The organism is Actinoallomurus iriomotensis (assembly GCF_030269445.1).
Taxonomy (GTDB): domain Bacteria; phylum Actinomycetota; class Actinomycetes; order Streptosporangiales; family Streptosporangiaceae; genus Actinoallomurus; species Actinoallomurus iriomotensis.
Genome location: NZ_BSTJ01000017.1, coordinates 57,049 through 168,891, shown reverse-complemented (window position 1 = coordinate 168,891; position 111,843 = coordinate 57,049). Strand labels below are relative to the sequence as shown.

Below are 111,843 nucleotides of genomic sequence, written 5' to 3'. Positions count from 1 at the left end.
CCCCGGAGCAGGCGGCGGTGTTGAACCGCACGTTCGGCTGCGCACGCCTGGTATGGAACAAGGTCCTGGCATGGCGGAAGGCCCGCTATCGCGCCGAGGGGCTCAAAACCTCCTACGCCGAGACCGATCGCTATCTGACCGAGTTGAAACGCGACCCGGACCTGGCGTTCTTGTCCGAGGTGTCCTGCGTGCCGCTCCAACAGACGCTGCGGCATCAGCACAGGGCGTTCGTCAACTTCTTCGCCGGGCGTGCCCGGTATCCGAGGTACAAGGCCCGCCAGCGCAAGCAGTCGGCGACCTTCACCCGCTCGGCGTTCCGCTGGCGGGAAGGCCGCCTGTATCTGGCCAAGATGATGGACACACCGCTGGAGCTGGTGTGGTCCTGGCCGGACGTCGATCCCGCCTCGATCGAGCCGACCTCGGTGACGGTTTCGCGGGAGCCGTGCGGACGCTGGCATGTCTCCCTCGCCGTCGAAGTCGCAGACCCTGAACAGGCGTCGGCGACCGACGCGGTGGTCGGTGTGGACCTGGGTGTCAAGGACTTCGCGGTTACCTCTGACGGAGACAAGATCGCCAACGCCCGCAGACTCGCCAGGCGAGAACGTAACCTGGCCCGCTACCAGCGGCGCATGGCCCGTAAACAACCCGGGTCGAACAACCGGGCCAGGGCGAGAGCGAAGGTGGCCCGCGCACACCGTAAGGTCACCGCGTCCCGCGCGGACTTCCTGCACAAGACCAGCACCCGCCTGGTCCGCGACCACGACGTCATCGTGATCGAAGACCTGAACGTCAAGAACATGGTACGTAACCGGCGGCTCGCCAAAGCGATCTCCGACTGCGGCTGGGGCGAATTCCGCCGTCAACTGGAGTTCAAGACTGCCAAGTATGGTCGTCGCCTGATCGTGATCGACCGCTGGTACCCCAGCTCCAAGATCTGCTCGGCGTGCGGCCATCTGCTCGCCGAGCTGAGTCTTTCCACCCGGGCGTGGCGGTGCCCATCGTGTCGCACCCTGCATGACAGGGACATCAACGCGGCCAAGAACATCCTGGCGGCAGGTCTTGCCGTGTCGGCCTGTGGAGGTGACGTCAGACACCCGGGGCCTCCTCGGGCGCAGTCGCCCCTGAAGCAGGAACCCCAGCCCGCGAGGGTTGGAATTCCCGTCCTTAGGGCGGGAGTAGTCAATGGTAGAGGGAGCCGGTGTTGACGACGGGCTGGGCGTCACGGTCGCCGCAGAGCACGACGAGCAGGTTGCTGACCATGGCAGCCCGCCGCTCCTCGTCCAGGTCGACCACGTCACTGTCGGCGAGCCGGGTGAGAGCGGACTCGACCATGCCGACGGCGCCGTCGACGATCCGCTGCCGGGCGGAGACGACCGCGCCCGCCTGCTGGCGGCGCAGCATCGCCTGCGCGATCTCCGGGGCGTACGACAGGCGCGTGATGCGGGACTCGATGACCCGGACGCCCGCCGACGCGACGCGCTCGGTGATCTCCTCCGACAGCTTGCCGGTGATCTCGTCGGCGTTCTCCCGCAGGGAGAGCAGCTCGTCGCCGTGAGCGTCGTACGGGTAGCTGCCCGCGATGTGCCGTACGGCGGTCTCGGTCTGGATGGCGACGAACTGCACGAAGTCGTCCACCTCGAAGACCGCCTTCGCCGTGTCCTCCACCTGCCACACGACGACCGCGGCCATCTCGATCGGGTTGCCGTCCGCGTCGTTGACCTTGGCGACGTCGGTCTCGTGGTTGCGGATCCGGGTGGAGATCCGCCGCCGGGTGGTCAGCGGGTTCACCCACCGCAGCCCGTCGGTGCGGACCGTGCCGGCGTACCGGCCGAGCAGCTGCACCACGCGCGCCTGCCCCGGCGCCACGGCGGTCAGACCCGGAAGGACCAGCGCGGCGATGACGACGATCGCGATCCCGACCCCGGCGGCCACGCCCGAACCCCCGTTCGCGCCCGTGCCGATCAGTACGAACCCGACGACCAGGGCGACGATGACCCCGCCCAGCACCGGCCACCCGGACAGCCCGCGAACGTCACGCTCGGCGACCTGCGCCCTCGGCATCTCCACACTCATGACCCTCATCCTCCCTGAAGCCTCAGGCAGGAATCTAGCATAGTGATATCACTTTTCGCCCACGCCTGGGCGCTCGGCGCCGCGTCGCTGATCAGCGCCCTGGCCGTGCTGAGGCCGTCCGCCTGCTCGCCGAACACGCCGCGCAGGACGTGCCCGGGTCATCGCCCGGTCAGCCGCCCAGCAGCCAGGAAGGAGCCGCCGAGTCGATCGGCAGGGCGTAGCCGTAGTTCATCGACGCCACGACCTCTTGCACCGACGTCTGCTGCAGGCGGCCGAAGGGCTGGTCCGTCCCGTCGTCGGGCGGCATCCGTTCGGGATGCACCCAGTGGCTGAGGACCTCCTGCCGTCCCTGCGCGTCGCGCGTGCCGAGGCTGGTCATGGCATGGCTGTTATTGATCATGACCACATGCCCGGCGGGGATGTCCGGCCCGCTGATTCCCATGGCCGGGTCGACCTCGAAGTGGGTGCGTTCGCCCCGGAGAAGGTGATCGTCCATCACCTTCCAGAAGGCGCACTCGGCCGGCCACGAGTCGCCTCTCTCGCGCCAGGCGGCCGACGCCGCGTCGGCCGCCTCCTCGTGCATTCGCCGCAGCGTCGCCTCGTCGACGGCACCGGCGCGATGCGCGATGTACATGACGGCGTCGGTGCAGGCCATCGTGCCGGACAGTCCGGGTTCGGGCCCGGTGCCACGCATCCAGCGGCCGAAGTCGTTGTCACGTCCCCACAGCGTCTTCTCGCTCAGCCGCCAGCCCGCCTCTTCATCCAGCTTGGTGCCGCCCTGCCACCGGAGAGAGCCGACCATCCGCTGCCCGGTGTCCACGATCCGCCGGGCCCGCGCCTCCATCGCGGGGCTCTTGGCGAGAACGTTCTCGACCTTGGCGGCGGCCGGACGAGGCGCCTCACGCGCATACCACTTCACGGCGTCGAACAGTCCGAGCCGCTCCGCCTCCTGGATGGCGGCCCTGCCCACAACGCTCACGAGTCCCACCTGTCATCGCCCGAACGACGGCGGCGGCGCCGTGAATATCGAATACCACGAAGGGACCTCTGCCGTCAGGGACGAGGCGGTGGCATGGCGGCCGGGTGCTCGGCGAGGCGTTCCAGGGCGATCCGTACGGCGGTCTCCAGCTGCGGGTCCCGGCCCGCCGCCCAGTCGTCCGGGCCCATCACCACCTCGACGTCCGGCGCGACGCCCCGGTTCTCCACGTCCCAGCCGTGGCCGTCGAACCAGGTGGCGTGGCGCGGCACCGTGATCCCCGTGCCGTCCATCAGCCCGTGGGCGCCGTCGATGCCGATCACGCCGCCCCACGTACGCGTGCCGACCACCGTGCCCAGCCCGAGGGCGCGGACCGCCGCGGTGAGGACGTCGCCGTCGGAGCAGGTGTGCTCGTCGGCGAGGACGACGACCGGGCCGCGCGGCGCGTCGCGGGGGTAGCTCACCGGGCTGCGGTGACGGCCCACGTCCCAGCCCACGACGCGCCGGGCGAGCTTCTCCACGACGAGTTCGGAGACCATCCCGCCCCGGTTGCCGCGGACGTCGACGACGAGCCCCTCCTGGGCGATCTCGCTTCGCAGGTCACGGTGGAACTGCGCCCAGCCCATGCCGTCCATGTCCGGGATGTGGAGGTAACCGAGCCGGGCGCCGCCCAGCTCGCGGACGCGTGCCCGCTGCTCGGCGACCCAGGCCTGGTAGCGCAGCCGCCGGTCGGTGAACAGCGGCCGTACGACGATCCGCCGTACCGGTCCCCCGGCTCCGGGCGCGATGGTCAGCTCGGTGAGCGTGTCGTACGAGCCGGTGAGCAGCGGCCCCGGCCCGGTCAGGCCGTCCACCGGCCGGCCGTTCACCGCCACGACGGCGTCGCCGGGCCGCACCTGGGTGCCCGGCGCCGCGAGCGGGGAACGGGCGTCCGGGTCGGAGGTCTCGGCCGGCAGTATCCGGGTCACACGCCACAGCCGGTCGTCGTCGCGCTCCAGGTCGGCCCCGAGCAGTCCCAGCCACTGACCGGTCGCGCGCCGGCGGCCGTACACGTAGGCGTGGGAGGAGCCGAGCTCGCCGAGGAGGTCCCTCAGCAGGTCGGCGAAGTCGTCCGGGGTCGCGATCCGGTCCAGGAGCGGCCGGTAGCGCGCCAGCGCCCCGTCCCAGTCGACCCCGTTCATGTCCTGCGACCAGTAGTAGTCGCGCATGACCTGACCCGCCTCGTCGTACGCGTGGCGCCACTCCACGGCCGGATCGGCGGTGACGCGCAGCCGGGACAGGTCGACCTTGGCGTCGGCGCCCTCCCCGTCGTCGGACCCGTCGGTCGCCAGCACCCGCAGGTCACCCTCGGCGATGATCACCATGCGCTTGCCGTCGCCGCTGACGCTCAGCCGGTCGGCGCCGGTCGTGATCTCCTCGCAGGTCCGTTTGGCCAGGTCGTAGCGTTCGAGCATGTTCTTGGGCCGGCTGTCGTCGTCCTGGCCGCCGCCGCCCTCGCCGAGCATCCCGGTGAGCGGCCGGCGCAGCCACACCAGGCCGCCCTTGACCGCCCTCAGGTCGGAGTAGCGCGCGTCGGACACCGGAACGGGCACGACCCGTGCCGCGATGCCGTCGAGCGACACCGTGGCCGAGGTGTCCTCCTCCTTGTCGTCGTCGCTGCCGGCGGCCGGTGGCCGGCCCTCCGGCGTCGGCTCGAACGGCGACGGCGCCGCCGCGTCCAGGGGCACCAGATAGGGCCGGCAGCCGAACGGGAAGGACAGGTCGAAGAAGTGCGGGTCGAAGACCGGGTCGAACCCGCGCCAGGAGAGGAACACCAGGTGCGCCCCGTCGGTGGTGAACACCGGCTCGCTGTCGGCGAACCGGCCGTCCGTCACATCGGCGATCGTGCCGTCCGCGACCCGGGCCAGCCGGATCCGCGACAGCCGTTCGGCGCCCGCGTGCGTCCAGGCGAGCCAGGCGGAGTCGGGCGAGAACGTCAGGTCCTCGGCCGAGCCGTGCTCGTTCGAGGCGAGCTCGCGCACCTCGCCGGAGGCGACGTCGACCAGCAGCAGCCGCCCGTCGTGCGCGGCCACCGCCAGCGTGCCTCCGTCCGGCGCCGCCGCGAGCTCCTCGACCCGGCCGAGCCGCCCGGCCGCCAGCCGCCTCCGCGCGGCCGGCTGTTCCTCACCGGCCGCCGCGGCGATCTCCAGGGCGTCCCCGTCGCTCGAGTCGATGACACACACGACCTCGCCGGTCTCGCCCAGCACCCGCGGCAGCCGGGCCCGTACGCCGGGGGCCGCGGCCAGGGCACGCGCCGGCCCGTCGCGATGGGTGATCCAGTGCACGCCGCCGTGTACCTCCACGGCGCTGGCCCGCCCGGTGTGGTCGCAGGACAGGTCCCGAACGCGCGGCGAGACCGCGTGCGGACGCCGCGCCGTACGCGGCCCGGCGAGGCGCACGTCCAGGCGGACCGGTTCGGCGTCGAGGCCGTCCACCAGCCACAGGTCCCCGGCGGCCTGGTAGACCACCCGATCGCCGTCGCCGGCGGCGTGACGAGCGTAGAAGTCCGTGGCCGCGGAGTGCCGCCGCAGATCCGTGCCATCGGGCGCGACGGAGTACAGGCGCCCGGTCCCCTCGTGGTCGGACAGGAACGCCGGCCGGCCGGCGAACCACACCGGGCAGTCGAGATTGCCGTCGAGGTCGGCCAGAACGCGCCGGAACCCGTCGTCCGCCCGTACCCACAGCCTCCCGGTCGCACCGCCCCGGTAGCGCTTCCACGCGGCCGGCTCCTGCCCGGCGACCGTGACCAGGGCCACGGCCCCATCGGGTGCGACGTCGGCGGCGCCCACCGGCCCCCAGCCCATCGGCTCGGCGGGCTCGCCGTCCACCGGCACCGCGTACGCGTGGGTCTGGTGATAGAACGGCTGCCGCCACGAGGTCACCGCGAGGATCCGCCCGTCGGGGGTCCAGCCGCACACCTCCGTTCCGGGGGCGCCCCAGTAGGTGAGCCGGCGGCTCTCGCCCCCTTCGGCCGGGGCCACGTGGACCTCCGGATCGCCGTCCCGCCTGCTGGTCCAGGCCACCCACCGCCCGTCGGGCGAGAACCTCGGGTGGTCGACCGGAACCTCGTCGGCGGACAGGCGCCAGGCGCGCCCGCCGGACAGCGGGGCGATCCAGACGTCGTCTTCGGCCACGAAGGTCAGCAGATCGCCCCGGACATGTGGATAACGCAAATATCCAGACGCAGTCACGGGCGTCGATGCTAAGGGGTCGCCGCGCGGTGCCGTACCAGAGTCGTGGCGGGCGGACCGGGCACTCCGCATGAGGGGCAAGATGGAATACGTGCGCCTCATCGACCGCCTGCCCGCCGCCCCCGAGCCCGACGCCGTCTTCGACGCCTTCAACGAATGGGTCGGCGAGCGTGGCATCACGCTGTACCCGGCGCAGGAGGAGGCGCTCATCGAGGTCGTCTCCGGCTCGAACGTCATCCTCAACACCCCGACCGGCTCCGGCAAGAGCCTGGTCGCGGCGGGCGCGCACTTCGCCGCGCTGGCCCGCGACCAGGTCACCTTCTACACCGCGCCGATCAAGGCGCTGGTCTCGGAGAAGTTCTTCGACCTGATCGCCATGTTCGGCAGCGAGAACGTCGGCATGATGACCGGCGACGCGAGCGTCAACGCCGACGCGCCGATCATCTGCTGCACCGCCGAGGTGCTGGCGAGCATCGCGCTGCGCGACGGCGCCGACGCCGACATCGGCCAGGTCGTGATGGATGAGTTCCACTTCTACGCCGAGCCGGACCGCGGCTGGGCGTGGCAGATCCCGCTGCTCGAACTCCCCCAGGCCCAGTTCCTGCTGATGTCGGCGACGCTGGGCGACGTCTCGCGGTTCGAGGAGGACCTGACCCGGCGCACCGGACGGCCCACCGCCGTCGTCACCTCGGTGACCCGGCCGGTGCCGCTGAAGTACGAGTACCGGGTCACGCCGCTGCACGAGACCATCGAGGAGCTCCTGGAGGACCAGAAGGCCCCCGTCTACATCGTCCACTTCACCCAGGCCGCGGCGGCCGAGCGCGCCCAGGCGCTGACCAGCATCAACGTCGCGACCCGCGCGGAGAAGGACGAGATCGCGGCGCTGATCGGGGGTTTTCGCTTCACGACGAAGTTCGGCCAGACGCTGTCGCGGCTCGTACGGCACGGCATCGGCATCCACCACGCCGGGATGCTGCCGAAGTACCGCCGCCTCGTCGAACGCCTCGCCCAGGCCGGACTGCTCAAGGTCATATGTGGCACCGACACCCTCGGTGTGGGCGTCAACGTCCCGATCCGCACGGTGCTGTTCACCGCGCTCAGCAAGTACGACGGCAGCCGGGTGCGCCGCCTGCGGGCACGGGAGTTCCACCAGATCGCCGGGCGGGCCGGCCGGGCCGGCTTCGACGTGGTCGGGTTCGTCGTCGTGCAGGCGCCCGAGCACGTCGTGGAGAACGAGAAGGCCCTCGCCAAGGCGGGCGACGACCCCAAGAAGCGGCGCAAGGTCGTACGGAAGAAGGCGCCCGAGGGGTTCGTGAGCTGGGACGAGGACGTGTTCAACAAGCTCGTCGCCGCCGAGCCGGAGCCGCTGCAGTCGCGGTTCCAGGTCAGCCACGCGATGCTGCTGAGCGTCATCGGCCGGCCCGGCAACGCGTTCCAGGCGATGAAGAAGCTGCTCACCGACAACCACGAGGACCGCGCCCGCCAGCGCAAGCACATCTCCCAGGCGATCGCGATCTACCGGAGCCTGCTGGCCGGCGGTGTCGTGGAACAGCTGGAGGAGCCCGACGCCGAGGGCCGGTACGCCCGCCTGACCGTCGACCTGCAGGAGGACTTCGCGCTCAACCAGCCGCTGTCGACGTTCGCCCTGGCCGCGTTCGAGCTGCTCGACCCGGCCTCGCCGTCGTACGCGCTGGACGTGCTGTCGGTGATCGAGTCGATCCTGGAGAACCCGCGCCAGATCCTCGCCGCCCAGGAGAACAAGGCCAAGGCCGAGGCGGTCGCGCAGATGAAGGCCGACGGCGTGGAGTACGAGGAGCGGATGGAGCTCCTCCAGGACGTCACGTACCCCAAGCCGCTGGAGGACACGCTCTACGGCGCGTACGACGTCTACCGCAGCGGGCATCCCTGGGTCGCCGACCATCCGCTCCAGCCGAAGTCGGTCGTCCGCGACATGTACGAGCAGGCGATGACGTTCACCGAGTACGTCGCGAACTACCAGCTCGCCCGCGCCGAGGGCATCGTGCTGCGCTACCTCGCGAGCGCCTACAAGGCGCTCCAGCAGACCGTGCCCGACTCGGTGAAGACCGAGGATCTGCACGACCTCATCGAGTGGCTCGGCGAGCTGGTCCGCCAGGTCGACTCCAGCCTCCTCGACGAGTGGGAGCAGCTCCAGAACCCCTCGGCGGAGCCCCAGATCCAGCTCGAGGAGACCCCGAAGGCCGTCACCGCCAACGAGCGCGCGTTCCGCGTCCTGGTCCGCAACGCGATGTTCCGCCGGGTCGAACTCGCCGCGCTGGAGCGCTACGAGGACCTGGGCGAGCTGGACGCGGCGGACGGCTGGGACGCCGACCGCTGGGCGGACGCCCTGGACGCGTACTTCGAGGAGCACGACGAGATCCAGACCGGCCCCGACGCCCGCGGCCCGAAGCTGCTGCAGATCGAACAGGAGCCCGAGCTGTGGCGGGTACGCCAGGTCTTCGACGACCCGGCGGGCCACCACGACTGGGGCATCAGCGCCGAGGTCGACCTGCGCGCCTCGGACGACGAGGGCCGCGCCGTCATCCACGTGGCCTCGGTCGACCGCCTCTGACGCCCCGGAAGTTATCCACAACCGCTCCGCACGCCTTTCTGCGGCGGTGCGCGGCGTTGGACAATGTGAATGGGATGGACCCCCCTGGGCGGGCGGGGGATCGGTCGCCGGGCGGGGGATCGGTCGCCGGGCAGGGGATCGGTCGCTGGGAGTAGGTCCATCGCCTCATGCGCGTTCTGAGTCTGCTGGCTAAGGTCGGCGCTCATGCAGACGACGGGGATCGTTCGCCGTCAGGTGGCGGAGCGTAGGCGCGACACTCTGGAACGGCTTGTCACCGAGCGGGATGTATGGGTGTCGACAGCACATCCTGATCATGGCCCGCACCAGGTGCCGTTGTGGTTCTCGTGGGACGGGCGAGCGGTGTGGATGTGCACCAGTGCCGCTTCCGCGACTGCGCGGAACGTCCGCGAGGAGCCGCGCGTGCGCCTGGCGCTGCCGGACACCTTCGACGTGGTGCTTCTCCAGGGCGAGGCGGAGTGCTTCCTGGACCAGGATGTGCCCGGAGACGCGGCGGAGGCCTTCGCCGCCAAGTTCGGGTGGGACCCGCGTGCGGAGGAAGATTCCTTCCTGTACGTGCGCGTGGTGCCGAAGAGTGTGCGCGCCTGGCGCGGCGAGCCGGAACTACGCGGCAGAGTCATCATGCGCGACGGGACGTGGCTGGAATAGCGGCCGTCCCTTGGACTCGACGTCGGGGGCGTGCACCACAACGAAGTAGCGGTGAGAGCCGTGCCCGGCCGGTGGGGCGGCGCCGATGAAGCATGCCACGCGGGCGTCGTTGGGTCGTTGGAAGGCGCCCTCGGGAGCTCGGCGACGGCGGCGGGGACGCCGAATGTCGTGGATCTCACGGATGTCCCGCGACCCGTAAGTCCGTATTCTCGGGAAACAATCTTGTTTCGGCTCCCCTGAGGAACGGGTATGCACGGGCTTCGCTTCGCGGTTCTGGGCCCGGTCCGCGCATGGCGGCACGACACCGAACTCGACCTCGGCACGCCCCAGCAGCGAGCCGTACTGGCCGTCCTGCTGCTGCGACGTGGCCGTACGGCGACCGCCGAGGAGCTGGTCGACGCGCTGTGGGGCGAGGAGCCGCCGGTACGCGCGATGACCGCCCTGCGCACGTACGCCTCACGGCTGCGCGCCGTGCTGGAGCCCGAGCGCGCGGCGCGGCAGAAGGCGACGCTGATGGTCTCGGAGGCCGGCGGGTACGCCCTGCGGCTGCCGCGGGCCGCGCTCGACCTCAGCGTGTTCGAGGACGGGCTGGCCACCGCCGAGGAGGCGCGGCGGGCGGGCGACCTCGACCAGGCCGCGGACGCCCTGCACTCGGCGCTGGAGGTCTGGGACGGCGAGCCGCTGTGCGGCATCCACGGCGACTGGGCCGAGGCGCAGCGCGTGCACCTGGAGGAGCAGCGGCTCACCGCGCTGGAGACCCGGTACGCCATCGACCTGGAGCGGGGCCGCGCGGCGGAGTCGGTGGCCGACCTGACCGAGCTGACCATCGCGCACCCGCTGCGCGAGCGCCTGCGCGGGCTGCTCATGCTCGCGCTGTACCGGTGCGGGCGGCAGGCCGAGGCGCTCGCCGTGTACGCCGACACGCGCCGGGTGCTCGTCGATGAGCTGGGCATCGACCCCGGCCCCGAGCTGACCGAGCTGCACGCCAAGGTGCTGGCCGGCGACGCCTCCCTGGCCGAGAAGCAACCCGTACGTCCCGTGGAGCCCGCGCGTCCGCTGCCGGTGCCCGCGCAGCTCCCGGCGGACGTCGCCGACTTCACCGGACGCGCGGCCATCGTCGGCGAGCTGACCGGCGTGCTCGCCGAGGCGGACCGTACCGCGATGCCGGTCGTGACGGTGGCCGGCATCGGCGGCATCGGCAAGACGGCCCTCGCCGTCCACGTGGGTCACGCGGTCCGGCCGCAGTACCCCGACGGCCAGCTGTTCGCCGAGCTGCGCGGCGCGGGTCCCGACCCGGCCGGGCCCGAGGCGGTGCTCGGCGCGTTCCTGCGCGCGCTCGGCACCCCCGACAAGGACGTGCCGGCCGGGCTGGAGGAGCGGTCGGCGCTGCTGCGCAGCCGCCTGGCCGACCGGCGGATGCTCGTGCTGCTGGACGACGCGCGCGACGCCGACCAGGTGCGCCCGCTGCTGCCCGGCTCGCCCGGCTGCGCGGTGATCGTGACCAGCCGGTCCCGGCTCGCCGGCGTGCCCGCCGCCCGTACCGTCGACCTGGACGGCCTGGTCACCGACGAGGCGATCACGCTGTTCGGCCGCATCGCCGGCGAGCAGCGGGTCGAGGACGAACGGGAGATCGCGGCCGAGGTCGCGGCGGCCTGCGGACACCTGCCCCTCGCCGTACGGATCGTGGGCGCGCGGCTGGCGTCGCGGCGGAGCTGGTCGATGGCGACGATCGCCGAGCGCCTCACGGACGAGAGGCGGCGGCTCGACGAGATGCGGGTCGGCAACCACACCGTCTCGGCGACGTTCGAGCTCGGGTACGGCCAGCTCTACGACGAGCAGGCGCGGGCGTTCCGGCTGCTGGCCCTGCCGGACGTGCACGACGTGCCCCTGCACGCGGCGGCGGCCGTCCTCGGCCTGCCGGTGACGGCCACGGAGGACCTGCTGGAGTCGCTGGTCGACGCGAGCCTGCTGGAGACCCCCGCGCCGGGCCGCTACCGCTACCACGACCTGCTCCGGCTCTTCGCCCGCCGCCAGGCCGAGAAGTACGACTCCGAGGTCGCGCGGGCCGACGCGCCGCACCGGATGCTCGACTTCTACTTCGCCTCCGCCCGCAACGCCTACCTGACCGCCGAGTCCGGCGACGGCGAGCGGCTGAGCACGCCGGAGACCCGCGGCACCGAGTTCGCCACCGCCGGGGAGGCACTGGCCTGGCTCGGCGGCGAGACCGCGAACCTGTGCGCCGTGATCGCCGAGGCCACCCGCGGCGGCGCCCCCGACCTGGCCATCGCCGCCGACCTGCTGCTCAGCCTCGAACCGCTCATCATGTCCGGCACCCACCTGTGGGAGTTCGAGCAGACGGCACGGCTCGTGGTCACCGCCGCGCTGGAGAAGAACGACGCCCGCAGCCGTGGCCGGGCCGGCTACATGCTCGGCCTCATCCTCCACGCGGCGTTCCGGCTGGACGAATCCGAGGCGAGCCTCCGGAGCACGGTCGAGCTGGCCGAGGCCTCCGGCGACGGCCACATATGGGCCGAGGCGCTCAACGGCGTCGGCGTCGTCACCTTCGAACATCGCCGGTACGAGGACGCGTTCGCGTTCTTCCAGCGCGCGGCCGACGCCTTCGCCGAGCTGGGCTCCACCGAATGCGAGGCGGACTGCCTCAGCAACGTGGCACGCGCCGCCGCCGAGCTGCACCGCGACAAGGAGGCACTCGACACGGCGGAGCGGAGCCTGGAGCTGTTCCGCGCGCTGGGCAGCGCGGTGGGTGCGGCCAAGGCGATGCAGTTCCTGGGGGCCATCCTCGACGGGATGGGACGGCCGGAGGAGGCGATCCCGCACTACCTCGACTGCCTGGCCGTCTTCCGTTCCACCGGGCTGCGCCTGCGCGAGCACCACACGCTGTACCGGCTGGCCGAGAGCCACCTGCGGGCCGGCCGCCCCGTCGAGGCGGTCGCCCACGCCGAGGAGGCCCTGGCCATCGCCCGGGAGATCGGCCAGCGGTTCGGCGAGGGACGCGCGCTCGAAGTCCTCGGCCGCGCGCTCACCGCCGACGGCCGCCCGGACGACGGGCGTACCTGCTGGGAGCAGGCGCTCGCCGTCTTCCAGGCCCTCGACGCCCCGGCCGCCGACGACGTTCGCGCCCTGCTCGACCGCGCGCCCGCGCCACGTTGATCAGATGTTGATCCGGCGTCACTAGGCTCCCGCCATCAATCTCGAAGAAAGGCCCGGAACAATGGCCGACCAGCCCAACACCACCGACGAGACCACCCCGACGACCGACGACGACAAGGACGGCCTCGTCCAGCCGGACAGCATGAACCCGCACATCGTCCCCGAGAAGACGTCCGACGAGGACGGCGAGTAGCCGATGACACCCGGAACGGGCGTGGTCTTCCGGAGCGGCCGCGCCCGTTCCTCAGCCGGGTGACATCTGTGCAAAATGGACCACATGTTCGAGCAGACGTGCGCGGAGCTGACGCGCGCCGCCATCGACCGGGACGACGAGCGGGCCTTCGGGAGACTCCTCCGCCAGGTGCATCAGGCGGCCACCGTGATCCCCGTGGCGGAGCTCACCGCGGGGGTCCGGCTGCTGGCCCAGGGCGTCGCCGAGGCGCCCCTGGACTACGCCGCCTCGCTCGCCGTGATGAGCGGCATGATCGTGGAGAACGGGGCCGACGCGGACGCGCCGGGCACCGCGGTGATGGGCCGCCTGCTCGAGGTGACGACCGGCGCGTTGACCTTCGCCGACGCCTGGGCGAAGGCCGCGGGCGGCGAACCGCCGGACCCGGCCGAGCACCAACCGTCCCGCGAGGTCTGGGACGTCGTACGGCCCGGGCTCGGCGACGGCGCCGGACCGGCGATGGAGGCGTGGTGGTCGCTGCCGAGGTTCGCGCTGGCGGCGTCCACGGTGCTGTCGGTGTCCCCGATGGTGCGGGCCTCCGTGCCCGACCGGGAGACGCTGGCGGCCGCGGTGGACCGGGCCGAGGATCACTGCGGTCAGCTCACCTACGTCCGCGACCTGCTGCGGGTCCTGGACGGTGAGCGCCTGCTCGTGCTCGACCGGGCCAGCGGACGCGGCTGGACGGTCGTCATCGGCGGGATCGGCGACAACTTCCAGCTGCACACCCTGCTCGCCGGCGAGCTCATCCGACCGGACCGGCTGCCCGGCCAGGCCCCCGACCCGCGCTGGGTGGGCTCATCCCTCGACCAGGACGTGCCGCCCGGCACGCCGGCGGTGACCGGCCAGTGGAACCTCGTCGACGTCGACGGCGAGTGGATCTGGAACGAAGGCGTCCCGGCCGACATCCCCGAGGTCGGCGGCACCCGTGTCGTGGTCCTCGACCCGCCGCCGTACGAGCGGTCGTGGAACCCGGGGCGTCGCTTCCCGCAGATGCCGGCCTCGCTCTTCGTCGAGGCGGCGCACGACCCGGCGAGCCTCCAGGGCTGGTGGCAGCGGGTCAGGCCGGCGACGACGCGCCCGACCGGCTGAGCGCCGCCGCTCGTGCTCAGTGGCCGTCCTCCAGGGCGTCCAGGAACTGCTTGGCCCACAGGTCGACGTCGTGCTCGATCACCCGTTTGCGCATCGACCGCATCCGGCGAGCGCGTTCCGCCGGGCTCGCGTGCATGGCCTCCCACATGCGGTTCTTCGTGCCGCCGATGTCGTACGGGTTGACCAGGAAGGCGCGGTGCAGCTCCCGGGCCGCGCCGGCGAACTCGCTGAGCAGCAGGGCGCCCTTGAGGTCGGACCGGCAGGCGACGTACTCCTTGGCCACGAGGTTCATGCCGTCCCGCAGCGGCGTCACCACCATCACGTCCGCCGCCAGGTAGAGCGCGACCAGCTCCTTGCGGGTGTAGGACGTGTGCATGTAGTTGATGATCGGTGCGCCCAGTTCGGAGTACAGGCCGTTGGCGCGGCCGACCTGCTGCTCGATATCGTCGCGCAGGATGCGGTACTCCCGGACGCGCTCCCGGCTCGGCGTCGCGACCTGCACGAACACCGCGTCACCGCTCTTGAGCCGCTCGTCCTCGAACAGCTCGGTGAACGCCTGCAGCCGCTGCTGGATGCCCTTGGTGTAGTCGAGGCGGTCGACGCCCAGCAGCAACGACGCCGGGTTGCCGAGGTCCTCGCGGATCTGGACCGCGCGTTCCTGCACGTCCGGGTCGGCGGCCAGGGTGATGAGCTCGTTCGCGTCCACCGAGATGGGAAAGTGGTCGGCGCGTACGACGCGGTCCGCGATCGCCACCTCGTGGCCCTGCGTCTTCAGGTCGAGGAAGCGGCGGCACAGCCGGACGAAGTTGGAGGCCGCGTCGCGGCTCTGGAAGCCGACGAGGTCGGCGCCCAGGAGGCCGTACAGGATGTCGCGCCGCCAGGGCAGTTGCTGGAACAGCTCCATCGGCGGGAACGGGATGTGCAGGAAGAAGCCGATGCGCAGGTCGGGGCGGAGCTCGCGCAGCATCTGAGGGACGAGCTGGAGCTGGTAGTCCTGCACCCAGACGATCGCGCCCTCGGCCGCGACCTCGGCGGCGGCGCGGGCGAACCTCCGGTTGACCCGCTCGTAGAACTCCCACAGGCTCCGCCGGTAGACCGGCTGCGCGATCACGTCGTGATACAGCGGCCAGAGCGTCGCGTTGGAAAAGCCCTCGTAGTAGTACTCGACGTCCCGCGCCGACAGGCGTACGGGGATCAGGGACAGCCCTTCGGCCTCGAACGGCTCGAGGTCCTCATCCGGGGCGCCATGCCAGCCGACCCAGGCTCCCTCGCGACGCTGCATGACCGGAACGATGGCGGTGACCAGCCCACCGGGGCTGCGCCGCCACGAAGCCGTGCCGTCACCGTCAGTGACCCGATCGACCGGTAGACGGTTGGCGACAACGACGAACTCACTCTTCTTGGACACATCCACGCCCCATACTTCCCCCAAATATCGGGTCTTGACCCTGATGGGCGATTTATGTGGCGATGGTCATGCTGACGCCCTCCTGTGGCCATCGAGACGTCACTCGACGGCTACAGGAACCCAGGCGCGGTCCCGGCTCAGGACCCGTCGATCAGCTGGGCCAACCTCCTCGGCTCGAAGGTGATCTGGTCGAAGGTCGCCGAACAGCCGTCCCCGACGGGCGACTGGGCGAAGAAGCCGTACGACGGGGCGCCGGAGGCGTACAGGGCGAAGTGGCGGATCAGCCGCCAGTACCGCCCGTCGAGCGAGGCGTGGAAGGCGTACGCGGAGTCGACGCGGGCGACGCGGAGCCAGACGTGGTCGCCGGTCACGACGAAACCGCTGGCGCGGTCGGAGGCTCCGCGGGTGACGACGGAGACGGTCTCGGGCTCGTTCTGCGCGGACATCTCCAGGCCCAGCTTGGCCCACGCGCGGTCGTTGAGCCACACGAGCAGCCCGCCGGCGTCGTGCGACCGGTAGTGCCCCACCGACACGCGGGCGCTGAGCAGGAAGTCACCCTGCGCGTGCGCGAGCAGTTTCGGAGCGTCGAGCACCTCGCCGGTGCGCTGCGGGCTGACGAACAGGTCCGTGCCCGGCCTGGCGCCGATCACGAAGCCGTCGTCCTGCGGAAGATAGGAGCCCGCGGCTCTCCCGTCCCACCGCAGAGACACGGGAATGCGCGGAATTCCGACCTGCTCCGCTGTGTGCGTCACACCCGTCTCCTTCGCGTACGGGAACAGCGTTCGGGAACGCTCCAAAAATACGGCGCGAACAGGCGGTCCGTACATAGTGAACTTTGTCGCGGGTCATAAGGGTCACGTCCCGGACGGGGCATGCCGGGGCGGCGGCTAGCCTTCGCTGGTACGGGCGGGACCTGCGGTCCCTCGAAGGGAGTCGTCGAAGTGGATCCTCGTGTTCGCCGGGTGCGGGAGGCCGACGTCGAGGCCGTGGTGGCGTTGGTGCACGCCCTGGCCGAGTACGAACGGCTGTCCGACGAGTGCACGATGACCCCGGCCCAGCTGCACTCCGCCCTGTTCGCCCCGGAACCGGCACTGTTCGGGCACGTGGCGGAGGCGGACGGGGAGATCGTCGGCTTCACGCTGTGGTTCCTGAACTTCTCGACCTTCGACGGGGCGCACGGCATCTACCTGGAGGACCTGTTCGTCCGCCCGAACCATCGGGGTACGGGCCTGGGCCGCGCACTGCTGACGGCACTGGCCGAGGAGTGCGTCCGGAAGGGCTACTCCCGGCTGGAGTGGTCGGTGCTGGACTGGAACGAGCCGTCGATCGGCTTCTACGAGTCGCTGGGCGCCGCACCGAAGGACGGCTGGACGGTGTACCGCCTGACCGGCGACGCCCTGACGGCCGCCGGAAAGGACACCCTCACCCGGCCATGACCGTCGCCGGCGGGCATGTGGTGGGCGTCACATCGCGGAGGTGTCACGTCGGCGCCGAGCCGTTTGTCCCATGGGCGTCACCGGCACCACGGTGACCCACGGCTCGGGAGGGTAAAGCAATGGAGAACGACCACCGCGTCGTCGTCCTAGGCGCCGGCTACACGGGCATGATGACCGCGATCCGCCTGGCCCGCCGGACTCGGCGCGCCGATGCACGAATCACCCTGGTCAACCCCTCGGAACGGTTCACCGAGCGGCTGCGGATGCACCAGCTCGCCGCCGGGCGGCACCTGGCCGACCACCGCATTCCCGACCTGCTCGCCGGCACCGGCGTCTCCTTCGTACGGGGCACGGCCACCGCCATCGACCCCGACGGCCGCACGGTGGTGGTCGACGACGGCGCGACGACGCTGGACTACGACACCCTGGTGTACGCCCTGGGCAGCTCGGCCGACACCAGCCGGGTGCCCGGCGCCGACGCCCACGCCTTCACGCTCGACAGCCCGCGGACCGCCGTCTCCTTCGCCACCCGGCTCGGCGAGCTCGCGGCGACCGGCGGCAGTGTCACGGTCTGCGGCAGCGGCCTGACCGGCGTCGAGGCGGCGACGGAGATCGCCGAAGCCCATCCCGGCCTGAACGTCACGCTGGTCGGCCTCGATGAGCCGGGCGCGATGATGAGCGCCAAGGCACGTGCCCACCTGCACCGGGCGCTCGACCGCCTCGGCGTCACCGTCAAAGTGGGCGCGCGGGTCACGAAGGTGCTGCCCGACGCCGTCGAGCTGGAGACCGGCGAGGTCCTCCCCTCGGACGCGTGCCTGTGGACGGCCGGCGTCACCGCGTCCTCGCTCGCCGCCGACGCCGGGATCGCCGTGGACGAGCGCGGCCTGATCCTGGTCGACGCGACGCTGCGTTCGGTGTCCCACCCCGGCGTGCACGCCGTCGGTGACGCCGCCGCGGTCCGGTTGCCCTGGGGACGGATCCACGGCACCTGCCAGAGCGGCCTGCCCACCGCCCAGTACACCGCCGACACGATCGCCCGGCTGCTGCGCGGCAGGCCGGTCCGGCCGTTCCGGTTCGGCTACGTCCACCAGCCCGTCAGCCTCGGCCGGCGTGACGCCGTCATCCAGTTCACCCACGCGGACGACACCCCGCGCCGTGCCTACCTCAAAGGCCGCGTCGCCGTCCGGTACAAGGAGACCGTCAGCGCCAGCCCGGTCAAGGTGTACCGGCTCAGCAGGCGCATGAACGTCAGTGTCACATTCTTCAAGGGCGGCCGCGCCACCCGCGACCGGGCCCGACGCACGCTGTTCGGGACGCCGGGCTCATCGTCCGGCTTGGAAGTATGAGCCGATGACCGACGCGACGCCCGATTCGGATCCGTACATCGAGCATCGGCGGCTGCTGTTCGCCACCGCCTACCGCATGCTGGGCAGCGTCACCGACGCCGAAGACGTCCTCCAGGACGCGTGGCTGGCCTGGAACTCGACGGACCGCGCCACGATCCGCAACCCCAGGGCCTATCTGGTGCGAGCGGTCACCAACCTGTCGCTGAACCGGCTCACCTCCACCCGGGTGACCCGCGAGACCTACGTCGGCCCGTGGCTGCCCGAGCCGCTGCTCACCTCGCCCGATGCCGCCGCGGACGCCGAAAAGGCCGACACCATCTCCACCGCGATGCTGGTCGTGCTGGAGACCCTCAGCCCCGTCGAACGCGCGGTCTTCCTGCTCCGCGAGGTCTTCGGCTACTCCCACGGCGAGATCGCCGACACACTCGACCGCCCCGAACCGACCATCCGCCAGATCGCCCGCCGCGCCCGCGAGCACGTCCGGGACCGCCGCCCCCGCTTCGACACCGACCGTGCCGAGCGGGAGAAGGTCACCGCGCGGTTCATCGCGGCCTGCGCGGGCGGCGACCTGAACGCGGTCATGGAACTGCTCGCGCCCGACGTGACCGCCTGGACCGACGGCGGAGGCAAGGTCACCGCCGCCATCCGGCCCCTGCACGGGGCGAGCCAGGTCTCTCGCTGGATCCTCGGTGTCCTGGCCAAGCCCGAATCGGCCGGTATCGTCCCGGAGCCCACTGTCATCAACGGCGAGTTGGGCTTGTTGTGCACCATCGAGGGCGTCCCCGTCGCCGCTCTCACCTTCGACATCGCCGACGGCCGGCTGCACAACCTTTGGTTCCAGGTCAACCCGGACAAACTCCATGGCCTACGCGCCGGGCACGGCATGGCCTGAAGGACACACGCCGACCCGCCAGACGGAGCCGCTGGCCAGACGGAGCCGCCGGTCAGACGGGGTCGCCCGGAAGGCCGGCGAGGGACAGGCGCGGGCCGAGCCACAGGTGGAAGGAGCCGGCCGCGTTGAGCCAGGCCGTCGTCGTGGCGGCGAACTGCTCGCTCGTCACGCCGCCGCCGATGTGCGTCGTCGCCTCGCTCACGATGATGACCGTGCCGTCGTCGTCGGTGGCGGTGTAGACCTTCAGGCCGACGGTGTCGCGGTTCCACTCGTCGAGGACGGCCCGGAGGGCGGGTTTGTCGTCCACGGTGAAGAAGCGGTCGTAGATGGTGCGGGCGGCGTAGACCTCGCCGTCTCCGTCGAAGGTGAAGAAGAGGCTGTAGCACTGCCATCGCGTCGCGAGACGCCCGCGCGTGTCACGTATGCTGGCGACCTGAAGTCGCTCAAGAATCCGCTCAATACGATCGAGATCGGGCCTAATGACACCCGACTGGGGCATTTCAGACGCCGGACTCGGAGGCTCGTCTCCCACTGTTCTCGCTCCCCTTCTGCTGACGGCAATGAGATTGTGCCGTACGTAAAGCAGTGTCGTGCCCGCACCGCGCTATCTGTGGAAAAGCCCCGGGCTATGCCGGGAAAGCTCCGGACGATCCATCGTCACTCGGGGCGAAATATGCCGTTGTAGCGTCGAACGGGACATAAGTCGCGATATGCGTTTATCGGGGGCACAACGAGTGGCGATCGCGGTCGATGAGGGGATTGCGAATCCCGCGGTCGAGCGGGCTTCGGAAGCGACGGTACGCCCCGGTGGCGCCTGGAGCTCCGATCGGTCGGATCGGCCCTGCCCCAGCACGGGGCGTACCCCTAATTAGCTGTCATGCGCTACGGCGTGGCAGGTCAGGCGTCCGCGGCGGTCAGCTCGATGCGCGCCACCTCGACGCAGTTGCCACCGTTACCACTGCGGCTGCTCTTCTGCCACGTGACCTTGGTCTCGACGCAGTTGCCGCCGTTGCCGCTGTGGCTGCTCTTGCGCCACGAGGACGCAGGCCGTGGGTTCGTCATGTCGCGAACACCCTTCTTATCGTGAGAGTTCCTTCACCTTCTCGCGAATCAACGCCGCAGAGTCACCGGTGTTGACCGCGGCCGAGCGGAGATGGTCGAAAATGAGGCGCCCTTGCTCTGTGTCGGCGGGCTTCTCCAGATAGACACACCCCACCAGGTGTTCGATGTATAGCAGGTCCGGATAGCCGTCGAAGGTCAATAGAACAAAAGGTCCATCAATCGCGGCATGAATTCCGGCCCGGTATGGGAGCACTTGGAGCGACACATTCCCGAGTTCACCGAGGTAGAGCAGGTGCTCCAACTGCTTGACCATCACCGAGGGGTGTTCGACGACACGGTTGAGAACGGCCTCGTCGATCACCGCCCAAACGTGCAGTGGGTTCTTGGACTCGGTCACGCGCTTCTGCCGCGCCATGCGCACCTCGACGCCGGCGTCGACCTCATCGGTCGGGCGCGACTGGGCGCCGAGCAGGATCGCGCGGGCGTACTCGGGGCACTGGAGGATGCCGGGGATCACCTGAGCCTCGTAGCCACAGGAGGTGCGGGCCTCGGCCTCGAACGCCAGGAAGTCGATGAAGCCCTTCTTGACCTTGTCGCTGTACTCGCGCCACCAGTCGCGCTGGCGGGCGCTGCGGGCGAGCAGCACGAGCTGCTCGCGCTTGTCGCCATCGACGCCGTACGTCTCGCACAGCTCCATGACCTCGCCGGAGGTGATCCGCATCTTCGCGGTCTCCATGCGGCTGATTTTCGATTGCTCCCAGCTCATGTTCGCCGCCACCTGCTCGCCGGTCATTCCAGCCTGTTCTCGCAGGTGACGAAGCTCTCGCGCGAGCTGCCGCCCGCGGACCGTGGGGGTGTACGGCATTGCTTCCTCACATAATGCGCTGAATCACTTGCACTGGATCATCATTCTGGGCCAGAGTGTAATCGCACGACTACAGAACGCTTCAATATCCAAGTTATCCACCAAGGGCTGGGCGGGCCGGCGTGACCGCCCGGTGATCGACGTCAGTCGAGCACGCCGAGGCGCACCGGCGCAGCCCGCAGACCGCGGCAAGGAGGACGTTCCTCCTGGCCGCTCCGCGGAGCCGCGACTCTGGGCTCCGCTTGGGGAGAGCCGAGTCCAGGGTCGCGGTTCCTGACCAGACCGAGAAAGGGTCGCCATGGAGGAGTATCCGGACGATCGCGTACTCATATGGCGCCGATCCTTTCCCGGCTTGGCCGAGCACGTACGCCAAGCGCGCGAATTCGCCGGTTTTCTCCTGGCCGACCTGCCGCGCGTGGACGACGTCGTCCTGGTGGTGAGCGAGTTCGCCGCCAACGCGCTACGACATACCGCCTCGGCCCGGCCGGGAGGCCACTACACCCTGGAGGTCCGCCGCTGGCACGACGGCGCGTCGGTGTCACTGACGGATGAGGGCAGCCGCAAGGTGCCCCGCGTCCCCGACCTGGGCGACCTGGCCGAGTGCGGCCGCGGCCTGCAGACCGTCGAGGCCATAGCGTCCGAGTGGCACTGGACCGGCGACTGCCGCGGACGCACCTTCACCGCCACCTTCCTGACCCGAGCCCACGCCGTACTGGTGTCGTCGATCAGCCCGTGCGAGGTCTTCGGCGACGACCTGCACCCGGCGGCCGTCCTCACCTCCGACTCCGCCCTGTAGACCCCGGGGCCGCATCCCTTTCCCGCGCCCCTCGCTGCGGGTGTTCTAGAGCAGCAACTCGGCGAGTTCGTCGAGCAGAGCCGTCACCCGCCCGGCCCGTACGTGATCCTCGACGACGCGTGCGATGACCTCATCCGCCGACCGCCCCGCCCGCGCGAGCACCGCCCGCCGCGCCGACTCGCTCAGCCAGACCCGAGTACGCCGCCGGTCCGCCGCGTCCGGTGGCGTCTCGATCAGCCCACGCTCCTTCAGCCGCGCCACCGACTCGGAGACGTGACTCTGCGCGAACCCGGTCCGTACCTTGATCTCGCTCACCGCACTGCCCGGATGCTTCAACACGTCTTCGATCACCGCGACCTCGGCAGGCGTCAGCGCCGCGTCACCCGCGGAGGTCGTGACCTCCCGGGACAGGTCGATCAGCCGCTTGCCCAACCGGTGCATCCGCACGCCGTCCATGCCGTCGAGGGTATATCGGCGCAGATACATCGGTGCCGATGTACCCTGGCATGGTCGAGAGGAGCGGGACCATGGATGCCTCACCGCTGAACGGTGTCGGCGGCACGTCGCTGGGGGTGGCACGCGCACGGGCGTGGGAGAGCCGCCGCCCGGACCGGCTGTTCGACGACCCGTACGCCGCGGAGTTCGTCGCCGCCGGCGGTTCCGGTGGCCGGGCGCCTCTCTCTCCGGCACGGGCCCGGCTGGCCTTCCACGTCATCATCCGCACCCGCTTCTACGACGACTTCCTGCTCGCCGCCTGCGACAGCGGCTGCCGCCAGGTCGTGCTGCTGGCCGCCGGCCTGGACACGCGCGCGTACCGCCTGCCGTGGCCGCCCGCAGTCACGCTGTACGAGCTGGACCTGCCGGAGGTGCTCGCCTTCAAGGACCGGGTGCTGGCCGGTGCGGGGGCCGAGCCCCGCTGCGCACGCACCGCCGTACCGGTCGACCTGCGCGAGGACTGGCCCCGACGGCTGACCGACGCCGGCTTCGGCGCGTCGGCGCCCACGGCGTGGCTGGTCGAGGGCCTGCTGGTCTACCTCAGCCCGGAGGACGCCGACCGGGTGCTGAGCCGCGTCGGCGCGCTGTCGGCCCCCGGCAGCCGGATTTCCCTAGAGCGCAACAACGCCGCCTCGGTCATCGCCGAAGAGGACCGCGGCGGTATCGAGGAGTACGCCGAGCTGTGGCAGGGCGGCGTCGGCGACACCGCCGGCCGGCTTGCCGGCGACGGCTGGCAGACCGAGGTGCATGAGCTGGCCGATGTGGCCGCCTCGTACGGCCGGCCCGCCCCGAGCTCCTCCCTGAGCGGGTTCCTCACCGCCACCCGCTGACCTTCACGGCAGCGCGTCGACCAGAGCGGACGTCACGTCCTTGGTGGTCGCCCTGCCGCCGAGGTCGCGAGTACGCAGGGCCGGGTCGGCGGTGACCGTCTCGATCGCGGTCAGGACGTCGGCCGCCGCCTTCTCCCGCCCAAGGTGGTCGAGCATCAACGCGCCGCACCACACCTGCGCGATCGGGTTGGCCACCCCACGCCCCGCGATGTCCGGGGCCGAGCCGTGCACCGGCTCGAACATCGAGGGGTTCCGCCCGGTGGGATCCAGGTTGGCCGACGGAGCCACGCCCAGCGATCCGGACACGGCCGCGGCGATGTTGCCGAGGATGTCACCGAACAGGTTCGAGCCCACGACGACGTCGAGGTCCTCCGGATGGGTGATGAACCGCGCGGTGAGGGCGTCAACGTGCATCCGCTGCCACTTCACGTCCGGGTACGAGGCCGCCACCTCGGCGGTGACCTCGTCCCAGAACGGCATCGTGTGCATGATCCCGTTCGACTTGGTGGCCGAGACCAGCGCTCCACCGCGCTGGCGCGCCAGGTCGAAGGCGTACCGCAGCAGCCGCTCACACCCGCGCCGCGTGAAGATCGACTCTTGTACGGCCACGTCGCCGGCCGGGGTCGCGAACCGCCCGCCGACGTCGGAGTACTCCCCCTCGGTGTTCTCCCGCACGATCGCCACGTCGAACGCCTCGCACCCGCGCAGCCGGCTGGCCAGACCGGGCAGCAGCCGCACCGGCCGGATGTTCACGTACTGGTCGAACGCCCGCCGAATCGGGATGAGTAGCCCCCACAGCGAGATGTGGTCAGGCACGCTGGGCGAACCGACCGCGCCGAGGAAGATCGCGTCCGTCTCACGGAGCCGGTCGATGCCGTCCGGCGGCATCATCGCGCCGTGCTCGGTGTACCAGGAGCAGCTCCATGGCAGCTCACACCAGCTCAGCGCGAAGTCGTGCCGCGCGGCGACCGCGTCGAGCACCCGCTGCGCCGCGGGCAGCACCTCCTTGCCAATGCCGTCACCCGGAATCGCCGCGACGAGGTGCCCGTCGACGCCGCTCACGCGACCACCGCCGGCGCGGTCACCCAGCGCATGAGCCGCGGCTTGCCCGCGCCACACACGATGTTCACTGTCGGTGCGAGCGGGATGAGCTCCTCATCGGAGCCGAGCCGCCACCGCCCGTGCCCCTTGCCCAAATCCGTATTGATTTTCAAGGTCACGGTTGCACTCCTGGGGGGACCCACATCTCGGCGACCGGGGCAAGTCACCATATCTTGCCGCCTCACCTCTTCACCAGAGTTTCCGCAGGCCAGAACGTTGCCCGACGCTCGCGCGGGTCGCGAAGGCGTCGCTGGCCCCGCACGCCATCCGTGAGGGATGCAGACGGCTCTGGCGCGCTTGACAGCCAAGTTCTGTCCTCGCGGTAGGTGCCGGTGCAGGTTCCGCCTCGGTTACGTAGGGCGACGGGCGTGCGGAGGATGCGGGCGCATGACGCCATTGCCGCAGTCGAACTTCTCGGCAACCTGGCGAATCTCCAGCCCTGGTCGTACAGGCGGGCGGTGTCTTCGGCCCACTGCCGGTCGGCCTCGTCCAATGTCGCGTCCTGTCGGCGGCGGGCAGCCGGATCTCCTTCGAACGCAACAACGCCGCCTCGGTAATCGCCGAAGGGGACCGAACGGACATCCACGAGTACGCGTCACTGTTGAAGGGCTGCCTTGGCGAGGACACCGCCGGTTGGCTGAACGCTCACGGCTGGGTTACGAAGGTCCACCACCTGACCGATGTAGCCGAGTCGTACGGCCGCCCGACGCCGAGCAAGTCCCTCAGCGGCTTCCTCACCGCCATCCGCAAGGCCTGAAGATCTACGCTGGCGATCTACTCAGGCGCGGCGACCGGACAGCCGACGCAACATTCCGCCGCCGGCTCAATGCGTTCGAACTCCCCCTTGCCGCGATCATAGATGCACGCAATGCCGAGCGCCTTGAGTAGGTCGGCCATATCCTCCGAGGGCCGCGCCGGAAGCAGAATCGCCCGGCGCTTGGTTTGCGCATATCTGCCATAGTCAAGGATCTGACCGATCGCAAGCCTAATATAGACCCGCGCCGCCGACGATTTGGCTTCAATCAGCTCATCCGCCGTAACGTCGAGTAGATCACTGCGCAGAGGAGCCACATGCGCGGCGGACTTCATTGTTCGCTGCATTACCTTATGGCCTCGCCTCTCAAGCCAGTCGGCATAGCGACGAACAAGTTTAGACTCTCGACGCTCTGCCTCCGTGACTGACCCGGCACCGTTGACCAGGAAGGTATCGGCCTTGTGCGCGTCTAGATCCACGTCCTTCACCGTCAGAGTCGGCTCGGGTGTGGCCGCGAGCACACCAGCGGGAAGCAATCTAAAGACGATGGCGCGGCGCATATTAAGCAGAAGATCGGGACCGTCTTCGAACCGGAAGGGGCGTTCGCTGTCGATAGCATATTCACCGACGTAACGAACTAGAGGTCCCTTGACCTCCTGAAAGAGCCGCAGCGACTTGCCGTCCTCTTTGTGACGTAGCAGAGCTGCGTTACCTCTTACAAAACGCTGATCACCTATTTTACCTTCTCCTGTGTAGGCATAGCTGCCATCCGGCCGCGGACCATCACGATAGCCGTACTGCTGGCCTCCCTTAGTTTCGAAGAGCAAGATATCCGCGGACTTCCGGGGCATCGAAATGCCGCCCTGAGTTTGACCACCGCACCGGCGGTGGACCTCCTGCCTCACCAGTTCTTCGCCCTCACGGATCTCCCATGACATAGGAGACAAGCTACGCCAAAACGGGCCATCTGCCCGTAAGCCTGCTGTGCCCGTGATCTGTCAGTGGATGCCAGTACGGTGCTCACGTGGCCAAACTCTTGCCAGGCGTCTACGAGCACCTGATCACGACCGAGATCCTTCGCGGCCTTGACACGGTCAGCAGCGACCTTCTGCAGCAGGAAAGGCTGGAGCAGGGGGATGCCACCCAAGTGTTGGTTCGGCATCTCACCGGGTTGGCGCGGCGCGCGTTGGAGATCGCTGCTGAGACCGACAAAAACAAGGACTCACTGGCAGCGCAGGTCAAGGTAGCTAACGGCATCGCCCAGGCCATCGGAGTTCTCGTAGCCGAGTCAGTGACGGAAGAGGACCACATCGCTGACGGACATGCCGTTTTGCTGGCGATCGCCGACGGCCGTCGTCCGGATGGCACCGTCACCTTCCCCGAGCGACCTGACGTTCCTCTCTCGACGAGCGCGCTTCTCGTGAACGGCCGTGACCAACCTCAGGTCGGCCCGGAGGTGATCAAGGAGCTCGCCTCGGCCGATCAGGTTGATCTGCTCTGCGCCTTCATCAAGTGGCATGGCCTGCGACTGATCGAGGATGCACTACGTCGCTTCACCGAGCGTGGCGGCAAGCTCCGCGTGATCACGACGACCTACATCGGCGCGACCGAACGCAAAGCGCTCGACCGGCTCATCGAGCTTGGCGCTGACGTCAAGATCAGCTACGAGACGCGAACAACGCGACTCCACGCCAAAGCGTGGCTCTTCCATCGCGGCTCTAGCCTCGACACGGCGTACGTCGGATCCTCCAATTTGTCGAAGACCGCCATGACCGACGGCAAGGAATGGAACGTCCGGATTGCCCGTGCCGAGCAGCCGCACCTGCTCGAGACGTTCCGTGCCACGTTTGAGGAGTACTGGGCCGATCCTTCCTTCGAAGCGTACGACCCTGAGCGCGACGCGGAGCGTCTCGACCTGGCGCTGACGAAGGAGAGCGGCGGCCCAGCCGATCTTCCTCTCCAGATCACCAACATCGCGGTGAATCCCTATCCCTACCAGCGCGAGATTTTGGATGAGCTCCAGGCAGCACGTGAGCTCCACAAGCACTGGCGGAACCTCGTGGTGATGGCTACCGGTACCGGCAAGACCGTGGTTGCCGCCTTGGACTACAAACGGCTCGTCGCCCAGGGCGCCGTCAACTCACTGCTCTTCGTCGCCCACCGGAAGGAGATCTTGGAGCAGAGCCTGCTGACGTTCCGCCAGACGCTCCAGGACGGCGCTTTCGGTGAGCTGCTCGTTGATGGTCAGCGCCCACAAGAATGGCGGCATGTCTTCGCGTCTATCCAGTCGCTGGCACGTCTGCCGATCGAGCCAGAGCGGTTCGACATGGTCATCGTCGATGAGTTTCACCACGCCGAAGCAGCCACCTACGCCCGGCTACTCGGCCACCTCCAGCCGAAGGCGCTGCTCGGACTGACAGCGACCCCTGAACGTACCGACGGCGCCGACATCATGCATTGGTTCGATGGAGGCAAGCCGGCTGTTGAACTCCGTCTTTGGGAGGCTTTGGAGCGAGACCTCCTGGTGCCCTTCCATTACTTCGGCATCCATGATGCGACCGACCTGTCGACGATCACGTGGCGGCGGGGCACCGGCTATGACGTCGCGGAGCTGACCAACCTCTACACCGGGCATCACGCTCGTGTAGCGATGGTGATCCAGGCCCTAACCGACAAGCTCGCCAGCCCGCGCGCCATGCGCGCCGTCGGTTTTTGTGTCAGCATCGCCCATGCCGAGTTCATGGCCGACCAGTTCAATCGGAAGGGCATCCCTGCTGTCGCGGTTACCTCGGCGACCGACCGCAGCGACCGTGAGCAGGCACTGCGAGATCTACGTGAGCGCAAGATCAACGCTGTCTTCACCGTGGACCTGTTTAACGAAGGCGTCGACGTGCCCCAGATCGACACCGTTCTTTTCCTACGGCCGACCGAGAGCGCGACCGTCTTCCTCCAGCAGCTCGGGCGGGGGCTGCGCTTCGCAGAAGATAAGCCCTGTCTCACCGTGCTGGATTTCGTCGGCCGCCAGAACACCAACTTCCGCTTCGACCTGCGCTACCGCGCCCTGACCGGAGACAGCGCTCGCCAGCTCGAGCGCGACGTGACCGATGGGTTTCCCACGCTCCCGGCAGGTTGCCATATCGATCTCGACCGCGAAGTTAGCAAGCTCGTACTGGAGAACCTCAAGCAGGCGATTGGCCAAAATAAGAGGGCGATCGTTGCCGAGATTCGTAGCCTCGCCGAAAAACGCCTGATTGAATTCCTGGACGAGACACAGATCGAGCTCGAGGACCTCTACCGAGGATCTCGGGGAGGATGGGTCGGACTCCGCCGAGACGCTGGCGTCGAAAAGCGCATCCCTAGCGATCCCGTCGATGACAAGGCCCTCGCGTCGAGCATTGGGCGTATGTTGCACATTGACGACCCCGAGCGAATCACCTTTATACAAGACATCTTCTCTAGTGAGAAGCCACCTCAAGTGAACGGCTTCGACGCGCGTCAGCGTCGTCTCCTGGCGATGCTGCATGCCTCCATCGATAGCAGCCAGCCGCTGAGTTCCCTCGAACACAACATTGCTCGGTTCTGGGGCAACCCTGCGCGCCGGGAGGAGATCCTCGAGATCACCGAGGTCCTCTCGGCCAGGCTCCACCGCATCACACCAGCACTGACTGAGGCGATGCACATCCCCCTTCATCTCCACGCCACCTACACCAAAGATGAAATCCTCGCCGCGTACGGTATGGAGAAGCCACGGTCCTGGATGGCTGGCGTCCGCTGGATGCCGGACGAGCAAGCGGACCTCTTCTTCGTCACTATTAACAAGACAGAGCAGCACTTCTCCCCGCAAACCATGTACCGCGATCGAGCCGTCAGCCCGACCGAGTTCCAATGGGACTCACAACACACGACCGCGGAGACATCAGCGACCGGCCAGCGATACATCAACCACGTCGCGCGGCAGTCGACCGTTCACTTGTTCATTCGCGAGAACAAGGGAGATGCATACACCTACGCCGGTCCGATGCACTATCAGGACCACGAGGGCGAACGCCCCCTGCATATTCACTGGAAGTTGGCCAATGATCTCCCCGCTGACGTCTTCCGGTACGCCAAGGTCACGGCCGGCTGAGGTTGTGCAGGCCAGGTTTGCCGGCGGTGTAGAGCCACTTCTGGAAGAGCGGGCGGAGGTTCTTCTTCGTGTAGTGCTGGGCGAAGGCGATGAACTGTGCGGTGGTGGCGTTGCCGTTGCGCTCGGTCTTGGGCCAGTCCTTCACCAACTGGAAGAACGCGGTGTCGCCGATGGTGCGGCGGAGCTGGTGCAGGGTCATCCCGGCGCGGAGGTATGTCAGCGGGTCGAAGATGTGGTCGCGGCCCGGCTTGGCGACCTTGCCCTTCCACACCGTGGCCGGGGAGCGGTAGGCCGCGTCGAACATCTGCTGGGCGGTCTTTCCGCCGTGCTGTTCGGTGTACAGCCATTCGGTATAGGTCGCGAAGCCCTCGTTCAGCCAGATGTCCGACCACTGCGCGGGGGTGACGGTGTCGCCGAACCACTGGTGGCCCAGCTCGTGGGCGAGCATGAACGCGGGCGGCAGGCCACCCGCGCGGCCGGTGGCGTACACCGGGCGGGTCTGGGACTCCAGGGCGTAGCCGACGTTCGGAGCGAGCACGATGATGCCGCCGGCTGAGGAGAACGGGAAGCCTCCGTACAGCTTCTGCTCCCATTCGATGTCGTCGCCGGTGACCCTGTTGAGCTGGTTGGCTGCATCGGCCACCGTCTGGCCACCGGTGGTGGCGATCGCCTTCGGGTCGACGGCGGTGATGTTGCGGAGGCCGCTCTTCGTACGGGTGTCCCGGACCTCGAAGTGGCCTATGGCGATCATGACCAGTTCGCTGGCGGTCGGTTCGGGGTTCGTCCAGCGGAAGGTCGTGGTGGCGCCTTGAGTCTGTTCGCCGGCCGGTTGGCCGTTGGCGAGGACCTTGAGCCCCTTCGGCACGGTCACGGTGAAGTCGTACGTCGCCTTGTCGCGCAGGCTCTCGTTGACCGGATACCAGGTCGCCGACCCGGTCGGCTGCGACAGCGTCACCACGCCGTCGTGTCTGGGGATCCAGCCGGAGACGCCGAGCGCCTTATCCCTGATCGGCTTCGGGGTGCCGGCGTAGGCGATCTCGACCGTGAACTGCCGGCCCTTGGGGAGGCCGCTTCCGGGGGTGATGACGAGTTCCTGTCCGCCGGTTTGCTCGTACGTGGCGGGGCGCCCGTCGACCGTCACCTTCGAGACCTTCAGCGGGTCGCGCAAGTCCAGGTCGAACCGTGAGAGGTCCTGCAGGGCGCTGGCTCGTATCTTCGCCGTGGCGTTGATGGCCTTCGTGTCGGCGTCGTAGGTGAGGGAAAGGTCGTAGTGCTGGGCGTCGTAGCCGCCGTTGCCCATCTTCGGAAAGTACGGGTCGCCGGAACCCGCTGCTCCCGGCGTGAAGTCGTGCGTAGCGTCGGTCGGCTTGGCGGACGCAGAGTCAGAGCCCGAGTGTGAAGCCCCTGTGCACGCGACGGCCAGCGAGGCGAGCATGCCAGCCGTCACCACGGTCGCGACGACCTTCCGCGCCCGTGGGTTGATTCCTGCCATACCGAGGCTCCCGTTGTCTGCATGCTTTTAACAATCAGGAGAGCATCCTCCTCTACCTTTCATCCGGATATGCCGGATTATCGGAACCCGGCCTTCCGATGACGGCGATCAGTGGCTGGGCGGCCAGAAGCCCGACCATCGCGGCCACCGGACTTCCCGGGGAACCTCGGCAGGCTGCCTGGCGAGCAGATCGACGCCGTAGGTGGCGTAGAACGGCCGCAGGCGCGTGAGGGGTCTCGGGACCGTGTTGTTGTGGCAGGGCGGTGATGCGGCTTAGCACTCCCGGCCCAGGAGCATGTGAGGGTAGCCCCGGTTGATCCGGTCACCGAGGCTCACGTCGAGTCCGTCGATGAACTCCTGGAGAAGTGCGACTGCCTCCTCGGCGCTCCCGGCCTCGCCTTTGAACTCGAACTCGACGAAATCCCCTGCGCTGGCCACGGTGTCGAACGCGACGGCGACCTCACCTGGAATGGTCCATTCCTCGCGAATCTTGTTCACTGTGACCAGCTTCGTGAAGGCGAGCGCGAGCAGAGTGCGGCGCAGTGCTTCGATGTCCTCGACAGCCGTCTCGTACTCGTCGCAATGCGTCTTGATCTCGGCATCCTCGGGATGCCACCGCTTGTAGTTAACCGATGCGCCGTTGTCGGTCTCGCGGAGACGCAGCCACTCGGACACCACGGCGGGGGCGAGGAAATCGCGGTGTGGGGCGTTGTAGTAGGTGTCCACCTGCCGGACGGCCGGGCCGTGCTCGCCGCCGCGTTCCTCTAACTCCTGCTTGATCTTGTCCGGCTCGGTAAGCGCGAACTTCCGCTCAACCTCGATGTACTTCACTGCCACTCTCCTTGATGGTGGGTCCCGTCCCCGTGGTCAGCCTAGGGATGGGGCGTCAGGGGGGCGTGGTGTTCCGGCGAGATGGGCACCGGGCTGGCTACTAAGGTGGACGAACGGTTCATGGGCAGGAGCGACAACAACGATGGGTGTTGACCGTCCAAGTGAGGCTGACTCGGCTAGCGAGGCCGAAGAAGGGCGGATGCCGCCCGATCGGCCAGGCGTTGAAGGATACCCATCGCGCGCTGAGAGCAAGCGCGTCGCTGCGGAGGCCAACAAAGACATTAAACCGCCCTCTGACCTGGCTCCTCAGCCCGTGATGGACAAGACCGCTTACTCACTCGGGAAATCCGAACAACACGACGCGGGCACGGAGCAGTCCGATGCTCCGAGGAAGCAGGATGGTGTCTCGGATACACAGGCCACGATCGATACCCAGGCGACCGTTGATGTAACCGGTCGTGACGGTGCTAACGCTGCCGACGTCGAGGACGATCACGATCGGCCAGCCGAAGGCGGTGAGTTCACGGCCATTTCTGGAGATGGTCTTTCTGAAGACGTCGCTCTTGCGGCTGATCTCTCGAATCCTGAGGTCGAGACGGGCCTCCTAGACAGGATAAAGAGAATTTCAAGCATACCTGAGCGCGATGATGCTCCACGGGAGATCCGTGGCGTCATTAACCGTTTGGACTATCAGGACCCAAAAGAGGATCCCGAAGCGGTTCCAGACCGGTACGGAAGGCCTCTCGATCGCGCCGACGGTACCCGTACGCCGCTTTTCAAAGGAGATCCAACTCGCGAGCAGGTTACACAGGGCGCCCTTCAAGACTGCGGCATCATTTCTACGTTGGGCGCTGTAGCGAGTCATCGCCCCGAAGCGATTCGAAACTGCATTCGCGAAACCGATGATGGCAACTATGAAGTGCGCCTACATGAGACCAAGTTTTCAGCGTCACATTTAAGATATGAGCCGACTGGGCGGATGATCACGCTAGAGATCACTCCCGAGATACCAGTTTTCGACAGCCAGCCAGATCGCCCGGCTTTCGCCGATCCCGGAAACAGCGGCACCGCTTGGGCGCCGATACTCGAGAAATCGATCGCCGGCAGCGATCGAACTTGGAGCGAAGAACGGCGAGATAAATGGCAACAGCGCTGGGAGGTTCAGAGCGGCACAAAAGAGGAAGCCCCTAGTGGCTACGTACGCCTTCACCAAGGAAGCAACCACAGCGAGCGCGCAGAGCTCCTTACTCAGCTAACAGGAGAGCCTTCAAAAGTGTGGGAATTTCCTACAGGCTATGACTCCTTCGGGCGCAGCCCCGACCGGCAGGTAGTGGACGAATTCCGCAGTCACCTTGCTGAAGGCAAACCCATACTGGTGGGGACGCGCGATCGACGACCAGGGGAAAAACAGCTCACAAATAATCTCGTTGACGGCCACGCTTATGAAGTGACAGACGTCGACGACGAAGGTAGGATCCACCTGTGGAACCCATGGAATAAGAAGCAGCCTTACCCGTTGACGGCGGCTCAGTTTCGGGCAAATATTAGGCCACGTTACAGCACCCTGGAGTAATCATGACAGTCCGCCAAATCGTTCTTCGGCATGGCATTCAATTCAATGCGAATATTGGTAGCTTCAGCGCCATATATGCAGAGGAAGACTCTGCTAGTGGTTCACCCGAAGTGCTCGTCAATATCGCAGCCGATGGAGAGCGCGAGTACGTACTCCATCCGGGTGATACCTTCACGGTACGGGATCAGACGTGGAAGCTGGCAAGCGTTAATAACCCTGGGCTGCATGATTGGACTGTCGTTCTAGAGCGGGTGGACTAGCGTCGTTCAGTGGAACGATCCTGCGGTCTAGACCTTCCCACCGCCCACAGGTTGATACGACAGGCAGCCGCAGAATATATTCCGAGCATCGGCGCGCTGTCGGTCGGCGACGATCAGCGGACGTCGACCGCGCAGGGCGGGCTTATGACCCGCTGTGCTTGTTTCGTACCGCCTCGAACGCGGCGTGCACGGCGACTTTCTCTTCGTCGGTGAGATCCATCGGTCGGTGGGCGAAGGCGTTGTCCGATGCGACCTGTGTTTCCAGCCCCGCCTGATGGGCGGTGGATGTAAGCGCGCCGACGACATGGAGCAGCAGGGAGATCGATTGTGTCGCCTCATCCACCTCCTGGTGAGCGTCGAACTTCTCGACCAGTCTCCGCAGTCCTCGCAACTCGTCATCGCGCTCAGAAGGGCCCGCCGTACGGCGCACCGGGGCGCGGAGGTCGTCCTGAAACGATGATCGATCACGAAAACGGCCATGCAGTGGCTCGCCCAGCGCGTCCAGGATGTCGTAGAGCCCGCCGTAGGCCCATTCGATCCGCCAGCCCGGCCACGTGGGCGCCATGACCGCCAGCACCGCAGCGCGGTAGGCGACGTCCTCGTAGCAGTGCGAGTGCCAGAGCAGGCGACGCTCGTCATGGTCGATCAGCGCGGCCGCCTCGCACTCCAACTCGTCCAGCCACCGGTCGCAGGACTGCTGCCCCTGAGCGAACCGGGTTGCCGCATTCGGGCCGGCGAGCAGATCCAGCTCCATGGAATGTGCGCCCCAGTGCGTGTAGCGACGCTTCCACGAACCGTCGGCTTTCACAACGTAATGCGCACGAGAGCCCATGAACTTAATGTAATCACATCATCACGTAGCGCAAAGCATTGACGCCCTCCCTCGTAGCGCGAGCCGTAGCCCGGAGCGAGCGAGCAACCGCTGCGGCGAGCAAGGTCAACACTCAGCCGATCCGGAGTTTGCCGAGTTCTTTCCCACGGGAAGAACCCGTCGAGGGGTGGTGATGCGCAGGGTTCTCGTGGCGGTGGCGCTCGTCGTGGCGCTGTGTGGCGGGTGTGCCGGCTCCGGCATGCCACGGCCCGTGAGCAGTTCGACCAGTTGGAGTCGGGAGCGGTTTCTCCGTGCTCACCCGCCCACCGGCACGCCGACCGCCGAGCCTGCCGGCTTCGGGAAGAAGGTCGGGGCGCTCTTCTCCCACGACACCAAGGGCGACCACTTCTGCACGGCCAGCGCTGTCGACAGTCCCTCCCGCAATCTCATCATCACGGCCGCTCACTGCGTGCACTCCGGTGAAGGCGGCGGATACGTCAGTGACCTCGTCTTCGTCCCCGGCTACCGCAACGGGAACGCCCCGTACGGCGTCTGGAAGGTCAAGGCGCAGTTCGTCGACGACCGGTGGGCGAAGGGGTCCGATCCCGACCTCGACGTCGGGTTCGCCGTGCTTCAGCCGCTCAACGGCAAGAACATCGCCGACGTCCTCGGGGCCAACCTGCTCGGGATCAACCAGGGGTTCACCAACCTCGTCCGGGTCACCGGCTATCCCAAGAGCTCCGACAAGCCTGTCACCTGCATCAACCGCACCACCAGAGAGCTCAAATACCAGATGCGGTTCGCCTGCAACGGCTACGCGCCCGGCACCAGTGGCAGTCCCTGGCTGACCCACTACGATCCAAAGACAAAACGGGGCGAGGTCGTCGGGGTGATCGGCGGGTACCAGCTCGGCGGTCTCGAGGACGCCGTCTCCTACAGTGCCTACTTCGACGACGATGTACGGAAACTGTACGAGCGCGCCATCGGGCAGGCGTAACCGAACGAAGACAGGGATCATGGACGTCGACGTCGTAGTCATCGGTATGGGTCCGGGCGGGGAAGAGGTCGCGGGGAGTCTCGCGGCGGCCGGGCTGAGCGTGGTCGGGATCGAGAACAACCTGGTCGGCGGCGAATGCCCCTACTGGGGCTGCATTCCGAGCAAGGCCATGGTGCGGGCGGGCGACGTACTGGCCGAGGGGCGTCGCGTGCCGCGGTTCGCCGGGTCGGCGGACATCGAGGCGAGCTGGGCGCCGGTCGCGGGACGGGTGCGCGAGGTCACCAGCGCATGGGACGACGGCGCCGCCGCCGAGCGCTTCACCGGCAAGGGCGGCCGGCTCGTGCGCGGGGCCGGGCGGATCACCGGGCCGAAGGAGGTCACGGTCGGCGACGAGGTCTTCCGTGCCCGGCGGGGTGTGGTGATCGCGACCGGTACGGCCCCGGCGGTGCCGCCCATCGACGGGCTGGAGGGCACCCCGTACTGGACGAACCGCGAGGCGATCGAGGCGGAGACGCTGCCCGAGTCGCTCGCCGTCCTGGGCGGCGGCGCGATCGGGTGTGAGCTGGCGCAGGTGTTCGCGCGGTTCGGCACCCGGGTGACGATCCTGGAGGCCGGGCCGCGGCTGCTCTCGCTGGAGGAGCCGGAGTCGGGCGAGCTGCTCCGCGCGACCTTCGAGAACGAGGGCATCGACGTTCGCGTCAACGCCAAGGCCGAGCGCGTACGGCACGACGGCGACGGCTTCGTGATCAACGACGACCTGCGCGCCGAACGCTTCCTCGTCGCCGTCGGCCGTCGTACGAACCTGGCCGGGCTCGGGCTCGGGACGGTCGGGCTCGACGAGAGCGCGCGGTTCGTCGAGGTCGACGACCGGATGCGGGCGGCCGACGGCGTGTGGGCGGTCGGCGACGTGACCGGCAAGGGCGCGTTCACGCACGTCGCGGTCTACCAGGGCCGGGTCGCCACCCGCGACATCCTCGGCGAGGACGGGCCGGGGGCCGACTACCAGGCGCTGCCGCGCGTCACGTTCACCGACCCGGAGATCGGCGCCGTCGGGCTCACCGAGCGTCAGGCGCGCGAGCGGTACGCCGACGTCCGCGTGCACACCACCGACCTGGCGAACAACTCGCGCGGCTGGCTGCACCGGGCCGAGGGCTTCCTCAAGCTGATCGAGAGCGAGGGCCGGCTCGTCGGCGCGACCTCGGCGGGCCCGATGGGCGGCGAGATCCTCGGCGCCCTGGCGGTCGCGGTCCACGGTGAGGTCCCGGTCGAACGCCTCCGGCAGATGATCTACGCCTTCCCGACCTTCCACCGGGCCATCGACGCCGCACTCCTCTGACCCCTGACGCCCGCGCTGATCGGTGGCACGATGTGCCGGGAGGTTGGGATGCCGGATCCGTTGTTGTTACGCCCGGGAGATCCGGAGACGATCGGGTCGTACGATCTGACCGGGTTTCTCGGCGAGGGCGGGCAGGGGGCCGTCTACCTCGCGGAGAACGCCGACGGCGACCGTGTGGCGGTCAAGGTGCTGCACGCCAGGTTCGCCGGGGACGACCGTGCCTTACGACGGTTCGTACGAGAGGTCGACGCCACACGCCGGGTCGCGCGGTTCTGTACCGCCCGCGTGCTGGAAGTGGCCGTCAGCGGCACCCAGCCGTACATCGTCAGTGAGTACGTTCCCGGCGAATCGCTCAAAGAGCTGATCGCTCGTGACGGGCCCCGGGAAGTCGGGGCGCTGGAGCGGCTGGCGGTCAATACGGCCGCCGCCCTGGCGGCGATTCATCGGGCCGGGATCGTCCATCGCGACGTCAAGCCCAGCAACGTGCTCATGGGGCCGGACGGGCCGCGCGTCATCGACTTCGGCATCGCCCGCGCCCTCGACCACGTCACCACCCAGTCCACCGGACTGATCGGCACGCCCGCCTACATGTCTCCCGAGCAGATCGCCGGCGGCGGCATCGGTCCCGCCTCGGACATGTTCTCGTGGGCCCTCACCCTCGTGTACGCGGCCGTCGGCAGACCCGCGTTCGGCGGTGACAGCGTGCCCGCGGTCATGCACCGCATCCTCACCGGCCAGCCCGATCTGTCCGGCGTCCCCACGCCCCTACGCGATCTCATCGCGGCGGCACTCGCGAAAGACCCCGAGCAGCGCCCGACCGCGGATGACGTGCTGCCCGCCCTGGCCGGTCCGCCGACGGCACAGAGGCCGGTCGTCCTCGGGCCGCCGAAGGACGACGCCCCCTTCGCAGCCGTACGGTCCGACGCGTCCTCCGAGCCGGCCGTAGCGCCGCCGGACGAGGTCACCCACGAGCCGACCGTGCAGGTATCGGACGATCAGACCGGCGAGCCGACCATGACGGCACCCGGCGATCGCACCCCCGAGCCGGCCTCGATGCCACCAGACGATGCCATCCTCACGCCGGGGGTGATGGCACCGCGCGATGCCGCCCCGGAGCAAGGGGTCATGGCACCACGGGACACCACTCCCGGACCGGGGGTGATGGCACCGCGCGAAATCGCCGTCACGTCCGAGCGACGCCCGATGACCCGGCGCAAGGTCCTGCTGACCGCGGTCGGCGGCCTCGCCGGGGTGACCGTGCCGACCGGCCTCTACTACCGGCTCCACGACAGGCACGGGACGGCCTCCCACCTCGAGCTCGCCGCCGTTCTCAGAGGCCACAGCGCCGAGGTCCGTGGAGTGGACTTCGGCCCCGACGGGAGGTTCCTGGTCAGCGGTGGCCGCGACGGGATACGAATATGGAACGTCGCCACCCAGAGCGGCGTCGCGACGCTGGCCCTCAACGTCGCCGTCACGTCGGTGGCCTTCAGCCCGGACGGCCGAATCCTGGCCGCCGGCACGGAGTCGCACAGGGTCGAGTTGTGGAACACCTCCACGGGCCGTCTCACCGCCACGCTCGAAGGGCACACCTCTCCGGTCGGCTGTGTCGCCTTCAGTCCCAACGGCAAGATGCTGGCCAGCGGAGGTGGCGACGGCACCATCCGACTGTGGGACCCGGTCGAGCGGCACCACATCGCCACGCTCACCGGGCACACCGCCGTCGTCGGCTCCGCGGCGTTCAGCCCGGATGGCAAGACTCTCGCCACCAACGGCTCCAACCGGGTCTGGCTGTGGAACCCGGCCAAGCGGCGTCGCGTCGCCGCCCTCAGCGACTACGGAGCCAGTGTCAACGCCGTGGCGTTCAGCCCCGACAGCAAGATCCTCGCAACCGGCGACGGCGACAGAACCGCGCGTCTGTGGGACGTCGGACGCCGACGTGTCGTGGCCACTCTCACCGGGCACACCGGCGCGCTGTCGGCCGTGGCGTTCAGCCGCAATGGTGGTTTCCTCGCCACCGGCGGCACGGACCGGACAGTACGGGTGTGGGAGATGGCCGGCCGACGCGCCATCGCCACCCTCACCGGGCATACCGGTTACGTCGAGGGTGTGGCGTTCAGCCCCGACTACACGCTGGCCAGTTGCAGCGACGACAAGACGGTCCGGCTGTGGACGTTCCGATGAACGTGACGCCGTCAGTGAGCCGGTTTCTTCGGTTCGATGGCCGGGCGTTCCCGGTGTTCGCCGTTCGGTAGCGGTACGAGGTCCTCCGTGTACAGGCGGTTCAGGCGGCGGCGGAGGCGGGCCGTCGGGCGGCGGGCCTCCTTCGGTTCGACGCCGGCGCTGTCCGGTCGCGGTTCGGGCAGCCGGTGGGGCAGGCGGCGGCCGCGGAGGACCGCTTCCTCGTCGGCGTCGAGGGGGCGGTCGGCCTCCTCGTACTCGCCGGAGGGGCGGCGGATGATCCTGCCGGTCTCCACGCCGTGTTCGAGTGTCTCGCGCTCGCGCCGCTGGAGGCCCAGGGCGATCCGGCGGGAGATCATGAACGCGAGTATCGGGCCGATGATGATCGCGATCCGGAAGAACCACGTCGTGCCGAACAGCGGGATGTTGAACGTCTTGGCGATGATGTCGTTGGCGCCGGCCGCCCACAGCAGGCCGTAGAACGTCACACCCGCCATGCCGATGCCCGTACGGGCGGGCACGTCGCGTGGCCGGTCGAGCAGGTGGTGGATCTGGTAGTCGCCGATCGCCCAGCGTTCGAGGAACGGGTACACGGCGAGGAACGTGAAGAGCAGGCCCGGGATCGCCAGTGCCGGGATCAGGACGTTCATCGGGATCGTGTGGCCGAAGGCGTTGATCTCCCACGACGGCATGAGCCGCAGCGAGCCCTCCAGCCAGCCCATGTACCAGTCGGGCTGCGAGCCGGCGCTGATGTGACCCGGGTTGTACGGGCCGAACAGCCAGATCGGGTTGACCTGGAAGGCCACCGAGAGCAGCGCGATCCCGAAGAACACCCACATCTGGAACGCCAGCGTCTTGATGACGAAGGACGGCCAGAACACCTTGCCCACGACGACGCGGTCGGTGCGGCCCTTGCCGGGGAACTGGGTGTGGGTCTGCCGCCAGGTCAGCACGACGGCGTGCAACGGGATCAGGGCCAGCAGGATCAGCGGGATCAGCAGCACGTGGATGGTGAACAGCCGCGGAATGATCGCGTCGCCCGGGAACGTCCCGCCGAACAGGAACATCGTCAGGTACGACCCGACGATCGGGATCGCCAGCAGCACGCCCTCGAGGATGCGGATGCCGGTGCCGGACAGCAGGTCGTCCGGGAGCGAGTAGCCGAACAGGCCGTTGAGCATGACCAGCAGGAACAGGATGACGCCGATCACCCAGTTCAGCTCGCGGGGCTTGCGGAAGGCGCCGGTGAAGAAGTTCCGCAGCATGTGCGCGATGATCGCGCTCAGGAACACGATCGTGCCCCAGTGGTGGAGCTGCCGTACGAGGAGGCCGCCGCGCACGTCGAAGCTGATCCGCAGCGTCGACTCGTACGCCTCGCTCATCCGGACGCCGCGCAGCGGCACGTACGAGCCCTTGTAGACCACGTCGGTCATGCTGGGTTTGAAGAAGAGCGTCAGGAAGATCCCGGTCAGCACGATGATCACGAACGAGTACATCGCGACCTCGCCCAGCAGGAACGTCCAGTGATCGGGGAAGACCTTCCTCAGCGCCTTCTTCAGGAAGCCGGCGAGCCCGAGGCGTTCGTCGATTCCCCGGGCGACCTCGCTCAGCGGTCTAGCAGCCATACCGATCTCCAGATCCGACGGCCGCGCGACCGTCTTCGGTTATCGGGCGCCCTCATCCATTAATACCCCTGTGACCTGCGCGAATCCGCATCTACCCGCCCATCCGCCGCCAGGCCGTCCTGCCGGTCGCGTACCTTTTCGGCGTGGACAGGTTCGTACGGCGTGGTGATCTGGTGCTCGCCGCGGTCGTCGGAGCGGTGGTGCTGGCCGGCACCGTGTTCTACACCGACGGCTTCCACATCGGTGACCTCAAGGCGTACGCGATGGTCGTCGTGGGGGTCGCCGCGCTGACCGTACGGCGACGGTTCCCCCTGTTCGCCGTCACCCTCGCGGGCCTGTCGACGGGGTTCTACTACGTCGGGCCGTTCCCCGACGGGCCGGAGATGCTCACGTTCGCGGTCGCGTCGTTCCTCGCGGTGGCGGAGGGGCACCGGCTCGCCGGCTACCTCGGCACGGCCGCCGGGCTGGCGGTGTTCGGCTCGGCGGAGTTCGCCGTCGGCCCGCCCCATGTCGGGCGGTTCGTGAGCGTTCTGGCCTGGGTGCTCGTGGTGCTGTGCGCGGGCGAGGTGTTCCGCTACCACCGCGCGTACGTCATCGAGGCCCGGCGGCGCAAGGACGAGGCGGAGCGCACCCGCGAGGAGGAGTTCCGGCGGCGCGCCACCGAGGAGCGGCTGCGCATCGCGCGCGAGGTGCACGACGTGCTCGCCCACCAGATCTCGCTGATCAACGTGCAGGCCGGCGCGGCGCTGCACCGCCGCGACCCCGAGCAGGCGTACGCCGCGCTGGACGCGATCAAGGACGCCAGCAAGCAGACGCTTCGGGAGCTGCGGCGGACGCTGGGCGTTCTGCGGCAGGTCGACGAGGCGCAGCCGCTCAGCCCCGCGCCCTCGCTCGACCGGATCGACGACCTGATCTCCCAGACCAAGGACGCCGGGCTGCCGGTACGCCTCGTCGTGTCCGGCGAGCAACGAGACCTGCCCACCCCGGTCGACCTGGCGGCCTACCGCATCGTCCAGGAGGCGCTCACCAACGCCGTACGGCACGCCGGCGAGGCGACCGCGACGGTCCTCGTGCGCTACGGACCCGACCAGGTGGTGGTCGAGGTGTGCGACGACGGCGCGGGCACCGGTGCGGCCGAGGGCAACGGAATCCGGGGAATGCGGGAGCGGGCGGCTACGCTGGGCGGCACGCTGGCCGCGGGTCCGCGCCCCGGCGGCGGCTTTCTCGTACGCGCCTCGCTGCCCCTGACCGAGACGGTGTGATCATGACCGACGTGGGCCCCCCGATCCGGGTCATGCTGGCCGACGACCAGAAGCTGGTACGGGCCGGTTTCCGCTCGATCCTCGACGGCGAGGACGACATCACCGTGGTCGCCGAGGCGGGTGACGGCGCTGAGGCGGTGCGCATCGCCGCGCAGACGCGGCCCGACGTCGTCCTCATGGACGTCCGGATGCCGGTGCTGGACGGGCTGGAGGCGACCCGGCGGATCGTCGCGGACCCGCGGCTGTCCGACGTGCGGGTCGTGATCCTGACCACCTTCGACCTCGACGACTACGTTTACACCGCGCTTAAGGTGGGGGCCAGCGGCTTCCTGGTCAAGGACACCGACCCGATCGAGCTGATCCACGGGGTGCGCGTGACGGCGCGCGGCGACGCGCTGCTCGCCCCTTCGGTGACCCGGCGCCTGATCGCCGAGTTCGCCACCCGCATCAAGCTCCCGCCGCCCGCACGCGACCTGGAGCAGCTCACCGAACGCGAGCGTGAGGTCATGACGCTGGTCGCCGGCGGCTTGTCCAACGACGAGATCGCCGCCCGGCTCGTGGTCAGCCCGGCGACGGCCAAGACCCATGTCAGCCGCGTGCTGACCAAGCTCGGCGCCCGCGACCGCGCCCAGCTCGTCGTGCTCGCCTACGAGTCGGGGATGGTACGGCCCGGCTGGCTCGGCTGAGCACCCCCGGCCTCACCTCATGAACCCTTGGGCGACTATTCATTGAATGTATAGTTGCTCGTATGTCTATCGGGCATGTCCTACTCGGCCTGCTCACCGAGCGGCCCAAGCATGGTTACGAGCTCAAACGCGAGCACGATGATCGGTTTCCCGGGGTGAAGCCGATCGCGTACGGACAGGTGTACGCCACCTTGCAGCGCCTTGAGCGCGACGGAAAGGTCGCCGTGAGCGGCACCGCGAAGGAGGGCGGGCCCGAACGCGTCGTCTACGAAATCACCAGCGTCGGCACGGACGAGGTGCGCCGTTGGCTGGCCGAGATCGAACCGCCCGCGCCCTACGTCTCCAGCGCGCTGTCCACGCGGGTCGTCCTGGCGCTGATCGTCGGGGGAACGGCGGATGGATACCTGCTGCGGCAGCGTGCCGCCCACCTGGAGCGGATGCGCGAGCTGACCGCCCGCAAGAACACCGCCGGGATCTCGGCCGGCGAACTGCTCGCCACCGACTACGCCCTGCATCACCTCGACGCCGACCTGCGCTGGCTGGAGACGGCCCGGCAGCGCATCGGCGAACTCACCAAGGAGATCCGCCCATGACCGAGCGAAGCGAGGGAATCAAAAGGCCCGGCCCAGTGGTCACGCCCTCCGACGAAGGAGGACCCATGACCCTGCTGGAAGCCCGCCGTATCGAGAAGACGTTCGGCCGTACGCACGCCCTGCGCGGCGTGTCCGTCGCGATCGAATCCGGCGAGGTCGTCGCGATCACCGGGCCGAGCGGCTCGGGCAAGTCGACGCTGCTGCACTGCCTCAGCGGGATCATGTGCCCCGAGGCCGGCGAGGTCCACTACGACGGGCGACGGATCGACACGCTCGACGAGGCGGCGCGCACACGGCTCCGCCGTGATGCGTTCGGCATCGTGTTCCAGTTCGGCCGGCTCGTCCCTGAGCTGACCGCGGTGGAGAACGTCGCGCTGCCGCTGCTGTTCAACGGTGACGGTCGCGAGAAATCGGCGACAGTTGCCCGCGACTGGCTGGAGCGGATGGACGCGCTCGACGTCGCGGACGCGCGGCCCGGGGAACTGTCCGGGGGCCAGCTCCAGCGTGTCGCGATGGCTCGCGCCCTGGTCACCGGCCCGAAGGTGGTCTTCGCCGACGAGCCGACAGGAGCGCTGGACTCCCTCGCCGGCGAAAAGGTGCTGGGCCTGCTGCTGGAAGCCGCCCGGGTGAACGGCTCCACGGTCGTACTCGTCACCCACGACAATCAGGTCGCCGCACATGCGGACCGGGAGATCGTGGTACGCGACGGGGCCGCTGCCGGGGTGGTCGCGTGATGACCTTGCTGCGGGTCGCGGGAATGCTCGGACGCGGCGGGTCACGTGCCGAGCGCGCCCGCGCCCGGCTCGTCGCCGTCGGTGCGGCGCTCGCCACCTGGTTCCTGTTCGGCGCGGCCAACGTGCTCGCCCTGCACGGGCAACTCGACGACCGGCTAGGCCCCATCGCCAACCGGGGCACGCGTCCCGGCACCGCCTTCGCGTTCGGCCTGATGATCCTTCCGATCGCCGCCTTCCTCCACCAGACGGGGCGGCTGGCCTCGGCGGACCGGGAGCGACGGCTCGCCGCGCTTCGGCTTACCGGGGCGACACCGGCGCAGGTGAGGCTGCTCGGTGCGTTGGAGACGACCCGCTCCGCCGCGCTCGGCACGGTGTGCGGCGCCATCGCCTACGTCCTACTGGAATGGTCGATCCGCGGGCTACTGCTGCACCTGCCGACGACGGCGGCCGGGGTGCCGCCGGCCCTGGGCCTGGCCGCCATGGCGCTGGTCATCGCCGTCGCCGCCGTCTCCGGCCTGCTCGCCGGGCGCCATGTCGTCACCAGCCCGCTCGGCGTGACCCGCCGTGCCACCCGGCGGCGACCCGGCCGGCGTGTGCTCCTGGTTCCCGTACTGGGCTGCGTCCCCATGGTCGCCCGGTTCGCCGGTCTTCCGGTCCCGTACCGCCCGTACTCCCTCCTGCTCGGCGCCGGATTGTTCGCCGTCGGGATGATGCTCTCCACGAGCCTCCTGGTCTGGGCGTCCGCCCGGGTCGCCGGGCGCCGAGCACGATCGGCGGAAACGCTGCTCGCGGCCCGCGCCCTGGAAACCGACGCCCGCCCGTGGGGCCGCACGATGTCCGTCCTCGGCCTGGCCGTGGCCATCGGCAGCGGCACCGGGTGGATCGAAGCGGGGATCATGGACGACCGGCACACGCTCGATCCGTTCTGGCTGACCAGCTTCACCCTCGTCGACCTGGCGCTGCTTGTGGCGATGGCCGTGACGGCCGCCGCCCTTCTCGTGCACCAGGCCGAGTACCTCATGGAGCATGGCCCGGTGCTGGCCACACTCCGAGCCACCGGCGTCGCCGACGGCGAGTTGCGCCGTGTTCTCCTGCGGCAGGGGATCATCGCCGCGGTCCTGCCCTGCTCTGTCGCGGCGCTGATCGGCCTCCTCGGCCTGACCGATACCGGGGGACTGCACAACGAGACCTGGGCGTGGTGGCCGGTGACGAATGCGGTCCTCATGGCCGCCCTCGGCGTGCTGGCGGCGACGCTCACCACCAAGGCGTCACAGCGCCGGCTCCAACGCGCGGTCTCCCCCGGCCGCCTCCGCACGGAATGATCAGCGCACCGGCCGGCGGCCCAGGGTCGATCCCGGCCGGTGCGGCCCCCGGGTGACCGAGACCTCCGGTTCCCTGGACGCCGTCGCCTCCGAACTCGACTCCAGACAACGCGAAACGCTCGGCTGGCGAACGCCGGCTGAGCGCATCGCTGAATTCCTCACCACAACCAGCTGACCACCGATGTCGCGACGACCGGTTGAATCCGCCGGTTATGACGTCAAGCCGGGAACAGAGGTCCTTGGCGCCCGAGGGTCATCGGGAGGTCTCGGTGATCGTGCCGTTCAGCACCTGCCGGCTTTGTGCCGTGCCATTGCAGATCAAGTTGTACTGCGTGCCGGCCGGCACGGCCGTGGCGAGGATGACCGGTGCGGTGTCTCCGGCGGCGATGGTGCGAGACCGGCCGAGGTCGACGCCGTCGCGCTGTTCGGCAAAGCAGGACAGGCCGTGGTGCTTGGAGGTCACCCGGACGGCGATCTGGTATCGACCGGCCGAGGACGGCGTGGAGCCGTTGCGCAGGAACACGATCTGGCCCTTGGCCGGCTCGATCTGGTTGAACCAGTGCGACGCGGTCCGACTCGTCTTGAGCGCTGGGGTGCCGGCCGAGGCCTCGTGGGTCCAGACGCCCGTCGTGACAGCGGCGGCCAGCACGGCCGCGCCCGAGCCGAGCAGGACTCCGAGAGATCGACGTTGCATGACGAAATCCCTTCTATTCACTGAATGTATACTCGTAGTGAATAGCACCTCGAGACTCCCTGTCAACGTCGTCGGCGCCGAATATCACGCGTCGGACGGTCCGGCCGGGCGGGCTGAGAGGCTCGTACATTCCGCGATGTACGCCGCCACCTCCCCTGCATCTCCGGATGTACGTGGCATGTAGCGCGCAGCCGGACGCGTTCGCGGGGGTTCCTCCGGTTGAGTGAGACCGGCCGGTGTCGCCTGGCCGCACTCGACCTGGAGGGCTTCCGTTGAGCACACTGTCGCTCGCCCGGCTGTTGTTCGCGATCACGGCGGGCACCCACTTCCTGTTCGTCTCGCTGACGCTGGGGCTCGCCGCGCTCGTCGCGATCACGCAGACGCGGGCGGTCGTCACCGGCGACCCGGTGAGGCTGCGGATGGTGCGCTACTGGGGCCAGCTGTACGTGATCAACTACGCGGTCGGGATCGTGACCGGGCTGCTCATGGAGTTCCAGTTCGGGCTGAACTGGCCGGGTCTGACCGATCACGCGCAGGACGTGTTCGGGGCGCCGCTCGCGTTGGAGACGCTCGTCGCGTTCTTCGTCGAGGCCACGTTCCTCGGGCTGTGGATCTTCGGCTGGGACCGGCTGAACCGCTACGCGCACCTCGCGGTGATCTGGGTCGTGACGCTGACCGCGTACGTCTCGGCCTACTTCGTCCTGGTCGCGAACGGCTTCATGCGGCGTCCCGTCGGCTTCCTCCGCGTGGGCGACGAGCTGCGCGTCCACAGCGCGGCCGACCTGTTCACCAACTCCGCCGCGCTGCTGCCGCTCGCGCACGTCACCGCCGGGGCGTTCCTGGTCGCCGGGTTCTTCATGGCCGGGGTCAGCGCCTGGCACCTGCGGCGCGCCCGTATCGGCGAGCCGGTGGACCTGGAGTTCTTCCGGCGCTCGCTGCGGATCGGCCTCGTTTCGGCCGTCGTCGCCGTGGTGCCGTCGGCCGTGTTCGGCGGCCTGCAGTTCTCGATCATCCCGGACGGGGACGGCAAGTCCGTGCTCAGCGGGATCGCGAGCGAGCTGATGATGGCGGCCTGGCTGTGGATGTTCGGTGTCGCGGTCGCCGCGATGGTCAAGCTGCCGTTCACCGGCTGGCTGCTGCGCGGGCGGGCCTTCCTGCGCACGGTGATGATCACCCTGCCGGTGCCGTACGCCGCCATGATGTTCGGCTGGATCTACCGCGAGGGCGGCCGGCAGCCCTGGCTGATCCAGGGGGTGCTGCGCACCGAGGACGCCGTACGGCCGATGGGGCACGGCGCGATGCTCGCCACGACGGTCGGCGTCAGCGCGCTGTTCGCCGTCCTGGCGGTCGTGAACATCGTCCTGCTGCGGCGGTTCGCCCGGCGGGGACCGGACGCGGCCGCGCTCGGCCGCCCGGCGCCCGCCGAGAGCCTCGAGCCCGTTCCCTCCTTCTGAGGAGCTTCTTCCGTGGACACCCTCGCGTACGCGCTGCTCGGCCTCTTCGGCGTCGGCTACTTCGTCCTGGGCGGCGCCGACATCGGCGTCGGCATGCTGCTGCCCTTCCTCGGCCGCGACCGGCGGCTGACGCTCGCGGCGATCGCGCCGTTCTTCCTCGGCAACGAGGTGTGGCTGGTCGCCACGGGCGGTCTGCTGACCGCGCTGTTCCCGGGCCTGGAGGCCGAGGTGTTCGGCCGGATCTGGGGCGCGCTCGTCGTGCTGATCGCCGCCTGGATCGTCCGCGACATGGGCCTGTGGCTGCGCGGCCGGGGCGACGGCGCGGTCTGGCGCACGTTCTGGGACGGGGCGACCGTGGCGGGCAGCTGGGCGGTCGCGGCATCGTGGGGCGTCGCGGTCGGGCTGCTGATGGGCGGCGGCGCGCCGCTGTTCGCGGTGACGTCGTGCGGGGTGTTCGCGCTGCACGGGGCGGTCTTCGCGGCACTGCGGCTCGGCACGCACACGCCGCTCGCCCGCCGGCTCGCGCCCGTCGCGCTGGTGACCGGGGTGCCGTGCGCGCTCGGCGCCGGGGCCGGCCACCTCGGGCGAACCGCACCGTACGCCGCCGGGCTCGCCCTGCTTCTAGTGCTCGCGTGGGCCGCGCTGGGCGCCCGGCGGTACGGCGCGGCGCTGGCGTCCTCCGGGCTCGCCATCCTCGTCGTGCCGCTGCTCGCGGCGGTGAACCTCCCGGACGCCACCGCCGCCGAGGACGCCGGGCTGACCGTGACCGTGGCGTTCGTGATGCTGCCGCTGCTGGTCGCCGCGCAGGCATGGGTGTGGTGGACGTTCCGCGGCCGGGTCGACGGACCCTCGTACCTGTGACGTACGTGCTGCTCGCGCTCGCGCAGGGCCTCCTCGTGGTGGCCCAGGCCGACCTGCTGTCCCGGGTGCTGGCCGGGAGCGCCCTGCTGCTGCCGCTCGCGGCCGTCGTCGCCGGACGCGCCGTGCTCACGCTGGGCCAGGGGACGGTGGGCGGATGGACCGCCGCGCGGCGCAAGCGGGCGCTGCGCGGGCGGCTCCTCGAACGCGGCGCCGACGTCACGCTGCTCGGCCGCGGCCTGGACGCCCTGGACCCGTACTACACCGGCTACCTGCCGCAGCGGTACGCCGCGGCGGTGGTGCCCCTCGCCGTGCTCGTACGGCTCGCGGTCGCGGACCCGCCGTCGGCGCTGATCGTCGCGGTGACGCTGCCGCTGATCCCGGTGTTCGGGGCGCTCGTCGGCCTGCACACGCGGCGGGCGACCGAACGGCAGTGGGCTTCGCTGCACCGGCTCGGCGGGCACTTCCTCGACGTCGTCACCGGGCTGGGCACCCTGCGCGCGTACGGCCGGGACCGGGCGCAGGCCAGGGTGGTGCGCGCGATGGCCGACGGGCACCGGAGGGCGACCCTGCGGACGCTGCGGATCGCGTTCCTGTCCTCGTTCGTGCTGGAGATCGCCGCCACGCTGTCGGTCGCGCTCGTCGCGGTGCCGGCCGGGCTGCGGCTCCTCGACGGCTCGCTGGACCTGCGGACGGCGCTGCTCGTGCTGCTGCTCGCGCCCGAGGCCTACCTGCCGCTGCGGTCGCTCGGCACGCGCTTCCACGCGGCCGCCGAGGGCCGCGCGGTGCTCGATCAGGCCGAAGCGGTGCTCGCCGGGGACGGTCCGGCGGCCGGTGCCGTACGGGTCCGGCCGGGGCGGATCGCGGTGGAGGACATCGTCGTGCGCTACGCGGATGACCGCGCGCCGGCGCTGGAGGGGTTCTCGTTGACCGTGGAGCCGGGCGAGCGGGTGGCGCTCACCGGGCCGAGCGGCGCGGGCAAGAGCACGCTGCTGCGGGCCGTGCTCGGCTTCGCCCGGCCGGAGTCCGGCCGGATCCTCGTGGACGGGGTCGACCTCGCCGAACTGGACCTGGCCGCGTGGCGGCGGCAGGTCGCGTACGTGCCGCAGGCGCCGCACCTGTTCGCCGGGACGGTCGCCGACAACATCCGGCTCGGCCGCCCGGAGGCGAGCGACGCCGAGGTCCGCCGGGCCGCCGAGGCCGCGTGCGCGCACGAGTTCGTCGCGGAGCTTCCGGACGGGTACCGCACCGTGCTGGGCGAACGCGGCCTCGGGCTGTCCGCCGGGCAGCGGCAGCGCCTCGCGATCGCCCGCGCCCATCTGATGGACGCGCCGGTCGTCGTGATGGACGAGCCGACGGCCCGGCTCGACCTGCGCGGCGAGGCGCTCGTCGCCGAGGCCGCGCGGCGGCTCCTCGACGGGCGCACCGCGCTGCTCGTGGCCCACCGCCCGGCGCTGCTGTCGGTCGCCGACCGGGTCGTCCACCTGACCCTGCCCAAGGTGGCCGCGTGATCGCCCGCGTGATCGGAAGAAGACACATGGCCGCGCTGGCCTGGGCGGTGGCCGCGGGCGTGGGCGGTGAGCTGTCCGCGGTCGGGCTGACCGCCTGCGCGGCCTGGCTCATCGCGCGGGCCGGGCAGCAGCCGCCGCTGTCCGCGCTGGCCCTCGCCATCGTGGGCGTACGGGCGTTCGCCCTGTTCCGCGGCGGTCTGCGGTACGTCGAGCGGCTCACCGGCCACGACGCCGCCCTCCGCGTCCTCGCCGACCTGCGGGTGCGCACGTACGACGCGCTGCGTCGCTCGGCGGACCCGTCCCTGGGCGCGGTGGGCGCGGGCGGGCGGGACGCGGACCTCGTCCAGCGGATGGTCGCCGACGTGGAGTCGGTGCAGGACCTGCTGCTGCGCTGTCTGCTGCCCGCGATGGTCTCCTGGGCGGTGGGGCTCGCCGCGGTCGTCCTCAGCGTCGTGCTGCTGCCGGCCGCCGGCGCGGTGCTCGCCGCCGGGATCGTCCTCGCCGGGGCGGCGCTGCCGGCCGTGGCCGCGCTCGCGTCCCGCGCGGGCGCGCGAAGAGTCGCCGCCGCCCGCTCCGACCTGGCCGTACGCGGCCTGGACGTGGCACGCGGCGCGACCGACCTGGCGGCGTTCGGGGCGACGGAGCGGTTCGTCACCCGCGCCGAAGAGGCCGCCGCGCGGCTGGAACGCGCCGAACGCCGGTCCGCGGCGGTCGAGGCGACGATGAACGCCCTGGGCACCGCCGTCCAGGGCCTGACCGCGCTCGCCGTGCTGTGGGTGGCCCGGCGACACGGCGCGGACGCCGTGCCGGTCACGGTGCTCACGCTGACGGCGCTCGTCGCGGTGGAGGCCGTCGTGCCGGTGGCCGACGCCGCGCGGCGGTTCGTCGAACTGCGTCCCGCCGCCCGCCGCGTCACCGCCCTGCTCGCCTCCGCTCCGCCCGAACCGGCCGTCGCGCGGCGCGCGCGGGTTCCCGCGCGGCCCGGCATCGAACTGGCCGGGGTGCGCGCCGCGTACGGGAGGGCGGTCGCGCTCGACGGCGTCGACCTGCGCGTGCCCTTCGGCCGCAAGGTGGCGATCGTGGGGGCGAGCGGCGCGGGCAAGAGCACGCTGCTCGGGGTGCTGGCCGGAGAGACGCGGGCGCGCGGAGCGGTGCTGCTCGGGGGCGCGCCGCTGGACGCCTACGACGCGGCGGACGTCCGCGCGGCCGTGCGCGGCCTGACCCAGGACGCGCACGTGTTCACCGCCTCGATCCGGGCCAACCTCGCGCTCGCGCGGCCGGACGCGTCCGCCGCCGACCTGGAGGCCGCCGCGCGCCGCGCCGGACTGCTCGGCTGGATCCGTTCACTGCCGGACGCCTGGGACACGCCGGTGGCGAACGACGGGCTGTCGGGCGGCCAGCGTCAGCGGCTGCTGCTCGCCCGCGCCCTGCTCGCCGACCCGCCGGTGCTGCTGCTGGACGAGCCGGCGGAGGGACTGGACCTGCCGGCGGCCGACCGGCTCGTCACCGACGTGCTCGGTGACGAGCGGACGGTCGTCCTCGTCACTCACCGCCTCGCTCCCCTGAAGGCGGCCGATGAGATCGTGGTCCTCGACCGAGGCAGGATCCTTCAGCGCGGTCCCCACGACGCGCTGGCCGCTGTGCGCGGACCCTACCGTGACCTGTGGGAGGCCGAACGCCTCCACACGGATCACTCGGTGGGCGTGAAGACCTGGTGAATGATGCCGCGACGGTGCCGGCCGTGGTAGGACGTCTCCGCCTCCCCCGCCGGGTCGATCTTGGCGAGGTACTCACTCTCGGCGTCGATGAGGCGCTCGAGCTCACCACGGTCGAGGAAGACCCCCTGGCAGCCCGCACACTCCTCGATCACCACTCCGTTGCGGTCGTGCGTGTCCCACTTTCCCGCGCACTTCGGACAGTACAACCCCGTGTCAGCCATCGTTCGGCTCCCCTGAATACGAATCGTGCGATTCCGCAAGCGTAGTGACGAGTGCTCCCACAGGGAATCGCCATCTCAGGGACGAATGCGGGAGACAAGGGGCCTGAGTGCCCGCCGTCCGGACCGCCGGGAGGAGGCGCCGAGGGCGCGACGCCGACGCATCACCGTCAGCCCGGCGACGAGCCAGAGCAGCCCGGCCTCGGTGACGACCGCGATCGCGATCAGGGTCGCCCAGGAGGTGCGTCCGGCCTGCATCGCTCCGGCCGGGGAGAGCGTGTCCAGCTGGGAGACGCCCTCGTGCGGGTTGCCCGGCGCGATGCGCGGCGTCGACGGCGTCGACGAGATGGTGGGCAGCGGCAGCGGAGGGCCGCCGAGCGGCGGGTTGGCCGCGGATGACGCGGAGGCCTCCGGGCTCACCGACACCTGCGGGATGGCCGGCGCGCCCGCCATCGGCGCCGGGCCGGCCTGCGACGGCGCCGGCGAGGGCGTGGCCGAGGCGGTGGGCCGGTGAGGCGGCTTGGCCGCGGGGCGCGGCGGGCGCGCGCGACGGGGCGGGACGGCCACGGCCGACCACGGTGCGGCCTCGGGTGAGACGGGTGCCGTGGAGAAGGACGGCGACGGCTCGGGCGACGGCGCCAGTGCCGGGGACGCCGCCGGTGCCGAGGACGTCCACGGCTCGGGTGACGCGTCCGTGCCGGGCGAGGACGACGGATCGGGTGCGCGGACCCGACGCACCATCCGGAAGGCGGCGGGGTGCGCGACGCCGAGCGACGCGATGACCGAGGGAGCGTTCGCCGCGCCGGCCTGCGCGACGACCGGCACCTGCGCGGGACCGCCCGGCCCCGGCCGGGCGGTGACGTGCAGCGTGCGGCCCCGCTGCGGGCTCAGGTCGCCCAGGTCGCAGGCCATGGCGGTACGGTCGGCGCTGGACAGGCAGCCCGATGCCGCGGCCGTCCAGGCGGCCGGAGCGAAGGTGCTGAGCACGAGCGTCGCCGCCCGGGCCGTGCCGCCGACCGGGCGCACCGAAACGGCGTAACGGGTCCCCTCCGGCGCGCGGGAGAGGGTCTGGATCGAGGTCACCAGGTGGACGGCGGGCGCCGCGACCGCGGCGAACCGGGCAGGGCCGAAAGTCCCGCCCGTCGTGGCGAGCACCGCCGTGGCGAGCAGCGTGCCGGATGTCACCTTCATGGCGGGACGTCCCCCAAGGTGTGGGATAGCCGGGTGGCCTTCGAGGGGGACGGGCGGGTGGACGCCCGCAAGGCGAGTCGCTACGTCTTATAGCCGAGTCACCACGCATTGTAACCCGCGGGACTCTCCCAGTTTTTTCGCCTGACGAAAGTAGGATGTCGTCAACGGGAGAGGAGAAACAGGGTGACGGGGGATGACACGGGAGCGCGGGCCGCGTCCGGCGTACGCTCGCTGGAGCGGGCGTTCGAACTGCTCGAACACCTCGCCGACGCGGGCGGCCGGCTGGCCCTGACCGAGCTGGCGGAGACCTCCGGGCTGCCGATGCCGACCATCTACCGGCTGATGCGCACCCTGGTCAACCGCGGATACGTCCGGCAGGAGCCGTCCAAGCGGTACGCCCTCGGACCCCGCCTCATCCACCTCGGCGAGACGGCGGAGCGGCTGCTGGGGTCCTGGGCGCAACCCTCGCTCGCGCAGCTCGTGGACGAGGTCGGCGAGACCGCCAACATGGCCGTACTGGAGGGCGACGAGGTGGTCTACGTCGCGCAGGTGCCCTCCAAGCACTCGATGCGCATGTTCACCGAGGTCGGCCGGCGCGTGAACCCGCACTGCACCGGCGTGGGCAAGGCCCTGCTCGCCCAGCTCCCCGACTCCGTGGCCGGCGAGATCATCGGCCGTACGGGCCTGCCCGCGCACACGCCGCACACCATCACCGACCCGGCGGCGCTGCTGAAGCAGCTGGGCACGATCCGGCGGCGCGGATACGCCCTCGACGACGAGGAGCAGGAGATCGGCGTGCGCTGCGTCGCCGTGCCCCTCACCGGCACGCCGACCCTGGCCGCGATCTCGATCTCCGGGCCCCAGGGCCGGCTGCCCCTCAACGTGATCGACGACGTCGTACCGATCATGCGCCGTACGGCCGGACGCCTGGCGGAGAGCCTCTCGGCGTGACGCTCGTCCCCGCCGAGATCATCCCGGCGAGGGTGGGGTAGAAGTGATCTCATGGACAATTTGACCGTTGCCGTACTGGGAACCGGGATCATGGGCGAGCCCATCGCCCGTAACCTGCTGCGCGCCGGCCTCGGCGTGCGGGCCTGGAACCGTACCCGCGCCAAGGCCGAGCCGCTCGCCGACGACGGCGCGGTCGTGTGCGACGAGGCGGCCGAGGCGGCCGACGGCGCGGACGTGGTCGTGACCATGCTGCTCGACGGCGACGCCGTCGAGCAGGTCATCGCGGGTGTGCTGCCCGCGATGGAAGAGGGCGCGATCTGGGTGCAGATGAGCACCGTCGGCGCCGAGGCCGCCGACCGGCTGGCCGAGCTCGCCCGGTCGCGCGGCGTCCCGTACGTGGACTCCCCCGTGCTCGGCACCCGCAAGCCCGCCGAGGACGGCGCCCTGGTCGTGCTGGCCTCCGGTCCCCGCGACGAGCGCGTCGGCCGCGTTTTCGAGGCGATCGGATCGCGCACGATGTGGATCGGCGAGGGCACCGAGGCGTCCCGGCTCAAGCTCGTCGCCAACAGCTGGGTCCTGGCCCTGACCTCGGCGATCGGCGAGGCGGTGGCGCTCGCGGAGGCGTTCGATCTCGACCCGCGTCTGTTCCTGCAAGCGATCGAGGGCGGCCTGATGGACACGCCGTACGCGCACCTCAAGGGCGAGGCCATCATCAAGCGTGAGCTGCCGGCGTCCTTCCCCCTGACCGGCGCCGCGAAGGACGCCGGCCTGGTCGCGGCGGCCGGCCGCGCCGCCGGGGCGAACCCGCGGATCGCCGACACCGCACGCGAGCAGTTTCGCCGCGCGATCGAGCTGGGTCACGGCGACGAGGACATGGCCGCCGTCTACTATGCGGCGCGTCGAACGGATGGCGCCGAAATCCGCGAATAGTCCCTACCGAATGTCGGTGATTGGGAGGATAGTCACATAGCGGAACCCTCGGGCATCTGCCCGCGTCCCACCTGTCTAGCCGACGGGGAAGCGAAACATGACTGTATCCACCCAGCAGGTCAAACGGCCGGACGCGACAGAACTTCATATCGGAAGGCTCGATGACGCGCAGGTACGTGTGTCGCTGGACCCGTACCTGTCCGTGCTGGCGCTCACGACCGACGCCCTCGGCGGACGCCGGCGCGGCGCGCCGGAGTCGTGGCGGCGGCACATCCGCTCGGTCGTCTCGCCCGCGCAGGCCCAGGCGGTGTGGCCGCTCGTGGCACCGGGACACTCGGTCACGCCCGACTGCGTGAGCCCGCTCAACCCCATCCTGGAGACGTCGGTCGACGAGCAGATCGAGCGGTTGCGGGACCTGTCGCCCGACGACCTTCTCGCCGACCTCGACGGCGTCTTCGGCTCCTCCGGGCCGCCTCCGCACTGGCGTACGGTCGCCCGGCAGCCGCGTAACTGGCTGCGCGCGTACGCCTCCGCGACGAGCCAGGTCTGGGCGGCGATGCGGCCGGCGTGGCGGGACGCGCGCCCGCTGCTGGACCGCGAGGTCGCGCGCGTGGGCGCGGCGGCGATGCGCGGCCGGCTCGACGTGATCCTCGGCGGCATCCATCCGAGCAGCCGGTTCGAGGACGGCGTGCTGAAGATCCGCGACCCCGAGCCGGCCCGGTTCGACCTGGCCGGACGGCCGCTGGTGCTGGTGCCGATGGTCTCCGGCGGCGACGCGCTGATCTGCAGCCTCGACCGGCCGGACGCGGTGTGGCTGGGCTACCCGGTGCCCGGCGCGGGGCGGCTGTTCCGCAGCCAGCCCGCGCCGGAGAGCGACGGCGACGCCCTCGAACTCCTGCTCGGGCCGGTCCGCGCGCAGGTGCTGAGCGCGGTGTCCCAGCCGGTCACGATGGGCGAGCTGGCCGCGCTGACCCGGCTCACCCCCAGCGCGATCACGTACCACTGCGAACGCCTCGCGGCCGCCGGCCTCGTACGGCGGGAACGGCACGGCCGGGAGGTCCGGGTGTCACTGACTCCGCGTGCGGAACGGCTGACCGAACTGTTCGAGGACTGACCCCTGGCGGGGCCTGACTTTACGTGTTACCAAGATATGTAAAGCCCGGTCTTCGCGGGAGGTTTCCCCCATGACGATGCGTGATCTGTACACGACCCCCATTCCGGAGAGCACGTGGCACGTGCCCGTCGCGGGGGCCGCGCGGTTCAACTGGGAGTACGACGACGGCCGCGACCGGCTGCTGTCGCTCTACCAGAAGGGCAAGGACAAGCAGTGGGACGCCCAGAAGCGCATCGACTGGGACGTCGCGGTCGACCCGCACAACGTCGCCGGCTTCCCCGAGGACCTCAACCCGCTGGCCGGCTCGGACCTGTGGGACCGGATGCCGCAGGAGGCGCGCGACGAGTTCGGCCGCCATCAGGGCACCTGGCTGTTCAGCCAGTTCCTGCACGGTGAGCAGGGCGCGCTGACGGTCGCCGCCCGCATCGTGGAGTCGGTGCCCGACATGGACTCCAAGTTCTACGCCGCGACCCAGGTCATGGACGAGGCCCGGCACGTCGAGCTGTACAACAAGTTCATCCAGGACAAGATCGGGATGTACTACCCGATCAACCAGGACCTGGCCAAGCTCCTGGAGGAGTCGCTGTCCGACGGCCGCTGGGACCTGCCCTACCTCGGCATGCAGGTGCTCATCGAGGGTCTGGCCCTCGCCGCCTTCGGCGTCTACCGCGACATGTCCACCAACCCGCTCGTCAAGCAGCTCCTCGCGTACGTCATGCAGGACGAGGCACGGCACGTGGCGTTCGGGCGGCTGGCGCTCAAGGACTACTACGCGCAGCTGACCTCCAAGGAGCGCGCCGAGCGCGAGGAGTTCGTCGTCGAGGGCTGCTACCTCATGCGCGACCGGTTCAAGGGCAAAGAGATCTTCGAGACGCTCGACATGCCGGTCAAGGAGTGCATGAACCTCGTCGACAACGGCCCGGTGTACCAGCTCTACCAGTCGCTGCTCTTCACCCGCATCGTCCCGTGCGTCCGCGACATCGGGCTGTGGGGCGACAAGGTGAAGAAGGCCTACGCCGACATGGGTGTGCTCGACCACGCCAAGGCCGACCTGGTCCAGCTCATGAAGCAGGACGAGGACATCGCCGAAGAGATCGACCGGGCCAAGGCCGAACAGGAGCTGGCGGTACGCCGCGAGGAGGTCCACGAGGCCATCGCCCAGGGCACCGAGGACTGACCCTGACAAGTCCTCACGAGGTCGATCCGATGCCCCGAACCGGCAACGACTCCGGTCGTCCCCCGCTCCCGGCGTTGATCCAGAAGATCGTCATGCGGCTCGTCTTCCGGCTCCCCGCACCCGTCAAGCGGCGCTTGGCCGGACCCGCCGTCCAGATCGACGGGCGGACACTGGGTCTCGACGCACAACTGCTGACCGAGATGAGCCGTCGCACCGGTTTCTCCCTCGTCGTCAACGAATCACCGGAAGAATCCCGCGCGGCCATGGAGAACGGCCGGCACGCGCTGGCAGGGCCGCGTTACACGGACATCCGCAGCGAAGACATCGCCATCGACACCGCTCACGGCGGCCTGGAGGCGACCCTCTACACGCCGCGCCACCTCACCACGCCTGCTCCCCTGCTGGTGTTCTTCCACGGCGGTGGATTCGTCATCGGCAGCCGCACCTCCTACGACTCCACCGTGTCCTTCCTCGCGCACCACGCGCAGGTGAAGATCATGTCCGTCGACTACCGCCTGGCACCCGACCATCCCTTCCCCGCCGCCGTCGAGGACACGATGGCCGCGTTCGAACATGCCCACCGGCACGCCGATGACCTGGGCGTCGACCGGTCACGGATCGCCGTCGGAGGCGACAGCGCCGGCGGCCATCTCGCAGCCGTACTCGCCCAGGTCGCCGCCCGCGGAAAAGGCCCGCGCCCGTCACACCAGTTCTTGTTCTATCCCGCCACCGACTTCACCCGGCGCCACCCCTCGCGGGACCTGTTCGCCGACGGGCTCCTCCTCACCGACCGGGAGATCACCTGGTTCGCGGACCAGTACGCCGCGTCGGCCGATCGGTCCGACCCGCGGCTCTCCCCGCTGCTGGGCGAGGTGGACGCCTCGATCCCGCCGGCGTACATCACGACCGCCGGATTCGACCCGCTGCGGGATGAAGGCGAGCAGTACGCGGAGAAACTGCGGCAGGCCGGCGCGACGGTGACCCTGCACCGCGAGGCCGACCTGGTCCACGGTTACCTGAGCTTCTTCGCCGTCGCGCCCCGCTTTCGGGAGGCGGCCCTGGAGTCCGCGCGAGCCATCCACGACCGCATGCACCACAGCCGCTGAGCCGCCGCGACACTTCGCCACATTCTGCCTCCGGCGAGTAATACGATCATCGTTTCCGGGCCAACACGCCGTGAGATGGGGCACAAAAACCAGTGCCTTGGACGTGACCAAGCGGCGTGGACCCCTAGGGTCGGTGACTCGTGCGCGGGGCCTGGACGGCTCGTGTCGATCGGGGGCCGACGGTTCTGCCGACGGGGCCCGATGTCCTGTCCCCGACCAAAGGACCCCTTTGTGGGTAGATCCGGCCGACATCGTCAGACTGCGACACCGAAGAGACTCCGTACCGCTCTCATCGCCGCCGCCGGGCTCGCCGTGGTCGCACTCGCCGCGATCACCGTCGCGGTGACCGGGGCCCGCTCCTCGTCGGCACAGCCGAAGGCCCGCGCCGCCGCCGACCCGCCGCGGCCGCTCGATCGGGCCAGCCGCGACCAGGACCGCACGCCGATCGCCACGCCGACGCCGGAGCCCAGCGACACGCCGACGGCGACGCCGGTCGCCAAGAAGAAGCGGCACGCCAAGGTCCTCGCGCACGGCGCGTGTGAGGCGTCCTACTACGGCACCGGCGGCGGGCGGACCGCGAGCGGGGAGGCGATCGATCCGGACGCCCTCACCGCGGCGCACAAGTCGCTGCCGATCGGCGCGAAGGTCCGGGTGACCAACCGCAACAACGACCGCTCGGTGGTCGTGCGGATCAACGACCGGGGCCCGTTCGTCGCCGGGCGCTGCCTGGACCTGTCCAGCGCGGCGATGCAGGCGGTCGGCGGCCTCGCCTCAGGGGTCATCCCGGTCAAATACGAGGTCCTCGCGAAAGTCTGAACGCTCAACAGAATCCGCGGGCCACACCAAGAAATGATCTAGAAACGGAAATGCGAGCGTTCGCGGGCGGTCGACTCCTTCCCCCAAAGAAGTCCCGACCCGCGAACGCTCGCTTTCCTGCGGCCTGGACGGGTACAGATCCAAGGCCCCTGGGAACGGCCTTCGCGTCGCGTCCCCCGTTGAATCCCCCAATTCATCGCGACGCGCCAGGCCTTTTTGTTGGTCTGTGGGGTCCTGCAGCCACTACGTTACGTAGCCCGCAAGGGTGAAGCCGTCCACCCCAGGGTGACACTTCGCCGTACAACCACGGTTGACCTGCTACTTTGCGGCTTCGTGGGCTCTACTGGGTGGTGGACCGCAGGTTTGGTCGGGCAGGCCCCGACCAAGGAACACAATGTGGCTGCGAAGGGGCGACCTTGAGGGCCAAACGGCTGGTCACCCTTGCCGACCTGCTCTTGTCGGCCGGGGTCTTCGCCGTGTATCTACCTTATCTACACGGGCGTGGTCATACCGCACCCGCGCTCATTCTGTCCGCGCTGGCCGCACTGGCACTGCTCGCCCGAAAGCGTTTCCCCATTCCCACCCTTATCGCATGTCTCATTCTCTCGGGTTTCATCGCGGCACTCCTGAGACACAGCTACCCGGCGAGTCCGGCGGACCTCGTCGCCCTCTACGCGGTCGGCCGTTACTGCGGGCGCGGCCAGGCGCTGATGACCGCGATCGCCACCCCGATCGTCGGCTTCGTCGTCGCCGAGATCTTCACGCGGATCCCCTCCTACGACATCGAGAACCTCGGCACCCTCGCGGCCGTTCCGCTGGCCGTGCTCGCCGGTGCCTGGGTGCGGATCCAGCGCACCTACGTCCTGGGCGCGGAGGAGCGCGCCGAGCGGGCCGAACGCGAGCGCGAGGACGAGGCGCGTCGGCGGGTCACCGAAGAACGCCTGCGCATCGCCCGGGAGCTGCACGACATCGTGGGGCACGCGCTGATGTCGATCAGCGTGACGTCCTCGGTCAGCGCCCGGTTCGTCGAGGAGGATCCCAAGGCGGGCCGCGAGGCGCTGGAGACGATCAACGGCGTCAGCAACTCCGCTCTGGGGGAGATCCGCCGGACGCTCAGCCTGTTGCGCGGCACCGCGGAGCCGCTGAAACGCCCCGGGCTCGGCCTGGACGACCTGCCCGACCTGGTCCACCAGAGCCGGGCGGCCGGCCTGCCGGTGACCCTGCACGAGTCGGGGCGGCCCACCGAGGTCCCGGCGATCGTCGGGTTCACCGTGTACCGCATCGTCCAGGAGAGCCTCACCAACGTCAAACGTCACGCCCGCGACGTCATGAAGGTCGCGGTGACGCTCACCTTCGCCCCGGACAGCCTGGACGTCGCGGTCACCAATGACGGCAGGCCGGTCGAGATGAGTGATCAAGCCTCGTACGGCCTGGGTATCCAGGGCATGCGTGAGCGCGTCGCCGCGACCGGTGGACGTCTCAACACCACGGCACTGCCAGGCGGCGGCTTCCGTGTGCACGCCCGCCTGCCTCTGAAGGAGTCCCGTCCATGACGATCCGTGTCCTGCTGGCCGACGATCAGACGACCGTACGCGCCGGCTTCAAGCTCCTCATCGACTCGACCGAGGACATGCACGTGGTCTGTGAGGCCGCCGACGGCAAGGCGGCCGTCGAAGGGGCGCGTGCGACGTCGCCGGACGTGATCCTCATGGACATCCGGATGCCGGGAATGGACGGCATCGAGGCGACCCGCCGCATCACCGACGACCCGGCGCTGCGCGGCGCGCACGTGCTGATCCTCACCACGTTCGAGCACGACGACTACATCTTCGGCGCGCTGCGGGCGGGCGCCGCGGGCTTCCTGCTGAAGGACACCGCGCCCGATGAGCTGCTGGAGGCGATCCGGGTGGTCGCCTCCGGTGAGGGCCTGCTCGGCCGCGGCCTGACGGGCCGGGTGATCAGGGAGTTCGCCGCGCAGCCCGCTCCCGCCGAGCCGACGCCGGAGCTGGACATCCTCAGCGAACGCGAGCGCGAGGTGCTCACGCAGATCGCCGTCGGCCTCACCAACGAGGAGATCGCGGGCGCGCTGCACCTCAGCCCGGCCACCGCCAAGACGTACGTGCACCGGATCATGACCAAGCTCCAGGCCCGCGACCGCGTCCAGCTCGTGATCTTCGCCTACGACAAGGGCCTCGTACGGCCACGGCCGCAGTAGCGCCGGCTAGTCCTCCGAGGACTTCGCGACCTGGATCAGGAGGTCATGGACGAAATACGCCTTCATCGGGCGTCCTTCGAGCTCGAACGGCACGACGTGGAAGTACGCGTTGGGCATCCGGGTGGGCTCCCAGCCGAAGAACGCCTCGGCCTCCGGCCGCAGGACGGACCACGGGCGCAGATCGTCCGCTGAGCGCATCGGCGCGCCCGACCTGCGCACGAACCGCCGGTCGACGACGTACTGCGCGACCTCGGTGTCCAGGCTCGTGTGCTCAAGCCAGAAGTCGGGCCACAGCGGAAGGACGAACCGGTGCCGGCAGGAGCCACCGCTGACCGGGTCGCCCAGGACCGCCGCCAGGTCCTTGATCTTCGGCATCTCCAGCGCGCTCCACCGGCCGGCGTCCTCCACCAGGTGAGCCGGCGGGTCGTCGTAGGGCGCCGGCGGGTCGAAGCGGGCCTCCGGAGCGATGCGGCGCATGACGTCGAGCACGGAGAGCTGGTAGCCCTCCACGGTCAGCGAGTGCGGGGGACGCGGTTCGGGGTCGGCGAACCTCTCGCACGACCAGCACCACCACGGCTCCGGTCCGCCCATGCACCCGCCGGTGAAGTAGATCTCGCGACGTTCGTGGCGCCGGTACGGCTCGTCGTCGATGGGCATGCCGTACTCCACGGGGACCAGCGGCCCGTCACACCGTTCGCATCTTGGGCTCATGCCCCCTCAGACGCCACCGGCCTCCCCGGGGTTCGACGAACTGGTGGACACGACAGGGGCCTCGTACGGCCACGTCCGCCGGAACGGTGACATAGCGACGGCCACCTTCGCGCGTCTGAGGAGTAGACAGACCCGGAGGTGGCGATGGACGCGGTGGTCGAGCGTGATTTTCGTGAGTTCGTGGAGGCGCGGTCGCCCGCGTTGATGCGTCTCGCCTTCCTGCTCACCGGGGGCGATCAGCACGCCGCCGAGGACCTGCTGCAGACCGCGCTCGCGAAGCTGGCGACGCGCTGGCGGTCCGTCGACAGCCCCGAGAGCTACGTCCGGCAGGTGATCTACCGCCAACAGGTGAGCTGGTGGCGGCTCAAGTGGCACCGGCACGAGACCAACGTCGCCGCGCCTCCCGACGAGGCGCGCGAGGACGGCACGTCCGCGGTGGACCTGAAGATGGCCGTACGGGCGGCGCTGTCGCGGCTGACGTCCCGGCAGCGCGCCGTGCTCGTGCTCCGGTTCTTCGAGGACCTGCCCGAGGCGGAGGTCGCCCGGCTGCTCGACTGCAGCGTCGGCACCGTCCGCAGCACCACCCACCGGTCGCTCGCGCGCCTGCGCGTCCTGGCCCCCGAGCTGAAAGAGACCTTGAAGGAGGTCCGGCAGTGAACACCGAGACCTACGTACGGCGGGTCCTCGACGAATGGTCCACCGAGGCACGGGTGCCGGGCGGGCTCGCCGACCGGGCGCTGGGCCGGCGCCGCACCGGACGGCGGACGACGAGGGCCGTGCTCGTCGTCGCGGCGGCGGTGCTCCTCATCGTCGCCGGAGTGACCGTCGGCGTGCAGGGCGGGCCGCGTCCGGCGACCCACCCCGTGGACACCTCGCTGCGGACCGACCCGAACGACGCGCCGCCCAAGCGTCTCGTCGCCGCCGGCCAGGTCGCCCTCTCCACCTACCGGACACTCCGGGTCAGCGGGAAGAAGGTCGTCTACACCTGGTACCTCTACGATCCCGCGTCGGGCGGATACCGGAAGGTCCCCTGGGCGTGGCTCGCGGTGGCGCCGGGCCTGCGGCAGGCCGCCGTCCTCGACGGGCCGCTGCCGTCCGCGCGTGTCGGCATCCTGGACATGAAGACGCAGCGGGTGACCCGCTGGATCCCGCTCAAGGCGGCGGCGGGCGGCCTGGCCTGGTCTCCGGACGGGCGGCGGCTGCTCGTGACGACGTACGCCACCGACCCGGACGCGCAGTACCACAAGGGCACGGGAGCGCGAACCGGGTTCATCGTGGTCGATCCCCGGTCCGGGGAGGCGCACTTCCACAGCCTCCTGTTCAACCGCGCCGACCCCAACGGGCGACAGGACCTCGGCTGGAGCAGGGACGGCACCCTGATCTGGGCCACGACCATGAGCTTCAACCCGCCCACCAGGCTCTTCTACGACCTGAACGGAGTACGGCGGCCGGCCCCCGCGCACGAGGCGGACTCGCTGGAGGAGGCCGGGATCTCCCCGAACGGCCGCCTGATCGCCACGCACGGGGGTGCGTCACCCGGCCTCGGCATCGCGGACACGAACGGCCGGACGGTGAGCCGACTACCGGTCATGCAACTGGTCGCCTGGGCCGACGACACCCATGTCATCGCCGTGACCTGTGACCTGGCCGAGTGCGGCGGACCGCGCACTCTGAGCCACCGGTACGTCCTGATGAGCATCGACGGCAGGACGAGCGTTCCGCTCACCGGCTACAAGGCGCTGGGCATCGTGAACTCGTGGGACCCGGTGTTCACCCGCCGCTAGTGCCTCATCAGGCCACGTTTGCTCTCGTCAGATGCGGTTGGATGGAGGGCCGGTTTTTGTCGTAGGCGCTTGCTGTAATCGTTTGGTGCCTCGACGTGATGATGGTGGGCGGGTGGTGATGCGGACCGCCCGGGCGGGTCTGCGTGTGTCGGCCGGGCAGCGGCGTCGGTGTTTCGGGTTGCTGGTCTCGGCGGGGGATGTGTGGGCGTGTGTGCTTGATATGAACCGGTGGCGGCGGCAACGCGGGCTGCGGCCGGTAACGGGTTATCAGGAGTTGTGCCGGGAGTTGTCGGCGTCGGGGCCGGGCACGTTCGGAGAGCTGGACACCGCCGGAGCGCGGTCGGTGCTGCGGCGGTACAGCGACGCGTGGTTCGCCACCGCCGCGCGCCGCAAGGGCGGTGACGTGGCGGCGCGGTTCCCTCGGCGGAAACGCCGGTTGATGCCGGTGCGCTACTACCACGGCACATTCACTCTCGATGGGCTGCGGCTGCGCCTGCCGGTCAGTCGCGGGCGCACTCCGTTCTGGGTGCGGTTGGACCGGCCGGTTCCCTACCCGCCCGAGTAGGTGCGCTCGGTGACGCTGGTGGCCGAGGGCGGCCGGTTGTTCATTGATGTCACCGCTGAAGTCCCCATCGCGGCTTATCCGCCGGGTCAGGAGCCCGATCAGCACCGCGTCGCGGGAGTCGATCCGGGGGTGATCCACCCGTTCGCGGTGGCCGGGCCGGATGGTGAGGGGCTGGTGGTGTCGGGGCGGGCGATCCGTGCCGAGACCCATCTGCATCTGCGCGACGCGAAGTACCGGCGGCGTGCGGTGGCGCGGCGGGCCCCGAAGCCGGGGCAGGCCGGATCACGGCGATGGCGAAAGTATCGGGCCCGGCAGCGCAAGGTCGAGGCCCGCCACCGGCGGCGGGTCCGCCAGGCACAGCACGAGGCCGCCCGTCAGGTCATCACGTGGGCGGTCGCACGCCGGATCGGGACGCTCGTGGTCGGGGACCCGCGCGGTGTGCTCAACCTCGAAGCAGGGCGGCGGCACAACCGGCGGGTCCGTGATTGGCGGATCGGGCACCTGACCCGGTGTCTCAAAGACAAGGCCGAACAGGCCGGTATCGACCTGACGCTGGTGGATGAGCGAGGCACGTCCTCGACCTGCCCCGCCTGTCACCAGCGGGTTCCCAAACCCAGCAACCGGAATTTCACCTGCACCTGGTGCGGGTTCAGCGGGCACCGCGACCTGGTCGGCGGCGCCAACATCGCCCGGCGCGGACCGGGCGGCACCATCACCACCGGCAATCCGTTTCCGGTGGTGATCACGCACCGTCGAGCCGGACGGCACCTCCCCGGTGCCGGACGGTCCCGGCGTGACCCCAGGCGGTCCCCCCATCACGGCACCGCACACGGGGTCCCTCGGCCGGCCGTGGCCCGCCCCACCCCGCGTGGGGAGTCGCTCGCCCACCACAGCGAGGATCAGCCAACCCCGCCTCTCCTCGAGGCAAACGTTGACTGACACGGCACTAGAACCTCGCCCCGGTCCCGTACGAATGAAGTCACGGGACCAGGGATGACAGATGTCATCGCGAACCCGGGATTCGCGGCACTACGCACCTGACCTGCGCGAACCTAGCGTTATCCCCATGAACGCGATCACTTTCACGGGAGTGTCGAAGAGCTACGGCGCGGTCCGCGCCGTCGAGGCTCTGGACCTGGAGATCGCCGCGGGACAGGCCGTCGCGCTGCTGGGTCCCAACGGCGCCGGCAAGTCCACCTCCATCAACATGCTTCTCGGCCTCATCCGGCCCACGGCCGGGACCGTCGGCGTCTTCGGCCAGGCCCCGGACGCCGCCGTACGCGCCGGGTGGATCGGCGCGATGCCGCAGGACGGCGCGCTCGTCCCCGGGCTGACCGTACGGGAGGTCGTGGAGTTCGTCCGGAGCCTGTACCCCGAGCCGATGCCGCTCGATGAGGTGCTCTCGCTGGCGAACCTGACGTCTCTGGCCAAGCGCCGCGCCGACCAGCTGTCCGGCGGACAGGCGCAGCGGGTGCGGTTCGCCATCGCCGTCGCGGGCGCGCCCCGGCTGCTGGTGCTGGACGAGCCGACCGCGGCCATGGACGTGGAGTCCCGGCGGTCGTTCTGGGCGAGCATGCGCGCGTACGCGGCGGGCGGCCGGACCATCCTGTTCGCCACGCACTACCTGGAGGAGGCGGACGAGAACGCCGACCGGGTCGTCGTGATCAGCCGCGGGCAGGTCGTCGCCGACGGGACCGCCCAGGAGATCAAGTCCGCCGCCGGGGGCCGTACGGTGCGCTTCACGATCGGCGACCGGCCCACGGCCGGGCTCGACACGCTCCCCGGTGTGACCGGCATGGAGGTGCGCGGCGGCTCCGTACGCCTGCGCACCACCGACCCCGACGCGACCGTACAGGCGCTGTACACCTCAGGCGTCGAGGTACGGGACCTGGAGGTCAAGGGCGCCGACCTGGAAGAGGCGTTCCTGTCCCTCACCGGCGACAACTGACCCTCGAAAGGACTCCTTCGATGCTTCGCTATCTCGCGCTGGAGATCCGGCGGATGTACCGCGACCGGCGCTTCGTGTTCTTCACCATCGCCCTCCCGGTCGGCTTCTACCTGCTGTGGTCCAACATCTTCGCCAAGGGCGACGTGGACGCCGATACCGGGCTGGACGCCAAGACGTACCTGCTGGTCTCGATGGCCGCCTTCGGCGCCCTCGGCGCGTCGCTGACCACGACCGGCGCGCGGCTGGCCGCCGAACGCCAGAGCGGCTGGCTGCGGCAGCTCCGGGTGACGCCGCTGCGGCCGTGGGCGGTGATCATCGCCAAGGTGGTCGCCTCGATGTGCCTGGCGCTGCCGGCCATCGTCCTGGTGGGGGTCGTCGCGGCCGTAACCCAGCACGTCCACCTGACCGTGGGCGAGTGGGCGGGGATGATCGGCGCGATGTGGCTCGGCACGCTCCCGTTCGCCGCGCTCGGCACCCTGATCGGCTCGCTCGTCGGCCCGGACGCGGCGCAGCCGCTCACCATGGCCTGCTACCTCCTTCTCGCCATCCTGGGCGGAATGTGGATGTCGGTGAGCCTGCTGCCGAAGACCCTGCGGCACGTCGCGCACTGGACTCCCTCGAACCGCTTCGCCGACCTCGGCTGGAGCATCGTCGCCGGGCACACCCCGCCCGCCTCGGACGTCCTCGTCCTCGCGGGCTGGAGCGTGGTGCTCGGCACCCTTGCGACGGTGGCCTACCGCCGCGCTACCGTTCGCTCCTGATGAGCATCCTCACCCCCAAGGACCCTGGGTGGGAGTCCTCCCCCAGGCCCTGGCGAAGGGCCGCGTGGACCTCACTCGGGCTGGTCTACCTGCTCCTGCCGACGAGCAGCCTGTTCGGCCACGGCCACAGCGTGCCGGCGAGCATCGTCCAGCTGGCGGCGCTGCTCTCCTACGCCGCGAGCTTCATCGCCCTGGTGCTCGCCAACAACCCGTGGACCGGCGAGACGAACCGCCGCACGTACGTCCTGATCGGTGTGCTGTTCGTCCTGGCGATCGGCTACCCGCTGCTGTTCGGCCCCGACTGGGGCGGGCTGCTGGTCTACTTCGGCGTCGCCTGCGCCATGGCCCTCCCGCCGCGGTGGGCCGGGCGCGGGGTCGTCGCCGCCGCCGCGCTGACGGCGGTCATCTGCGCCTCACTGGGCGTCCGGAACAGCAGTCTGGCACTCGTCACCTTCGAGACGCTGACCGTCGGCCTGCTGCTGTTCGCGTTCCGTACGAGCCGGATGCTCGTCGTCCAGCTCCGGGAGGCGCGCGGCGAGGTCGCCCGCCTCGCCGCGAACGAGGAGCGGCTGCGCATCGCCCGCGACCTGCACGACCTGCTCGGGCACACGTTGTCGCTGATCGTGCTCAAGAGCGAGGTGGCCACCCGGCTGGCCGAACGCGACCTGGACCGGAGCGTCGCCGAGGTGCGCGACATCGAGGCCGTGGCCCGGCAGGCGCTCGCCGACGTGCGCGAGGCGATCTCCGGCTACCGCCAGCGCAACCTGACCGACGAGCTGGAGAACGCCCGCAGCGTCCTGGCCGCCGCCGACGTCGAGCTGACCATCAAGTCCTCGGGCACTCCGCTGCCCGACCAGGTCGACGGCCTGTTCGGCTGGGCCGTACGCGAGGGCGTCACCAACATCGTCCGGCACGCGCGCGCCCGTACCGCCGCGATCACCGTCCGCAGGCAGGACGGCACGGCCGTTCTGGAGATCATCGACGATGGCACGGGCGCCGGTGAGGCGCCGACCGGCAACGGCCTGCGCGGGCTCGGCGAACGGGTCACGGCCTCGGGTGGCGCCGTCGAGGCCGGTGCCCGCGCGGACGGCGGGTTCCGCCTGGCCGTACGCGCGCCGCTGACGCCGACGACGCCGCGTGAGCCGGCCGGAGAGACTGCTTGATCGCCGTGTCTTCATCTAGAGTCGCCAGCGTGATCCGGGTGCTGCTGGCCGAGGACCAGGGCATGGTGCGCGGTGCGCTCGCGACCCTGCTGAACCTCGAGGACGACATCGAGGTGGTCGGCGAGGCGGCCGACGGCGACGAGGCCCTCACGGTGGCCGCGCGCACCCGGCCCGACGTCGCGCTCCTCGACATCGAGATGCCGGGCAAGGACGGCATCACCGCCGCCGCGTCGCTGCGTGAGGCGCTGCCCGACTGCCGGATCGTCATCCTCACGACGTTCGGCCGGCCGGGCTACCTGCGCCGCGCGATGGAGTCGGGCGCGTCGGCGTTCCTGGTCAAGGACAGCCCGGCGAAGGAGCTGGCGGCGGCGATCCGCCGCGTGCTCGCGGGCGAGCGGGTGATCGACCCGGCCCTGGCCGCCGCCGCGTTGAGCGCCGGCCCCAACCCGCTGTCGCCGCGCGAACGTGACGTGCTCGCCGCCTCGGCCGACGGTTCAACGATCGGCGACGTCGCCGGACGCCTCCACCTGTCGGAGGGCACGGTGCGCAACTACCTGTCCTCGGCGATCCGCAAGACCTCCGCCCGCAACCGCATCGAGGCCGTCCAGACCGCCCAGCGCCAGGGCTGGCTCTGAGCATCCTCACGCAGGTCGCAGGCCGGCCGCGGCCCAGAGGGTACGGGCGCACAGGTCGCACAGTTCGTCCCGGGTGATGGCCGGGTCGTCGAGCCATTCCAGGATGGCGACGGGGACGAAGGCCAGCCAGCCGGTGACCGCGATGCGCGTCTGTTCGTCCACGGTCGTCACCGCGCTCAGTCCGGCGAGGATGCGGTCGCGCAGGGCGGTGATCCGCGATCGCTGGATGCGATGGAGGTCGTCGTCGGTGGCGGCGGCCTGGTGTGCCACCCGGAAGCCGTCGGGATGGCGTTCGGCGTAGCCGATGTAGATCTCCAGGCCCGCCTTGAGCTGGTCGAGCGGCGGCAGCGTCGGGTCGGGCGCGCTGGCCTGCAGAAGCTTGGCGCCCTCGGCCTCCACGATGGCCAGGAAGAACGCCCGTTTGCTGGGGAAGTAGTGGTACAGCAGCCCCCGGGAGACCTCGGCGATGTCGGCGACCTCGTCGATCCACACGTCCTCGTACGGGCGGCGGGCGAACAGTTCGGCGCCGATCGTCAGCAACTGCGCGCGCCGCTGCTCGGTGCTCAGCCGTCTCCGCATGATGCCGATCATATTGACTTGAGTTCAACAAGCTGCGCATCGTGGGGCTACTGAACCTGATTCAATAGCTGGGAGACACGTGTGGACACCACCGGCATTCCGCATCCGCCGCACCGCCTGCCGCTGCTGGGCGACGTGGTGGGCCTGGATCCCCGCGCCCCCGTCCAGTCGTCGTTGCGGCTGGTCCGCGGCCTCGGCCCGATCTCGGTCCGCAGGGTCCTCGGCACGGAGATCATCACCGTGGGCGGGGCCGACCTGGCGGCCGAGCTGAACGACGAGACCAGGTTCGGCAAGCACGTCGGGCTGAGCCTGCGTCCGCTGCGCCGCATCGTGGGCGACGCCCTGTTCACCGCCGAGGACGGCGAGCCGAACTGGCGCCTGGCGCACGACATCCTGCAGCCGGCGTTCACCCGCGACGCGATGCGCGGCTATCACACGATCATGGTGGAGGTGGCCCGGGAGCTCCTGGACCGTTGGGACGCGGTGGCCGACCACGGCGGGCAGGTCGACGTCACCGGCGACATGACACGCCTGACGTTGGAGACCATCGGCCGCGCGGGGTTCGGCTACCGGTTCGGTTCCTTCGACCGCGACCGCCCGCACCCGTTCGTGACCAGCATGACCCGGGCGCTGCGCTACGCCAACCTGTCGGTGGCCCCGCCCGTGCGCCGGGTGCTGGCGGGCTCGGCCCGGCGACACCGGGCGGACATCGAGGCGATGAACCGTCTCGTCGACGACGTCATCCGCGCCCGTCGCGGTGGACCGGCTCCCGAGGCGTCCGACCTGCTCGACCTGATGCTACGGACCGCCCATCCGGAGACCGGCCGCCACCTGGATGTGGTCAACATCCGCCGGCAGGTCATCACCTTCATGGTCGCGGGCCATGAGACGACCTCCGGCGCGCTGTCGTTCGCCCTCTACCACCTCACCCGCGCCCCGGAGGCTCTGGCGCGTGCGCAGGCGGAGGTGGACGCGCTGTGGGGCCGGGCCGACGATCCCGTCCCCGCCTTCACCGACATTCCCAGGCTGCGATACACACGCGCCGTGCTGGACGAGGCGCTGCGGCTGTGGCCGACGGCGCCCGGCTACCTGAGGGCCGCTCGCGCCGACACCGTGCTCGGCGGCCGGTATCGGATGAGCAAGGGCGACTGGGCTCTGGTGATGCTGCCGCTGCTCCACCGCGACCCGGACGTGTGGCCCGATCCCGACCGGTTCGAGCCGGAGCGGTTCGCCCCCGGCCAGGCCAAGAAACGCCCCGCCCACGCGTACAAGCCGTTCGGGACCGGGCAGCGCGCCTGCATCGGCCGCCAGTTCGCCCTGCACGAGGCCGTTCTGGCACTCGGACTCGTCCTTCACCGCTACCGCCTGGTTCCCGACGACGGCTACCAGCTGAAGATCGCCGAGTCCCTCACGCTCAAACCTCAGGGCTTTCGCCTCGCCCCGCGCAGGCGCTGACGCCGGGCCGCCTACAGGTGGCCCGCCTTGCTCTCGGTGAGGTCGTTGAAGCGGGCGAGCATCCGGCCCAGCACGCGGACGTCCTCGGCCGGCCAGGTGCCGAGCATCGCGTGGAAGCGTTCCTGCCGGGCGGTGCGGGCGGTCTCCACCCTCCGGCGTCCCTCCTCCGTGAGGACGAGCAGGTGGGCGCGGCCGTCATCGGGGTCGGGCCGGCGCTCGATCAGTCCGAGCTCTTCGAGGCCCTTCACCTGGCGGCTGATGGTGGCCTTGCCGACGCCGAAGTAGTCGGCCAGATCGCTGGGGCGCGAGCGGGCACAGTCGTGCATGCCGATGAGCAGGCCGTACGCCGCGGGCTCGAGTTCGGGGTGCACCTCGCGCGCCACCTCGGTGGACAGCGCCCGGGCGCGGCGGAACAGCACGCCGAGCTCGTGCTCGACGGCCTGGTACGCCTCGTGCTCACGGCCGACCGTGGTCATCTCCGTCATCGTTCCCTCATCTGCCCTCATACCCGGCATTTCCGCCGGACCGCCCCCTCCGGCGGCCCGGCGGACCCATGTCATCCGGCGGGGTGGCCGAGCCACAGGTCGTGCGCGTCCTCGCCCTGGCGTGCCAGGTCGACTCCGCTCGTGACCTGCGGGTACCCGGTGGCCGTGACGGTGTACTCGCCCTCCCTCAGGCCGGTGAAGGCGTACTCCCCGTCGGGACCGGTCATCGTCACGCCGACGACGTTCCCGGCCGCGTCGAGCAGCGTGACGCGCGCGTCGGGGATCGGGCCGCGGCCCTCCGCCCGGATCGTGCCGTGCACCCGTACGCCGGGCAGGAGCTCGATCTCCTGGCGGGTCAGGCCGTTGCCGACCTCGACCGGCACGGCGGCCGGGCGGTACGAGGTGGCGCTGACCGCGAGCGTGTAGACGCCGGCGGTCACCGCTGGGAAGAGGAAGCCTCCTCCGGCGTCGGTCGTGCCGCCGGCGACGACCTCGCCGCGTGCGTCCGTGACGACGACCATCGCGCCTTCGACGGGTGCGCCGCCCGCGCCGCGGACGGTGCCGGCGAGGCCGCCGGAGCCGGTGAGCGTCACGTCGAAGTCGATCGGCCGGTCGCCGACCACGAGGGTCGCGGCCTGCGGGTCGTGGTCTCCCGCCGCGGCGATCAGCACGTAGGTGCCGCTGCCGGGGGCGGGCAGGGCGTACCGTCCGTCGTCACGGGTGGTCGCGCGGCCGATCTGGCGCCCCCGGACGTCGATCAGTGTGATCACCGCACGGGCCACCGGAACACCGCCGTTGCGGACGACGCCGCGGATCGCGCCGGCGTCCGGCGACTCCTCGACTCCCGTCGCCAAGGCGGTGACCTGGCCGTCGACGGCCGGGACCGGGTTGCCGACGCCGGCCGGGACCAGCTCCGGCTCCCGGCGCTGGGCGTGCCTGCCCGAGGGGGCCACGCCGGCCGGCGCCGGCTGGGTGTTGGACGTGCGCAGCGGCACCTCCTTGATGAACAGGATCACGATCACCGCGATCAGCGCGCACGGCGCGGCGTACAGGAAGACGTTGCCGATGCCGTGTCCGTACGCGTCCTGGACGACCCGGCGGATCGGGGCGGGAAGGGCGGAGAGCTTCGGGAGCGAGCCACCGGTGCCGGAGGTGTGCACGCCGATGCGCGCGAGGCCGTCCATCATGTAGTGGGTGATGCGGTTGCCCAGCGCCGCGCCGAGCGCCGAGACGCCGATCGCGCCGCCGAGCGAACGGAAGAAGGAGACGGTCGAGCTGGCCACTCCCAGCTCCTGCGTCCGCACCTGGTTCTGCACGCACAGCACGAGGTTCTGCATGGTCATGCCCAGGCCCGCGCCGACGCAGAACATGTAGACGGCGACCTGCCAGTAGGCGGTGTCGTAGCGGATCGTGCTCAGCAGGGCGTACCCGACGGTCATCGACGCGGCGCCGAGCACCAGAATGTACTTCCAGCGTCCGGTCGAGCTGACGATGCGCCCGGAGATCGTGGAGGCGACGGCCAGGCCGCCGATCATCGGCAGGGTCATCAGGCCCGCCTTCGTCGGCGAGTCGCCGCGGGCCAGCTGGAAGTACTGGCTGAGGAACGTCGTCGCGCCGAACATCGCGACGCCGACGAACAGGCTGGCCAGCGTGGACAGGGACAGCGTGCGGATGCGGAACAGGCGCAGCGGCACGATCGGCTCGCTCGCGAAGGTCTCGGCCACGACGAACAGCACCGCCAGGACGACCGCGCCGCCGATCATCGCGGCGGTCTGCCACGACAGCCAGTCGTACTTGTCGCCGGCGAAGGAGACCCAGAGCAGCAGCAGAGCGGCCGCGCCGGAGAACAGCGTCGCGCCGAGCCAGTCGACCTTGACCTTCCGCCGGGCCGTCGGCAGGTGCAGGGTCTTCTGCAGGACGATCAGCGCGATGACGGCGAACGGCACGCCCACGTAGAAGCACCACCGCCAGCCGAGCCAGGAGGTGTCGACGATGACACCGCCGATGAGCGGACCGCCGACCGTGGCCAGGGCGAAGACCGCACCCGTGTAGCCGGAGTAGCGACCGCGCTCGCGTGGCGAGATCATCGCCGCCATGATCACCTGCACCAGGGCGCTGAGCCCACCGGCGCCGAGGCCCTGCACGACGCGGGCCGTGATGAGCATCGCGGGGTTGTGCGCCTGACCGGCGATGGCCGAGCCGGCGACGAAGATCACCAGCGCGAGCTGGATCAGCAGCTTCTTGCTCACCAGGTCGGCGAGCTTGCCCCAGATCGGAGTGGTGATCGTCATCGAGAGCAGCGTCCCGGTGATCACCCAGGTGTAGGTGGTCTGGCTCGCGTGCAGATCGGCGATGATCGTCGGCAGCGCGTTCGACACGACGGTGGACGACAGGATCGTCACGAACAGGCCGAGCAGCAGCCCGGACAGAGCTTCCATGATCTGCCGATGGGACATCGGGACACCTGAGGAATCAGGTGCCGCCGCCCGCACCTCGGCCGGTGCTGCGGTTGCCATCAATCTCCTTTCGCGCGCCCGGAACGTGCCCCGGGCGGGGGGACGGTGCTCGCTCGCTGCGCGGCGACGCTCGCGTGAGCCGGCCGCTGAGGGCCGGGGAGCGTCGGCGACGCGCCTGCCGGCAACCGGCGGTGCGACGTCGGGCGGTCTCTCCCGGATGCGCGGCTCGCCGTCTCGGCGCGGCACCACGACGTCGGGCGCGTGGCCTGTTCAGGCGGCGTATCGCCGCCTGATGGCCCGATCACCATGCCCGACCCACCCAGCCGCGCGAGCGGTTCGCGACAGCGGCCCTCCGATGCCGCGACGGACACTCGCATTTGGTTGCCTGAGGCAAGTATGCCACAAATTGGTTGCCGCAAGCAACCTTCTCCCCGACCGTCCGTGGGTCAGGGCGCGCTCAGGCAGGTGAGGTGGAGGAGACGGCCGGCGAGTGTGTCGGCGTGAGGGCTTTCGCGGTCAGAGGGCTCTCGTCATGAAGACGCTGTGCGGGTCGGGCCGGTAGTCCGCGAAGGGCTCGCAGTAGTCGAAGCCGAACTTCTCGTACAGCTTCCTCGCCGGCAGGAAGAACTCGGCCGAGCCGGTCTCCAGGCTCAGCCGGGTGAAGCCCATGAGCCCGGCCTCGGCGAGGATGTGCGTCAGCAGCAGGGACGCGACCCCGCTCCGCTTGCGCGCCGGCGCGGTGCGCATCGACTTCAGCTCGGCGTGGGCCGCGTCCAGCCTCTTGATCGCGCCGCAGCCCACCACCGAGTCGCCGTCCCGCACCGACCAGAACGTGACCTCGGGTGCGCGCAGCCCGTCGAGGTCGAGGGCGTGCTTGCTCTCCAGCGGCGTGATGGCCCGCATCTGCTGGACGTGCTCGTGGAGGAACGCGGCGATCTGCGGGCCGGACAGGTCGTCCACGACGATGTTCATTCCGCTCCTCCGTGCTACTCGCAGGTCAGAGCGACCGTACCAAGGTTGACGAAACGGGCGCGGATGGTACTGCCGGGCTGCGCGAACACGGCGTCGGTCAGCCCGCCGGTCAGTACGAGCCAGCCGGGTTCGAGGGTGATCCCGCGCCGGGCCAGAGTCCTCCGAGGGCGCGGTGATGGGTGCCTTGGCGGTGGTCGGTTCGATCCACTACCTTCCCGCCGAGCCCGACCCGGACGTCACCGCCACCGTCCTGCACGCGGCGGGCGAACCGTCACGCCGCGGCCTCTACCCTCCGCCGGGCGGGCAGGAGGACCTCGTGCGCGCGTTCGGTGCGATCACTCCCGCTCCGCACCGTGCCGCCGTTCATACTCCTGAAGTGCGAGGGCCGCCGATGAAGTACCTGGATACCGACGAGGCCGCGCACGTCCGATCCCTGTTGCCGCGGTCGAGCCGGGTGTTCATTCCGGCCTTGGTCGATGCCGTTGCTCCAGAGCCAGAAATCTCCGATCTGTCGACCGATCCGGATGGTGTGCGGGTGCCTGACCACCGAGAATCTCGGCGCGGACGAACCACAGCAGGCCCTTGCGGCGGCGCTGGAGGAGATCGACGACTGGCGGTGGGACGTCGCTCCCTTCGACGTGGAAGCCGATCGCGGCGGTCAGGGCGGAATTCCGCACTTATGCCACAGGCACGGAGAACGCGCCGCGGCACTTGCCCGCCATGGCAGACCAGTACCGCTGCTGATCGCGACCTGGCCGACGAGACCGGTGAGGTCGACGCGCCGCGAGGCTTGCCGGACTCCCATCTCCTGTCAAGTGCGCGGCTGGAATTTCGCCGGGTCGGCCTCATACGCTGTTACGGCGGCGTTGACGGAGTAGAACGAGGAGAATTCGACAATCTTTCCATCTCCGCGGCGTACCAGGATCGGGCCGTTACCGATCAAGGAGTGGCCCATGTTGCCCATTTCCAGCGCCTGCACTGTATTATAGAAAAAGAACCAGCCATACGGTCGTTCCACCGTTTCGCTCTCTACTACAGCGACCGTGGGGCAGCCACCTTCCAAAGGGTACATATTATTCAAGTAATCTTGTACTATTCGCTTCGCCTCTGCTGCCATCACAAGCCGGATACCCCCGTCTTGAAGTAGTAGAAATTCATTTCATGCGAGAACGCTTCAGCGGATAGTTCGGTCCCCATCGTCTGGGTCTGGACATCGATATATATCGGGAACTCGCTTGTAGTCACAACATTAATTACGTGTCCCGGGGTGTTTGGCGCCACCGGGTCCCACATAAGCATTCCGGTGGTTCCATGCTTTTCCGTCGATATCCGATTTTCGATGGATTGGAGGTCGCTCGACTTGAGGTAGTCGGTCACTCCTCCCAGCCGGTAGGCTCTTCGAGTCATCGTTGGGAGTTGTTCGCTAACTTTGATCGAAAGACTCGGCCCAGCCACCCGGGGAGTGCCGTGCACTATATCGTCCAACGCGAAGGCACACTCCTTGCAGTTGTTCTTGAAGTCGCCCGGATTGACGTGAGGCAGGATTTCGCGCATATCGTCTACCGACAACGAACTTCCGCGCGCTCTCGCTTTGTCAAGAACATCGGAAATCGCCGCATAGTGTTCCCGGTAGGAATAATCCAAAAACAGTTCTCTGTCGGGAAATTTTGCAGCTTCGTGCGGTCGAAACTCAAGCAACCGGCCGCCACCTCCGACGTCTGCCGGCTCGCGCCAGAAGTCCGCAGCAGCATGGAATATTCCGATCTTTTCGACGGCTTCTCTTGCTACGCTTTCGGCGCCACCGACGTCCACACTATTCCTCACCTCTCTAAACGGCGCTCGTCACTGTTCTTAGACGACGCCCGCTTGTCGCACGCCCCTTGCGCGAGGCCCAGCCCGACCGACAGTGCTGACGGGTGTCCCCAGCGTCACGCCCAAGCCGACCACGCAGCGGCTCGCGACATCGATCGCCGCCGTGACGTACGGACGTCCGATCGGCAGCCGGTGCCGCTCGTCCACCATGATCGACCACCGTGTGATCGATCTGCACCTGTTCCCCGCAAGTCCTCGATCTCCGGTTGGGGTCCGCCCGCCGGCCCCAGCGCCCGCGCCGCGTCCGAGCCCTCCCGCGCCGACACCACTGCCACCGGATCCAGCCAGCCGATCCGCCGTTCCAGCGTCCCCCGTGACGGCGGGGGGCAACCCGCGGGCGCGGCACAGCCGGACGACCTCCTTGCGCACCGCCGTCACGAACGGCGTTGCCTACGCAAGTACCGCTGCCGGATCACCTCGGCCGGCAGCGCCTCCACCTCCCCGGGCAACCGGCCCCGGCCACGCCCACCGCTGGATCGCCCGGGAGGCAGATCCGAGACGACGCCGTCACCCTCCCGCCAACGGCGCAGCAGCACATACACCTGACGGCGTGAAAGTCCCAACTCACTGGCCGCAGAGTCGCCCGCCTCCACACCGGGCCGATCCTCCCGTGCCAACCGGCCAACCACCTCAGCACGCCGAACCGCGATGGGCCAGGCCTCGTCCGAGGCCGTCAGCACGCCCCGCTCAACGACTCGGCCGACCCGCCGTCCCAGGTCCGGCGCAGGAGGCCTCTGACCAGATCGTCGAAGAGCGCGGCGAGTTCGTCGTCGGTGATGGCGTCGGGGCGGGTCAGCACCAGATGTCCGAAGTGCTCGGCGGCGGCGACCACGGCGTGGGCCGTCCAGCGGTGATGTCGGGCGGTGGCGGCGTCCAGGTCGCGGCCCCTGCCGATGAAGTCGGCGATGGCTTCGCGTACGACCTCGCGCCCCTGCTCGATCCGGTCGAGGACGGGCGCTGGTGTCTGCGCGCCGGTGCTCAGGACGGGCGTCCAGGTCTGCGGGTTCTCTCGTACGGCCCGCGCCCACGCGCGAGCGATGTCTCGTGCGAGGTGCTTCGAGGTGAGGTGACGCGGCTGGCGGTCGAGGGCTTCGACGTACCTCACCTGGCGCCGCCGCCGGCCGGCGGCATCAAGACGCTCGGGCCGATGACGATCTACACCGGCGGCGATCACCCGTCGTCGGTGACAATGCCGGTGCGGAAGTAGCGGTCTGGCTCAGTCGTCGGCATCAGCCGTTCGGTGGAGTCACCCGAGCTCCACGCCGTGCTGCTGTTCATACTCCCGAAGTGCGGCTTCATTGGTGTAGATCGACGTGTACGGGATGAGCCGGCCGTCCTCGCGCAGTATGAGCAGGGGTCCCACCCCGGCCAGCCCCTGGTCCGGGTCACGGGTTCTCACATAGGTCGCGGTCGCGCAGGTGAACAGCCAGCCGTACGGCCTTTCGATGGTGGCCGCGTCGTCGATGACGATGTCCTCAGCGCCCTCCATAGGCGGAAACTCCCGGGCGACGTAGTCCCGGGCGATACGATCCGCCTCGTCTCTGCTTATCACTGCCAACACCGCCTCATGCCGTGCGATAGAAGTCGAACGCCTTGAAATTGTCGACGTAAACCGGACGGGTCTCTTCGAGGACCGACCCGTACTGGCCATCAAGGTAGGTCAGCCGCCCATTCACATTGGCGACGTTGAAGATATGGTTCCGCCCAGGCCCATCGTGCGCGATGATGATGCCACGCGATCCCGGATTGCTGCGGATCATGTCTTCCACGCCGTCCAGCCCGCTCAGCCCACCGTAGGTCTCGATGGCACGCGTTCGGTAGACGCCTCGCGCGAGTGGAGTCATCGAGCCCTGCAGCGGACCGGCGACAGCGGGCCTGCCGCGCAGGATGTCGTCGACGGCCAGCGCGGCCTCCGGGCAGTTTCGCATGCTTCTGAGGGTGTCGAGATTGACACTTCTCGTCGCGTTCACCTGTCTCACGGCGACCCGGAGGTCCAAGGCGGAGAGGGGACGGTCTCCGGCCTCTTCCAGCACGCGACTGACCTTCGCGTGCGCTTCCCGCATCGCCGCCTGCTCGGCCTCTGTCAGCGGCGCGGCGGCCCGGTCGAACATCTCCACGCGCTGCGGACGCAGTTCGGCGAGCGGCACCTTGCCCCGGCGTACGTCGCTGAACTTCCCGAAGTCGTCGATTCCGGCCGCTTCGTTGTCCAACCGATTCGGCCGAGCGACGCGCTTGAAGAACGGCAGGACACGGCGGAAAATCCCCGCGCTCGCCTCTGATAACAGCCGCCCCTCGGTCATCGGTCACCGTCCGGCGCAGCCCCGTGACACGGCGGAAAGCCCCCTGGCATCGCTTCACCAATCGCGGACGACACGGTCGTTCTTCAAAGGTCTAGGGCAGGGATAAGCGCTTGTCAATGAAGGCCGAAAGAGCCGGCCCGGCTGCGGAGGTACATCACACCGGCGTCGGTCGACCTGAATCCGCATGCGTCGAAGTAGAAGCGGCGCAGGTGCGGCTCGAAGTCCACGTGCAACCATTCACAGCCGGCGTCGCTGGCGGCCGCCGCCGCCCGACGGACGAGTTCGGTCCCGATCCCCAGGCGTTGGTGGTCCGGCCGCACCTTGGGATCGAGAAGAAACGCGTGGTCACCGCCGTCCCACGCCACGTTGGCGAAGCCGATCAAGGTCGCGTCGTCACGATGCGCACTCACCCAGCCGAGACTGTGCTCGCGGATCCGTTCCCACCACCCCGGCTGCACCCGGCCGCCGTGAGACGCGGTCAGCACGACCAGCGCCTCGTCGGACAACTCCGCACGCCAGCGATATTCGATCTCGAGCTCCACCCTGCGACGGTCTCACGGCCGACGAGGTCAGGCGGCTGGGCCCGTCGTCCAGAGGCGGAACTCGTGGAGGGCTTCGGCGAGGTTGGCGGGGCCGCAGGCGGCCTGGAAGGTGGTGTCGTCGGTCCAGGTCACGCACCAGTCGTCTTCGCTGCGGTGCGCCTCGCGGCGAGTGTAGGTGTCGGGGGCGAGGCCGGTGTCGGTCAGGTCGACGGTCACCTGCCAGCCGGGGTTGTCGAGAGTGGCGATGGTGATGCCGTGGCCGTGTTCCCAGTCCCCGTCGCACTGGGCGACGTACCAGGCCTGCAGCCAGGTCCACACGTCGGGCCGGTCGGGGTCATACCGAAGGTCGGGGGCCATGCCGCGAGAGTAGGCGCCGGTCCGACCGGGCGCTGCTGCCCCTCAGCCGAGGCCGAGGGGCAGCAACAGGCCTATGCCGTGACGACGGCCACCTCGACGCATTCGCCTCCGCCGTTGCTGTGGCTGCTCTTTCGCCACTCCGCCATCTCGTTCACGTTTTGAACTCCCTTGCTGCTTCGTGAAGGAAACTCATGCTTCGGGCTTCGTTGCGCGCCGACGTCCAGATGGCGTTGAACGCCATGTCGTAGCGCTCGATCTCCTCGGGTTTGTCGAGATACAAGGCACCGGTGAAGCCGTCCACATAGACCGTGGGCGGCTCTATCTCCCGACCGTCACCCGTGGTCGGGAATCGCATCATGACGAACGGCCCGGACAGGAGCCCATCGTGGAAGCCCGTCTCGAAGGGAACGACGCGGAGGGACACGTTCGGCTGGTTCGTCGCCGCGATGAGCCGTTCGAGCTGGCCCGCCATCACCTCCTCGCCGCCGACCGCACGACGTAGGACTGCTTCGTTGAACGCTACCTTCACGGTAGGCCCCGCGGTGCCCCTGGTAAGGAGTGACTGGCGCGCGATACGTACCTGGACCAACCGTTCAATGTCCTCCTCGCTTGCGTGCGGGTAGTGGGCGCGGATCAACGTCCGGGCATAGTCGGGGGTTTGGAGCAGTCCCGGTACCAGTTCGGACGTGTACCAGGAGAGTTGCGACGCGGCCTCCTCCAGGCCGATATACAGATCCAGGCTGTCTCTGATGACGTCGCCGTACGCGTGCCACCAGCCGCGGGCCTTGGTCTCCTTGGCCAGGGCCATCAGTGCCTCGGTGACGTCCGGCGGGGCGCCGTAGACGCGGCACATCGCTTCCACGTCGAGGCTGCGGAGTGAGGTCTGGCCGGTCTCGATGCGCCAGAGCTTGGTCTCGGACCACTCCAGCTTGTCCGCCGCCGTTCTTACGGTGAGACGTGCCCGATTGCGCAGTTCGCGTAGATGGCGACCGAGTTGTCTGCGTGGCACCGTCGAGCCCGTCGGTCCGTCGGTCATTGGATCCGCCTCTCACTCGCTATGGGGGATGTCTTTCACTCGTTTTGAAAGCCTCGGAGCCCTCGATTAGCAATGACATACGTCAAATGCGTGATCGTTTTGAGCTACTCCTGGTGAAGCCTTGCAGAGCGCCTTCGTCAACTGCTTCACTCAAGCACATCACGCACCGGGAAATGAGGATATCGATGGCCACCGTCATTTTGGGGGCGCTCGACATCGTCGGCCTACCTGCGGAGGTGGCGCCGGCGCGGCACTGGCTCCGTAAATTGCTCGCCGACGATCACGCGGAAATCGCCGATGACGTCGTGCTCATGGCATGCGAGGCGGTGACCAATTCGATCTGCCATTCCGACTCCGGCCGTCAGGTCCAGTACGGCGATCCGGGGACCGTCGCGCTCGTCGTTTCCGCCACTCGCGGCATAATGCGCGTCGCGGTGACCGACGCCGGCTCACGGACGAAAGTCCCGCACGTCGCCGACGACGGTCCGGACGCCGTCAACGGCCGCGGTCTGCACCTGATCGACCTGCTGAGCGGCGGCCGCTGGGGCACCTCCTGCCACGACGGCGGCCGTACGGTCTGGTTCGAGGTTCCGATCGGCCGGGGTGCGTAGGGATGCACGACGACGACCTGCTCACTCCCCGGGAGGCCGCCCGGCTGCTCCGCGTCAGCGTGCCGACCCTGGCCTGGTGGGCTCGCATCGGCGCGCTGAAGCCGGCGCTCCACACCCCCGGCGGCCACCGGCGCTACCGCCGCGCCGACGTCCTCGCCTTCCGCGAGAGCGCGGACCGCGAAGATCCCGAGCGCGAGCGCAGGGAGCAGGACGCGGTGCGCCTGTACGAGCAGGGCTGGTCGATCCGCCAGGTCGCGGACCGCTTCGACTGCGGCTACGGCGCGATGCGCCGCATCCTCATGCGCCGTACGACCCTGCGTGGCCCGAACGACCGGCACCGGCCGTACTGACCAGGGCACGCCGCCGTACGGGCCGGACAAAGGCCGAGCACGGATCTTTGGCGGGGCCGCCACGCGCCTTCCTCACGAGGTAGAGCGACAATTGTCCGGTTGGCCCTCGAAAGGAAGGTTCCACGTGTCCAACCCCCAGGCTGCAGTGGCACGTCCGGCGGTGCTCGGCGACCTCGTCCCGGGCCGCTTGGTCCGTGACGTCGCGCTCGTCGTCGGCGCGGCCGTGTTCGTCGGTATCGCCGCGCAGATCAGTGTGCCGTTGCCGGGTACCCCGGTGCCGGTGAGCGGGCAGACGTTCGCCGTGCTGCTCTCCGGCGCCGCGCTCGGGCTGAACCGTTCGGCCATCTCGATGGCCCTGTACGCGCTCGCCGGCACGCTCGGCGTGCCGTGGTTCGCCCCGGGTGCCCCCTCCGGCTGGCACTTCGCCTCGTACGGCTACATCCTCGGATTCGTGCTGGCGGGCGCGGTCGTGGGTGCGCTGGCCGCACGCGGCGGTGACCGGTCGCCGCTGCGCACCGTCCTGACGATGACGTTGGGCACCGTGCTCATCTACGCCGTGGGCGTGCCGTGGCTGATGGCCATGACCCACTCCGGCTTCGGCGCCGCCCTCTCGATGGGCGTCCGTCCGTTCCTCATCGGTGACGCGCTGAAGGTGCTGCTCGCCGCGGGTCTGTTGCCCGCCGCGTGGCGACTCGTGCGCCGCTGATCTTCGGTGAACCGGCCCGGCGGATCTCGCCGGGCCGTTTCGCGTTGAGGCCGGGCTTGAACCTCACACTGGTGTGAAGTCTTACCGTCCCGGCATGACGAACACCACGGAGAACGAGCTCTTCGACTACAGCCCGATCACCGAGCAGCCGGCGATCAGCTGGCCCGGCGGCGCCAGAGTCGCCGTCTACGTCGGGCTCAACATCGAGCACTTCCTGATCGACCGCCCGTCCACCAGCATCTGGCCCGGCACGGTGGACCTGGTCCCCGACGCCCTCAACCACGGCTGGCGCGACTACGGGGTACGGGTCGGCATCTGGCGCACGATCGAAAGCCTCGACCGGCACGGCATCCGGCCGAGCGTGCTGCTGAACTCCGAGGTCGCCGACCACTATCCCCAGATCATCAAGGCGGGCCTGGACCGGGACTGGGCCTGGCTGGCGCACGGGCGGACCAACTCGATCCTCCACACCGGCATGGACCGCGACGAGGAGCGCTGCGTCCTCACCGAGATCGTCGACACCATCACCGCCGCCACCGGCCGCCGGCCGCACGGCTGGATGGGACCAGGACTGACCGAGACGTTCAACACCGCCGAGTTGCTCGCCGAACTCGGTCTGTCGTACGTGCTCGACTGGACCAACGACGACCAGCCCTACCGGTTGAACGTGCCCGGCATGATCAGCGTCCCGTACTCGGTGGAGCTCAACGACCTGAACCTCTTCGGCAAGGGCACCACCGGGCCGGAGTTCGTGCAGATCGTCAAGGACCAGTACGAGCAGTTGAGCGCCGACTCCGCGCACAGCGGCCGGGTGATGGCGCTGGCCCTGCACCCGTTCGTCACCGGCCAGGCGTTCCGGGCCAAGTATCTCGACCAGGCGCTGGAGTACCTCGCCGGACGACCCGACGCATGGGTGACCACGAGCGACGAGATCGCCGAGCACTACGTGCGCACCTCCGCCGAGACGCGGTGAGACTCATCGCGTGCCGAGGGCGGCGACGCCGCCGACGTACAGGTGGGCACCTCCCGGGCCGGTCTCGGCCGTGATGGAGGAGGGGGATCCGACGGCGTCGCCCATGTCGACGGTGACGGTGGTGAAGCCCTGGTGGGACAGGTGGGCGGCCAGACAGCCCGTGCTGTTGGCGTTGGCGATGTCCTCGGGAACGCCGATCGACGGGGCGAACATGCGTGCGGCGGCGTGCCCGTCCGCGGTGGGGACGGTATGGACGTAGCAACCGAGCAGGCCGAGACGGTCGCAGGCGTCGCGCAGCCGGTCCAGGTCGGGAGCGAGGGCGGCCAGGTCCGCGCGGGTGGGGACCGGGATGAGCATCCGGGGCCGTCCCACGGAGGCGACGACGGCCGGCCCGGCGACCGCCGGAAAGAGGGGAAGGACCAGGTCGCGTTCTCGTGCGGTGGTGACCCGGAGCGTGACCGGGCCCGGATCGAACGACGCCTCGAACCCCTCGGACCGCCGCACGGCCCGGCCGCTGAAGGAGCGCCCGCCCGCGTACAGGGTGGTCCGGTACTCCGGCAGACCGGACCGCTCGGCGAGAACCGCGAGCGCCGCGACCGTTCCGTGGCCGCAGGCGGGAAGCTCGCCCTCGGCGGTGAAGAATCGCAGCGCCACCCGCCCGTCGCGGACGGAGAAGAACACGGCATGCGAGGCGCTCCACGCCGCCGGCACGGCGCGCCGCTCGTCGTCGGTGAACGGACCGTCCGGCACGACGGCGGTCGGGCTGCCGCCCCGGCCGTCGCGCAGACAGGCATGCACGATCACGGTACGACGCTCAGGACTCGAAGTGGCGGGCCAGGTAACCGGTGATGAGCTGCTCCGCCTCGGCGAGCAGAGCCGGGTCGCCGTCGCGTTCGGTGCGGAAGGCCAGCTTCAGCACGGCGTCGGCGGCCTCGACGGCCACCGCGAGGGCGCGGGAGAACTCCTCGGTGTCGGGCACCTCGAACGCCTCGACCAGCAGGCCGCGCAGCCGGTCGGCGACGACCGCGTTGTTCTCCGCGCCGCCGTCGAGGAGCCGGACGTCGGCGATGTCGCCGAAGCGCAGCACGCGGAAGCCGGGGACGGTGCGGTGCATGTCCACGAAGATCTCGATGACCGTGCCGACCGCGTCGTACCAGTGCGGGAAGCCGCCCTCGGCCAGGCCGCGGGCCACCCGCTCGCCGAACATCTCCAGGTTGCGGAGCGCGAGCTCCTGCGCGATCGCCCGCTTGTCGGGGAAGAACTGGTAGACCGAGCCGATCGCGACGTCCGCGCGCTGGGCGACCTTGGTCGTGGAGAGGCCGTCGTAGCCGTTCTCGTCCAGGATGTCCGCGCAGGCGTCCAGCATGCGCTGCACCCGCTCGGCGCTGCGTCGCTGAGCGGGCCTGCGTCTCAGTGCCGAGGTATCCGTCGTCACACGTACAATCATGCCTTTTCCAGTGGCACACCGGCCCCGTAGGATCCGAAACCTCCTCACATTTCCGGGAGGTCGCGATGACGCCGGTACGGGGGTCGACGTCCGAGTTCCAGTGGGGTGTCGCCACCGCGGCGTTCCAGATCGAGGGGGCGACCGGCGAGGACGGCCGGGGCGCGTCGGTCTGGGACACCTTCTGCCGCGCACCGGGACGGATCCGCGACGGGCACACCGCCGACGTCGCCTGCGACCACTACCACCGCTGGCCGGAGGACCTCGACCTGATCGCCGGCCTCGGCGCGCGGGCGTACCGGTTCTCCATCGCGTGGCCGCGCGTGCAGCCGGACGGCTCCGGGCCGGTCAACGCCAAGGGCCTGGACTTCTACGACCGGCTCGTGGACGGGCTGGCCGAGCGTGGCCTGAACGCCACGGCGACGCTGTTCCACTGGGACCTGCCTCAGCCGCTCGAGGACGCCGGTGGGTGGCTGAACCGCGACACGGCCGCCCGGTTCGCCGAGTACGCCGCGATCGTCGCCGAACGGCTGGCCGACCGCGTCGCGCTGTGGATCACGCTGAACGAGCCGATGGTCGTCATGGCCTACGGGTACGCGTTCGGCGTGTACGCCCCGGGCCGGACGCTCATGCTCGGCGCGCTGCCCGTCGCGCACCACCAGCTCCTCGGGCACGGCCTCGCCGTGGAGGCGCTGCGCGGCGCCGGCGCCCGGTCGGTCGGGATCGCCAACCACTACACGCCCGGGCGGGCGGCGAGCGACCGGCCCGAGGACGCCGCCGCCACCCAGGCGTTCGACAACCTGCTGAACTGGCAGTTCACCGACCCGATCCTGCGCGGCGGCTACCCGGACCTCGGCGTGGACCTGCCGCACGTACACGACGGCGACCTCGCGGTCGTCTCCGCGCCCATCGACGTCCTGGGCGTCAACTACTACAACCCGGTCGGCGTCGCGGCGCCCGCCGAGGGTGACGAGCTGCCGTTCGCGATGACCGACGTGCCCGGGGCGCCGCCGGTGACCGGGATGGGCTGGCCGGTCGTCCCCGCCGCGCTGCACCGGCTGCTGACCACGTTGAAGAGCCGGTACGGCGACGCGCTCCCGCCGATCCAGATCACCGAGAGCGGCTGCTCCTACGACGAGGCGCTCGACGACCGGCCGCGCATCGACTACCTGTCCGCCCACGTCGACGCCGTACGGGCCGCGATGAACGACGGCGTGGACGTGCGCGGCTACTACGTCTGGTCGCTGCTGGACAACTTCGAGTGGGCCGAGGGGTATCACCCGAGGTTCGGCCTGGTCCACGTCGACTACGCGACCCAGCGGCGCACGCCGCGCGCCTCCTACGCGTGGTATCGCGACCTGATCGCCGCCTCGGGGCCGGACGGCCGGCCCCGCCGTCGGTAGCGGCTCGGGGACACGCCGGCGATGCGGGTGAAGGCGTGGCTGAACGAACTCTCCGATGCGTACCCGAGGCGCTCGGCCAGTGCGGCGACCGTCGTGTCGGTCTCGCGTAGCGCTCGCTCCGCGAGGCGGACACGCCAGTGCGACAGGTAGGTCAGCGGGGGCTGACCCGAGACCTCGCGGAACCGGTGGGCGAAATGGCTGCGCGACATCCCTGCCGCCGTGGCCAGGTCGGCGAGCCCCCAGGCGCGACCGGGGTCGGCGTGCATGAGAGATACGGCCGGACGCAGTCGTGGATCCGCGAGCAGGCGAAGCCAGCCGGGATGTGAGACGGCCTCGCCCCGAAGACCGATGCGCAGGACCTGGAGCAGGAGGAGCTGCGCGTGCTGATCTATGGCGAAGCGTGCGCCCGGATTGTCGCTCGCGGTCTCGGCCATGATCTGTTCGAGCAGGCGACGCATCTCCGCCGCTTCGGTGCTGGCCGCGCTCGCGTGGGTCACGCCGGGCAGAGCCGACGTGAAGAGGCTCGCCGCGGCCGGGTCGAAATCCACGTGCCCGCCGATGATCACGACGTCGTCGCCGCTGCCGGGCCGGCCACGGTGATCCTGCTCCGAGGTGCGGATCTCCGCTGCCTCGGCCGGGCGTAGCCGTGGATCGCTGCAGAGCACCGTGGAGCCGACACCGTTGAGCACGACGGCGTCTCCGGCGACGAGTCGCGACGGAGGGCCGTCGTCGACGATCAGCCAGCAGGAGCCCCGGACGACGGCGTCCAGCTTGACCGGAGCGTCCGGCCGGAACCGGAACGCCCACTCTCCACCGGCCCGGAGCTCGCCCGAGATCAGGCAGCGGGCGTTGACCAGCGCGAGCATCTCCGAGAGGGGATCGGGCATCACCATCGGACTCTAGCGCAAGAATTCGCCACTCTGGAGCATTCAAAGTCCACATCGGCGCGACCAGACTTGCCTTCGCGACAGTGAACCTCGATACCCGAAAGCAAGGTCCGCGATGAGGCACATCACTTTCAGGAACGGAAGCCGCGACATCGCGGGGATCCTTCATCTTCCCGCCGGCTTCGAGGAGGGCAGGAGATACCCGGCGATCGTCTGCGTCCATCCGGGCAGCAGCGTGAAGGAGCAGACGGCGGGCGTCTACGCCGGACACATGGCGGAGAACGGATACGTGGCGCTTGCCTTTGACGCCTCTTTCCAGGGCGAAAGCGGCGGCGAACCGAGATACGCGGAGGACCCGGCCGCCCGTGTGGAGGACATTCGATGCGCCGTCGACTTCCTGACGACCCTGGACCATGTGGACGAGGACCGGATCGGCGTACTCGGCATCTGCGCAGGAGGCGGATACGCGGTCAACGCGGCCATGACGGAACACCGGATCAAGGCGGTCGGCACGGTCGTGGCGGTCAACATCGGCCGAGCACGCCGGACGGCCGGCGGCCCGGGCTCCGGGATCGAGATGCTGGAAGCGGTCGGGAGGCAGCGGACGATCGAGGCCCGCGGAGGAGAGCCACTGATCACGAACTGGATTCCCGACAGCCCGAAAGAGGCGGAAGAGGCCGGCATCACCGGCCTCGATTCGCTCGAGGCCGTCGACTACTACCGGACTCCGCGAGGCCGGCACGAGCGCGCGTCCAACCGGCTCCGTTTCACGAGCGTCGCGTCGGTTCTGGCGTTCGACGCCTTTCATCTCGTAGAAGAACTGCTGACACAACCCCTGCAGATCATCGTGGGGAACAGAATCGGAGAGTTCGGCTCGTACGAAGACGGACACGAACTGTTCCAGCGGGCGACCTGCGAGAAGGACCTGTTCGTCATCGATGGCGCGAGCCACTATGACCTGTACGACCGGCCCGATCCCGTCGGCCGGGCCGTCGACAGGCTCACGGCCTTCTACGGAGACCACCTCGCCGCCGCCTCAGGGCCGAGCGGTCAGCCCCGTACAGCGTCGTAGGGCGTTCCACTTGGTCAGCGCCTGCACCCGTGCGGCGCCGGTGAGCAGCCGCGGCACGCCGCCGGAGATCGTCCCGGGCCGCCACTGCGCCTTGAGGACCTTGCGCCCGCTGAGCGTCACCTCGAGGATGCCGGTGTCGGCGGTCTTGCCGCTGGCGGCGTAGAAGAAGAAGTTGCCCATGCCGTAGTCGATGTAGCGGCCGTGGAAGAACCCTCCGCCCAGCGGGATGTGGGCGTGGCCGCCGACGATCACGTCCGCGCCCGCGTGCACGAGCTGGTTCGCGAGGTGCTTCTGGCGCGGCAGCGGGCAGGGCTCGAGCTCCTGACCCCAGTGCAGGTAGACGATGACCGCGTCGGCCTGCTTGCGCGCCTTGCGCACCTCCTGGATCAGGCGCGGGGCGTTCTTGGCCGAGGCGAGCCCACCGTGGGTGTTCGTGGCCGACCAGGCGCTGATCAGGTTGTCGTCGAGCACCTGGGTCGCGCCGATCACCGCGAGCCGGGTGCCCTTGACCGTCGCGTAGTACGGCTTGTACGCCTCGGCGGCGTTCTTGCCGATGCCGACGACCGGGTAGCCGGACCGTTTGATCGCCGCGAGCGAGTCGGCGAGCCCCACCTCGCCGAAGTCCATGCCGTGGTTGTTGGCCATGGACACCACGTCGACGCCGGCCGCCTTCAGCGCGGTGAACGCGCTGGCCGGAGCGCGGAAGTTGTACTGCTTGGGCGCCTTCGTCCCTCGCGTGGTGATCGCCGTCTCCAGGTTCACCATCGTGAAGTCGGCCCTCTTGAGCCACGGGATGGTCGGCCCGAGCGCGGTGCTCGGGGTGGCCAGCCGGGAGGAGAGCTGGGCGTAGAAGTGCGTGTCACCGGCGAACGCGATGGTGATCGGCTCCTTGGCCGCCTCCACCCGCGCCGAGGGCGAACCGGACGCCGACGGGGTCAGCTTCATCGGCGGCATGTTGGCGTCGCTCTTGTCGCTACAGGCCGCCGCGCCGGCCGCCAGGGTGACCACAACGGCCACGGCGACAGGCAGCGGGAATCGCCGCATCACGTTCACCACCTCGGGGTAGATCGCACAGAATGCCACGTCCGGGGCCCTTGACGCCTCTTCGCGGCCACGTAGCGTGCGGGAAGGCCGTTGTACCAGGAGGGGCGTTTTGCTGGATATTGCACGTCTTCGTGGGGAAACACCGGGTTGCGCGGAGGTTGTCCACTTCAACAACGCCGGGGCCGCGCTGCAGCCGCGGCCGGTACTGGACACGATCCGTGCCCACCTCGACGCCGAGGCGTTGATGGGCGGATACGAGGCGGCCGACGCCGCTACGGACCGGCTGACCGGCGCGTACGCCTCGCTGGCCCGGCTCGTCGGCGCCCACCCGGACGAGATCGCCATCACCGAGAACGCCACCCGCGCCTGGGACACCGCCTTCTACGGCACCCGCTTCCGGCCCGGTGACCGGGTGCTCACCTCCGCCAGCGAGTACGGCAGCAACGCGATCGCCTTCCTGCACGCCGCCCGCGACCGCGGCCTGAAGGTCGAGGTGCTGCCCGACGACGAGCACGGCCAGGTCTCCCTCGACGCGCTCGCCGCCACGCTGGACGACGACGTACGGCTCGTCGCGGTCAACCACGTGCCGACCCACGACGGGCTGGTCAACCCGGTCGCCGAGATCGGCCGCCTGACCCGCGCGTCCGGTGCGCTGTTCCTCGTCGACGCCTGCCAGTCCGTCGGGCAGCTCGCGGTGGACGTGGAGGAGATCGACTGTGACTTCCTGTCGGCCACGGGCCGCAAGTTCCTGCGCGGACCGCGCGGCGTCGGCTTCCTCTACGTACGGCGAGCCGCGCTGGAGCGGATCGCCCCGACCTTCCTGGACGACCGGAGCGCCGAGTGGACCGGGCCGGACTCCTACACGATGCGCGACGACGCCCGCCGGTTCGAGAGCTACGAACGGTCGGCGGCGCTCCAGCTCGGCCTCGGGGCGGCGGCGGACTACGCCCTGGCGCTCGGGACGGAGGAGATCGAACGGCGGGTGACGGCGCTCGCGGAGACGCTGCGCAGCGCCCTCACCGAGGTGCCCGGCGTCACGGTCCACGACCGGGGCGCGCGCCGGTCCGGCATCGTGACCTTCACCCGGCAGGGCCACGCGTCGGCGGACATCGTCGCCGCGCTCGCCCGCCAGAAGATCAACGTACGGCTGTCCGCGCAGACCTACCGGTACGACGGAGGCGCCACACCACCGCCCCGCGTCCGCGCGTCGGTCCACTACTACAACACCGAGGAGGAGATCTCCCGGCTCGTCGAGGCCCTCTGACCTGCGGTCGAGCGCCCGGCGGGCACAGAAACTGATATTGCTCATTGTCTTGAATGATTCAGGTTTAGCGCATACGCTCGGTCATGTGAAGGACACGGGACACCCGCACGGGGCCGCCGCCGAGCTGCGCTCGGCCGGGCTCAGGGTGACGGCCGCCCGGCTCGCCATCCTCGACGCGGTGCGCGCCGGCGACCATCTGGACGTCGACGCGGTCACCTCTCAGGTACGCGAGCGGCTCGGCCACGTCTCGTTCCAGGCCGTCTACGAGGCGTTGCACGCGTTCACCGCGACCGGGCTCGTACGGCGGATCGAACCCGCGGGAAGCCCGACGCGCTTCGAGTGCCGGGTCGGAGACAACCACCATCACCTCGTCTGCCGACAGTGCGGCCGCGTCACGGACGTCGACTGCACGGCCGGGGAGGCGCCGTGCCTCGAACCCGCCGATGACGCCGGATTCCTGGTGGACGAGGCGGACGTCACCTTCTGGGGTTTCTGTCCTGACTGCCGTCGGGACTCTGAGGAAGGAAGTACGCATGACTGACCAGAGGCCGATCACGACCACTGACGCCGGCATTCCCGCGCCCAGTGACCACGACTCCCTTTCCGTGGGGCCGAACGGGCCGCTGCTGCTCCAGGATCACTACCTGATCCAGAAGATGGCGCAGTTCAACCGCGAGCGGGTGCCCGAGCGCGTCGTTCACGCCAAGGGCGGCGGCGCCTTCGGCTTCATGGAGATCACCGAGGACGTCAGCCAGTTCACCAAGGCCAAGCTCTTCCAGAAGGGCGCCCGCACCGACCTGCTGCTGCGGTTCTCCACGGTCGCGGGCGAACTCGGCTTCCCCGACACGGTCCGCGACCCGCGGGGCTTCGCGCTGAAGTTCTACACCGAGGACGGCAACTACGACCTCGTCGGCAACAACACGCCGGTCTTCTTCATCCGCGACCCGTCGAAGTTCTCCGACTTCATCCACTCGCAGAAGCGCCGGTCCGACAACCACCTGCACGACCACAACATGCAGTGGGACTTCTGGACGCTGCGTCCCGAGTCCGCGCACCAGGTGACCCTCCTGATGTCGGACCGCGGCACGCCGTACTCCTGGCGCCACATGAACGGCTACGGCAGCCACACCTTCATGTGGATCAACGCCGCCGGTGAGAAGTTCTGGGTGAAGTACCACTTCAAGACCGACCAGGGCATCAAGAACTTCACCGACGCCGAGGCGGCCGAACGGACGGCGGTCGACCGCGACCTGCACCTTCGCGACCTGAGCCAGGCCATCAGCGCGGGCGACCACCCGTCGTGGACGGTGCAGGTGCAGGTCATGCCGTTCGAGGACGCCGCCGGCTACCGGTTCAACCCGTTCGACCTGACCAAGGTCTGGCCGCACGGCGACTACCCGCCGATCACCATCGGCCGGTTCGTGCTGAACCGGAACCCGGATGACTACTTCACCCAGATCGAGCAGGCCGCGTTCGAGCCGGCCAACATGGTGCCCGGCATCGCGCCGAGCCCGGACAAGATGCTCCAGGGCCGGCTGTTCTCCTACCCGGACGCCCACCGCTACCGGATCGGCCCGAACTACCTGCAGCTCCCGGTCAACCGGCCGAAGGTGCCCGTCCACTCCTACAACAAGGACGGCGCCATGCGGTACGAGAACTACGGCGACCCGGTGTACGCGCCGAACACCGTGGGCGGCCCGCAGGCCGACCCGTCGCTGTACGAGGGCGAGAGCTACAGCGTCACCGGCGAGATCGTCCGCGCCGCGTACACCCTGCACGCCGAGGACGACGACTACGGCCAGCCGCGCGCGCTGTACGACGACGTCATGTCCGACACCGACCGCGCCAACCTCGCGGGCAACATCGTCGGCCACGCCTCCCGCCCGGAGGTCACCGCCGAGATGAAGACGCGCGTCGTGGAGTACTGGCGCAACGTCTCCAAGTCCCTGGGCGACGACGTCGCCAAGGGCCTGGGCGTCAACGGGAGCTGAGTCTCCCCCTCCCCCCGAGGGAAGGGGCGGCCCGCACGTGCGGGCCGCCCTTTTCCGGCTCTTTACCTGTTCTGTTCGGTCGTGATCACGCCGTGTGACGCGCACTGACCCGCACTTCCCCCGGGTATCTGATAGGCAGGCGACATGACACTCGTGGAGAATCCGATCTTCGCTCGCCTGTACGGCCCGATCGCCGCACGGCAGGAAGAACGCGGTAACCGTGCGTTGCGCAACGAGCTGCTCGCGGGCCTGTCCGGCCGGGTGATCGAGGTCGGACCCGGCACGGGGCTGAACTTCGCGCGCTACCCGGCGGAGGTCTCCGAGGTCGTGGCCGTCGAACCCGAGCCGCACCTGCGAGCGCAGGCCACCGAGGCGGCCCGGACCGCGCCCGTACGGGTGCGGGTGGTGGACGGCACGGCCGCGCGGCTGCCCGCCGAAGACGGCTCGGCGGACGCCGTGGCGATCTCCGGCCTGCTGTGCTCGGTGCCCGATCCCCGGGCCGCGCTGGAGGAGTTCCGCCGGGTGCTGCGGCCGGGCGGGCAGCTCCGCTTCTATGAGCACGTGCGCAGCCACGACACGGCGTTCGCCACCGCACAGCGGCTAGCCGACGTGGTCTGGCCTCGGCTGATGGGCGGGTGTCACGTCACGCGCGACCCGCTGCCGGACATCCGGCGGGTGTTCGAGGTCGAACGCTGCCGCGGCTTCCGGTTCCCCGCGACCGCCTGGTGCTCCCCCGTGGCGCCGCGGATCATCGGGAGCGCGCGCAAACCCCGCTGAGCGTCGTCAGGACGCCTGGGAGGCCACGCGCCGCTCGGCCTCGATCTCGGCGCGGATGGCGGAGTAGAGCGCGTCGGAGGTGTCCGCCTGGACGATCAGCCGGCAGCCGGCGCGCAGCTGTTCGATGGTGAGGGCACATGCCTCCGTACGGAAGGCCCACCACCGGCCGGTGTCGCTGATCCACAACCGCCAGCCGGGAAACTCGGCCTCGAGCCTCCGCATCGTTACCACCCTGGATGCCGGAAGATTTCCGCCACGGACGCTTCAAAGATAAACGAGCGGCGTTAATCACGCGAGACCCACGAGGTGCCGTAATACGGACGCTTTAACGGGTTTGACTTCGTTCATCTCGTGGAACCCCTGACAACGGTGTAAATCATTCGCACCGGTGGGCGGCCCGCAGGAGCGAAACCGGCTGTACGTGACCCCGCATGGTGCCCAGGTGGCGCGGCAGGCTAGTGTCCGAACCAGAGCCATCCGAGGAGGTGCGGTGAACCGTCAGCGGGTGAGTAGGATCTCCAGGTCCCTGACCGTCCCCCGCCCACTCAAGGTCGCCGAGGATCTCGAGCACGCTCATGTCCTCGACCGGCCGGCCCGTGGGCTCACCGGATTCATCCTGCGGCTCCTGCCACCGGGGACTCTCAGAGACCTTCTGCACGGGGTGCCGCTCGGCCACCCGGCCCATCCACCGCTGACCGACCTCCCGGTCGGGTGCTGGATGGCGGCGTCGGCGCTCGACCTGTTCCCCGACACCGAGCGCGCCACCGAGGTGCTGCTGGCCGCCGGGCTGGCGAGCGCGGTGCCGGTGGCGCTCACCGGCGCGGCCGACTGGTCCTCGCTCCACATCGAACAGCAGCGCGTCGGCATCGTGCACTCGATCGGCACGACCGCCGCCACCGGCCTGTTCGCCGCGTCGCTGTTCGCCCGCCTGCGCGGCCGCACGCGCCAGGGCAAGATCCTGAGCCTCGCCGGGCTCGCCGCGCTGCTCGGCGGCACCTACCTCGGCGGCCACCTGGCCTTCCGGCTCGCCGCGGGCGCCAGCCACGCCGAGTCGATCACCCACCTGGGGCCGCTGGGCTGGCACGACCTGTGCCCGCTGGACGAGCTGCCCGAGGGCTGGCCGGTCCACCGCACGCTGGGCTACATCAGCCTGTTCGTGCTGCGCTACGGCGAGGACGTCCACGTGCTCGCCGACCGCTGCACCCACCTCGACGGGCCGCTGCACCAGGGCCGCATGATCCGGGTGGACGACGAGATCTGCGTCGTCTGCCCGTGGCACGGGAGCACGTTCCAGGTCAGCGACGGCACCGTGGTGCACGGCCCGGCCACCGGCCGCCAGCCCGCCTTCGAGACCCGGATCCTGGAGAGCGGCATGATCCAGGTGCGTCCCGCCCGCTGAGTCAGCCGCGCGGCAGCCGTACGGTCAGGGAGTACAGCCGGGTGATCTGCTGGGAGCCCTGGTTGTCGTCGCTGACCAGCAACAGACGCAGGCCTCCGCCCGGGGCACGGCCGGTGATCGTGATGCCCTCGATGTTGTCCAGCAGCGGGTTCGGCTGGGGCTGCTTGGCGGTCGCGCCGAGCGAGGGGCAGTCGCCGAGGTCGGCGAGCAGCGACTTGCCGATGAGACGGACTCCCGGCCCGGCGGTGAGGTGCTCGGTGCGGCCGACGTCGGTGGCGTGCCGCGGGTCGGCGAGGTAGAGCCGGATCGTGTTGCCGACACCGGCCGTGAAACCGCGCTCCAGCACCAGCAGCCGCCCGTCCGGCGTCGCCGTGATGTCGGAGACGCCCAGACCGGAGTCGACGCGGTAGCCGTACTGCGCGGAGAGCCGGAAGTCACGGCCGTACGCCTGGCGCCGCCACGTCTGGAAGCGCACGAGGTCGGTGTCGTCGCCGGAGAGCGCCCCCTCCATCGAGGCGACCAGCGTGCGCCCGCCGGGCTCCAGCGTGAGCCCCTCGAACGTGAGGTTGGTCGTGGCGCGCCCGGCCGGTGCGACCCGCAGGGCGTCCGGCACCGGGAGCCGGCCCAGGATCTTCCCGGCCCGGCTGTAGCGGCGGATGGACGGCTCGACCTCGGAGGTGACCAGGCGGGTGCCGTCGCGGTCGACGACCAGGCCCTCGGAGTCCAGCGCGGCGCCGTTCTCGTCGGCGAGGGCCACGACGCCGACCGGCCGCAGGGTGCGGGCGTCCAGGCTGAACAGCGACGACCGGTCCGACAGCGCCGCGATGCGCCCGTCGCGGTCGACGGCGAGGGCCGAGAGGTTCCCGACGTAGACGCCGTCGAAGGTGGTCTTGTCGAGGGCGTCGGAGAACGCGTCGACGTCCACCGACGCGGAGCAGGCGTGAGTCGTGCCGCCGGACGCGGCACCGGCCGCCGTGGGCGTCAGCAGGGTGACCGCCAGCAGACCGGCGGCGGCGATCGACGGGGCAACGCGCATGGCCGACTCCAAGATCGTCGTGGGCGGACCACGCGCCATGCTATCGGCGCGCTCAGGCCTCGCCGGGCCGGGGGGCGGAAGGCTCCCTGCGGTCGTTGAAGGGATGTTCGACCAGCGCCAGGACGCGGCTGGCCATGAAGCGCGCGGTGCGTACGGGCGTGCCGGTGCGGGTCACCTCGGTCACCTCCACGACGCCCCGCCGGGTGACGACCTCGACACGCCTGCCCGCGCGCGTGGCGACCACCTCGTAGGTGCGCGTCGCGCCGCCGGCGTCGATCATGACCTCGACCCTGTCGCCCTTCATGACCGCACCCTTCTCGAACGTCTATTCGATTATTACCCTCCAGGCGAGTCGTTCAACCGGTCCGGAAGCGGCCTTACCGGGCGAGGACTCAGGGCCCGCCGGGCACGAAGAGGGCCTCGAACGGGGGCTCCCCCACGGCGGTCGTGACGTGTCCACGCCCCGTCGTGTCGGACACGTGCACCAGATCGCCCGGCCCGAACCGCCGCCGGGAGCCGTCGCTGACCTCCACCTCGATCACACCCCGCACCATCACCACCCACTGCTCCCGCGGGGCGGGGTGCGGCTCGCTGTCAAAGTCCGCGCTGCGCAGATACGTCACACCGCTCGACGCCGCCATCCCCGCGGTGGCCATCGGCGGCACGCCCGCGGTGATCCGCCGCTCGGTGAGCACCAGCGCGGCGTCCTCGAACGCGGATCCGCCGTCAGCGGTGATCACGACCCTCGTGTAGGGCTTGTCCTCGCTCATGCCGACTCATGCTCGGGACCGCACGGGCCGCCCGGCAATACCCGGCGGGGAATCGACGGGCGGCGCCGCCGCCGGATAGGACTGGGGCATGCTGACGGTGATGGAGACCCACGGGTTCGCACGCGAGCTGCGGCGATGGCGTACGGCGCGGCGCTGGAGCCAGCTGGAGCTCGCCCTGCGCGCCGGCACGACGCAGCGGCACCTCAGCTACATGGAGCAGGGGCGCTCGCGGCCCGGCCGCGGCATCGTGCTGCGCCTCGCCGAGTCGCTGGAACTGTCGCTGCGCGAGCGAAACGCCCTGCTGCTCACCGCCGGGTACGCCCCGGTGTTCGCCGAGTCCAGCCTCGACGCTCCGGAGCTGCGTCCCGTACGCGAGGCGATCGACCGTGTCCTGGAGGGGCACCTGCCGTACCCGGCCCTCGTCGTACGGCCGTACGGGGAGCTGGTGGCCGCGAACGCCGCCGTCACCGTGCTCACCGAGGGCGTCGCCGGGCACCTGCTGGAGCCGCCCGTCAACATGCTCCGGCTCGCGCTGCACCCCGACGGGCTGGCGCGGCGCGTGGCGAACCTGCCCGAGTGGGGCCGGCACATCGTCGAGGCCCTGCGCGCGCTGGCACTCAGGAGTCCGGACGACCGCCTCGACGCGTTCATCGCCGAGCTGGAGGGGTACGTGCCGCCGCTGCCGTCCGGGCCCGACGCGCCCGGTTACGTCGGCTTCGCGGTGCCGCTGCGCCTGCGCTGCGACGAGGGCGAGCTGCGGCTGGTCACGACGGTGACCTCGTTCGCGACCGCGGTCGACGTCACGCTGGCCGAGCTGCGGCTGGAGGCGTTCCTGCCGGCCGACGAGGAGACCGCGCGGATGCTCCGCCGCAGGGTCACAGCATCTTGACGATGGCGGCCACGCCGACGAGGACGATGACGATCCGCAGCACGATCGGCGGCAGCCGGCGGCCGATCGAGGCGCCGAGCAGCCCCCCGGCCGTCGAGCCGACGGCGATGAACAGCACCGCCCACCAGTCCACGTGCGCGACGGCGATGAACAGCAGGGCCGCCGCGCCGTTGACCACACCGGCCAGGACGTTCTTGACCGCGTTCACGCGCTGCAGGTCCTCGTCGAGGAAGATGCCGAGCAGCGCGAGCAGCACGACGCCCTGAGCGGCCCCGAAGTACCCGCCGTAGACCCCGCTCAGCAGGACGGTGATCCACAGCCACGGGCCGCCGTGCGGGTGCCGGCGCCGGCCGCCCAGCCAGGCGCTCAGCCGCGGCTGGATGACGACGAGGACGCACGCCACGCCGATCAGCGCCGGAACGATCACCTCGAACGCCGAGGCCGGCAGGACGAGCAGCAGCACGCCGCCGGTGAGCGCGCCGATCACGGACGCCAGCCCGAGACGGGCCAGCCGGGCGCGCTGCCCGTTCAGCTCACGCCGGTAGCCGTACGCCCCGGAGGCGGAGCCCGGTACGAGACCGACGGTGTTGGAGACGTTCGCCACGACCGGCGGATAGCCGAGCGCGACCAGCACCGGGAAGGTGATCAGAGAACCGGAGCCGACGATGACGTTGATGCAGCCGGCGCCGGCCCCTGCGCCGAAGATGGCGAGAGCGTGCAGGGGGGTCATCGGGCGGCCTCAGGAGGAGGGCGGCGGGTCACGACCTGACGGCTCGCGCGTGCCAGCGCCCGTCCTGACGTTCGATCCGCAGGGGCAGCCCGAAGCACTTCGACAGGTGCTCGTCGGTGAACACCTCGTCGACCTTCCCGGTGGCGATGACCGAGCCGCGGCGCAGCAGCATCGCGTGCGTGAACCCTTCGGGCACCTCTTCGACGTGGTGGGTGACGAGCGCCATCGTCGGCGCGAGACGGTCGACGGCCAGGGCCGTCAGCCGCGCGACGAGGTCCTCACGGCCGCCGAGGTCGAGCCCTGCCGCGGGCTCGTCGAGCAGCAGGAGCTCGGGGTCGGGCATGAGGGCGCGCGCGATCGACACGCGCTTGCGCTCGCCCTCCGAGAGTGTGGAGAAGCGGCGCCGGATGAGGTGGGCACAGCCGAGCGCGTCGAGCAGCTCGACGGCCCGCGTCACATCCGTGGAGTCATATTCTTCTTTCCAGCGGCCGATGATCGCGTACGACGCCGTGAGGACCAGGTCGATGACCTTCTCCTCCGGCGGCACCCGATCCGCCACCGCCGAACTCGACAGCCCGATGCGCGGCCGCAGCTCGAACACATCGGTCTTACCAAGCTGTTCACCCAGGATCTGCGCACTGCCCTCGCTCGGGAACAACATCGCGCCCGCCACCTGCAACAACGTCGTCTTGCCCGCGCCGTTCGGACCGATGATCACCCATCGCTCGTCCTCCTGCACGGTCCAGTCGATGTTGCGCAGCAGCGTCGCCCCCTCGCGCCGGATCTCGACGCCCTCGAGCCTGAGTACCTCGCCGGCCATCGCATCCCTTCGCCATCAACGAAAGCGCACGAAGCCGCAGGCGGCAGGGGCCGCCGGCCTCGCGCGGGTCTCCGGCACGAACCTACGGCATTCGGACGCCTTATGGTTGTCGGCATGCGTGTGACTCACCCCTCGGCCGTCCTCGTCGCCTGGGGCAACGCATGGCTGACCGGCCACGTGGGGCTCGATGAGGCCGCCGACGCCATGGAACGCCTGGGCGGCCCGCACGTCGTCGCGGGCATCCCGGACCAGCCCGGCGAGACGCCGCTGCGCGGCGCCCTCGCGGCCCTCCGGGTGGCCGGGCTGTCCGCGTTCCGGCTCGCGCTGCCGGCGCCGGGCGACCCGCTCGGCCTCACCGGGCCGCCGGAGTTCAACGCCGCCGCGATCGAGGCCGAGGAGGCCGTGCTCCTGGCGGCCGGCGACCGGACGTTCGGCCTGGTGCCGGCCGAGGACCGCCGTGGTTCCTCCTACGTCGGCACCCGCTGGACGGTGCACGAGACACGCTCGGCGGTCGCGGACACGCCGGGGCTCCCCGAAGCCGATCACAAGCTCACCCTCGCCGTACGCGAGGCGACCGAGTCGCTCATGGCGGTCGACGGCACTCTCGAGTGGCGGCCGGAGATCGCCGACGCCCTCGGCGCGCTGCGCGAGTCACACCATCACGAACAGGTCGGCGGCCTCGCCCCCGGCTACCCGGCGCGCGCCCACCGGGTGGCGGCGCTGGCCGGGCGCCTCGCGGTCGTCGTGGACCTGGCGCGCGACACGGAGGGCGCCGCGCTGTCGGCCGCCCAGATCCAGCGGCGCACCGAGGCCCTGCGCGACCTGGACAAGGCCGTACGACGGGCGCAGGTGGCCGCCTGCAACAGCGTCCTCGACCCGGTGCGCTGACGGTCGAAGAACACGCTGACCAAAGAACAAGCTGACGTCAAAGAACAAGGGGCGCACTCCCGGAGGAGTACGCCCCGCGTCTGAGCTCGGCGCTCAGGCCGTGACGACGATGGCCTTCGTGATCTTGTCGCCCCAGCTCTGGCTCTTGTCGTCCCACAGCGGCCAGAGGAACCCGAGGGCGCACACCCAGCCGTCGATCGTGGAGTGGCAGAGCTGCCGGCCGAAGGCGGCGCCGGCGCTGAGGGGCTGGCCGGTCGCCTCGCTGACGACCTTGATGCCGAGGACGCGCTTGCCGACCGTCTGACCGGTGTTGGCTTCCTGGAAGCTGAGCGCGAACGCGATGATGAAGAGGAGGACCAGCTCGATCAGGTAGGTCACCGCGATGTTCTTGGCGACCGCGCTGATGATGCCCATGATGATCCCGGACGGGATACCGACGATCAGGCCGTCGATGAAACGCGCGCCGAACCGCGCGCCCCAGCCGGCGTACTGGACCTGGCCGTACCCGGAGCCGTAGCCCTGCTGACCGTAACCCTGCTGCCCGTACGCCTGCTGCTGGCCGTAGCCCTGCTGACCGTAGCCCTGCTGCTGACCATAGCCCTGCTGCTGGCCGTAACCCTGCTGCTGGCCATAGCCCTGCTGCTGGTCGTAACCGGGCTGCTGCCCGTAGCCCTGCTGCTGGCCGTAACCCTGCTGCTGGCCATAGCCCTGCTGCTGGTCATAGCCGGGCTGCTGCTGCCCGTAGCCCGGCTGCTGGCCGTACCCGGGCTGCTGCTGCCCGTAGCCCGGCTGCTGGCCGTACCCGGGCTGCTGACCATAACCCGGCTGCTGCTGACCCTGGCCGTACGGGTCGTAGGGGGTGCTCACGCTCTTTCTCCTTTGTTGAATTACGCCCGTCCGCCAAACCGGACCCGGCAGTCGCCATGATGAGGTACTGACTTCAAAGAGGCAGAAACCCGAAACGGGCGAGCTGCCAGACCCATGACAGCCCCAGCGTCACTCCGATGATCCAAGCACGGATGCGTGGATCGAGCGCCCACCATCGTCGTCCGGACCCGAGCGGGGCGGTAGCCAGCCCGATCGCGCCCAGCAGAACAACGGGGCTTGCGAGGAGCGCCTTGACCGGATGCGCCGCACCCAGCTCGATGAAGACGGTGGTGCCGCCGCAGAGGGGGCACGGAATTCCGGTGAGCGCCCGCAGCGGGCACAGCGTGCCGGGGTCGTGCACGCGATGCAGGGCGGACACCACCACCGCCGCGGTGGCCATGCCGCCTGCGCGCAGGGCAACACCGAGTGCGCCGTCACCAGAGGCGGCGAACACACGGCCGAGTACGTCGGCCGGCCGTCCTCGGGCTCGGGACGCGACCGCGTGCCCCCGTGCCACGTCCAAACCTTCGCCCTCCCCATGGTGCTCTTATGCGCCTGTGGACCCGTATATCGCAATATGCCGGGTGCGGGTCAAGTAAATACCAAGCCAGATCTGAGAACGTAACCGGCTGGAGACCTTGACGCCGGCCCGTCTTCAGGAAACGGGGGCGAGAGCGGAAGGGCTCATCCGGTGCCGTGCGACGACGTCGGTCGTACGGCACCGGAGGTCCGTGGAGCGTCAGCGCTCCGCGGCGCCGACGATGACCGGGGCCGCGGCCTCGATGCCCTCGGCCACGACGTCCACCACGATCGCCGTGATGTTGTCCGGGCCGCCACCCTGGTTGGCCGCGTTGATGAGCTGGCCGACGGCGGCGGCGGGGTCGGACTCGGCGGTCAGCACCTGGTGCATCGTCTCCGCGTCGACCGGGCCGCTCAGCCCGTCGGAGCACAGGAGATAACGGTCGCCCGGCAGGGCCTCGCGCAGCGACAGGTCGGGCTTGCGCTCGGGTCTGCCGTCGAGCACGCGGACCAGCCGGTTGGCCAGGTGGGGCGCCGCGCCGTCCTCCCCGGTGAGCATCTTCTCCAGCGTGTGATCCTCGGTGATCTGGTAGAGGATCCCCTCACGCAGCATGTAGGCCCGTGAGTCGCCGATGTGGGCGAGAGCCGTGTGCGTACCCGACCACAGCATCGCGGTGCATGTCGTACCCATGGACTGGAGCGCGGGCTCGTCCTCGACCTTCTGGGCGATCGCCTGGTTGGCCGCGAGCACGGCACGTTCGACGACCTCGACCAGCTTGGCCTGGGGGACCTCGTGGTCGATGGCGGAGAGGGCCTGGATCGCGAGAGAGCTCGCGATCTCGCCACCCACGTGACCGCCCATGCCGTCGGCGACCGCGAGCAGCCATGGGCCCGCATACGCCGAGTCCTCGTTGTTCTCGCGGGCACGGCCGACATCCGATCCCGCGGCGTAGCGAATGGCAACTCTCATATGTGTTCCGATGTCGTCCTCGGCGGTGCGGTTCACTCAGCCGACTGCTGAGCTTCATCAACATATTCGACCGGCGCGCCTTACGCCTCATGGATCACAAGTGGATTTCTTGTGGAGTCACCGCTCCGCGAGTCCGTGGCGCACGGCGTACAGCGCCGCCTGGGTGCGATCTTGCAGGCCGAGCTTCATGAGGATGTTCGAGACGTGCGTCTTCACGGTCTTCTCCGACACGACGAGCGCCCGCGCGATCTCACGGTTGGAACGGCCCCGGGCGATCTGCGTCAGCACCTCGCGCTCGCGCTCGGTGAGGGCGACCGCGGCCTTGTCGCCCTGGTTCGGAGCGAGCATGGCGTCCGCCGCCTCGGGCGCGAACAGCACGTGGCCGTCGTGCACGGCGCGGATCGCCTGGACGAGCGCCTGCGGGTCGACGTCCTTGTACAGGTAGCCGGAAGCGCCCGCGCGGACGACCGGCAGCACCCGCGCGCGCTCGCCCACGCTCGTGAGCACCAGCACCCGCGAGGAGATGCCGCGCGCCCGCATCTCTTCGAGCGCCGCCTGCCCGTCGACCCCCGGCATCTTCAGGTCGAGCAGGATGACGTCGGGCGTGAGCGCCTCGGCGCGGGCGACCGCCTCCGCGCCGTCGGCGGCCTCCCCGACGACCTCGATGTCCTCCTGCACGCCGAGGAACGTCCGCAGGCCCTGGCGCACGACCGGATGGTCGTCGGCGATCAGTACGCGGATCACGCGGGCACCTCCAGGCGTACGACGGTGCCGGAGCTCGACGAGGAGATCGTCAGGACGCCGCCGACCGACTCCGCGCGCTCGCGCATGGACGTGAGTCCCAGGCCGTCACGCGAGGCCTCCGCCGGATCGAAGCCGACGCCGTCGTCACGGATCTCCAGCAGCCCCGGTTGGAGGCGGACGGTCACCGTACACGGGTCGCCGTGTCTCAGCGCGTTGTACAGCGCCTCCTGGGCGATGCGGAAGACCACCGCCTCGGTCGCGGGCGGCAGCGTGATCTCCTCGCCCTCGAACCGTACGGCCGTCCGGCGGCCGCGGCCGGCTCCCCACACGCGGTCGAGCACCTGGACGTGCTTGCGCAGCGACTCGGCCAGCCCGTCGCCGGCCAGCTCGGCCGGCCGCAGCTCGAAGATCACCTCGCGCAGCTCCGCCAGCGCCTCCTTGGCGAGCGTCTGGACGCGCTCGAGCTCGGACCTCGGGTCGGCCGCCGCGAGCGCCGCCGCGGCGGTGAGCCGCAGCGAGAACAGCTTCTGCGCGACCGCGTCGTGCAGCTCGCGGGCCAGCCGGGCGCGCTCCTCGATGACGGTCAGCTCGCGGTTGCGCTCGTACAGCCGCGCGTTGGTCAGCGCGATCGCCGCGTGCGCGGCGAACAGGATGAGGCGTTCTTCGTCGTCGTCGGTGAAGCCGCCCGGCTGCCGCTTGTTGGCCAGGAAGATGATGCCGAGGGTGTCGTCGCCGTCGCGGATCGGCACGCCGATGAAGTCGCGCAGCACCGGATGCGCCGTCGGCCAGCCCTCGAACGCCGGGGCCCGGCGCACGTCCGCCAGCCGCTGCACCTTGTCCTCGCGCAGCATGACGGCGAGCAGGCCGTGCTGGCGCGGCAGCGGGCCGATCCTGTTCCACTCCTCGTCGCTGACGCCCTCGACGACGAACTCGGCGAACGAGCCCTCGTCGTCGGGCACTCCCAGCGCGGCGTAGCGGGCGTCGAGAAGCTGCGCGGCCGCCCGCACGATCACCTGGAACACCTCGTGCACGGACAGATGACGCGTGACGGCGAGCACCGCCGCGCTGACCGCGTGCAACGCGGCGTCCCGATCGGCTTCCACGGCTCGACGGTACCCGCCGGACCGGCGGGGATCCGATCGGCCGTCCGGCCTAGGACCCATCGCCGAGGACCCGACCGGCCCGACGGCCGATGCCTCCTCACCGACTCGCCTCCTAGCGTCGTCGAGCATGAAGGCACTGATCACCGGGGCGTCCCGCGGACTCGGCCTGGCACTGGCCGGCGCGCTCGCCCGCGAAGGCTGGGAACTGGTCCTCGACGCGCGCGGCGGCCCCGAGCTGGAGAAGGCCGCCGCCGGGCTGGGCGCGGTGACGACCGTCGCCGGCGACGTCTCCGACCCCGCGCACCGCGCCGCGCTGATCGACGCCGCCGACGGCCTGGACCTGCTGGTCAACAACGCGAGCACGCTCGGCGCCACCCCGCTGCCGCCCCTCGCCGCCTATCCGCTGGACGAGCTCGCGCAGGCGTTCGCGGTCAACGCGATCGGCCCGCTCGCGCTCATCCAGGGACTCCTGCCGGTCCTGCGCGAACGCCGCGGCGCGATCGTCAACATCAGCTCCGACGCCGCGACCGAGCCGTACGAGGGCTGGGGCGGGTACGGCGCGACCAAGGCCGCGCTGGAGCAGCTGTCCAACGTGCTGGCCGCCGAGGAACCCGATGTGGCGGTCTGGTGGGTGGACCCGGGCGAGATGCGCACCGGGATGCTCGCCGCCGCGGGAGAGGACGCCGAGGCGGCGCCGCGCCCGGAGGAGGTGGCCGTGCCCGCGCTCCTCCGGCTGGTCGCCGAACGACCGCCGAGCGGCCGCTACACCGCCTCCGGCCTGGCCCGATGACGGCGCTGGCCGCCGGCGAGGAGAGCGCGGTCCGGCCGCCGTCGCCGCTCGCGCGGCCGTACCGGCTGGCCACGGTGGGGATCATCGCGGTCGTCGGCCTGCTCGCGTTCGAGCAGATGGCGGTCGGGACGGCGATGCCGGTGGCAGCGCGTGACCTGCACGGTGTGCCGCTGTACGCCTGGGCGTTCAGCGCGGTGTTCATCGCCGGGCTCGTGGCCAACGTCCTCTCCGGCGGATGGGCGGACGCGCGGGGGCCCGCCCGTCCGCTGTTCACCGGCCTCGCCGTCTTCGTCGCCGGGCTGCTCATCGTCGGCGCGGCGCCCACGATGGCCTGGTTCATCGCCGGACGGGCGGTCCAGGGGCTCGGGTCGGGCCTCGCCTCGGTCCCGCTGTACGTCGTCGTGGCACGCGTCTACCCCGAGCGGAGCCGACCGAAGATCTTCGCGGCGATGGCCGGCGCGTGGGTGGTGCCCTCGCTCGTCGGCCCCTCGATCGGCGGGCTGGTCGCCCAGCACTTCGGCTGGCGCTGGGTCTTCCTCGGGATCGTGCCGCTGGTGGTGCCGGCCGGCCTCGCGCTGGCCCCCACGGTGCGCGGGCTGCGAGCGGACGGCGCGATTCCCCGCGGACGGATGCTCACGGCCGTCGCGCTGGCGGCCGGGGCTGCGCTGCTGCTGTGGGGCCTGGACCACCGCTCGGTCCTCGCGCTGCTCGCCGCCGTGACCGGACTGGCCGGCCTCGGGTACGGCGTGCGCGAGCTGATGCCGAGCGGCCTCGTGCGCCTGCGCCGCGGGCTGCCGACGGTGATCGCGATGCGGGGCCTGCTGTTCGGCGCGATGGGCGGCACCGAGGCGTTCATCCCGCTGGCGCTGACCTCGCGGTTCGGCTTCCACCCCACGACGGCCGGGCTGGTCCTCACCGCCGGCGCGATCGGCTGGTCGGCGGGCTCGTGGTGGCAGGGCCGGTTCCCCGGCACCTCGCCCGCACGGTTCGCCGTGGCCGGCGCCGGTCTGCACGCCGTCGGCGTCGCCGGGGTCGCGCTGTCCTTCCACGTCTCCGGCTGGCTGACCCTGCCCGCCTGGATCGTCGCGGGCGCGGGCATCGGCACCGCCTTCCCCGCCCTCAGCGTGCTCGTGCTCCGGCTGTCCGGGCCGGACACCCAGGGCACCAACTCGTCCGCCATGCAGATCAGCGACACGCTCGGCTCGTCGCTCGCCGTCGGGATCGCGGGCGCGCTCGTCAACGCGGCGGGCCTGAACACCGGGGCGGTCTGCACGGCCGTCATCGCCATCGTCGCGGCCCTGGCCGCCCACCGAGTCGAGGATTCCCATGCGTGAGTTCACCCTGCCCGCCGGCCTGGAGGCGAGCGAACCCCCCGCGCGGCGCGACGGCGTCCGCCTGCTCGCCGGCACGCCCGAGGGCGTGACCCATCACCCGTTCACCGCGCTGCCCGAACTGCTGCGTCCCGGCGACCTGCTCGTCGTGAACACCTCCGCGACGCTGCCCGCCGCCGTACGGCTGGACCGGCTGGCGCTGCACTTCTCCGGCCCGCTGCCGTCCGAGCCCGACGACGCCTGGCTGGTCGAGCTGCGGCTGCGCCAGGCCGGGGCGACGGTGCCCTACCCGGGCGGCCGGTGCGGTGAGTGGTTCCCCCTGCCCGGCGGCGCGACGCTCACGCTGCTCGGACGGCAGACGCCGCGGCTGTGGCGCGCCCGGCTCGACACCGACGTCGTCCCGTACCTGCGCCGCTACGGCGTGCCGATCCGGTACGGCTACGTGGGCCGCGACTGGCCGCTGTCGGCGTACCAGACGGTCTTCGGCGAGAACGGTCGGGAGGGCGGCAGCGCGGAGATGCCGAGCGCGGGCCGGCCGTTCACGTACGAGCTGGTGACGCGGCTCGTCGCGCGCGGCGTGCACCTCGCGCCGCTCACCCTGCACACGGGCGTCGCGTCGCCGGAGAAGGACGAGCCGCCGTACCCCGAACGCTACGACGTGCCCGCCGCGACGGCGCGGCTGGTGAACCACGTGCGCTGGGACGGCGGCCGGGTGATCGCCGTCGGCACGACCGTCGTACGGGCCCTGGAGACCGCGGTGGGAGACGACGGGTTCGTCCGGCCGTCACGGGGCTGGACCTCACGCGTCGTCACGCCGGAGGAGGGCGTACGGGCGGTGGACGGCCTGCTCACCGGCCTGCACGAGCCGCGCTCCTCACACCTGCGGATGCTGACCGCCGTCGCGGGTGAGCCACTTCTGGAACGGGTCTACGAGGAGGCGCTGGCCCGGGAGTACAAGTGGCACGAGTTCGGCGACGTGAACCTGCTTCTCTCCCACTGAGCGGCTCCGCCTTCCAGGGGAGCGTCATCACCCGGGAGGGGGAGGCGCAGGTGCGACGGCTCCGGTGAGCATCGACGGTATGGAGCCTTCTGGAGACCTGCGCGCCAATCGCAGGACCGCCTATGCGGCGTTCGCCTGGGTGATGGTCTTTCTGGCCTGGCACGTCGTCTGGTACGTCACCGGCCTCGAATACCCCTCCGCTTCGGGGCGGCACGGGACCAGGCAGGTCGTCATCCAGGTGTTCTCGTTGGTCGTCGTTCTCATGGTCGTCGTCGGGGCCCTGCTGCCGTTGGCCCTGGCCCGGCCGTGGGGCCGGCGGGTTCCCCGATGGATGCTGCTCTCCCTCGCGTGGACGGGAGCCGTGCTCCTCGCGGCACGCGGGGTCTCGGGTGTCGGAGACGACCTGGTCCGGGTCACCGGAATCCTGCCGAAGGGATTCACCGGGCTGACGACGGCGCAGACCCTGGGGACGTCGCACCCCTCGCTTTGGGCGCTGTTCGCGGGCGGCGCCACCGACGTGCTCTTCACCGTCGGCGGCCTGACGTTCGCCCTCGCCGCCATCGCCTACCGTCGCCTGCGCCACTGACGCATACTTCGGTATGCTCGAAGTATGAGCGTCAAGGAACGCATCACCGTCACCATCGACTCCGAGATCGCCACGCAGATCAAGGAGCTGGCCGGGCAGCAGTCCACCTCCTCCGTCGTCGAACGGGCGCTGCGGGAGATGCTGACCCGTCAGCACGACGCGCGCACCCGGCTGCGGGCGATGGCCGCGGCGCACGAGCGGCGAGATCCGGAGGCCCACGCCCGCCTGCGCGCGCACGTCCGGCGGCGGCTCGACCTCGGCGAGGAGTAGGCGTGATCGGGGGATACGTTCTCGACCCGTCGACGATCGGCGATTTCGGACGCGACGCACCGCATGCCGTCGAGGCCGTGCACGCCCTCGACATGGCCGCGCAGGCGATCATCATCCCGATGTCGGCGATGGCCGAGGCCCTGACCCGGCTCGACACGCCTGAGCAGGTGGACCGGGCGCTGTTCCTGCTCGACCTCGGCGTGGTCGTTCCGGACGATCTGACCCGTGACAACACCCCATCCGTCGCCACCCTCCACCTGGCGGCCGAAGGCGACACCACTCTCGGGATGGCCCACGCCGCGCTGGCCGCGCGCACGCGTACGGCCAGAGTGGTCACCACCGCTCCAGGCGCCTGGCGGTCCGCTCATCCCGACGTCGCCGTGGCGGTGATCGACCGTCCCTCCCCATGACCGATCAGCGCGCGGGCGAACGCCAGGTGTCCGGATGGTGGACGCCGGAGCGAAACCTGATCGCGGGCAAGTAGCGTGGTGAGCAGCATGAATGCCAAGAAGCGCACGCTGCTGATCACGTTGACCGGCCGCGACCGCCCCGGAGTGACGTCGCGGCTGTTCACCACCCTCTCCGCGTTCCCGGTGACCGTGGCCGATGTCGAGCAGGTCGTGATCCGAGGGCGGCTGGTGCTCGGGGTGCTGGTGTCCTACGGCTCCGACACCGACGTCGGCAAGGTCCTCGCCGCGACCGAGGAGATCGCCACCGATCTCGGCATGGAGCTGGAGCTGGCCACCGGCTCGGCCAACGACTCCGAACGCGGCGCGCGGCGACGGCACGGCCGGCTGCACGTCACCATCCTGGGCAGCGCGCTCCGGCCCGCCGCGCTCGCCGGCATCGCCGGCCGCATCGCCGCGCACGGCGCCAACATCGACCGCATCGAGCGGCTCGCCCACCAGCCGGTGACCTGCATCGAGCTGCACGTCTCCGGCGCCGACCCGGACGGGCTGCGCGCGGCGCTGGCCGCCGAGGCCGCCGAGCTGCAGGTGGACGTCGCCGTCCAGCGCGGCGGCCTGGCCCGCCGGGCCAAGCGGCTCATCGTCATGGACGTCGACTCGACCCTGATCCAGGGCGAGGTCATCGAGCTGCTCGCCGAGCACGCCGGCCGCGGGGCGCAGGTCGCCGCGATCACCGAGGCCGCGATGCGCGGCGACCTCGACTTCGAGGGTTCGCTGCGCGAGCGCGTCGCGATGCTGGAGGGCCTCGACGAGAGCGTCCTGGAGACCGTGCGGCACAGCGTGGAGTTCTCCCCGGGCGTCCGCACCCTCGTCCGCACGCTCAAGCGGCTCGACTACAAGTTCGCGATCGTCAGCGGCGGCTTCACCCAGATCACCGACGCACTGGCCGCCGACCTCGGCATCGACTACGCCGCCGCGAACGTCCTGGAGATCAAGGACGGCAGGCTGACCGGGCGGCTCGTCGGCCCGGTCATCGACCGGCCGGGCAAGGCCGCGGCCCTCGAACGCTTCGCGCGCGAAGCCGGCGTTCCACTCAGCCAGACGGTGGCGATCGGCGACGGCGCCAACGACCTCGACATGATCGCGACCGCCGGCCTGGGCATCGCCTACAACGCCAAGCCGGCCGTCCGCCAGGCCGCCGACACCGCGGTCAACGTGCCGTACATGGACGCCATCGCGTTCCTGCTCGGCATCTCGCGGGAGGAGATCGAGGCCGCCGACGCCGAGGACCCGGAACTGACCCGCTGAGGCGACCGCTCACACGATGAGCGCGCGCCTCTCCTCGGCCGGCCGGCGCACATCCGCCAGCACGCCGCCCACGAACTCGGCCCGACGCCGAGAAACCAAAGTCGACCCGCTCACACGATGAGCGCGCGTCCCTCTTCGGCCAGCCGGCGCGCGTCCTCCGCCAGGGCTCGTACCGCGTGCCGGGCGCCCGCTACCTCGATCAGTGCCTCGCGCAGCACCGTCACCGCGTCGATTCTCGCGCCGCCCGCGAGCTCGGCCCGGCGCCGGCGGCAGAGCCGCGACAGGTACTCGTCCAGCTCTTCCAGCAGGTCACCGAGATCCAGGCCTCCGGTGTCGGCCTCGGCGTCCAGATGGTCGGCCACCCGCCGCAGGATCGCGGGGATCGGGCCCGCGCAGACCGGCGACTTTCGGACCAGCGCCGCCAGGGTCGCGGCGTAGTCGCGCAGCCGCCGGGCGATCGCCGTCGCCTCGCGGAGCCCGCGCAGCGGCTCGGCGGGCGGCGCCGGCTCCTGCGCCAGCCGTACCGCCGTCTCCTCGACCTCACGGGCCGCCGACGCCGCCTCCCGTAGGCGATCATCGATCGGCGCGTCCGTCCGCCCCTCGAACAGCTCCGCGACCGTACGGGCCAACTCGGCGTGCGCGTGGAGGAGACGGGTCAGACGCTCGGGCGCCGTCCGCAGCGCGCCGGTCGGCCAGAGCGCACGCGCGGCCGCCAGCGCGACCACCGCTCCGCCCACGGTGAGGGCGATGCGCCACCCGGCCGCCTGCCACGTCAACGGCCGGGTGAAGTCGATGAGCAGCATCGTCAGCGGAGTGGCGAACGTGATCCACCACGCGTGGTTGACCGGCTGGAGCGCGAAGCCGATCGCGGCCCCGGCGAAGACGAGGATCATGAGGGTCGCCTGGCCCGGCGCGACCGCCAGGGCCACCGCGGCGCCCGTCGCGCCGACGGTCGCCCCGGCGACCCGTTTGACGGTCCGCTCGACGGTGCCGCCGTAGGAGTCGCGCAGGCAGAACATGACCGTGATCGGCAGCCAGTAGCCGTACGGCAGGCGCAGGCCGTTCTGCAGGGCCATCGCGACCACGATGGCCACCCCGACCCGTGCGGCGTGCCGGAGGCCGGGCGAGCCGGTCGGGAGTTGGATGCGCCACGGCCGTCCCCCGGGGAACGGCAGGTCGAAGCCGGCCTCCAGACCACGCGCCGCGATCCCGGTCGCGTCCTCGACCGCGTCGGTGATCCGCTCGACGCTCCGGCGTACCTGCAGCACGAGCGCGGCCCCGATGACGTCGTGCCGCGACTCGACCCGTTCCAACCGCACCTGCTCGCTGGCGCGCATGAAGCGGTCCAGCTCCGCGGCCGGGCGGGACGGGGGCGTACGGCCCGTCTCCACCGCCTCGGCGAGCCCGCGCAGCCACCCGGCGAACGCGGCCATGGCGGCGCGCCACTCCCCGTGCCACTCATCCGACGGCGGGGCCTCCCGGTCCAGCGCGGCGAGCAGCGAGTGCGACGCGACGATCTCGCCCATGACCCGGTCGAGCGCATCGACGAACAGGCCCGGCCGGTTCCGCTCGGCATCACCGGGACGGCCGTAGAGCGCGCACGTCGAATGCGCCTGGCGCAGCGCGTCGTAGGCGGCCTTGCGGCGTTCGCTCCATTCCTCGGCCGGCGCCTCGACGGCGTCCGCGACCGCGCGGACCGCCTCGGCGAGCGTGCCGCGCAACGGGCGCAGCCGGTCGACGACCCACGGCGCCAGCAGGAGCACCGAGACCCACAGCCCACCGGCCGTCTCCAGCACCCCGTTGACGAACACCGGGCTCGTCGGCGGCCGTACCGCGGCGACGAGCGTGCACAGCGCCGCCGTCGGGCCGGGCCACGGCAGCGCCGCGCCGGCCGCCGCGACCACCGGGACGAGGAGCGTCGCGAGCAGCGGACGACCGGCCAGCAGACCGCCGAACCAGGTGAACACCGTCACGACGGCGACCGCCACCAGCATCGAACGGGCCCGCGCACCGTACGGTCCGCGCGGTCCGGCGAAGGCGACGTAGAAGGCGCCGAGACCGGCCGGCACGCTGTCCGCGGCGTGCCCGGTCAGCGTGCCGACCGCCAGGGGCGTCGCGACGCCGACCGCGGTCGCCAGCCCGTAGAAGGGCGCGGCGCGTCCCTCGGACTCGGCGAACATCCTCCGCAGCCACGACACCTGTGCTCCCCCCGTCGACAGGTGGCGTCCCGTCCACTACAGCACGGGATGGGCCAGGTGCACGATCGGGCCCGCCGGACGGCGTAAGACCGGCCGTTCGGCGTCGCCGACCGGCGCGCCCTCGCCGCCGGGCTAGGACGGGAATCGGTGGTCGGTGGCGGCCAGCCGCTCGGCGTCGGCGGCGAGTGAGCGTACGGCGTGGCGGGCGCCCGCCGCCTGGACCAGCAGGCGGCGCAGGGTGGTGACCGGGTCGATGCCGACGCCGGACATCTCGTCGCGGCGCCGGC

General features: G+C 70.2%; 115 protein-coding genes (2 of these 115 cut by a window edge). 64 read left to right on the top strand and 51 right to left on the bottom strand.

Annotation, left to right across the window (positions count from 1 at the left end; genetic code table 11):
* On the top strand, positions 1-1,205 hold the 3' portion of the coding sequence (locus QSK37_RS46755; protein ID WP_285635187.1) for an RNA-guided endonuclease InsQ/TnpB family protein. 34 nt of this gene lie to the left of the window's left edge; only the last 1,205 of its 1,239 coding nucleotides appear in the window; the start codon falls outside the window, past its left edge; its stop codon occupies positions 1,203-1,205.
* Here QSK37_RS46755 and QSK37_RS46750 read toward each other — a convergent pair.
* The 3 genes from QSK37_RS46750 to QSK37_RS46740 all read right to left on the bottom strand — a co-directional run bounded on the left by QSK37_RS46750 (position 1,180) and on the right by QSK37_RS46740 (position 6,279).
* Positions 1,180-2,073, bottom strand: a complete 894-nt coding sequence (locus QSK37_RS46750; protein ID WP_285635184.1) for an SPFH domain-containing protein — start codon at positions 2,071-2,073, stop codon at positions 1,180-1,182. The genes QSK37_RS46755 and QSK37_RS46750 overlap by 26 nt on opposite strands.
* A 169-nt stretch (positions 2,074-2,242) precedes the next feature.
* Entirely contained in the window at positions 2,243-3,052 is an 810-nt protein-coding gene (locus QSK37_RS46745; RefSeq protein ID WP_285635181.1) for a hypothetical protein, read from the bottom strand.
* Positions 3,053-3,126: 74 nt separating this feature from the next.
* Positions 3,127-6,279, bottom strand: coding sequence for a S41 family peptidase (locus QSK37_RS46740; protein ID WP_490246510.1), 3,153 nt, complete (start codon positions 6,277-6,279; stop codon positions 3,127-3,129).
* Positions 6,280-6,361: 82 nt separating this feature from the next.
* Here QSK37_RS46740 and QSK37_RS46735 point away from each other — a divergent pair, with 82 nt between their 5' ends.
* Entirely contained in the window at positions 6,362-8,869 is a 2,508-nt protein-coding gene (locus QSK37_RS46735; RefSeq protein WP_285635176.1) for a DEAD/DEAH box helicase, read from the top strand.
* Positions 8,870-9,073: 204 nt separating this feature from the next.
* A complete protein-coding gene (locus tag QSK37_RS46730) occupies positions 9,074-9,535 on the top strand; it encodes a pyridoxamine 5'-phosphate oxidase family protein (RefSeq protein ID WP_285635173.1) in 462 nt (153 codons plus the stop codon).
* Here QSK37_RS46730 and QSK37_RS46725 read toward each other — a convergent pair.
* Positions 9,491-9,790 carry a YbhB/YbcL family Raf kinase inhibitor-like protein gene (locus QSK37_RS46725; RefSeq protein ID WP_285635170.1) on the bottom strand — a complete coding sequence of 100 codons (300 nt, stop codon included), beginning with the start codon at positions 9,788-9,790 and terminating at the stop codon, positions 9,491-9,493. The two genes, QSK37_RS46730 and QSK37_RS46725, sit on opposite strands and share 45 nt — an antisense overlap.
* Between QSK37_RS46725 and QSK37_RS46720 the strand changes: the two genes are divergently transcribed.
* From QSK37_RS46720 to QSK37_RS46710, 3 genes are all read left to right on the top strand, one after another.
* A complete protein-coding gene (locus tag QSK37_RS46720; RefSeq protein ID WP_285635167.1) occupies positions 9,785-12,706 on the top strand; it encodes an AfsR/SARP family transcriptional regulator in 2,922 nt (973 codons plus the stop codon). The genes QSK37_RS46725 and QSK37_RS46720 overlap by 6 nt on opposite strands.
* Before the next feature lie 61 nt (positions 12,707-12,767).
* Positions 12,768-12,899, top strand: coding sequence for a hypothetical protein (locus QSK37_RS46715; protein ID WP_285635164.1), 132 nt, complete (start codon positions 12,768-12,770; stop codon positions 12,897-12,899).
* 84 nt (positions 12,900-12,983) lie between these two features.
* Positions 12,984-14,024 (top strand): hypothetical protein, encoded by a 1,041-nt coding sequence (locus tag QSK37_RS46710; RefSeq protein WP_285635161.1) that lies wholly within the window; start codon positions 12,984-12,986, stop codon positions 14,022-14,024.
* Between the two features lie 16 nt (positions 14,025-14,040).
* Here the strand turns inward: QSK37_RS46710 and QSK37_RS46705 are convergent, their stop codons facing one another.
* The gene (locus QSK37_RS46705; protein WP_285635158.1) at positions 14,041-15,432 is read right to left on the bottom strand and encodes an alpha,alpha-trehalose-phosphate synthase (UDP-forming); all 1,392 of its coding nucleotides are present in this window, start codon (positions 15,430-15,432) and stop codon (positions 14,041-14,043) included.
* Between the two features lie 137 nt (positions 15,433-15,569).
* Complete coding sequence (locus QSK37_RS46700) at positions 15,570-16,184, bottom strand: DUF1349 domain-containing protein (protein WP_285635155.1); 615 nt, start codon at positions 16,182-16,184, stop codon at positions 15,570-15,572.
* A gap of 189 nt (positions 16,185-16,373) precedes the next feature.
* Between QSK37_RS46700 and QSK37_RS46695 the strand changes: the two genes are divergently transcribed.
* The 3 genes from QSK37_RS46695 to QSK37_RS46685 all read left to right on the top strand — a co-directional run bounded on the left by QSK37_RS46695 (position 16,374) and on the right by QSK37_RS46685 (position 19,106).
* Entirely contained in the window at positions 16,374-16,868 is a 495-nt protein-coding gene (locus tag QSK37_RS46695; RefSeq protein WP_285574588.1) for a GNAT family N-acetyltransferase, read from the top strand.
* A gap of 119 nt (positions 16,869-16,987) precedes the next feature.
* Positions 16,988-18,214 (top strand): NAD(P)/FAD-dependent oxidoreductase, encoded by a 1,227-nt coding sequence (locus QSK37_RS46690; RefSeq protein ID WP_285635152.1) that lies wholly within the window; start codon positions 16,988-16,990, stop codon positions 18,212-18,214.
* A gap of 4 nt (positions 18,215-18,218) precedes the next feature.
* On the top strand, positions 18,219-19,106 hold the full coding sequence (locus tag QSK37_RS46685; RefSeq protein ID WP_285635149.1) for an RNA polymerase sigma-70 factor: 888 nt from the start codon (positions 18,219-18,221) through the stop codon (positions 19,104-19,106).
* Positions 19,107-19,158: 52 nt separating this feature from the next.
* Here QSK37_RS46685 and QSK37_RS46680 read toward each other — a convergent pair whose 3' ends face one another.
* The 3 genes from QSK37_RS46680 to QSK37_RS46670 all read right to left on the bottom strand — a co-directional run bounded on the left by QSK37_RS46680 (position 19,159) and on the right by QSK37_RS46670 (position 21,033).
* Entirely contained in the window at positions 19,159-19,605 is a 447-nt protein-coding gene (locus tag QSK37_RS46680) for a type III secretion system chaperone family protein (RefSeq protein ID WP_285635146.1), read from the bottom strand.
* Positions 19,606-20,003: 398 nt separating this feature from the next.
* Positions 20,004-20,168 (bottom strand): DUF397 domain-containing protein, encoded by a 165-nt coding sequence (locus tag QSK37_RS46675; RefSeq protein ID WP_285635102.1) that lies wholly within the window; start codon positions 20,166-20,168, stop codon positions 20,004-20,006.
* A 16-nt stretch (positions 20,169-20,184) separates the two neighbouring features.
* Positions 20,185-21,033 (bottom strand): helix-turn-helix domain-containing protein, encoded by an 849-nt coding sequence (locus tag QSK37_RS46670; RefSeq protein WP_285574575.1) that lies wholly within the window; start codon positions 21,031-21,033, stop codon positions 20,185-20,187.
* A 352-nt stretch (positions 21,034-21,385) separates the two neighbouring features.
* Between QSK37_RS46670 and QSK37_RS46665 the strand changes: the two genes are divergently transcribed.
* Complete coding sequence (locus tag QSK37_RS46665) at positions 21,386-21,829, top strand: ATP-binding protein (RefSeq protein WP_285635099.1); 444 nt, start codon at positions 21,386-21,388, stop codon at positions 21,827-21,829.
* Between the two features lie 45 nt (positions 21,830-21,874).
* Here QSK37_RS46665 and QSK37_RS46660 read toward each other — a convergent pair whose 3' ends face one another.
* Entirely contained in the window at positions 21,875-22,285 is a 411-nt protein-coding gene (locus QSK37_RS46660; RefSeq protein WP_285635096.1) for a MarR family winged helix-turn-helix transcriptional regulator, read from the bottom strand.
* Positions 22,286-22,356: 71 nt separating this feature from the next.
* On the opposite strand from QSK37_RS46660, the gene QSK37_RS46655 reads away from it, so the two are divergent.
* Positions 22,357-23,154, top strand: coding sequence for an SAM-dependent methyltransferase (locus QSK37_RS46655; RefSeq protein WP_285635093.1), 798 nt, complete (start codon positions 22,357-22,359; stop codon positions 23,152-23,154).
* A gap of 3 nt (positions 23,155-23,157) precedes the next feature.
* Here the strand turns inward: QSK37_RS46655 and QSK37_RS46650 are convergent, their stop codons facing one another.
* Together QSK37_RS46650 and QSK37_RS46645 are read right to left on the bottom strand one after the other, a co-directional pair.
* On the bottom strand, positions 23,158-24,216 hold the full coding sequence (locus QSK37_RS46650) for a tartrate dehydrogenase (protein WP_285635090.1): 1,059 nt from the start codon (positions 24,214-24,216) through the stop codon (positions 23,158-23,160).
* Positions 24,213-24,374, bottom strand: a complete 162-nt coding sequence (locus QSK37_RS46645; protein ID WP_285635087.1) for a LamB/YcsF family protein — start codon at positions 24,372-24,374, stop codon at positions 24,213-24,215. Before QSK37_RS46645 ends, QSK37_RS46650 begins: the two co-directional genes overlap by 4 nt.
* Before the next feature lie 482 nt (positions 24,375-24,856).
* On the opposite strand from QSK37_RS46645, the gene QSK37_RS46640 reads away from it, so the two are divergent.
* Entirely contained in the window at positions 24,857-25,012 is a 156-nt protein-coding gene (locus QSK37_RS46640; RefSeq protein ID WP_285635084.1) for a hypothetical protein, read from the top strand.
* 17 nt (positions 25,013-25,029) lie between these two features.
* Here the strand turns inward: QSK37_RS46640 and QSK37_RS46635 are convergent, their stop codons facing one another.
* On the bottom strand, positions 25,030-25,947 hold the full coding sequence (locus tag QSK37_RS46635) for an SRA domain-containing endonuclease (RefSeq protein WP_285635081.1): 918 nt from the start codon (positions 25,945-25,947) through the stop codon (positions 25,030-25,032).
* A gap of 86 nt (positions 25,948-26,033) precedes the next feature.
* On the opposite strand from QSK37_RS46635, the gene QSK37_RS46630 reads away from it, so the two are divergent.
* Positions 26,034-29,135: a DEAD/DEAH box helicase gene (locus QSK37_RS46630; protein ID WP_285635078.1), complete on the top strand. Its 3,102-nt coding sequence runs from the start codon at positions 26,034-26,036 to the stop codon at positions 29,133-29,135.
* On the opposite strand, the gene QSK37_RS46625 is transcribed toward QSK37_RS46630, so the two are convergent.
* The gene (locus QSK37_RS46625) at positions 29,122-30,435 is read right to left on the bottom strand and encodes a M1 family metallopeptidase (protein ID WP_285635075.1); all 1,314 of its coding nucleotides are present in this window, start codon (positions 30,433-30,435) and stop codon (positions 29,122-29,124) included. The two genes, QSK37_RS46630 and QSK37_RS46625, sit on opposite strands and share 14 nt — an antisense overlap.
* 465 nt (positions 30,436-30,900) lie before the next feature.
* Positions 30,901-31,458, bottom strand: coding sequence for a class IV adenylate cyclase (cyaB, locus tag QSK37_RS46620; protein WP_285635072.1), 558 nt, complete (start codon positions 31,456-31,458; stop codon positions 30,901-30,903).
* 142 nt (positions 31,459-31,600) lie between these two features.
* Here cyaB and QSK37_RS46615 point away from each other — a divergent pair, with 142 nt between their 5' ends.
* Both QSK37_RS46615 and QSK37_RS51980 read left to right on the top strand, forming a co-directional pair.
* Positions 31,601-33,031, top strand: coding sequence for a C2 family cysteine protease (locus QSK37_RS46615; RefSeq protein ID WP_285635069.1), 1,431 nt, complete (start codon positions 31,601-31,603; stop codon positions 33,029-33,031).
* Positions 33,032-33,033: 2 nt separating this feature from the next.
* Positions 33,034-33,291, top strand: coding sequence for a DUF6406 domain-containing protein (locus QSK37_RS51980; RefSeq protein ID WP_432705670.1), 258 nt, complete (start codon positions 33,034-33,036; stop codon positions 33,289-33,291).
* Between the two features lie 142 nt (positions 33,292-33,433).
* Here the strand turns inward: QSK37_RS51980 and QSK37_RS46610 are convergent, their stop codons facing one another.
* A complete protein-coding gene (locus tag QSK37_RS46610; RefSeq protein WP_285635066.1) occupies positions 33,434-34,123 on the bottom strand; it encodes a hypothetical protein in 690 nt (229 codons plus the stop codon).
* A gap of 172 nt (positions 34,124-34,295) precedes the next feature.
* Here QSK37_RS46610 and QSK37_RS46605 point away from each other — a divergent pair, with 172 nt between their 5' ends.
* From QSK37_RS46605 to QSK37_RS46595, 3 genes are read left to right on the top strand one after another with little or no spacing between them, the layout of a single operon-like run.
* On the top strand, positions 34,296-35,099 hold the full coding sequence (locus QSK37_RS46605) for a trypsin-like serine peptidase (RefSeq protein WP_285635065.1): 804 nt from the start codon (positions 34,296-34,298) through the stop codon (positions 35,097-35,099).
* Positions 35,100-35,118: 19 nt separating this feature from the next.
* Entirely contained in the window at positions 35,119-36,435 is a 1,317-nt protein-coding gene (locus QSK37_RS46600; RefSeq protein ID WP_285635064.1) for a dihydrolipoyl dehydrogenase family protein, read from the top strand.
* A gap of 48 nt (positions 36,436-36,483) precedes the next feature.
* Positions 36,484-38,616: a WD40 repeat domain-containing serine/threonine protein kinase gene (locus tag QSK37_RS46595; RefSeq protein ID WP_285635062.1), complete on the top strand. Its 2,133-nt coding sequence runs from the start codon at positions 36,484-36,486 to the stop codon at positions 38,614-38,616.
* A gap of 11 nt (positions 38,617-38,627) precedes the next feature.
* Here QSK37_RS46595 and qcrB read toward each other — a convergent pair whose 3' ends face one another.
* Complete coding sequence (gene qcrB / locus QSK37_RS46590) at positions 38,628-40,238, bottom strand: cytochrome bc1 complex cytochrome b subunit (protein WP_285635059.1); 1,611 nt, start codon at positions 40,236-40,238, stop codon at positions 38,628-38,630.
* A 143-nt stretch (positions 40,239-40,381) separates the two neighbouring features.
* Between qcrB and QSK37_RS46585 the strand changes: the two genes are divergently transcribed.
* The 5 genes from QSK37_RS46585 to QSK37_RS46565 all read left to right on the top strand — a co-directional run bounded on the left by QSK37_RS46585 (position 40,382) and on the right by QSK37_RS46565 (position 44,835).
* On the top strand, positions 40,382-41,500 hold the full coding sequence (locus QSK37_RS46585; protein ID WP_285635056.1) for a sensor histidine kinase: 1,119 nt from the start codon (positions 40,382-40,384) through the stop codon (positions 41,498-41,500).
* A gap of 2 nt (positions 41,501-41,502) precedes the next feature.
* The gene (locus QSK37_RS46580; RefSeq protein ID WP_285574528.1) at positions 41,503-42,186 is read left to right on the top strand and encodes a response regulator; all 684 of its coding nucleotides are present in this window, start codon (positions 41,503-41,505) and stop codon (positions 42,184-42,186) included.
* Positions 42,187-42,248: 62 nt separating this feature from the next.
* On the top strand, positions 42,249-42,779 hold the full coding sequence (locus tag QSK37_RS46575; protein ID WP_285635054.1) for a PadR family transcriptional regulator: 531 nt from the start codon (positions 42,249-42,251) through the stop codon (positions 42,777-42,779).
* Between the two features lie 65 nt (positions 42,780-42,844).
* The gene (locus tag QSK37_RS46570) at positions 42,845-43,513 is read left to right on the top strand and encodes an ABC transporter ATP-binding protein (RefSeq protein WP_285635052.1); all 669 of its coding nucleotides are present in this window, start codon (positions 42,845-42,847) and stop codon (positions 43,511-43,513) included.
* Positions 43,513-44,835 (top strand): FtsX-like permease family protein, encoded by a 1,323-nt coding sequence (locus QSK37_RS46565; protein WP_285635049.1) that lies wholly within the window; start codon positions 43,513-43,515, stop codon positions 44,833-44,835. Before QSK37_RS46570 ends, QSK37_RS46565 begins: the two co-directional genes overlap by 1 nt.
* Positions 44,836-45,088: 253 nt before the next feature.
* Here QSK37_RS46565 and QSK37_RS46560 read toward each other — a convergent pair whose 3' ends face one another.
* The gene (locus tag QSK37_RS46560) at positions 45,089-45,529 is read right to left on the bottom strand and encodes a hypothetical protein (RefSeq protein ID WP_285635046.1); all 441 of its coding nucleotides are present in this window, start codon (positions 45,527-45,529) and stop codon (positions 45,089-45,091) included.
* A 272-nt stretch (positions 45,530-45,801) separates the two neighbouring features.
* Between QSK37_RS46560 and QSK37_RS46555 the strand changes: the two genes are divergently transcribed.
* From QSK37_RS46555 to cydC, 4 genes are read left to right on the top strand one after another with little or no spacing between them, the layout of a single operon-like run.
* Entirely contained in the window at positions 45,802-46,983 is a 1,182-nt protein-coding gene (locus tag QSK37_RS46555; protein ID WP_285635043.1) for a cytochrome ubiquinol oxidase subunit I, read from the top strand.
* A 12-nt stretch (positions 46,984-46,995) separates the two neighbouring features.
* A complete protein-coding gene (locus QSK37_RS46550; RefSeq protein ID WP_285635040.1) occupies positions 46,996-47,844 on the top strand; it encodes a cytochrome d ubiquinol oxidase subunit II in 849 nt (282 codons plus the stop codon).
* Complete coding sequence (cydD, locus tag QSK37_RS46545; RefSeq protein ID WP_285635037.1) at positions 47,841-49,352, top strand: thiol reductant ABC exporter subunit CydD; 1,512 nt, start codon at positions 47,841-47,843, stop codon at positions 49,350-49,352. The genes QSK37_RS46550 and cydD overlap by 4 nt, the downstream gene beginning before the upstream one ends.
* The gene (gene cydC / locus QSK37_RS46540) at positions 49,349-51,070 is read left to right on the top strand and encodes a thiol reductant ABC exporter subunit CydC (RefSeq protein WP_285635032.1); all 1,722 of its coding nucleotides are present in this window, start codon (positions 49,349-49,351) and stop codon (positions 51,068-51,070) included. The genes cydD and cydC overlap by 4 nt, the downstream gene beginning before the upstream one ends.
* On the opposite strand, the gene QSK37_RS46535 is transcribed toward cydC, so the two are convergent.
* Together QSK37_RS46535 and QSK37_RS46530 are read right to left on the bottom strand one after the other, a co-directional pair.
* Entirely contained in the window at positions 51,043-51,291 is a 249-nt protein-coding gene (locus QSK37_RS46535; RefSeq protein WP_285574509.1) for a TFIIB-type zinc ribbon-containing protein, read from the bottom strand. The two genes, cydC and QSK37_RS46535, sit on opposite strands and share 28 nt — an antisense overlap.
* Before the next feature lie 75 nt (positions 51,292-51,366).
* Positions 51,367-52,479: a hypothetical protein gene (locus tag QSK37_RS46530; RefSeq protein ID WP_285635030.1), complete on the bottom strand. Its 1,113-nt coding sequence runs from the start codon at positions 52,477-52,479 to the stop codon at positions 51,367-51,369.
* 183 nt (positions 52,480-52,662) lie between these two features.
* Between QSK37_RS46530 and QSK37_RS46525 the strand changes: the two genes are divergently transcribed.
* The 8 genes from QSK37_RS46525 (at position 52,663) to QSK37_RS46490 (ending at position 60,788) form a co-directional block, all read left to right on the top strand.
* A complete protein-coding gene (locus QSK37_RS46525; RefSeq protein WP_285635026.1) occupies positions 52,663-53,430 on the top strand; it encodes an IclR family transcriptional regulator in 768 nt (255 codons plus the stop codon).
* 51 nt (positions 53,431-53,481) lie between these two features.
* A complete protein-coding gene (locus tag QSK37_RS46520) occupies positions 53,482-54,360 on the top strand; it encodes an NAD(P)-dependent oxidoreductase (RefSeq protein WP_285635022.1) in 879 nt (292 codons plus the stop codon).
* Positions 54,361-54,457: 97 nt separating this feature from the next.
* Positions 54,458-55,474 carry an ArsR/SmtB family transcription factor gene (locus tag QSK37_RS46515; RefSeq protein ID WP_285635019.1) on the top strand — a complete coding sequence of 339 codons (1,017 nt, stop codon included), beginning with the start codon at positions 54,458-54,460 and terminating at the stop codon, positions 55,472-55,474.
* Between the two features lie 70 nt (positions 55,475-55,544).
* Positions 55,545-56,651, top strand: a complete 1,107-nt coding sequence (locus QSK37_RS46510; protein ID WP_285635016.1) for a ferritin-like domain-containing protein — start codon at positions 55,545-55,547, stop codon at positions 56,649-56,651.
* Between the two features lie 29 nt (positions 56,652-56,680).
* Positions 56,681-57,757, top strand: coding sequence for an alpha/beta hydrolase (locus QSK37_RS46505; protein ID WP_285635013.1), 1,077 nt, complete (start codon positions 56,681-56,683; stop codon positions 57,755-57,757).
* A 231-nt stretch (positions 57,758-57,988) separates the two neighbouring features.
* Positions 57,989-58,573 carry a septal ring lytic transglycosylase RlpA family protein gene (locus tag QSK37_RS46500; protein WP_285635010.1) on the top strand — a complete coding sequence of 195 codons (585 nt, stop codon included), beginning with the start codon at positions 57,989-57,991 and terminating at the stop codon, positions 58,571-58,573.
* A 416-nt stretch (positions 58,574-58,989) separates the two neighbouring features.
* Positions 58,990-60,126: a sensor histidine kinase gene (locus tag QSK37_RS46495; RefSeq protein WP_285635007.1), complete on the top strand. Its 1,137-nt coding sequence runs from the start codon at positions 58,990-58,992 to the stop codon at positions 60,124-60,126.
* The gene (locus tag QSK37_RS46490) at positions 60,123-60,788 is read left to right on the top strand and encodes a response regulator transcription factor (RefSeq protein ID WP_285635004.1); all 666 of its coding nucleotides are present in this window, start codon (positions 60,123-60,125) and stop codon (positions 60,786-60,788) included. Before QSK37_RS46495 ends, QSK37_RS46490 begins: the two co-directional genes overlap by 4 nt.
* 6 nt (positions 60,789-60,794) lie before the next feature.
* Here QSK37_RS46490 and QSK37_RS46485 read toward each other — a convergent pair whose 3' ends face one another.
* The gene (locus tag QSK37_RS46485) at positions 60,795-61,445 is read right to left on the bottom strand and encodes a hypothetical protein (RefSeq protein ID WP_285635001.1); all 651 of its coding nucleotides are present in this window, start codon (positions 61,443-61,445) and stop codon (positions 60,795-60,797) included.
* A gap of 198 nt (positions 61,446-61,643) precedes the next feature.
* On the opposite strand from QSK37_RS46485, the gene QSK37_RS46480 reads away from it, so the two are divergent.
* The 8 genes from QSK37_RS46480 (at position 61,644) to QSK37_RS46445 (ending at position 68,355) form a co-directional block, all read left to right on the top strand.
* Positions 61,644-62,156: a SigE family RNA polymerase sigma factor gene (locus tag QSK37_RS46480; RefSeq protein WP_285634999.1), complete on the top strand. Its 513-nt coding sequence runs from the start codon at positions 61,644-61,646 to the stop codon at positions 62,154-62,156.
* Entirely contained in the window at positions 62,153-63,283 is a 1,131-nt protein-coding gene (locus QSK37_RS46475) for a hypothetical protein (protein ID WP_285634998.1), read from the top strand. The genes QSK37_RS46480 and QSK37_RS46475 overlap by 4 nt, the downstream gene beginning before the upstream one ends.
* Positions 63,284-63,569: 286 nt before the next feature.
* Positions 63,570-63,848 carry a hypothetical protein gene (locus QSK37_RS46470; RefSeq protein ID WP_285634996.1) on the top strand — a complete coding sequence of 93 codons (279 nt, stop codon included), beginning with the start codon at positions 63,570-63,572 and terminating at the stop codon, positions 63,846-63,848.
* A 9-nt stretch (positions 63,849-63,857) separates the two neighbouring features.
* Positions 63,858-64,787: an RNA-guided endonuclease InsQ/TnpB family protein gene (locus QSK37_RS46465; protein ID WP_285634993.1), complete on the top strand. Its 930-nt coding sequence runs from the start codon at positions 63,858-63,860 to the stop codon at positions 64,785-64,787.
* Between the two features lie 127 nt (positions 64,788-64,914).
* Positions 64,915-65,796, top strand: a complete 882-nt coding sequence (locus tag QSK37_RS46460; protein ID WP_285634988.1) for an ABC transporter ATP-binding protein — start codon at positions 64,915-64,917, stop codon at positions 65,794-65,796.
* Between the two features lie 20 nt (positions 65,797-65,816).
* Complete coding sequence (locus tag QSK37_RS46455; RefSeq protein WP_285634986.1) at positions 65,817-66,557, top strand: ABC transporter permease; 741 nt, start codon at positions 65,817-65,819, stop codon at positions 66,555-66,557.
* The gene (locus QSK37_RS46450; RefSeq protein WP_285634983.1) at positions 66,557-67,720 is read left to right on the top strand and encodes a sensor histidine kinase; all 1,164 of its coding nucleotides are present in this window, start codon (positions 66,557-66,559) and stop codon (positions 67,718-67,720) included. Before QSK37_RS46455 ends, QSK37_RS46450 begins: the two co-directional genes overlap by 1 nt.
* A 29-nt stretch (positions 67,721-67,749) precedes the next feature.
* Positions 67,750-68,355: a response regulator transcription factor gene (locus QSK37_RS46445; protein WP_285634980.1), complete on the top strand. Its 606-nt coding sequence runs from the start codon at positions 67,750-67,752 to the stop codon at positions 68,353-68,355.
* A gap of 6 nt (positions 68,356-68,361) precedes the next feature.
* On the opposite strand, the gene QSK37_RS46440 is transcribed toward QSK37_RS46445, so the two are convergent.
* Positions 68,362-68,934, bottom strand: a complete 573-nt coding sequence (locus QSK37_RS46440; RefSeq protein WP_285634977.1) for a TetR/AcrR family transcriptional regulator — start codon at positions 68,932-68,934, stop codon at positions 68,362-68,364.
* 81 nt (positions 68,935-69,015) lie between these two features.
* On the opposite strand from QSK37_RS46440, the gene QSK37_RS46435 reads away from it, so the two are divergent.
* Positions 69,016-70,389, top strand: a complete 1,374-nt coding sequence (locus QSK37_RS46435; protein ID WP_285634974.1) for a cytochrome P450 — start codon at positions 69,016-69,018, stop codon at positions 70,387-70,389.
* 11 nt (positions 70,390-70,400) lie between these two features.
* On the opposite strand, the gene QSK37_RS46430 is transcribed toward QSK37_RS46435, so the two are convergent.
* The 12 genes from QSK37_RS46430 to QSK37_RS46380 all read right to left on the bottom strand — a co-directional run bounded on the left by QSK37_RS46430 (position 70,401) and on the right by QSK37_RS46380 (position 80,409).
* Entirely contained in the window at positions 70,401-70,874 is a 474-nt protein-coding gene (locus QSK37_RS46430; RefSeq protein ID WP_285574451.1) for a MarR family winged helix-turn-helix transcriptional regulator, read from the bottom strand.
* A 71-nt stretch (positions 70,875-70,945) separates the two neighbouring features.
* The gene (locus QSK37_RS46425; protein WP_285634972.1) at positions 70,946-73,330 is read right to left on the bottom strand and encodes an MFS transporter; all 2,385 of its coding nucleotides are present in this window, start codon (positions 73,328-73,330) and stop codon (positions 70,946-70,948) included.
* A gap of 516 nt (positions 73,331-73,846) precedes the next feature.
* Entirely contained in the window at positions 73,847-74,302 is a 456-nt protein-coding gene (locus QSK37_RS46420; protein ID WP_285634970.1) for a GNAT family N-acetyltransferase, read from the bottom strand.
* Positions 74,303-75,113: 811 nt separating this feature from the next.
* Positions 75,114-75,419 carry a YrhB domain-containing protein gene (locus tag QSK37_RS46415; RefSeq protein ID WP_285634967.1) on the bottom strand — a complete coding sequence of 102 codons (306 nt, stop codon included), beginning with the start codon at positions 75,417-75,419 and terminating at the stop codon, positions 75,114-75,116.
* A complete protein-coding gene (locus QSK37_RS46410; RefSeq protein ID WP_285634964.1) occupies positions 75,419-76,114 on the bottom strand; it encodes a toxin glutamine deamidase domain-containing protein in 696 nt (231 codons plus the stop codon). The genes QSK37_RS46415 and QSK37_RS46410 overlap by 1 nt, the downstream gene beginning before the upstream one ends.
* Before the next feature lie 733 nt (positions 76,115-76,847).
* On the bottom strand, positions 76,848-77,279 hold the full coding sequence (locus QSK37_RS46405) for a hypothetical protein (protein ID WP_285634961.1): 432 nt from the start codon (positions 77,277-77,279) through the stop codon (positions 76,848-76,850).
* A 141-nt stretch (positions 77,280-77,420) separates the two neighbouring features.
* The gene (locus QSK37_RS46400; RefSeq protein WP_285635358.1) at positions 77,421-77,726 is read right to left on the bottom strand and encodes a YrhB domain-containing protein; all 306 of its coding nucleotides are present in this window, start codon (positions 77,724-77,726) and stop codon (positions 77,421-77,423) included.
* 13 nt (positions 77,727-77,739) lie between these two features.
* Positions 77,740-78,474, bottom strand: coding sequence for a toxin glutamine deamidase domain-containing protein (locus QSK37_RS46395; RefSeq protein ID WP_285634958.1), 735 nt, complete (start codon positions 78,472-78,474; stop codon positions 77,740-77,742).
* A 113-nt stretch (positions 78,475-78,587) separates the two neighbouring features.
* Positions 78,588-79,016 (bottom strand): GNAT family N-acetyltransferase, encoded by a 429-nt coding sequence (locus QSK37_RS46390; RefSeq protein WP_285634955.1) that lies wholly within the window; start codon positions 79,014-79,016, stop codon positions 78,588-78,590.
* Positions 79,017-79,043: 27 nt separating this feature from the next.
* A complete protein-coding gene (locus tag QSK37_RS46385; RefSeq protein WP_285634953.1) occupies positions 79,044-79,373 on the bottom strand; it encodes an immunity 53 family protein in 330 nt (109 codons plus the stop codon).
* A gap of 71 nt (positions 79,374-79,444) precedes the next feature.
* On the bottom strand, positions 79,445-79,519 hold the full coding sequence (locus QSK37_RS51975) for a DUF397 domain-containing protein (protein ID WP_432705672.1): 75 nt from the start codon (positions 79,517-79,519) through the stop codon (positions 79,445-79,447).
* 5 nt (positions 79,520-79,524) lie between these two features.
* Positions 79,525-80,409, bottom strand: coding sequence for a helix-turn-helix domain-containing protein (locus QSK37_RS46380; RefSeq protein ID WP_285634952.1), 885 nt, complete (start codon positions 80,407-80,409; stop codon positions 79,525-79,527).
* 86 nt (positions 80,410-80,495) lie between these two features.
* Here QSK37_RS46380 and QSK37_RS46375 point away from each other — a divergent pair, with 86 nt between their 5' ends.
* The 4 genes from QSK37_RS46375 to QSK37_RS46360 all read left to right on the top strand — a co-directional run bounded on the left by QSK37_RS46375 (position 80,496) and on the right by QSK37_RS46360 (position 83,049).
* Complete coding sequence (locus tag QSK37_RS46375; RefSeq protein WP_285634950.1) at positions 80,496-81,020, top strand: ATP-binding protein; 525 nt, start codon at positions 80,496-80,498, stop codon at positions 81,018-81,020.
* Between the two features lie 2 nt (positions 81,021-81,022).
* Entirely contained in the window at positions 81,023-81,370 is a 348-nt protein-coding gene (locus QSK37_RS46370; RefSeq protein ID WP_285634947.1) for a helix-turn-helix domain-containing protein, read from the top strand.
* A 124-nt stretch (positions 81,371-81,494) separates the two neighbouring features.
* Complete coding sequence (locus QSK37_RS46365) at positions 81,495-82,076, top strand: biotin transporter BioY (protein ID WP_285634946.1); 582 nt, start codon at positions 81,495-81,497, stop codon at positions 82,074-82,076.
* 94 nt (positions 82,077-82,170) lie between these two features.
* Positions 82,171-83,049: a polysaccharide deacetylase family protein gene (locus tag QSK37_RS46360; protein ID WP_285634943.1), complete on the top strand. Its 879-nt coding sequence runs from the start codon at positions 82,171-82,173 to the stop codon at positions 83,047-83,049.
* A 3-nt stretch (positions 83,050-83,052) separates the two neighbouring features.
* On the opposite strand, the gene QSK37_RS46355 is transcribed toward QSK37_RS46360, so the two are convergent.
* Both QSK37_RS46355 and QSK37_RS46350 read right to left on the bottom strand, forming a co-directional pair.
* Positions 83,053-83,853 (bottom strand): PhzF family phenazine biosynthesis protein, encoded by an 801-nt coding sequence (locus QSK37_RS46355; RefSeq protein ID WP_285634940.1) that lies wholly within the window; start codon positions 83,851-83,853, stop codon positions 83,053-83,055.
* Positions 83,854-83,863: 10 nt separating this feature from the next.
* The gene (locus QSK37_RS46350) at positions 83,864-84,415 is read right to left on the bottom strand and encodes a TetR/AcrR family transcriptional regulator (RefSeq protein ID WP_285584632.1); all 552 of its coding nucleotides are present in this window, start codon (positions 84,413-84,415) and stop codon (positions 83,864-83,866) included.
* Positions 84,416-84,561: 146 nt separating this feature from the next.
* On the opposite strand from QSK37_RS46350, the gene QSK37_RS46345 reads away from it, so the two are divergent.
* The gene (locus tag QSK37_RS46345; RefSeq protein WP_285634937.1) at positions 84,562-85,896 is read left to right on the top strand and encodes a GH1 family beta-glucosidase; all 1,335 of its coding nucleotides are present in this window, start codon (positions 84,562-84,564) and stop codon (positions 85,894-85,896) included.
* Here the strand turns inward: QSK37_RS46345 and QSK37_RS46340 are convergent.
* Positions 85,833-86,783 (bottom strand): AraC family transcriptional regulator, encoded by a 951-nt coding sequence (locus QSK37_RS46340; RefSeq protein WP_285634933.1) that lies wholly within the window; start codon positions 86,781-86,783, stop codon positions 85,833-85,835. The two genes, QSK37_RS46345 and QSK37_RS46340, sit on opposite strands and share 64 nt — an antisense overlap.
* A gap of 115 nt (positions 86,784-86,898) precedes the next feature.
* On the opposite strand from QSK37_RS46340, the gene QSK37_RS46335 reads away from it, so the two are divergent.
* Positions 86,899-87,855, top strand: coding sequence for an alpha/beta hydrolase (locus QSK37_RS46335; RefSeq protein ID WP_285634930.1), 957 nt, complete (start codon positions 86,899-86,901; stop codon positions 87,853-87,855).
* Here the strand turns inward: QSK37_RS46335 and QSK37_RS46330 are convergent.
* On the bottom strand, positions 87,820-88,938 hold the full coding sequence (locus QSK37_RS46330; protein WP_285634927.1) for a CapA family protein: 1,119 nt from the start codon (positions 88,936-88,938) through the stop codon (positions 87,820-87,822). The genes QSK37_RS46335 and QSK37_RS46330 overlap by 36 nt on opposite strands.
* A gap of 70 nt (positions 88,939-89,008) precedes the next feature.
* Here QSK37_RS46330 and QSK37_RS46325 point away from each other — a divergent pair, with 70 nt between their 5' ends.
* From QSK37_RS46325 to QSK37_RS46310, 4 genes are all read left to right on the top strand, one after another.
* On the top strand, positions 89,009-90,163 hold the full coding sequence (locus tag QSK37_RS46325; RefSeq protein ID WP_285634924.1) for an aminotransferase class V-fold PLP-dependent enzyme: 1,155 nt from the start codon (positions 89,009-89,011) through the stop codon (positions 90,161-90,163).
* 85 nt (positions 90,164-90,248) lie between these two features.
* Complete coding sequence (locus QSK37_RS46320) at positions 90,249-90,704, top strand: Fur family transcriptional regulator (RefSeq protein ID WP_285634921.1); 456 nt, start codon at positions 90,249-90,251, stop codon at positions 90,702-90,704.
* Positions 90,697-92,154 (top strand): catalase, encoded by a 1,458-nt coding sequence (locus QSK37_RS46315; protein ID WP_285634919.1) that lies wholly within the window; start codon positions 90,697-90,699, stop codon positions 92,152-92,154. The genes QSK37_RS46320 and QSK37_RS46315 overlap by 8 nt, the downstream gene beginning before the upstream one ends.
* A gap of 144 nt (positions 92,155-92,298) precedes the next feature.
* Entirely contained in the window at positions 92,299-92,931 is a 633-nt protein-coding gene (locus tag QSK37_RS46310) for a class I SAM-dependent methyltransferase (RefSeq protein ID WP_285634917.1), read from the top strand.
* A gap of 6 nt (positions 92,932-92,937) precedes the next feature.
* Here the strand turns inward: QSK37_RS46310 and QSK37_RS46305 are convergent, their stop codons facing one another.
* Positions 92,938-93,153, bottom strand: coding sequence for a hypothetical protein (locus QSK37_RS46305; protein ID WP_285584581.1), 216 nt, complete (start codon positions 93,151-93,153; stop codon positions 92,938-92,940).
* A 283-nt stretch (positions 93,154-93,436) separates the two neighbouring features.
* Here QSK37_RS46305 and QSK37_RS46300 point away from each other — a divergent pair, with 283 nt between their 5' ends.
* Complete coding sequence (locus QSK37_RS46300; protein WP_285634914.1) at positions 93,437-94,330, top strand: Rieske (2Fe-2S) protein; 894 nt, start codon at positions 93,437-93,439, stop codon at positions 94,328-94,330.
* Position 94,331: 1 nt separating this feature from the next.
* Here the strand turns inward: QSK37_RS46300 and QSK37_RS46295 are convergent, their stop codons facing one another.
* The 3 genes from QSK37_RS46295 to QSK37_RS46285 form a co-directional block, all read right to left on the bottom strand.
* The gene (locus QSK37_RS46295) at positions 94,332-95,366 is read right to left on the bottom strand and encodes an esterase-like activity of phytase family protein (protein WP_285634912.1); all 1,035 of its coding nucleotides are present in this window, start codon (positions 95,364-95,366) and stop codon (positions 94,332-94,334) included.
* Positions 95,367-95,418: 52 nt separating this feature from the next.
* Positions 95,419-95,670 (bottom strand): DUF8836 family protein, encoded by a 252-nt coding sequence (locus tag QSK37_RS46290; protein ID WP_285584575.1) that lies wholly within the window; start codon positions 95,668-95,670, stop codon positions 95,419-95,421.
* Between the two features lie 88 nt (positions 95,671-95,758).
* Positions 95,759-96,136 (bottom strand): cupin domain-containing protein, encoded by a 378-nt coding sequence (locus QSK37_RS46285; RefSeq protein WP_285634910.1) that lies wholly within the window; start codon positions 96,134-96,136, stop codon positions 95,759-95,761.
* Positions 96,137-96,224: 88 nt separating this feature from the next.
* Between QSK37_RS46285 and QSK37_RS46280 the strand changes: the two genes are divergently transcribed.
* Positions 96,225-97,025, top strand: a complete 801-nt coding sequence (locus QSK37_RS46280) for a helix-turn-helix domain-containing protein (protein ID WP_285634908.1) — start codon at positions 96,225-96,227, stop codon at positions 97,023-97,025.
* Here QSK37_RS46280 and QSK37_RS46275 read toward each other — a convergent pair.
* Complete coding sequence (locus QSK37_RS46275; RefSeq protein ID WP_285634906.1) at positions 97,012-97,755, bottom strand: sulfite exporter TauE/SafE family protein; 744 nt, start codon at positions 97,753-97,755, stop codon at positions 97,012-97,014. The genes QSK37_RS46280 and QSK37_RS46275 overlap by 14 nt on opposite strands.
* A 28-nt stretch (positions 97,756-97,783) precedes the next feature.
* The gene (locus QSK37_RS46270) at positions 97,784-98,575 is read right to left on the bottom strand and encodes an ABC transporter ATP-binding protein (RefSeq protein ID WP_285634904.1); all 792 of its coding nucleotides are present in this window, start codon (positions 98,573-98,575) and stop codon (positions 97,784-97,786) included.
* A 114-nt stretch (positions 98,576-98,689) separates the two neighbouring features.
* On the opposite strand from QSK37_RS46270, the gene QSK37_RS46265 reads away from it, so the two are divergent.
* Positions 98,690-99,463: an Rv1486c family protein gene (locus QSK37_RS46265; protein ID WP_285634901.1), complete on the top strand. Its 774-nt coding sequence runs from the start codon at positions 98,690-98,692 to the stop codon at positions 99,461-99,463.
* 93 nt (positions 99,464-99,556) lie between these two features.
* Here the strand turns inward: QSK37_RS46265 and QSK37_RS46260 are convergent, their stop codons facing one another.
* From QSK37_RS46260 to QSK37_RS46240, 5 genes are all read right to left on the bottom strand, one after another.
* The gene (locus tag QSK37_RS46260; RefSeq protein ID WP_285634898.1) at positions 99,557-100,330 is read right to left on the bottom strand and encodes an RDD family protein; all 774 of its coding nucleotides are present in this window, start codon (positions 100,328-100,330) and stop codon (positions 99,557-99,559) included.
* Between the two features lie 73 nt (positions 100,331-100,403).
* Positions 100,404-100,784, bottom strand: a complete 381-nt coding sequence (locus QSK37_RS46255; protein ID WP_285634893.1) for a DUF2752 domain-containing protein — start codon at positions 100,782-100,784, stop codon at positions 100,404-100,406.
* Between the two features lie 285 nt (positions 100,785-101,069).
* Positions 101,070-101,819 (bottom strand): PP2C family protein-serine/threonine phosphatase, encoded by a 750-nt coding sequence (locus QSK37_RS46250; protein WP_285584560.1) that lies wholly within the window; start codon positions 101,817-101,819, stop codon positions 101,070-101,072.
* A gap of 117 nt (positions 101,820-101,936) precedes the next feature.
* Complete coding sequence (locus QSK37_RS46245) at positions 101,937-102,563, bottom strand: response regulator (protein ID WP_285634890.1); 627 nt, start codon at positions 102,561-102,563, stop codon at positions 101,937-101,939.
* A complete protein-coding gene (locus QSK37_RS46240) occupies positions 102,560-103,666 on the bottom strand; it encodes a GAF domain-containing sensor histidine kinase (protein ID WP_285634887.1) in 1,107 nt (368 codons plus the stop codon). Before QSK37_RS46240 ends, QSK37_RS46245 begins: the two co-directional genes overlap by 4 nt.
* A 127-nt stretch (positions 103,667-103,793) precedes the next feature.
* Between QSK37_RS46240 and QSK37_RS46235 the strand changes: the two genes are divergently transcribed.
* The 7 genes from QSK37_RS46235 (at position 103,794) to serB (ending at position 109,358) form a co-directional block, all read left to right on the top strand.
* Positions 103,794-104,456, top strand: coding sequence for an SDR family NAD(P)-dependent oxidoreductase (locus QSK37_RS46235; protein WP_285634885.1), 663 nt, complete (start codon positions 103,794-103,796; stop codon positions 104,454-104,456).
* Positions 104,453-105,790, top strand: coding sequence for an MFS transporter (locus QSK37_RS46230; protein WP_285634882.1), 1,338 nt, complete (start codon positions 104,453-104,455; stop codon positions 105,788-105,790). Before QSK37_RS46235 ends, QSK37_RS46230 begins: the two co-directional genes overlap by 4 nt.
* Positions 105,783-106,787, top strand: coding sequence for an S-adenosylmethionine:tRNA ribosyltransferase-isomerase (locus QSK37_RS46225; protein WP_285634879.1), 1,005 nt, complete (start codon positions 105,783-105,785; stop codon positions 106,785-106,787). The genes QSK37_RS46230 and QSK37_RS46225 overlap by 8 nt, the downstream gene beginning before the upstream one ends.
* A gap of 79 nt (positions 106,788-106,866) precedes the next feature.
* Positions 106,867-107,373 (top strand): hypothetical protein, encoded by a 507-nt coding sequence (locus QSK37_RS46220; RefSeq protein WP_285634876.1) that lies wholly within the window; start codon positions 106,867-106,869, stop codon positions 107,371-107,373.
* A 24-nt stretch (positions 107,374-107,397) separates the two neighbouring features.
* A complete protein-coding gene (locus tag QSK37_RS46215; RefSeq protein WP_285634873.1) occupies positions 107,398-107,643 on the top strand; it encodes a hypothetical protein in 246 nt (81 codons plus the stop codon).
* A gap of 2 nt (positions 107,644-107,645) precedes the next feature.
* Entirely contained in the window at positions 107,646-108,053 is a 408-nt protein-coding gene (locus tag QSK37_RS46210; RefSeq protein ID WP_285634870.1) for a hypothetical protein, read from the top strand.
* An 87-nt stretch (positions 108,054-108,140) separates the two neighbouring features.
* The gene (gene serB / locus QSK37_RS46205; RefSeq protein WP_285584537.1) at positions 108,141-109,358 is read left to right on the top strand and encodes a phosphoserine phosphatase SerB; all 1,218 of its coding nucleotides are present in this window, start codon (positions 108,141-108,143) and stop codon (positions 109,356-109,358) included.
* Positions 109,359-109,468: 110 nt separating this feature from the next.
* Here serB and QSK37_RS46200 read toward each other — a convergent pair whose 3' ends face one another.
* Entirely contained in the window at positions 109,469-111,556 is a 2,088-nt protein-coding gene (locus tag QSK37_RS46200; protein ID WP_285634867.1) for an FUSC family protein, read from the bottom strand.
* A gap of 132 nt (positions 111,557-111,688) precedes the next feature.
* A protein-coding gene (locus QSK37_RS46195) for an FUSC family protein (protein ID WP_285634864.1) crosses the window boundary here: on the bottom strand, positions 111,689-111,843 show its 3' portion. 1,999 nt of this gene lie beyond the right edge of the window; the window shows 155 of its 2,154 coding nt (coding positions 2,000-2,154); its start codon lies beyond the right edge, outside the window — the gene reads right to left on this strand; the stop codon is at positions 111,689-111,691.

Coding starts and splice junctions, on each gene's coding strand:
- QSK37_RS46750 (WP_285635184.1), bottom strand. CDS start 2,073: ATGAGTGTGGAGATGCCGAGGGCGCAGGTCGCCGAGCGTGACGTTCGC.
- QSK37_RS46735 (WP_285635176.1), top strand. CDS start 6,362: ATGGAATACGTGCGCCTCATCGACCGCCTGCCCGCCGCCCCCGAGCCC.
- QSK37_RS46730 (WP_285635173.1), top strand. CDS start 9,074: ATGCAGACGACGGGGATCGTTCGCCGTCAGGTGGCGGAGCGTAGGCGC.
- QSK37_RS46720 (WP_285635167.1), top strand. CDS start 9,785: ATGCACGGGCTTCGCTTCGCGGTTCTGGGCCCGGTCCGCGCATGGCGG.
- QSK37_RS46715 (WP_285635164.1), top strand. CDS start 12,768: ATGGCCGACCAGCCCAACACCACCGACGAGACCACCCCGACGACCGAC.
- QSK37_RS46710 (WP_285635161.1), top strand. CDS start 12,984: ATGTTCGAGCAGACGTGCGCGGAGCTGACGCGCGCCGCCATCGACCGG.
- QSK37_RS46690 (WP_285635152.1), top strand. CDS start 16,988: ATGGAGAACGACCACCGCGTCGTCGTCCTAGGCGCCGGCTACACGGGC.
- QSK37_RS46685 (WP_285635149.1), top strand. CDS start 18,219: ATGACCGACGCGACGCCCGATTCGGATCCGTACATCGAGCATCGGCGG.
- QSK37_RS46680 (WP_285635146.1), bottom strand. CDS start 19,605: ATGCCCCAGTCGGGTGTCATTAGGCCCGATCTCGATCGTATTGAGCGG.
- QSK37_RS46675 (WP_285635102.1), bottom strand. CDS start 20,168: ATGACGAACCCACGGCCTGCGTCCTCGTGGCGCAAGAGCAGCCACAGC.
- QSK37_RS46670 (WP_285574575.1), bottom strand. CDS start 21,033: ATGCCGTACACCCCCACGGTCCGCGGGCGGCAGCTCGCGCGAGAGCTT.
- QSK37_RS46660 (WP_285635096.1), bottom strand. CDS start 22,285: ATGGACGGCGTGCGGATGCACCGGTTGGGCAAGCGGCTGATCGACCTG.
- QSK37_RS46655 (WP_285635093.1), top strand. CDS start 22,357: ATGGATGCCTCACCGCTGAACGGTGTCGGCGGCACGTCGCTGGGGGTG.
- QSK37_RS46635 (WP_285635081.1), bottom strand. CDS start 25,947: ATGTCATGGGAGATCCGTGAGGGCGAAGAACTGGTGAGGCAGGAGGTC.
- QSK37_RS46625 (WP_285635075.1), bottom strand. CDS start 30,435: ATGGGCAACGGCGGCTACGACGCCCAGCACTACGACCTTTCCCTCACC.
- QSK37_RS46615 (WP_285635069.1), top strand. CDS start 31,601: ATGGGTGTTGACCGTCCAAGTGAGGCTGACTCGGCTAGCGAGGCCGAA.
- QSK37_RS51980 (WP_432705670.1), top strand. CDS start 33,034: ATGACAGTCCGCCAAATCGTTCTTCGGCATGGCATTCAATTCAATGCG.
- QSK37_RS46610 (WP_285635066.1), bottom strand. CDS start 34,123: ATGGGCTCTCGTGCGCATTACGTTGTGAAAGCCGACGGTTCGTGGAAG.
- QSK37_RS46605 (WP_285635065.1), top strand. CDS start 34,296: ATGCGCAGGGTTCTCGTGGCGGTGGCGCTCGTCGTGGCGCTGTGTGGC.
- QSK37_RS46600 (WP_285635064.1), top strand. CDS start 35,119: ATGGACGTCGACGTCGTAGTCATCGGTATGGGTCCGGGCGGGGAAGAG.
- QSK37_RS46595 (WP_285635062.1), top strand. CDS start 36,484: ATGCCGGATCCGTTGTTGTTACGCCCGGGAGATCCGGAGACGATCGGG.
- qcrB (WP_285635059.1), bottom strand. CDS start 40,238: ATGGCTGCTAGACCGCTGAGCGAGGTCGCCCGGGGAATCGACGAACGC.
- QSK37_RS46580 (WP_285574528.1), top strand. CDS start 41,503: ATGACCGACGTGGGCCCCCCGATCCGGGTCATGCTGGCCGACGACCAG.
- QSK37_RS46575 (WP_285635054.1), top strand. CDS start 42,249: ATGTCTATCGGGCATGTCCTACTCGGCCTGCTCACCGAGCGGCCCAAG.
- QSK37_RS46570 (WP_285635052.1), top strand. CDS start 42,845: ATGACCCTGCTGGAAGCCCGCCGTATCGAGAAGACGTTCGGCCGTACG.
- QSK37_RS46565 (WP_285635049.1), top strand. CDS start 43,513: ATGACCTTGCTGCGGGTCGCGGGAATGCTCGGACGCGGCGGGTCACGT.
- QSK37_RS46560 (WP_285635046.1), bottom strand. CDS start 45,529: ATGCAACGTCGATCTCTCGGAGTCCTGCTCGGCTCGGGCGCGGCCGTG.
- QSK37_RS46535 (WP_285574509.1), bottom strand. CDS start 51,291: ATGGCTGACACGGGGTTGTACTGTCCGAAGTGCGCGGGAAAGTGGGAC.
- QSK37_RS46530 (WP_285635030.1), bottom strand. CDS start 52,479: ATGAAGGTGACATCCGGCACGCTGCTCGCCACGGCGGTGCTCGCCACG.
- QSK37_RS46520 (WP_285635022.1), top strand. CDS start 53,482: ATGGACAATTTGACCGTTGCCGTACTGGGAACCGGGATCATGGGCGAG.
- QSK37_RS46515 (WP_285635019.1), top strand. CDS start 54,458: ATGACTGTATCCACCCAGCAGGTCAAACGGCCGGACGCGACAGAACTT.
- QSK37_RS46510 (WP_285635016.1), top strand. CDS start 55,545: ATGACGATGCGTGATCTGTACACGACCCCCATTCCGGAGAGCACGTGG.
- QSK37_RS46505 (WP_285635013.1), top strand. CDS start 56,681: ATGCCCCGAACCGGCAACGACTCCGGTCGTCCCCCGCTCCCGGCGTTG.
- QSK37_RS46490 (WP_285635004.1), top strand. CDS start 60,123: ATGACGATCCGTGTCCTGCTGGCCGACGATCAGACGACCGTACGCGCC.
- QSK37_RS46485 (WP_285635001.1), bottom strand. CDS start 61,445: ATGCCCATCGACGACGAGCCGTACCGGCGCCACGAACGTCGCGAGATC.
- QSK37_RS46480 (WP_285634999.1), top strand. CDS start 61,644: ATGGACGCGGTGGTCGAGCGTGATTTTCGTGAGTTCGTGGAGGCGCGG.
- QSK37_RS46460 (WP_285634988.1), top strand. CDS start 64,915: ATGAACGCGATCACTTTCACGGGAGTGTCGAAGAGCTACGGCGCGGTC.
- QSK37_RS46455 (WP_285634986.1), top strand. CDS start 65,817: ATGCTTCGCTATCTCGCGCTGGAGATCCGGCGGATGTACCGCGACCGG.
- QSK37_RS46450 (WP_285634983.1), top strand. CDS start 66,557: ATGAGCATCCTCACCCCCAAGGACCCTGGGTGGGAGTCCTCCCCCAGG.
- QSK37_RS46440 (WP_285634977.1), bottom strand. CDS start 68,934: ATGCGGAGACGGCTGAGCACCGAGCAGCGGCGCGCGCAGTTGCTGACG.
- QSK37_RS46430 (WP_285574451.1), bottom strand. CDS start 70,874: ATGACGGAGATGACCACGGTCGGCCGTGAGCACGAGGCGTACCAGGCC.
- QSK37_RS46425 (WP_285634972.1), bottom strand. CDS start 73,330: ATGTCCCATCGGCAGATCATGGAAGCTCTGTCCGGGCTGCTGCTCGGC.
- QSK37_RS46420 (WP_285634970.1), bottom strand. CDS start 74,302: ATGAACATCGTCGTGGACGACCTGTCCGGCCCGCAGATCGCCGCGTTC.
- QSK37_RS46415 (WP_285634967.1), bottom strand. CDS start 75,419: ATGGCAGCAGAGGCGAAGCGAATAGTACAAGATTACTTGAATAATATG.
- QSK37_RS46395 (WP_285634958.1), bottom strand. CDS start 78,474: ATGACCGAGGGGCGGCTGTTATCAGAGGCGAGCGCGGGGATTTTCCGC.
- QSK37_RS46385 (WP_285634953.1), bottom strand. CDS start 79,373: ATGGCCCCCGACCTTCGGTATGACCCCGACCGGCCCGACGTGTGGACC.
- QSK37_RS46380 (WP_285634952.1), bottom strand. CDS start 80,409: ATGACCGACGGACCGACGGGCTCGACGGTGCCACGCAGACAACTCGGT.
- QSK37_RS46375 (WP_285634950.1), top strand. CDS start 80,496: ATGCGTGATCGTTTTGAGCTACTCCTGGTGAAGCCTTGCAGAGCGCCT.
- QSK37_RS46370 (WP_285634947.1), top strand. CDS start 81,023: ATGCACGACGACGACCTGCTCACTCCCCGGGAGGCCGCCCGGCTGCTC.
- QSK37_RS46360 (WP_285634943.1), top strand. CDS start 82,171: ATGACGAACACCACGGAGAACGAGCTCTTCGACTACAGCCCGATCACC.
- QSK37_RS46350 (WP_285584632.1), bottom strand. CDS start 84,415: ATGCTGGACGCCTGCGCGGACATCCTGGACGAGAACGGCTACGACGGC.
- QSK37_RS46345 (WP_285634937.1), top strand. CDS start 84,562: ATGACGCCGGTACGGGGGTCGACGTCCGAGTTCCAGTGGGGTGTCGCC.
- QSK37_RS46340 (WP_285634933.1), bottom strand. CDS start 86,783: ATGCCCGATCCCCTCTCGGAGATGCTCGCGCTGGTCAACGCCCGCTGC.
- QSK37_RS46335 (WP_285634930.1), top strand. CDS start 86,899: ATGAGGCACATCACTTTCAGGAACGGAAGCCGCGACATCGCGGGGATC.
- QSK37_RS46315 (WP_285634919.1), top strand. CDS start 90,697: ATGACTGACCAGAGGCCGATCACGACCACTGACGCCGGCATTCCCGCG.
- QSK37_RS46310 (WP_285634917.1), top strand. CDS start 92,299: ATGACACTCGTGGAGAATCCGATCTTCGCTCGCCTGTACGGCCCGATC.
- QSK37_RS46305 (WP_285584581.1), bottom strand. CDS start 93,153: ATGCGGAGGCTCGAGGCCGAGTTTCCCGGCTGGCGGTTGTGGATCAGC.
- QSK37_RS46295 (WP_285634912.1), bottom strand. CDS start 95,366: ATGCGCGTTGCCCCGTCGATCGCCGCCGCCGGTCTGCTGGCGGTCACC.
- QSK37_RS46290 (WP_285584575.1), bottom strand. CDS start 95,670: ATGAAGGGCGACAGGGTCGAGGTCATGATCGACGCCGGCGGCGCGACG.
- QSK37_RS46285 (WP_285634910.1), bottom strand. CDS start 96,136: ATGAGCGAGGACAAGCCCTACACGAGGGTCGTGATCACCGCTGACGGC.
- QSK37_RS46280 (WP_285634908.1), top strand. CDS start 96,225: ATGCTGACGGTGATGGAGACCCACGGGTTCGCACGCGAGCTGCGGCGA.
- QSK37_RS46275 (WP_285634906.1), bottom strand. CDS start 97,755: ATGACCCCCCTGCACGCTCTCGCCATCTTCGGCGCAGGGGCCGGCGCC.
- QSK37_RS46270 (WP_285634904.1), bottom strand. CDS start 98,575: ATGGCCGGCGAGGTACTCAGGCTCGAGGGCGTCGAGATCCGGCGCGAG.
- QSK37_RS46265 (WP_285634901.1), top strand. CDS start 98,690: ATGCGTGTGACTCACCCCTCGGCCGTCCTCGTCGCCTGGGGCAACGCA.
- QSK37_RS46250 (WP_285584560.1), bottom strand. CDS start 101,819: ATGAGAGTTGCCATTCGCTACGCCGCGGGATCGGATGTCGGCCGTGCC.
- QSK37_RS46235 (WP_285634885.1), top strand. CDS start 103,794: ATGAAGGCACTGATCACCGGGGCGTCCCGCGGACTCGGCCTGGCACTG.
- QSK37_RS46230 (WP_285634882.1), top strand. CDS start 104,453: ATGACGGCGCTGGCCGCCGGCGAGGAGAGCGCGGTCCGGCCGCCGTCG.
- QSK37_RS46225 (WP_285634879.1), top strand. CDS start 105,783: ATGCGTGAGTTCACCCTGCCCGCCGGCCTGGAGGCGAGCGAACCCCCC.
- QSK37_RS46220 (WP_285634876.1), top strand. CDS start 106,867: ATGGAGCCTTCTGGAGACCTGCGCGCCAATCGCAGGACCGCCTATGCG.
- QSK37_RS46215 (WP_285634873.1), top strand. CDS start 107,398: ATGAGCGTCAAGGAACGCATCACCGTCACCATCGACTCCGAGATCGCC.
- serB (WP_285584537.1), top strand. CDS start 108,141: ATGAATGCCAAGAAGCGCACGCTGCTGATCACGTTGACCGGCCGCGAC.